At 60.5% G+C, this 114,549-nt stretch carries 98 protein-coding genes, 1 other RNA gene and 1 riboswitch (2 of these 100 only partly in view); of the genes, 54 read left to right on the forward strand and 45 right to left on the reverse strand.

The annotated features are described in order from the left end of the window. Window positions 1–528, forward strand: the 3' end of a protein-coding gene (locus tag BUE15_RS07595) for a glycoside hydrolase family 2 protein (RefSeq protein WP_084548900.1). It extends 2,346 nt beyond the left edge of the window; the window shows 528 of its 2,874 coding nt (coding positions 2,347–2,874); the start codon falls outside the window, past its left edge; its stop codon occupies window positions 526–528. Window positions 529–593: 65 nt separating this feature from the next. Here the strand turns inward: BUE15_RS07595 and gldG are convergent, their stop codons facing one another. The 4 genes from gldG to BUE15_RS07615 form a co-directional block, all read right to left on the reverse strand. After that, window positions 594–2,306, reverse strand: coding sequence for a gliding motility-associated ABC transporter substrate-binding protein GldG (gene gldG, locus BUE15_RS07600; RefSeq protein ID WP_073282698.1), 1,713 nt, complete (start codon window positions 2,304–2,306; stop codon window positions 594–596). A 15-nt stretch (window positions 2,307–2,321) separates the two neighbouring features. Next, complete coding sequence (gldF, locus tag BUE15_RS07605; RefSeq protein ID WP_073282700.1) at window positions 2,322–3,047, reverse strand: gliding motility-associated ABC transporter permease subunit GldF; 726 nt, start codon at window positions 3,045–3,047, stop codon at window positions 2,322–2,324. Window positions 3,048–3,152: 105 nt separating this feature from the next. Next, a complete protein-coding gene (gene gldA, locus BUE15_RS07610; protein ID WP_073282701.1) occupies window positions 3,153–4,067 on the reverse strand; it encodes a gliding motility-associated ABC transporter ATP-binding subunit GldA in 915 nt (304 codons plus the stop codon). Window positions 4,068–4,211: 144 nt separating this feature from the next. Beyond that, complete coding sequence (locus BUE15_RS07615) at window positions 4,212–4,904, reverse strand: SDR family oxidoreductase (protein WP_073282703.1); 693 nt, start codon at window positions 4,902–4,904, stop codon at window positions 4,212–4,214. 150 nt (window positions 4,905–5,054) lie between these two features. Here BUE15_RS07615 and BUE15_RS07620 point away from each other — a divergent pair, with 150 nt between their 5' ends. Next, window positions 5,055–5,690, forward strand: a complete 636-nt coding sequence (locus BUE15_RS07620) for a GIN domain-containing protein (RefSeq protein WP_170865211.1) — start codon at window positions 5,055–5,057, stop codon at window positions 5,688–5,690. 47 nt (window positions 5,691–5,737) lie between these two features. Here BUE15_RS07620 and BUE15_RS07625 read toward each other — a convergent pair whose 3' ends face one another. Next, window positions 5,738–6,451, reverse strand: coding sequence for an SDR family oxidoreductase (locus BUE15_RS07625; RefSeq protein ID WP_073282708.1), 714 nt, complete (start codon window positions 6,449–6,451; stop codon window positions 5,738–5,740). Window positions 6,452–6,553: 102 nt separating this feature from the next. Here BUE15_RS07625 and BUE15_RS07630 point away from each other — a divergent pair, with 102 nt between their 5' ends. Next, window positions 6,554–7,285: an MlaE family ABC transporter permease gene (locus tag BUE15_RS07630; protein WP_073282711.1), complete on the forward strand. Its 732-nt coding sequence runs from the start codon at window positions 6,554–6,556 to the stop codon at window positions 7,283–7,285. 92 nt (window positions 7,286–7,377) lie between these two features. Beyond that, complete coding sequence (locus tag BUE15_RS07635; protein ID WP_073282714.1) at window positions 7,378–8,187, forward strand: ABC transporter ATP-binding protein; 810 nt, start codon at window positions 7,378–7,380, stop codon at window positions 8,185–8,187. A 65-nt stretch (window positions 8,188–8,252) separates the two neighbouring features. Here BUE15_RS07635 and BUE15_RS07640 read toward each other — a convergent pair whose 3' ends face one another. The 5 genes from BUE15_RS07640 to BUE15_RS07660 form a co-directional block, all read right to left on the reverse strand. Next, the gene (locus BUE15_RS07640) at window positions 8,253–8,801 is read right to left on the reverse strand and encodes a YfiT family bacillithiol transferase (RefSeq protein WP_073282717.1); all 549 of its coding nucleotides are present in this window, start codon (window positions 8,799–8,801) and stop codon (window positions 8,253–8,255) included. 90 nt (window positions 8,802–8,891) lie between these two features. Next, on the reverse strand, window positions 8,892–9,263 hold the full coding sequence (locus tag BUE15_RS07645; RefSeq protein ID WP_073282720.1) for a hypothetical protein: 372 nt from the start codon (window positions 9,261–9,263) through the stop codon (window positions 8,892–8,894). A 140-nt stretch (window positions 9,264–9,403) separates the two neighbouring features. Then, window positions 9,404–10,027 carry a bifunctional nuclease family protein gene (locus BUE15_RS07650; protein WP_073282723.1) on the reverse strand — a complete coding sequence of 208 codons (624 nt, stop codon included), beginning with the start codon at window positions 10,025–10,027 and terminating at the stop codon, window positions 9,404–9,406. A gap of 96 nt (window positions 10,028–10,123) precedes the next feature. Further along, the gene (locus BUE15_RS07655; RefSeq protein WP_073282726.1) at window positions 10,124–11,101 is read right to left on the reverse strand and encodes an electron transfer flavoprotein subunit alpha/FixB family protein; all 978 of its coding nucleotides are present in this window, start codon (window positions 11,099–11,101) and stop codon (window positions 10,124–10,126) included. Between the two features lie 121 nt (window positions 11,102–11,222). Next, the gene (locus BUE15_RS07660) at window positions 11,223–11,963 is read right to left on the reverse strand and encodes an electron transfer flavoprotein subunit beta/FixA family protein (RefSeq protein WP_073282728.1); all 741 of its coding nucleotides are present in this window, start codon (window positions 11,961–11,963) and stop codon (window positions 11,223–11,225) included. A gap of 77 nt (window positions 11,964–12,040) precedes the next feature. Here BUE15_RS07660 and BUE15_RS07665 point away from each other — a divergent pair, with 77 nt between their 5' ends. The 3 genes from BUE15_RS07665 (at window position 12,041) to BUE15_RS07675 (ending at window position 15,069) form a co-directional block, all read left to right on the forward strand. Beyond that, window positions 12,041–12,382, forward strand: a complete 342-nt coding sequence (locus BUE15_RS07665; protein WP_073282731.1) for a tetratricopeptide repeat protein — start codon at window positions 12,041–12,043, stop codon at window positions 12,380–12,382. A 45-nt stretch (window positions 12,383–12,427) separates the two neighbouring features. Then, window positions 12,428–12,685: a response regulator gene (locus BUE15_RS07670; RefSeq protein ID WP_244535909.1), complete on the forward strand. Its 258-nt coding sequence runs from the start codon at window positions 12,428–12,430 to the stop codon at window positions 12,683–12,685. Window positions 12,686–13,086: 401 nt separating this feature from the next. Then, the gene (locus BUE15_RS07675) at window positions 13,087–15,069 is read left to right on the forward strand and encodes an ATP-binding protein (protein ID WP_170865212.1); all 1,983 of its coding nucleotides are present in this window, start codon (window positions 13,087–13,089) and stop codon (window positions 15,067–15,069) included. Window positions 15,070–15,077: 8 nt separating this feature from the next. Here BUE15_RS07675 and BUE15_RS07680 read toward each other — a convergent pair whose 3' ends face one another. Beyond that, complete coding sequence (locus BUE15_RS07680) at window positions 15,078–16,433, reverse strand: M20/M25/M40 family metallo-hydrolase (RefSeq protein WP_073282737.1); 1,356 nt, start codon at window positions 16,431–16,433, stop codon at window positions 15,078–15,080. 91 nt (window positions 16,434–16,524) lie between these two features. On the opposite strand from BUE15_RS07680, the gene BUE15_RS07685 reads away from it, so the two are divergent. Next, complete coding sequence (locus BUE15_RS07685) at window positions 16,525–17,004, forward strand: META domain-containing protein (protein ID WP_073282740.1); 480 nt, start codon at window positions 16,525–16,527, stop codon at window positions 17,002–17,004. A gap of 72 nt (window positions 17,005–17,076) precedes the next feature. Here the strand turns inward: BUE15_RS07685 and BUE15_RS07690 are convergent, their stop codons facing one another. Together BUE15_RS07690 and BUE15_RS07695 are read right to left on the reverse strand one after the other, a co-directional pair. Beyond that, complete coding sequence (locus BUE15_RS07690; RefSeq protein ID WP_073282742.1) at window positions 17,077–20,526, reverse strand: pyruvate carboxylase; 3,450 nt, start codon at window positions 20,524–20,526, stop codon at window positions 17,077–17,079. 193 nt (window positions 20,527–20,719) lie between these two features. Continuing rightward, window positions 20,720–22,057 carry an OmpA family protein gene (locus BUE15_RS07695; RefSeq protein ID WP_073282745.1) on the reverse strand — a complete coding sequence of 446 codons (1,338 nt, stop codon included), beginning with the start codon at window positions 22,055–22,057 and terminating at the stop codon, window positions 20,720–20,722. Between the two features lie 236 nt (window positions 22,058–22,293). Here BUE15_RS07695 and BUE15_RS07700 point away from each other — a divergent pair, with 236 nt between their 5' ends. From BUE15_RS07700 to BUE15_RS07720, 6 genes are all read left to right on the forward strand, one after another. Next, window positions 22,294–23,007 carry an SDR family NAD(P)-dependent oxidoreductase gene (locus BUE15_RS07700; RefSeq protein WP_073282748.1) on the forward strand — a complete coding sequence of 238 codons (714 nt, stop codon included), beginning with the start codon at window positions 22,294–22,296 and terminating at the stop codon, window positions 23,005–23,007. Between the two features lie 167 nt (window positions 23,008–23,174). After that, on the forward strand, window positions 23,175–23,843 hold the full coding sequence (locus BUE15_RS07705; protein ID WP_073282751.1) for a TetR/AcrR family transcriptional regulator: 669 nt from the start codon (window positions 23,175–23,177) through the stop codon (window positions 23,841–23,843). 49 nt (window positions 23,844–23,892) lie between these two features. Then, complete coding sequence (locus BUE15_RS07710) at window positions 23,893–25,200, forward strand: ABC1 kinase family protein (RefSeq protein ID WP_073282754.1); 1,308 nt, start codon at window positions 23,893–23,895, stop codon at window positions 25,198–25,200. 88 nt (window positions 25,201–25,288) lie between these two features. Continuing rightward, the gene (locus BUE15_RS22320) at window positions 25,289–25,468 is read left to right on the forward strand and encodes a hypothetical protein (RefSeq protein ID WP_244535910.1); all 180 of its coding nucleotides are present in this window, start codon (window positions 25,289–25,291) and stop codon (window positions 25,466–25,468) included. A gap of 12 nt (window positions 25,469–25,480) precedes the next feature. Further along, the gene (locus BUE15_RS07715; RefSeq protein ID WP_244535911.1) at window positions 25,481–26,146 is read left to right on the forward strand and encodes a dienelactone hydrolase family protein; all 666 of its coding nucleotides are present in this window, start codon (window positions 25,481–25,483) and stop codon (window positions 26,144–26,146) included. A 139-nt stretch (window positions 26,147–26,285) separates the two neighbouring features. Next, on the forward strand, window positions 26,286–26,735 hold the full coding sequence (locus BUE15_RS07720; protein WP_073282757.1) for an Mpo1 family 2-hydroxy fatty acid dioxygenase: 450 nt from the start codon (window positions 26,286–26,288) through the stop codon (window positions 26,733–26,735). Between the two features lie 47 nt (window positions 26,736–26,782). On the opposite strand, the gene phhA is transcribed toward BUE15_RS07720, so the two are convergent. The 11 genes from phhA to BUE15_RS07775 all read right to left on the reverse strand — a co-directional run bounded on the left by phhA (window position 26,783) and on the right by BUE15_RS07775 (window position 38,400). Then, window positions 26,783–27,538 carry a phenylalanine 4-monooxygenase gene (phhA, locus tag BUE15_RS07725; RefSeq protein ID WP_244535912.1) on the reverse strand — a complete coding sequence of 252 codons (756 nt, stop codon included), beginning with the start codon at window positions 27,536–27,538 and terminating at the stop codon, window positions 26,783–26,785. A 244-nt stretch (window positions 27,539–27,782) separates the two neighbouring features. After that, a complete protein-coding gene (locus BUE15_RS07730) occupies window positions 27,783–28,529 on the reverse strand; it encodes a phenylalanine 4-monooxygenase (RefSeq protein ID WP_073282762.1) in 747 nt (248 codons plus the stop codon). Between the two features lie 279 nt (window positions 28,530–28,808). Continuing rightward, window positions 28,809–29,822 carry a 3-deoxy-7-phosphoheptulonate synthase gene (gene aroF, locus BUE15_RS07735; RefSeq protein WP_073282765.1) on the reverse strand — a complete coding sequence of 338 codons (1,014 nt, stop codon included), beginning with the start codon at window positions 29,820–29,822 and terminating at the stop codon, window positions 28,809–28,811. Between the two features lie 32 nt (window positions 29,823–29,854). Next, a complete protein-coding gene (gene trpA, locus BUE15_RS07740; protein WP_073282768.1) occupies window positions 29,855–30,634 on the reverse strand; it encodes a tryptophan synthase subunit alpha in 780 nt (259 codons plus the stop codon). A 104-nt stretch (window positions 30,635–30,738) separates the two neighbouring features. Further along, the gene (trpB, locus tag BUE15_RS07745) at window positions 30,739–31,935 is read right to left on the reverse strand and encodes a tryptophan synthase subunit beta (protein WP_073282771.1); all 1,197 of its coding nucleotides are present in this window, start codon (window positions 31,933–31,935) and stop codon (window positions 30,739–30,741) included. Between the two features lie 27 nt (window positions 31,936–31,962). Then, window positions 31,963–32,625: a phosphoribosylanthranilate isomerase gene (locus BUE15_RS07750; RefSeq protein WP_073282774.1), complete on the reverse strand. Its 663-nt coding sequence runs from the start codon at window positions 32,623–32,625 to the stop codon at window positions 31,963–31,965. An 11-nt stretch (window positions 32,626–32,636) separates the two neighbouring features. Beyond that, window positions 32,637–33,449, reverse strand: coding sequence for an indole-3-glycerol phosphate synthase TrpC (gene trpC, locus BUE15_RS07755; RefSeq protein WP_073282777.1), 813 nt, complete (start codon window positions 33,447–33,449; stop codon window positions 32,637–32,639). 46 nt (window positions 33,450–33,495) lie between these two features. Continuing rightward, entirely contained in the window at window positions 33,496–34,488 is a 993-nt protein-coding gene (trpD, locus tag BUE15_RS07760; protein WP_073282780.1) for an anthranilate phosphoribosyltransferase, read from the reverse strand. Between the two features lie 85 nt (window positions 34,489–34,573). Next, window positions 34,574–35,140, reverse strand: a complete 567-nt coding sequence (locus BUE15_RS07765; RefSeq protein ID WP_073282783.1) for an anthranilate synthase component II — start codon at window positions 35,138–35,140, stop codon at window positions 34,574–34,576. Window positions 35,141–35,187: 47 nt separating this feature from the next. After that, window positions 35,188–36,609 (reverse strand): anthranilate synthase component I family protein, encoded by a 1,422-nt coding sequence (locus BUE15_RS07770; protein ID WP_073282786.1) that lies wholly within the window; start codon window positions 36,607–36,609, stop codon window positions 35,188–35,190. A gap of 330 nt (window positions 36,610–36,939) precedes the next feature. Then, the gene (locus BUE15_RS07775; RefSeq protein ID WP_073282789.1) at window positions 36,940–38,400 is read right to left on the reverse strand and encodes an alpha/beta hydrolase; all 1,461 of its coding nucleotides are present in this window, start codon (window positions 38,398–38,400) and stop codon (window positions 36,940–36,942) included. 942 nt (window positions 38,401–39,342) lie between these two features. On the opposite strand from BUE15_RS07775, the gene BUE15_RS07780 reads away from it, so the two are divergent. The 4 genes from BUE15_RS07780 (at window position 39,343) to BUE15_RS07795 (ending at window position 46,315) form a co-directional block, all read left to right on the forward strand. After that, window positions 39,343–42,405 (forward strand): SusC/RagA family TonB-linked outer membrane protein, encoded by a 3,063-nt coding sequence (locus BUE15_RS07780; RefSeq protein ID WP_073282791.1) that lies wholly within the window; start codon window positions 39,343–39,345, stop codon window positions 42,403–42,405. A 12-nt stretch (window positions 42,406–42,417) separates the two neighbouring features. Beyond that, window positions 42,418–44,055 carry a RagB/SusD family nutrient uptake outer membrane protein gene (locus BUE15_RS07785; RefSeq protein WP_073282794.1) on the forward strand — a complete coding sequence of 546 codons (1,638 nt, stop codon included), beginning with the start codon at window positions 42,418–42,420 and terminating at the stop codon, window positions 44,053–44,055. Window positions 44,056–44,128: 73 nt separating this feature from the next. After that, window positions 44,129–45,205: a SusE domain-containing protein gene (locus BUE15_RS07790; protein ID WP_073282797.1), complete on the forward strand. Its 1,077-nt coding sequence runs from the start codon at window positions 44,129–44,131 to the stop codon at window positions 45,203–45,205. Window positions 45,206–45,463: 258 nt separating this feature from the next. Continuing rightward, on the forward strand, window positions 45,464–46,315 hold the full coding sequence (locus tag BUE15_RS07795) for an N-acetylglucosamine kinase (protein WP_073282799.1): 852 nt from the start codon (window positions 45,464–45,466) through the stop codon (window positions 46,313–46,315). 94 nt (window positions 46,316–46,409) lie between these two features. On the opposite strand, the gene BUE15_RS07800 is transcribed toward BUE15_RS07795, so the two are convergent. Then, window positions 46,410–49,259 carry a DUF4961 domain-containing protein gene (locus BUE15_RS07800; RefSeq protein WP_073282803.1) on the reverse strand — a complete coding sequence of 950 codons (2,850 nt, stop codon included), beginning with the start codon at window positions 49,257–49,259 and terminating at the stop codon, window positions 46,410–46,412. A gap of 198 nt (window positions 49,260–49,457) precedes the next feature. Here BUE15_RS07800 and BUE15_RS07805 point away from each other — a divergent pair, with 198 nt between their 5' ends. From BUE15_RS07805 to BUE15_RS07825, 5 genes are all read left to right on the forward strand, one after another. Beyond that, window positions 49,458–50,465, forward strand: a complete 1,008-nt coding sequence (locus BUE15_RS07805) for a DUF2279 domain-containing protein (RefSeq protein ID WP_244535913.1) — start codon at window positions 49,458–49,460, stop codon at window positions 50,463–50,465. A gap of 131 nt (window positions 50,466–50,596) precedes the next feature. Then, on the forward strand, window positions 50,597–51,694 hold the full coding sequence (locus BUE15_RS07810; RefSeq protein WP_073282806.1) for a Smr/MutS family protein: 1,098 nt from the start codon (window positions 50,597–50,599) through the stop codon (window positions 51,692–51,694). 616 nt (window positions 51,695–52,310) lie between these two features. Further along, the gene (locus BUE15_RS07815; RefSeq protein ID WP_073282810.1) at window positions 52,311–54,173 is read left to right on the forward strand and encodes a M1 family metallopeptidase; all 1,863 of its coding nucleotides are present in this window, start codon (window positions 52,311–52,313) and stop codon (window positions 54,171–54,173) included. Window positions 54,174–54,279: 106 nt separating this feature from the next. Next, window positions 54,280–54,636 carry a TonB-dependent receptor plug domain-containing protein gene (locus tag BUE15_RS07820; RefSeq protein ID WP_073282813.1) on the forward strand — a complete coding sequence of 119 codons (357 nt, stop codon included), beginning with the start codon at window positions 54,280–54,282 and terminating at the stop codon, window positions 54,634–54,636. 73 nt (window positions 54,637–54,709) lie between these two features. Next, window positions 54,710–54,946, forward strand: a complete 237-nt coding sequence (locus BUE15_RS07825; protein WP_073282816.1) for a hypothetical protein — start codon at window positions 54,710–54,712, stop codon at window positions 54,944–54,946. Window positions 54,947–54,996: 50 nt separating this feature from the next. Here BUE15_RS07825 and porX read toward each other — a convergent pair whose 3' ends face one another. Then, window positions 54,997–56,565: a T9SS response regulator signal transducer PorX gene (gene porX, locus BUE15_RS07830; RefSeq protein ID WP_073282819.1), complete on the reverse strand. Its 1,569-nt coding sequence runs from the start codon at window positions 56,563–56,565 to the stop codon at window positions 54,997–54,999. A gap of 349 nt (window positions 56,566–56,914) precedes the next feature. Between porX and BUE15_RS07835 the strand changes: the two genes are divergently transcribed. From BUE15_RS07835 to BUE15_RS07860, 6 genes are all read left to right on the forward strand, one after another. After that, the gene (locus tag BUE15_RS07835) at window positions 56,915–58,144 is read left to right on the forward strand and encodes an HD domain-containing protein (protein WP_073282822.1); all 1,230 of its coding nucleotides are present in this window, start codon (window positions 56,915–56,917) and stop codon (window positions 58,142–58,144) included. Window positions 58,145–58,294: 150 nt separating this feature from the next. Beyond that, window positions 58,295–59,335, forward strand: coding sequence for a UDP-3-O-(3-hydroxymyristoyl)glucosamine N-acyltransferase (gene lpxD / locus BUE15_RS07840; protein ID WP_073282825.1), 1,041 nt, complete (start codon window positions 58,295–58,297; stop codon window positions 59,333–59,335). A 129-nt stretch (window positions 59,336–59,464) separates the two neighbouring features. Then, window positions 59,465–60,859 carry a bifunctional UDP-3-O-[3-hydroxymyristoyl] N-acetylglucosamine deacetylase/3-hydroxyacyl-ACP dehydratase gene (locus tag BUE15_RS07845; RefSeq protein ID WP_073282827.1) on the forward strand — a complete coding sequence of 465 codons (1,395 nt, stop codon included), beginning with the start codon at window positions 59,465–59,467 and terminating at the stop codon, window positions 60,857–60,859. A gap of 113 nt (window positions 60,860–60,972) precedes the next feature. Continuing rightward, window positions 60,973–61,770 (forward strand): acyl-ACP--UDP-N-acetylglucosamine O-acyltransferase, encoded by a 798-nt coding sequence (gene lpxA, locus BUE15_RS07850; protein WP_073282830.1) that lies wholly within the window; start codon window positions 60,973–60,975, stop codon window positions 61,768–61,770. Continuing rightward, window positions 61,760–62,392 (forward strand): ABC transporter ATP-binding protein, encoded by a 633-nt coding sequence (locus BUE15_RS07855; RefSeq protein ID WP_073282833.1) that lies wholly within the window; start codon window positions 61,760–61,762, stop codon window positions 62,390–62,392. Before lpxA ends, BUE15_RS07855 begins: the two co-directional genes overlap by 11 nt. A gap of 203 nt (window positions 62,393–62,595) precedes the next feature. Further along, the gene (locus BUE15_RS07860) at window positions 62,596–62,958 is read left to right on the forward strand and encodes a hypothetical protein (RefSeq protein ID WP_073282836.1); all 363 of its coding nucleotides are present in this window, start codon (window positions 62,596–62,598) and stop codon (window positions 62,956–62,958) included. A gap of 70 nt (window positions 62,959–63,028) precedes the next feature. On the opposite strand, the gene BUE15_RS07865 is transcribed toward BUE15_RS07860, so the two are convergent. Continuing rightward, window positions 63,029–63,787, reverse strand: a complete 759-nt coding sequence (locus tag BUE15_RS07865; protein ID WP_244535914.1) for a DUF4197 domain-containing protein — start codon at window positions 63,785–63,787, stop codon at window positions 63,029–63,031. 106 nt (window positions 63,788–63,893) lie between these two features. Beyond that, window positions 63,894–64,715 (reverse strand): DUF4197 domain-containing protein, encoded by an 822-nt coding sequence (locus BUE15_RS07870; RefSeq protein WP_073282839.1) that lies wholly within the window; start codon window positions 64,713–64,715, stop codon window positions 63,894–63,896. A gap of 98 nt (window positions 64,716–64,813) precedes the next feature. On the opposite strand from BUE15_RS07870, the gene BUE15_RS07875 reads away from it, so the two are divergent. Further along, entirely contained in the window at window positions 64,814–66,082 is a 1,269-nt protein-coding gene (locus tag BUE15_RS07875) for a competence/damage-inducible protein A (RefSeq protein ID WP_073282842.1), read from the forward strand. 71 nt (window positions 66,083–66,153) lie between these two features. Here the strand turns inward: BUE15_RS07875 and BUE15_RS07880 are convergent, their stop codons facing one another. Beyond that, window positions 66,154–66,549, reverse strand: coding sequence for a thiol-disulfide oxidoreductase DCC family protein (locus BUE15_RS07880; RefSeq protein WP_073282845.1), 396 nt, complete (start codon window positions 66,547–66,549; stop codon window positions 66,154–66,156). A gap of 483 nt (window positions 66,550–67,032) precedes the next feature. On the opposite strand from BUE15_RS07880, the gene BUE15_RS07885 reads away from it, so the two are divergent. The 6 genes from BUE15_RS07885 to BUE15_RS07910 all read left to right on the forward strand — a co-directional run bounded on the left by BUE15_RS07885 (window position 67,033) and on the right by BUE15_RS07910 (window position 70,770). Beyond that, on the forward strand, window positions 67,033–67,368 hold the full coding sequence (locus tag BUE15_RS07885) for a hypothetical protein (protein ID WP_073282848.1): 336 nt from the start codon (window positions 67,033–67,035) through the stop codon (window positions 67,366–67,368). A gap of 16 nt (window positions 67,369–67,384) precedes the next feature. Next, a complete protein-coding gene (locus BUE15_RS07890; RefSeq protein WP_139252178.1) occupies window positions 67,385–67,714 on the forward strand; it encodes a hypothetical protein in 330 nt (109 codons plus the stop codon). Window positions 67,715–68,167: 453 nt separating this feature from the next. Beyond that, entirely contained in the window at window positions 68,168–68,881 is a 714-nt protein-coding gene (locus BUE15_RS07895; protein ID WP_139252179.1) for a DUF5819 family protein, read from the forward strand. 32 nt (window positions 68,882–68,913) lie between these two features. Further along, window positions 68,914–69,876: an HTTM domain-containing protein gene (locus BUE15_RS07900; protein WP_073282857.1), complete on the forward strand. Its 963-nt coding sequence runs from the start codon at window positions 68,914–68,916 to the stop codon at window positions 69,874–69,876. A 12-nt stretch (window positions 69,877–69,888) separates the two neighbouring features. Next, window positions 69,889–70,212, forward strand: coding sequence for a hypothetical protein (locus tag BUE15_RS07905; protein WP_073282860.1), 324 nt, complete (start codon window positions 69,889–69,891; stop codon window positions 70,210–70,212). A 12-nt stretch (window positions 70,213–70,224) separates the two neighbouring features. Next, window positions 70,225–70,770 carry a hypothetical protein gene (locus BUE15_RS07910; RefSeq protein WP_073282863.1) on the forward strand — a complete coding sequence of 182 codons (546 nt, stop codon included), beginning with the start codon at window positions 70,225–70,227 and terminating at the stop codon, window positions 70,768–70,770. An 81-nt stretch (window positions 70,771–70,851) separates the two neighbouring features. Here the strand turns inward: BUE15_RS07910 and BUE15_RS07915 are convergent, their stop codons facing one another. Both BUE15_RS07915 and BUE15_RS07920 read right to left on the reverse strand, forming a co-directional pair. Continuing rightward, the gene (locus BUE15_RS07915; RefSeq protein WP_073282865.1) at window positions 70,852–72,924 is read right to left on the reverse strand and encodes a heavy metal translocating P-type ATPase; all 2,073 of its coding nucleotides are present in this window, start codon (window positions 72,922–72,924) and stop codon (window positions 70,852–70,854) included. Window positions 72,925–73,049: 125 nt separating this feature from the next. Further along, on the reverse strand, window positions 73,050–74,276 hold the full coding sequence (locus BUE15_RS07920; protein WP_073282868.1) for a homoserine dehydrogenase: 1,227 nt from the start codon (window positions 74,274–74,276) through the stop codon (window positions 73,050–73,052). 257 nt (window positions 74,277–74,533) lie between these two features. Next, window positions 74,534–74,648: riboswitch (SAM riboswitch) on the reverse strand. A 181-nt stretch (window positions 74,649–74,829) separates the two neighbouring features. On the opposite strand from BUE15_RS07920, the gene BUE15_RS07925 reads away from it, so the two are divergent. Beyond that, window positions 74,830–76,212 carry a dihydrolipoamide acetyltransferase family protein gene (locus BUE15_RS07925; protein ID WP_073282871.1) on the forward strand — a complete coding sequence of 461 codons (1,383 nt, stop codon included), beginning with the start codon at window positions 74,830–74,832 and terminating at the stop codon, window positions 76,210–76,212. A 60-nt stretch (window positions 76,213–76,272) separates the two neighbouring features. Continuing rightward, window positions 76,273–76,479, forward strand: coding sequence for a hypothetical protein (locus BUE15_RS07930; protein ID WP_073282874.1), 207 nt, complete (start codon window positions 76,273–76,275; stop codon window positions 76,477–76,479). Window positions 76,480–76,553: 74 nt separating this feature from the next. On the opposite strand, the gene BUE15_RS07935 is transcribed toward BUE15_RS07930, so the two are convergent. Next, window positions 76,554–79,133, reverse strand: coding sequence for a TonB-dependent receptor (locus BUE15_RS07935; RefSeq protein WP_073282877.1), 2,580 nt, complete (start codon window positions 79,131–79,133; stop codon window positions 76,554–76,556). Between the two features lie 307 nt (window positions 79,134–79,440). After that, window positions 79,441–82,092 (reverse strand): valine--tRNA ligase, encoded by a 2,652-nt coding sequence (locus tag BUE15_RS07940; RefSeq protein WP_073282880.1) that lies wholly within the window; start codon window positions 82,090–82,092, stop codon window positions 79,441–79,443. Window positions 82,093–82,336: 244 nt separating this feature from the next. Here BUE15_RS07940 and BUE15_RS07945 point away from each other — a divergent pair, with 244 nt between their 5' ends. Together BUE15_RS07945 and BUE15_RS07950 are read left to right on the forward strand one after the other, a co-directional pair. Beyond that, window positions 82,337–83,284 (forward strand): carbon-nitrogen hydrolase family protein, encoded by a 948-nt coding sequence (locus BUE15_RS07945; RefSeq protein ID WP_084548904.1) that lies wholly within the window; start codon window positions 82,337–82,339, stop codon window positions 83,282–83,284. Between the two features lie 86 nt (window positions 83,285–83,370). Further along, window positions 83,371–84,534 carry an N-acetyl sugar amidotransferase gene (locus BUE15_RS07950; protein ID WP_073282886.1) on the forward strand — a complete coding sequence of 388 codons (1,164 nt, stop codon included), beginning with the start codon at window positions 83,371–83,373 and terminating at the stop codon, window positions 84,532–84,534. Window positions 84,535–84,714: 180 nt separating this feature from the next. On the opposite strand, the gene BUE15_RS07955 is transcribed toward BUE15_RS07950, so the two are convergent. Then, window positions 84,715–85,059 (reverse strand): 4Fe-4S binding protein, encoded by a 345-nt coding sequence (locus BUE15_RS07955; RefSeq protein ID WP_073282889.1) that lies wholly within the window; start codon window positions 85,057–85,059, stop codon window positions 84,715–84,717. Between the two features lie 217 nt (window positions 85,060–85,276). On the opposite strand from BUE15_RS07955, the gene BUE15_RS07960 reads away from it, so the two are divergent. Both BUE15_RS07960 and BUE15_RS07965 read left to right on the forward strand, forming a co-directional pair. Further along, window positions 85,277–86,290, forward strand: coding sequence for an acyl-CoA reductase (locus tag BUE15_RS07960; RefSeq protein WP_073282892.1), 1,014 nt, complete (start codon window positions 85,277–85,279; stop codon window positions 86,288–86,290). A 138-nt stretch (window positions 86,291–86,428) separates the two neighbouring features. Continuing rightward, window positions 86,429–86,734, forward strand: coding sequence for a hypothetical protein (locus BUE15_RS07965; RefSeq protein WP_073282895.1), 306 nt, complete (start codon window positions 86,429–86,431; stop codon window positions 86,732–86,734). Window positions 86,735–86,948: 214 nt separating this feature from the next. On the opposite strand, the gene BUE15_RS07970 is transcribed toward BUE15_RS07965, so the two are convergent. The 8 genes from BUE15_RS07970 to BUE15_RS08010 form a co-directional block, all read right to left on the reverse strand. Then, on the reverse strand, window positions 86,949–87,821 hold the full coding sequence (locus BUE15_RS07970; protein ID WP_073282897.1) for a nucleoside phosphorylase: 873 nt from the start codon (window positions 87,819–87,821) through the stop codon (window positions 86,949–86,951). Between the two features lie 175 nt (window positions 87,822–87,996). Further along, window positions 87,997–88,950: an oxygen-dependent tRNA uridine(34) hydroxylase TrhO gene (gene trhO / locus BUE15_RS07975; RefSeq protein WP_073282900.1), complete on the reverse strand. Its 954-nt coding sequence runs from the start codon at window positions 88,948–88,950 to the stop codon at window positions 87,997–87,999. Between the two features lie 93 nt (window positions 88,951–89,043). Beyond that, complete coding sequence (locus BUE15_RS07980) at window positions 89,044–89,676, reverse strand: NeuD/PglB/VioB family sugar acetyltransferase (protein ID WP_073282903.1); 633 nt, start codon at window positions 89,674–89,676, stop codon at window positions 89,044–89,046. A gap of 84 nt (window positions 89,677–89,760) precedes the next feature. Continuing rightward, window positions 89,761–91,029, reverse strand: coding sequence for a hypothetical protein (locus BUE15_RS07985; RefSeq protein ID WP_073282906.1), 1,269 nt, complete (start codon window positions 91,027–91,029; stop codon window positions 89,761–89,763). Continuing rightward, on the reverse strand, window positions 91,026–92,330 hold the full coding sequence (locus BUE15_RS07990) for a DUF2851 family protein (RefSeq protein ID WP_073282909.1): 1,305 nt from the start codon (window positions 92,328–92,330) through the stop codon (window positions 91,026–91,028). Before BUE15_RS07990 ends, BUE15_RS07985 begins: the two co-directional genes overlap by 4 nt. 147 nt (window positions 92,331–92,477) lie before the next feature. Beyond that, window positions 92,478–93,122, reverse strand: coding sequence for an outer membrane lipoprotein periplasmic chaperone LolA1 (locus tag BUE15_RS07995; RefSeq protein ID WP_073282912.1), 645 nt, complete (start codon window positions 93,120–93,122; stop codon window positions 92,478–92,480). A 117-nt stretch (window positions 93,123–93,239) separates the two neighbouring features. Continuing rightward, on the reverse strand, window positions 93,240–96,215 hold the full coding sequence (locus BUE15_RS21300) for an FtsK/SpoIIIE family DNA translocase (protein ID WP_084548905.1): 2,976 nt from the start codon (window positions 96,213–96,215) through the stop codon (window positions 93,240–93,242). A gap of 111 nt (window positions 96,216–96,326) precedes the next feature. Next, entirely contained in the window at window positions 96,327–98,045 is a 1,719-nt protein-coding gene (locus BUE15_RS08010) for a DUF6044 family protein (protein WP_244535915.1), read from the reverse strand. A 104-nt stretch (window positions 98,046–98,149) separates the two neighbouring features. Between BUE15_RS08010 and BUE15_RS08015 the strand changes: the two genes are divergently transcribed. Then, complete coding sequence (locus BUE15_RS08015; RefSeq protein WP_073282917.1) at window positions 98,150–98,581, forward strand: hypothetical protein; 432 nt, start codon at window positions 98,150–98,152, stop codon at window positions 98,579–98,581. Here BUE15_RS08015 and xerD read toward each other — a convergent pair. Continuing rightward, window positions 98,578–99,480 (reverse strand): site-specific tyrosine recombinase XerD, encoded by a 903-nt coding sequence (gene xerD, locus BUE15_RS08020; protein WP_073282920.1) that lies wholly within the window; start codon window positions 99,478–99,480, stop codon window positions 98,578–98,580. The genes BUE15_RS08015 and xerD overlap by 4 nt on opposite strands. Window positions 99,481–99,649: 169 nt before the next feature. Between xerD and aroQ the strand changes: the two genes are divergently transcribed. From aroQ to BUE15_RS08050, 6 genes are all read left to right on the forward strand, one after another. Then, window positions 99,650–100,096 (forward strand): type II 3-dehydroquinate dehydratase, encoded by a 447-nt coding sequence (gene aroQ / locus BUE15_RS08025; RefSeq protein ID WP_073282923.1) that lies wholly within the window; start codon window positions 99,650–99,652, stop codon window positions 100,094–100,096. Window positions 100,097–100,396: 300 nt separating this feature from the next. Continuing rightward, window positions 100,397–101,461, forward strand: a complete 1,065-nt coding sequence (locus BUE15_RS08030; protein ID WP_073282926.1) for an aminotransferase class V-fold PLP-dependent enzyme — start codon at window positions 100,397–100,399, stop codon at window positions 101,459–101,461. Between the two features lie 106 nt (window positions 101,462–101,567). Further along, a complete protein-coding gene (locus BUE15_RS08035; protein WP_073282929.1) occupies window positions 101,568–102,128 on the forward strand; it encodes a MarC family protein in 561 nt (186 codons plus the stop codon). A 94-nt stretch (window positions 102,129–102,222) separates the two neighbouring features. Then, entirely contained in the window at window positions 102,223–102,690 is a 468-nt protein-coding gene (rnhA, locus tag BUE15_RS08040; RefSeq protein WP_073282932.1) for a ribonuclease HI, read from the forward strand. A gap of 579 nt (window positions 102,691–103,269) precedes the next feature. Next, window positions 103,270–103,667: RNase P RNA component class A (gene rnpB, locus BUE15_RS08045), an RNA gene on the forward strand. Window positions 103,668–104,041: 374 nt separating this feature from the next. Beyond that, window positions 104,042–105,199, forward strand: coding sequence for a sigma-54-dependent transcriptional regulator (locus BUE15_RS08050; protein ID WP_073282934.1), 1,158 nt, complete (start codon window positions 104,042–104,044; stop codon window positions 105,197–105,199). 143 nt (window positions 105,200–105,342) lie between these two features. On the opposite strand, the gene BUE15_RS08055 is transcribed toward BUE15_RS08050, so the two are convergent. Continuing rightward, window positions 105,343–106,341: a long-chain-fatty-acid--protein ligase gene (locus BUE15_RS08055; protein WP_073282937.1), complete on the reverse strand. Its 999-nt coding sequence runs from the start codon at window positions 106,339–106,341 to the stop codon at window positions 105,343–105,345. Between the two features lie 117 nt (window positions 106,342–106,458). On the opposite strand from BUE15_RS08055, the gene BUE15_RS08060 reads away from it, so the two are divergent. Continuing rightward, the gene (locus BUE15_RS08060) at window positions 106,459–107,037 is read left to right on the forward strand and encodes a hypothetical protein (protein ID WP_139252180.1); all 579 of its coding nucleotides are present in this window, start codon (window positions 106,459–106,461) and stop codon (window positions 107,035–107,037) included. Between the two features lie 79 nt (window positions 107,038–107,116). Here BUE15_RS08060 and BUE15_RS08065 read toward each other — a convergent pair whose 3' ends face one another. Then, complete coding sequence (locus BUE15_RS08065) at window positions 107,117–109,537, reverse strand: alpha-ketoacid dehydrogenase subunit alpha/beta (RefSeq protein WP_073282943.1); 2,421 nt, start codon at window positions 109,535–109,537, stop codon at window positions 107,117–107,119. 265 nt (window positions 109,538–109,802) lie between these two features. On the opposite strand from BUE15_RS08065, the gene BUE15_RS08070 reads away from it, so the two are divergent. The 4 genes from BUE15_RS08070 to BUE15_RS08085 form a co-directional block, all read left to right on the forward strand. Further along, window positions 109,803–110,576, forward strand: a complete 774-nt coding sequence (locus BUE15_RS08070; RefSeq protein ID WP_073282946.1) for a DUF1573 domain-containing protein — start codon at window positions 109,803–109,805, stop codon at window positions 110,574–110,576. 220 nt (window positions 110,577–110,796) lie between these two features. Continuing rightward, window positions 110,797–111,924 (forward strand): alanine dehydrogenase, encoded by a 1,128-nt coding sequence (gene ald, locus BUE15_RS08075; RefSeq protein WP_073282949.1) that lies wholly within the window; start codon window positions 110,797–110,799, stop codon window positions 111,922–111,924. Window positions 111,925–112,090: 166 nt separating this feature from the next. After that, window positions 112,091–112,690 (forward strand): SMI1/KNR4 family protein, encoded by a 600-nt coding sequence (locus tag BUE15_RS08080; RefSeq protein WP_139252181.1) that lies wholly within the window; start codon window positions 112,091–112,093, stop codon window positions 112,688–112,690. Window positions 112,691–112,699: 9 nt separating this feature from the next. After that, window positions 112,700–114,549, forward strand: partial view of an LTA synthase family protein gene (locus BUE15_RS08085; RefSeq protein ID WP_139252182.1) — the 5' portion only. The gene runs 58 nt beyond the window's last position; only the first 1,850 of its 1,908 coding nucleotides appear in the window; the start codon lies at window positions 112,700–112,702; its stop codon lies off the right edge, out of view.

The raw sequence follows: 114,549 nt of genomic DNA on the forward strand, positions 1-114,549 counted from the left end.
AGCGGCATCAGCTTCACCTACCCCGAAAACTACGTAATTGGGGCTAAGTGGCTGGGGCACGGCCCTTACCGCGTCTGGAAAAACCGGCGGCAGGGCGTGGGGCTGAATGTGTGGGAAAACGCCTACAACAACACCCAAACCGGCGCCGCGCCCTGGCTCTACCCCGAATTCAAAGGCTACTTCGCCGATATTGCGTGGCTGGAAATGAATACCGTGGAAGGCAAATTCCTGATCGCCAGTCCGGATAAGGGGCTTTTTGTGCGGCTGTTTGACTTTTATGGCCTCTCGGGCGTGGTACCGCACCCGGCCCTGCCCGTCGGCAACCTTTCCTTTCTGGATGCCATTCCGCCGCTGGGCACCAAGCTGGCCCTCAACATCGACACCAATACCAAAAACCTGGGCCCAAGCGGCGAGCTAAACCACCTCACTGGCACCACGCGCCGCACGCTCTACTTCTTCTTCGGCCTGCCCAAAACCACCGCTACGCCCCAGCCTTACACAGCCCCGGTCAAGGACGATTTGTTTTGAAATGCACCCTTGATTCTAGTATTCAGGCGCGTGTAAGCCAGCAGGAAAGCAAGCTTACATGCTGGTTAAAACGACGCATACCGGCGCTTGCGGCGCCAGGCGCGCACGGCACCGAACAGACCCAGCAGCACCAGCGGGGCCGCCAGGTTCAGGAGCTGCCACTGGCTGCGCTGCTCGGCTACGCGTAGCTTGTCGAGGGGGCGGAGCGTGATTTGCTTGCCGCGCACCGTAATCAGGCCGCTTTCGTCGAGCATGTAGTCTACGGCGTTGAGCACCAGTTCGCGGTTGGCAAACTCGGTGCTGGCGAGGCGGTCGAAGCCCAGGCGCATGGGGCGGCCGGTTTTGGGGTCGACTTCGTTGCGCACAAAGTCGCCGTCGGAAATCACCAGCACTTTGGCGGGACGCGCCTGCGCCGAGGTTTCGGGCTGGAAACGGGTGGTGCCGGGCTCGGTGCGGTTGGCGTAGAGCGAGCGGAACTGCCCTTCCAGCAGGTAGCCCACCGGCTTGAACTTCGAGGTATAGAGCTTCTGCTCGGGCGGCAGGCGGGCGTCGTTCAGGTTTACGGGCACGGGGGCCGGCAGCACGCGCGTATAGCGCGAGGTGAACATGAGCGGCGTTTTGCGGATGCCCGTGGCCTTCACCGTGTCGAGGCTGCTGATGAACTTGGTGTACACCGCATCGAGGTTGCGGGTGATGGGGTGCGGGCTGTAGTTGTTGATGAGCGGGTAGAACTGCCACGGCATGGGCTCCACCTTGGGCTTGTCGCCTTCGGTACCCGTCACGAGCGGAATCACGCCGGAGTTGAGGTCCAGAATCAGGTCGGGGTTGACGCGCACGCCGTACTTGAACAGCAGGTCGTCGAGGCCCAGCTGCAGCGGGAAAGCCAGCATGCCGCCTCGGCTGGCGCTGTCGAGGTTTACGCGCATGGCATCCATAAAGAACAGCGCGTTGCCGCCCTGCGTGATGAACTGGTCCAGCTTAAACTTCTCCGGCTCGGTGTAGGCGGTGGCGGGCTTGGCCACAATCAGGGCGCTGAGCGTGCGCAAATCCTGAGGCCGCGACGCCGCCAGATTCACGCGAAACACGTCGTAGAACTGGCCCAGGGAGCCTATCAGGTCGCCGGCTTCCAGGTTGGTCAGCTCGCCGTGGCCTTCCACCACCCCGATACGCTTGCGCTGGCCGGGGCTGAGCTTACGGATGGCACTGGCCAGCTCATACTCCAGCCCTTCAATGCTTTGGTTGAGACGGACATCGGAGGGCGCGGCTTGGTTGCCGCGCAGCAGCAGCACCTGCTGCTGCTTGCCGCCGGCTTCTACCGTGGCCCAGGGGAAGATGATTTTCTCGACCCGCTTGCCGTTTTCGTTGGCGCCCAGGTTGGTGGGACGCAGTCCTTTCTTGAGCAGCGTCTCATAATACTGGTTGCGGGCCTGCTCGGTGCCGGCCGCCGACGGGTCGATGAAGACGTAATGCAGATTGGAGCCGCCGTACACCTGCATTTCGTTCAGGGTTTCGCGCACCGACTGCTGCAAGCGGCGGAAGGCGGGCGGAAAGTCACCATCGAGGTACACGGTCACCGTCACGGGCTGCTTCAGATTCTGCAGCAGCGCCTTGGTAGCGCCGGACATGGTATAGCGCTTTTCCTCCGTCAGATCGAGGCGGAAGAAGAATTGCTGGCCCAGGAAATTGAACAACAGCAGCAGACCGATTACCACAAAAAAACGGGTCAGGTCGCGGCGCTTGCGGCTCGGAATGGCTGGTATAGTCGTTTGTTCAGACATGTTAGTTCGTAGCAGCTACCAGTTCCGGCTTTGCAGCACCAGCCGCGTGGCGAGCAGCAGCCCGGCAATCAAACTCAGAAAATACAGCAGGTCGCGGGAGTCGATGAGGCCTTTACTGATGTCGCGGTAGTGGGCCGCAATGCCCAGCTGCCCGATGTAGTAGGCCGGCGCGCCATCAAACACTGAAGCCAGCGAATCGAAGCCGGAGTACACCAGAAAGCAGCCTACCACCGCCACCAGAAATGCAATGATTTGGTCGCGGGTGATGGCCGACGCGAAGATGCCGATGGCCGAAAACACCGCCGCCAGCAGCGCCAGGCCCAGATACGAGCCCACCGTCGCGGCCGAGTCGATGTTGCCGGGCGGGTTGCCGAGCTGGTACACCGAGTAGTAGTAGAGCAGCGTGGGCAGCAGCGCCAGCAACGCCAGCAGCAGGCAGGCCAGGTACTTCCCTCCTATTATCTGGCCATCGGTGAGGGGGCGCGTGAGCAGCAGCTCGATGGTACCGGCCTTCTTCTCCTCGGCGAAGGTGCGCATGGTGAGGGCCGGAATCAGAAACAGGAAAATCCAGGGGGCCATGTTGAACAGCGTCTGCAGGTCGGCAAAACCGTAGTCCAGCACCGAGCTATCCGGAAAGACCCACACGAACAGGCCCGTAGCCACCAGAAACACGCCCATGACCACGTAGGCCACCGGCGAGTTGAGAAAGCTGTTGAATTCTTTGCGAAGAATGGCAAACATTAGTCAGTGAGTGAATGGGCGAATGAGTGATTGAGTGAATAAGTGGATAAGCAAATGGGGAGGTACACTAGGTCACCAGCAACATTCACTCATCCGCTCAATCACTCATTCACTGCGCGTCAGCTGCTGAAACACCTGCTCCAGACTCTGCTCTTCCTGCCGCAGCCCCAGTAGCACCCAGCCCTGCTGGGCCGCCAGCCGCGAAATAGCGCCGCGCTGGTCGGTGCCGGCTGCCGCCCGGATGCGGTAGGTACTGCCGGTTTCCACTTCCACACTGCGAATACCAGGCAGGGCCAGCAGTGGCGCCGTATCAATCGGCTGCTCGAACTCGGCCCGGATGATGGTTTCGCGCGCGGACTTACCGCCCAGCTCCGACACGGGCGAGTCGGCCACGAGGCGGCCGCGGTTGATGATGACGGCCCGGCTGCACAGGGCGGCCACTTCGGGCAGAATGTGGGTGCTGAAGATGACCGTCTTATCCTGGCCCAGCTCCCGGATCAGGCTGCGGATTTCGCCAATCTGGTTGGGGTCGAGGCCGGTGGTGGGCTCGTCGAGGATGAGCACGCCGGGGTCGTGGATGAGGGCCTGCGCCAGGCCCACGCGCTGCCGGTAGCCTTTCGACAAGGCCCCAATCTGCTTGTTCTGCTCGCGCCCCAACCCTACCCGCTCCACTAACTGGCGCACCCGCTGGCGCAGCCCGCTGCCGCTCAGCCCGTGCACCGACCCGATAAATTCGAGGTACTCGTGCACGTACATATCCAGGTAGAGCGGGTTGTGCTCGGGCAGGTAGCCCACCCGGCGGCGCACTTCCAGCGGGGCCGCCTGCACGTCGTAGCCCTCAATGACGATGGTGCCGGCCGAGGGCGGCAGGTAGCCCGTAGCCATCTTCATGGTCGTGGACTTGCCGGCTCCGTTTGGCCCCAGAAACCCCAGAATCTCGCCTTTCCCAACCGTGAAGGATATGTCGTTCACGGCCGTTTGCGCGCCGAAGGTTTTGGTGAGGTTCGTTATTTCAACCATGTAGTAGTGGTCATTTGCAATGAACGGTCATGCTGAGCTTGTCGAAGCATCTCGCGTGCTGACGTTGCCAGAGTAATCCAACGAAGCGGTAGAGATGCTTCGGCAAGCTCAGCATGACAACACTCTGCAATCCAAGTCATAACCTTACTTTGGCAGCGTGGGCCGCATCTGCAACTCCGAAATCATGGTGCTTTGCGGGGCTTCCAGCGCGTGCACGATGGTGTCGGCAATGTCCTCGGGCTGTATCTTGTGCGGGTCGGGCTCCTGGCCGGGTGTAGCGCCGTTGAAGTTGGTTTCTACCGAGCCCGGCATCACGCAGGTCACGCGCACGCCCTGCGGCCGCACTTCCTTGAACAGCGCATCGGAGAAGCCGCGCACGGCGTATTTGGTGGCGCAGTAGCCAGCCAGGTTGGCCGTGCCCGCCGTGCCGGCCAAAGACGCTACGTTGATGATGTGGCCGAGTTTCTGCTGCTTCATCTGCGGCAGTACGGCGCGGGTGCAGTAGAACAGGCCATGCACGTTGGTATCAAACATAGCGTGCCAGTCTTCCGACGAAAACCCGTCAATCGGGCCGAAATTGCCGATTCCGGCGTTGTTGACCAGCACATGTACTTCTTTGCCCAGCTCGCGCTGGGTGTTCACGAAGGCTTCCTGCACCGATACTTCATCCCGCACGTCGCACTCGAAAAACTGGAAGTTTTCGTGCGTGAGGTTCTCGGGGGCGGTGCGGCCCCAGCCAGCTACCAGGGCTCCTTTGGCCAGCAGCGCCTCGGCGGTAGCCCGCCCGATTCCTTTGCTGACCCCTGTGATTATGGTTACCTTGCCGCTGAGTTCCATAGCTGTAGGATGATGTTTCGGAGTACGTTTGGCTTGCAAGTTACTAGCCCCCGGCGGGTTTTACGTGCTGCTCTCCCGTTGGGGCTGATTCTGGGGCTGTCAGCTTCCTGCCAGAGCAACGACTGCCTGAAAAGTGCCGGCGCCGAAACTATGGAGCGCCGTGAATTGCCCGCCTTCCAGGATATCACCGTCAACGACAACGTGAGCGTGACGCTGGTGCAGGACACGGAAACGTATGCTGAGGTCCGGACCGGCGCCAATCTGCAGCCGGATCTGAAGCTGGACGTACGCGGCAACCGCCTCTATATCACCAACGAAAGCCGCTGCAACTGGAGCCGCAGCTACGATGTAGTGCACGAAGTGGTGCTGCACCTGCCCGGTTTCACGGATATGGACCACCTGGGCCAGGGCACTATCCGCACCCGCGGCCAGTTCCGCGCCGATACGGCCTACATCCACATGACCGGCACCGGCGACTATGACCTCGACCTGCGCAGCAACTACCTCTGGCTCGACCAGTACGAGCTGGGCGACTACCGGCTGCGCGGCACCACCGACCAGCTGCTGCTGACCGGTGGCGGGCTGGGCCGCTTTTTCGCTACCGACATGCGGGCCCGCGCCTGCTACCTGTCCCTGTCGCTCTACGCCGACAACGACATCTACGTCAATGCGTCGCAGTATCTGCAGGGCTCACACGCCGGCGGCGCTACCATCTACTACTCCGGCAATCCCACCTTCGCCGGCGTTCAAATCACAGGCAAAGGCAAGTTCGTGAAGCTGGATTAAGACGGCTAGAATCACGGGCAGCAGCCGGTAACAGCGCGCTCCTGCCGCTATAAGTCCCCCAACTGCGGCCGGATCAGGAGTTCTTCCACCACAGCCTGGGGCGAGAGAGTGTAGGCGGCAAGCACGGCCGCCGCCACGTCTTCGGCTTTCACAAACCGTTCGGCGGGCAGGTCTACGCCTTCCCAGCTGGCCGTGAGCGTTGCGCCCGGCAGCACCGCCGTTACGCGCACGTTCTGCACTTTCAGCTCTTCGCGCAGGTTGCGTGTGAAGCCGTACAGCGCGTGCTTGGCAATGCCGTAGGAGCCGCCATTGGGGTAGGCCGTAATGCTGGCCGTGGAGCAGATGTTGAAAATGTGGCCGGTCCGGCGCGCAATCAGGCCGGGCAGCAGTGCCAGCGTCACGTCGTAGGCGCTCAGCAGGTTCACGGCCAGCATCTGCCGCAGCTGCGAGCCATCCTGGGGTTCGTCCTGGAGGCGGCCGGGCAGGAACGAGCCGGTATTATTCACCAGCACTTCCACGGCACCGCCCAGGCCCAGCACAAAATCTGTAAAGCAGCGGCAGTCTTCGGTGCGGCTCAGGTCGGCGGGCAGCGTGTGCAGCACCGCGCCGGGAACTTGTTGCGCTACATCTGTTTGCAGCTGGGCCAGGTCGGTGGCCGAGCGGGCGCAGGTGACCACCGGAAAGCCGGCCCGCAGGAAGCTGTACACTACGGCGCGCCCGATTCCTTTGCTGCCTCCTGTCACCACGACATATTTTTCCATTCCTTTGGTTGTTGTTTCGGTTTTTACGTAAGGATTCGGGGCTTCTGCGGCCCGGTTTGGCCGCGCTGCAAGTTCCCGCTTTTCTATCTCACTTCACCTTCTATGGTTAAGACCTTCGGCTCTTTTCTACTCTTCATGCAGAGTATGCTGTTCCGCAAAGAGCGGTTTGCCGTGCTCTGGAAGCGCACCATCGATGAATGCATCCTTATCGGCATCGACTCGGTGTTCATTGTGTCTATCGTGTCGGCCTTCATCGGGGCCGTAACGTGCGTGCAGATTGCCTACAACCTCATCAACCCGCTTATTCCCAAGTCTACCATCGGATACATGGTGCGCGAGATGACCATTCTGGAACTGGCTCCCACCATCACCAGCATTGTGCTGGCCGGCAAAGTGGGCTCCAGCATTGCGGGAGGCCTGGGCACTATGCGTATTACCGAGCAGGTGTCAGCCCTCGAAGTAATGGGCATCAACTCCGCTTCTTACCTTGTGCTGCCGCGCATCATTGCCTCCATGGTGATGTTTCCGCTGCTCGTTATTCTGGCAATGGCCCTCTCCATCATTGGCGGCTATCTGGCCGGAACCCTGTCGGGCGCTATGTCGGCGCAGGAGTATGTAGAAGGCATCCGCACCGACTTCATTCCGTACAACATCACGTTTGCGCTGATAAAATCGGTGGTTTTTGCGTTCCTCGTGTCGGCTATTTCGTCGTTTAAAGGCTACTACACGCAGGGCGGTGCCCTGGAAGTAGGAGCTGCCAGCACCGGCGCCGTTACCAACTCCATTATTGCCATTCTGCTCGCCGACTACGCCTTGGCCGCCATTCTGCTGTAACACATGTGCTGTTCGCTGCCAGCAGTTAGCCAGCAGGTTCGCTCTGGTAAGAGCTAGCAGCCATCCCGTATCAGCCATCAGCTTACTACCCCATGATTGAGGTTCATAATATTCAGAAGTCGTTCGATGGCAACCCGGTACTCAAGGGCATCACCTGCACCTTCGAAACTGGCAAGTGCAACCTGCTGCTGGGCGGCTCCGGTACCGGCAAAAGCGTGCTGCTGCAGTGCATTGTGGGGTTGATGAAGCCTGACCTGGGCAGCATCACGTTCGACGGCACGGTGTTCACGAACAACAAAGTGGACATCCGGCAGGAAATCCGCCGCAAAATCGGGATGCTGTTTCAGGGCAGCGCCCTCTTCGACTCGATGACGGTGTATGAAAACACCGAGTTTCCGCTGAAGATGCTGACGCCCGAAATGAGCCGGGAAGAGCGGCGCGACCGGGTGGAATTCTGCCTGAAGCGGGTGGGCCTCGAAAATGCCGGCAACAAGATGCCTTCCGAAATTTCCGGCGGCATGAAGAAGCGCGTGGGTATTGCCCGTGCCATTGCGCCCCAGTGTACCTACCTCTTCTGCGATGAGCCCAACTCCGGTCTCGACCCCGCCACCAGCATCAAAATCGACCAGCTCATCCAGGAAATCACCTACGAATACAACATCACCACCGTCGTCATCACCCACGACATGAACTCGGTCGTCGAAATCGGCGACCATATCATCTTCATGCACAAGGGCCTCAAGCTCTGGGACGGCACCAAAGACGAAATCCTCAATGCGCAGGTGCCGGAGCTGCGCGAGTTCATCTTCAGCAGCAGCCTTGTGCGCGCCGCCAAGAAAGTGGACGAAGAGTCGGAAGGTGGCCTCGAAGCGCTGGCCAGCGAACCACTATCGGAAGTATAGGGCGCTTACTTTCAGTTAAAAAGGGCGGGCTGTTCTTCGGAACGACCCGCCCTTTTTCGTACCAATTAGCCCCACCCTTCGCGCCGGCGCAGCTCCGCGATGTGGCCCAGATGGTGACGGCCGTGCCAGGCATAGAGCACCAGCGCCTGGTCCAGCGTATAGTCGCGCTGCTTCTCCGGATGATGGAACGTGCGGGCCCACTGCTCGGGCGTGAGGTGGCGCATGAGTACGCCCCAGCGGATGTGCAAGGCCTCCAGCAGTGCCAGCGACACGGCCGGCGGCGTAGCCTGCGAATCGGGCAGCTCGGCCCAGGCAGCCTCTTCGTAGGGCCGCACCACGGGGTTTTCTTCGGTGAGAGCCAGCTTGAAACGGGTGTAGCTGTTCAGGTGCGAGTCGGGCAGATGGTGCAGCACCTGGCGCACACTCCAGCCGCCGGGGCGGTAAGGCGTGTTGAGCTGCGTGGGGTTCAGGCCCGTTACGGCTGCCCGGATCTGGTCGGGCAGCAGCGCAATCTGGGCAATATAGGCCATGCGGGCACCCTGTTCCAGCGGGTGGGCAGGCAGCACCGGATGGCCGATTGGATAGCGCAGGTCGGGTTCAGTAGTAATGGTCATGAGAAGTTCAGTTTAAGGAAAACCGCCGTTTACGGCCGATTTTCCGCGTAAGTTCTCTTTGTTGATGTGACTTCTGGCAAATACTTGGGATTAATGCGGGACATAATTGGTATACCACAATGCGACCAGCAAAACCCACGAAAACACGAGTAAGCCTATAAGAATGGCCGTATGCTTATTGATATAACTGATGGGTTGTGCGTCATATGCTGACACCATTATTTTCCAACGTTCATTACGAGCGAATACCCAGTAGTTCACCACCATAACCACGGCCCAGCAGGCCATGAACAAGACTTTTGAGTATACACCCGTAACGCGTAGTATGAATATTAAAAACAACGCTGCTACTGCGTTTACGCTCCAATATCCGCCGTCTGATAGTCCTTTATCTTCGACTTGTGGGTTTATGTGGCGAGCAAGCCTGACAATGGCGTGAAATAACAAGGTATAGTAATTCATACTGTCTGTTTCACTGATAGCGGCCGGTGTTCAGTAATCTTGCTATTGAAGCTATACCACAGCCACCTATATCATAAATAGAAGGGCCTCTCTATACCAGAGAAGCCCTTTTTAAACTTGCATTGTCTGCGAAACGGTACTTAGCCGTTGCGCTTGTTGAGTTCGTCGCGGATTTTGGCGGCCTTCTCGTAGTCCTCCCGTTCCAGCGCCTGTGCCAGCATTTTGGTCAGCTCGTCCAACGACACCTGCCCGCTGGGGTCGCGCGGCGCGGGAGCCGGCTTGGCCGGGCCCTCGTTGGTGTCGTCATCGTCCTCGTCATCCTCGTCGTCGGCCTCATCGGCGTTTTCGTCAAGGTCGGAAAGGATAATACCGGCTTCGCTCAGCACACTTTCCACCGTGAAGATGGGCACGCCGAACCGCAGCCCGATGGCAATGGCGTCGGACGGGCGGGCATCCAGCTCGAAGGTGCTGGCGCCATCGGAGCAGATGATTTTCGAGTAGAAAACGCCTTCCTTCAGGTCAGAAATCAGGACTTCGAGCACGGCCACATGCACATGCTCGGCGAAGGATTTGAACAGGTCGTGGGTGAGCGGCCGGTTCGGGTTGATTTTTTCTATCTGAATGGCAATGCTCTGCGCCTCAAACATGCCAATGATGATAGGCAAGCGCCGGTTGCCGGTCTTCTCGCCCAGAATGAGCGCAAAAGAGCCAGACTGCGACTGGCTGGAGGACAAGCCAAGTATTTCGAGCGGAATCTTCTTCACGAATAAGTGAATGACTGGAGGGTGGAAGGAAGGTCTAACGTGAAAACAGCGACTGAGTGAAGCTGGCACTCAGTCGCTGTTTCCCTCATTCACTTATTAGCTGAGCTCCTTAACGGCCTGCGTGAGCTTAGGCAGTACGTCAAACACGTCGCCAACGATGCCGTAATCAGCCGCTTTGAAGAACGGAGCCTCCGGATCTTTGTTGATGACCACAATCACCTTCGACGAGTTGACGCCGGCCAGGTGCTGGATAGCGCCCGAAATGCCGCAGGCAATGTACAGGTTCGGCGACACGGTGATGCCGGTCTGGCCTACGTGCTCGTGGTGAGGGCGCCAGTCGACGTCCGACACGGGCTTGGAGCAGGCCGTAGCCGCGCCGAGTGCCTGAGCCAGCTCCTCGATGAGGTGCCAGTTTTCGGGACCTTTCATGCCGCGGCCACCCGATACCACTTTGTCGGCTTCGGGCAGCAGAATGCCGCCGGCCTGGTCCTGCATCACTACTTGCTTGGGCGCATCGGCGAAATCGGCGTCAGACAACTGAGCCGAGAACGACTCTACCTGAGCGGTTTTGCCGGTTTCGTGCAGGGCCTCAATGGAGTTTTTCTTAACGGCAATAATCTTACGCTCGCCGTCCAGCTTCACATCGGCGAAGGCTTTGCCTGAGAAGGCACCACGCTTCACTGAGAAAGAGCCACCATCGGTTTTGGGCAGCTCGACTACGTTGGTAGCGAGGCTGGCCTGCAGCCGGATGGACAGGCGCGAGCCTACAGCCGCTCCAATGTTGGAGTTGGCCAGCACGATTACTTTCGAGTCTTCTTTCTGCGAAGCGGCGGCAATGAGCTTGGTATAGGCACCGTTCACGAAGTCCTTGAGGCGGGGCTCAGCATCATAGAGCACCTTGCTGATACCCTGCTCACCGAGTTTGGCCAGGTTAGCCTCGGTGGCTTCGCCTACGGCTACGGCCGTGGCCGTGGTGCCGAGCAGCTGCGCTACCTGGCTGCCATAGGAAGCTACTTCCAGCGAGGACTTCTTTACCTCGCCACCATCACATTCAACAACAACTAGTACAGACATTTTCTGAGAGGTTAGATAGTAGAGCTAAGAACTTAGAATGCCTGATGGCACGTAGCCAGTCCGGGAGCCTGCTGGCATCCTTTCTGCGCTGGGCTCTAAGTTCCAGAATCTCAGTTCTGAATTAGATTACTTTGGCTTCGTTGCGGAGTAGCTTGATCAGCTCGCCGGCGCTTTCGGCCGGAATGAGCTTCACGCCTTGCTTTTTGGGCGGCAGTGCGTACTCGGCCACTTCCGTGCGGGCCGCATCGGCGGTGGGCTCCACTACTTTCAGCGGCTTGGTGCGGGCCGTCATGATGCCGCGCATGTTGGGAATGCGGGGCTCACACATTGGCTGCTGGCACGAGGCCACAAACGGCGTGTTTACTTCCACGATTTCCTTGCCGCCCTCAATTTCGCGCTCCAGCGTAGCGGTGTTGCCGCTCATATCCAGCTTCATAGCCGGCGCTACCGTCGGGATGCCGAGCAGCTCGCCTACCATGCCGTGCACCTGGAAGCCATTATAGTCAATGCTTTCCTTGCCCATCAGAATCACGTCGTAGCCGCCATCCTTGGCAATGCTGGCAATCTGCTGCGCCACGAAGAAGGCGTCTTTGGGATGCGCGTTTACCCGGATGGCATCATCGGCCCCAATAGCCAGCGCCTTGCGGATGTTGGGCTCGGTGTCGGCTTCGCCCACGTTGAGCACCGTTACGGTGCCGCTGCCCTGGGCTTCTTTCAGCTCAATGGCGCGGGTGAGGGCATATTCATCCCATGGGTTGATTACAAACTGTACCCCTGCCTTGTTGAACTCCTTGTTATCGGGAGTGAAGGTAATTTTGGTGGTCGTGTCGGGGACGTTGCTGATGCAAACGAGAAACTTCATCTACGGCTGCTTGAGTTGAGGATAAAACTACGGGAAAGCCCCAAATTTGGGGCGAAGATACTGAAAACTCCTGCCCTATGGAAACTGCGCCCAGCCGCCTGCAACAACTTCTGGCCTTCTACCAAGACGACCCGAACGACGCCTTCACGATTTATGCGCTGGCCACTGAGTATAAGGCAACTGAGCCCCTGCGGGCGCTGGAATACTTCCAGAAACTGCTGACCGAGCACCCCGACTACGTGGGCACTTACTACCACGCCGGCAAGCTGCTCGAACAGTTACAAAAGCCCGATGAGGCCGAGAAAGTTTACCGCGAAGGGCTGCGCGTAAGCCGAAAAGCCGGCCAGATGCATGCCGCCAGCGAGTTGCAGCAGGCCCTGAACCAGTGCCTCGGGCTCGACTACGAAGACGAAGTATAGCCCAAGGCTGTTTCGCAGCTGCCCACTTCCCATACCGCGCAACCCATGAAAATACTACTGGTAGAAGACGAGCCCAAGGTGTCGGCCTTTATTCGCCGGGGGCTGGAGGAAGAAGGGTTTGCGGTAGATGTGGCGTTCGATGGCGACACGGGCCGGCGGCTGGCCCTGGCCCAGCCCTACGACCTAGTGATTCTGGACGTCATTCTGCCCCACTTCAACGGCTACGAGGTGCTGGCCACCACTCCGTATGCGCCCAGCGGCCCGTACGTGGGAGGAGGCATCAGTGTCCGGCTGCCTAAATAAACACGTGGCACTATACTACATGATTATGTGATTGACGGCGGGGGCATCAGGCCGTAGTTTTAGGTAGCTGAATGGAAGCAGGTCGATTTGTTGGCTGCTCTTCTGTTTTACACACCTCTTGCTACAATACCGCCAGCCGCCCCCTCCTTTTCTCTGCTCTGGAACGCCTTTGACCTTCGGCCAAAGGCGTTTTTTTATGGGCTACTATGCAGGTATTAGCTCAGCAGTAATTCTACCCTCACAATGTTACAGGACTGATGCTTATTTGCACTATAACCACAACATTAAATTTTATATAGTCTTAAAAAAATATGTGTTTGTATATTTTCAACAACAATTAAGTAGCTTTGAGGTGTGAGTTGAAGGCTTTAGGTCTGGCTATGCCAATACGGTTATTTTATTTGTTTTTACTGGGATGGCTGCTTCCTGTCGGTGCAGGGGCTCAAAACGCGCATCCTGACGTCATAGATAGCCTGCAGCGGCGGCTGGCAGCCACTTCCGCCCACGACACGCTACGGGTGTTTCTGCTGGACGAGCTGTGCTGGAACCTGAGCCGGGCGGATTTGCCGCGGGCCCGCAGCTACGCCGAGGAAGGCATTGCGCTGGCCAAGCGGATAGGATATACCCGGGGCGAGGCACGCTGCCGCCAGGATCTGGGCACGTGCCTTTCCTTCGTGGGCGCGGCTGATGAGGCCCTGCAGCAGCACTTTATGGCGCTTCGGCTGTTCCGGAAGCTGGGCATGAAGAAGGCCATGGGCTACGCCTACAATGGCATTGCGAACTGCCACAACCTGCGCCACGACTTTGCGACGGCCGAAAGCTTTTACCTCAAGGCCCTGGCCTTAGCTGAGCAGCGGCGCGACTCTGCCGACGAAGCCCTGTTCCTCAGCAACCTCGCCGACCTGACCTGGCAGCACGGCCAGCCCACTCGGGCGGGCCGCTACATTCGCCAGGCCCTGAAACTCTATTCGGCACTCAACAATCTGCCGGGGCAGGCGAACAGCTTTTATACGCTGGGCAACGTGTATCTGCAAAGCAACCAGCCCGACTCGGCCCGGGCCAGCCTGCGGGAGGCACTGGGCCTCTACCTGATGCTGGGCGACGAGTACGGTGCCTCCGGCACGTATTCGAACCTCTCGGCGGTGTTGCTGAAGCTGCAGCAGCCGCAGCAGGCCCTGGCCAACTCACAGCTGGGCCTGCGCTACGCCCGCAAGATGGGCTCCCCAGACCGGATGCAGAACGCCTACCAGCAGCTTTCGGAAGCCTATGCCTACCTGGGGCAATACCACAACGCCTACGAGATGCAACAGCGCTTCCAGCATCTGCGCGACAGTCTCATGACTCAGGCCAACACCCGAGCCATGGCCTTGCTGCAAAGCCGCTACGATGCGCATGAGCGCGAAAACCGTATCCGGCTGCTCACGCAGCGCCAGCGCGTAACGGCTTTGCGCGCCGAGCGGCACGAGCAGCGGATCCGGCTGCTGGGCGTAGTGGTGGGTGGCTTGTTGCTGCTGGTGGTTGTGGGTGGCGTGCTCTACGGAAAGCTGCTGCGCAACCGTGAAGCACTGGCGGCCCGCAACCAGATGATTGCCGATAAAAATACCGCGCTGGAAGGCGCCGCCGCCCAACTGCAACACCTGGCCGACTCGAAAGCCCGCCTCTATGCCATCATTGCCCACGACCTGCGGGGGCCGATTACCGCATTTTCGGGCCTGGCAGACCTGATCCACTTCTACCAGCGAACCAACGACCAGGAAAGCCTGCATCACCTGCCAACCATTGTGCACGATGCCGCCCAGAACCTGAACAACCTGCTTGACAACCTGCTGAACTGGGCGGCGAGCCAGACCGGAGAGCTACGGTGCGAGCCTGAGCGGATGCCGGTCCGTGAGTTGCTCTCGGAGTGCTACGAGCTGTTCCAGACCTCAGCTCACGCCAACCAAGTGCAGCTCCAGTTTGAGGCCGACCCCAATCTGCTGATCTATGCTGACCGCAATATGGTGCGTACCATTTTGCGCAACATGGTCAGCAATGCGCTCCGGTTCACGCCAGCAGGCGGCACCGTGCGGCTGCACGCCGATATCGAGCCGACGGACCCCACCCAGATTCATTTGGCCGTCACGGATACCGGCACGGGCCTGCCCGCCAGCCAGATGCAGCAGCTTCTTCGGCCTGATCTTACGCAGATCCGGCCGGCCGCTGGCCGCACGACGCAGGGCACTGGGCTGGGGTTGTTGCTCTGCCGTACGTTTTCGGAGTATCACGGTGGGGCGCTGGGCATGCGCAACAGGCCCACCGGCGGCACAGAGGTCTGGGTAACACTGCCCTCCGCCGGAATGCGAGCTACTACCGATGTTCCGGCCCAGGTGCCCGCGGCCGCCTAGCCGCGCTACTACGGTTTCGGCGGCGCTACCTGCTCCGGTGCAATGCGGGTGGGGGTTTGCCGGGCGGCTACAATGCCGGCGGCAGCCCGCGCAATGCCTGCAGTTACGGCCGTCATGTTCACTAAGTCCAGGCTTTCCACCTCATCATCCACGGTGTGGTAGAGCTTATCGGTCGGAATCTGGTCGGTGCTGATGCTATGCGCAGGCACACCGAGCCGGGCCAGGGTGGCATTGTCGGAGCGGTAGAACAGGTTCTGCTCGGGATACGGGTCAGGCTCAATTCGGAACTGAGTCCCGACCAGGTTGCTTTGCAGCAGCTTCCCGAAATCCGACTTCTCAAACCCGGTAATAAAAGCCGCGTTAGGTCCGAATTTCGACACCTTACCAATCATCTCAATATTGAACATGGCCACCACCTTGGCCGCATCCAGCTGGCGCGAGAAGTACTGCGACCCAAAGCCCCCGATTTCCTCGGCAGCAAAAGCCACAAATACCAAGGTGCGGGCATTGTCATTTCTCTTCTTGAAATATTCGGCCAGAGCCACCACGGCCGCCGTGCCGCTGGCATCGTCATCGGCTCCGTTGGCAATAGAGTCGCCGGCCACGGCCGGCAGAATCCCGATGTGGTCGTAGTGGGCGGAAAACAGCACTTGCTCGGTTGCGTAAGCCGGATCTTTGCCCGGCAGCACCGCTACTACATTGCGCAGCTCCACCGTGCGCAGGGTAGTGTTGCCAGCCACCCGGAACTTCACTTTGCCATCCGTGGGAGGCGTTGCCAAGATTACGAGGCTGGAAAAGGCATTGCCAGCTTTATCGAGGCGGAGCGTGCCGTGGCTTAAGTAATCGGCTACTTTTTTGAAGTCCTTCTCGTGCACGGGGTCGAGGATTACCACCAGGTTTTCGCGCGGCCGCACAATGCTGCGCATATGCGGCTGAAGCTTATCCTGGGGCCCCACGATGAGCGTGCGCGTGGCCGGCTCGTCGGCATCGGTCCAGTTGAGGTGAGGCTGCGCAGAATTCAGTAGCACCTTTTCCTTTGCTACCGGAGTGCCATTGAGCGTTACAAATAGTGCTGCTACCTTCGACTCGTAGGCCGGAAATACCTGCTCGTAGCTGCTGAGGCCGGGCAGCATTGCCAGGTCAAGGCGCTGAAACTCTGCCGCCAGAAACTGGGCCGCCTTCAGCCCGCCGGGCGTACCGGAGGCGCGGCCCCGCAACTCATCGGAGGCCAGCGTTTTGACTACCCGCTCAACGGTAGCAGCCGATACTTCCGGTGCTGCAGGCACTGTGGCACGCTTTTTCTGGGCGAAGAGCGGGCTGGCTACAAGAAACAGGAACAGAACGACGAGGGGGGATTTTCGCATACCGCAAAATAACCATTTTACTCGCTCTGCGGTAAAGTTCAGCTCGCGCGGCCCCTACTTTCCTTCGCATTTTCACTCAACCTTTCTCTCCATGAATCCTATTTTGTACTGCGGCCTTGCTGCTTCGCTGGTAGTTAGCGGCTGCCAGGCAACCACCGGCACCCGTACCAGCCCTTCCCCGACCCCTACCGCCAATGCCACAACGCCCGATGCAGAGCTGCGCAATACCCGCTGGGTACTGCGGGCACTTGGCGGCCAGCCGGTACCGGCTCCTACCAACTCCGAACCATATGTGCTGCTCCGGTCTACAGAACTCGCGGCCGAAGGCAATGGCAGCTGCAACCGTTTCCGGGGGGCCTTCACTCTGCCAGCGGCCGGCCAGCTCCGCTTCGGCGACTTACTTTCCACCCGGATGGCCTGCGCAAGCCCCGAAGGCAATGCCACGGAGTCGGGGTTTATGCAGGCTCTTAGCGCCACGCGCACCTACCGCATCAGCGGCGACACGCTACGACTTTACGGTGAAGCCGTAACGCAGCCTGTTGCGCTGCTGCACGCTGTATATCTGAAATAATAGACTACCCTTACCCGAAACGCCTCACGGTCCGTCTGTTATATAGGCGGTGGCCGTGAGGCGTTGGATTTTTTACCCAAGGGTCAGCACTAGGTCGTCGGCGTTTACGCGGGTGCCTTCCGGCAGATTCACGGCCTGCACGGTCGTGTCTTCGGGAGCCGTGATGGTAGTTTCCATCTTCATGGCCTCGATGATGAACAACGGCGCATTTTTGGGCACCTGCTGACCGTTTTCCACTAATACCCGGGAAAGCAGGCCCTGTAGCGGAGCCCCAATCTGCTTGCCGTTGGCTTTGTCGGCCTTGGGATTCTGCACCTTCTTCACTTCCACCGAGTTGTCCCGGATTTCGATGTTGCGGGTCTGGCCGTTGAGGTTGAAGAAGATAGAGCGGCACCCGTCCTCATTGACCGGCCCGATGCTTTGCAGGCCCACAATGATGTTTTTGCCGCGCGCTATTTCAATCAGCGTCTCCTCGCCGGGCTGCAGGCCGTAATAGAAAGCCTGGGTCGGCACCACCGAAACGTCGCCGAACTCCTGTACGTGCGCCCAATACTGTTCAAACACTTTCGGGTACAGCAGCCACGACAGCACATCCGTGAACTTGCCGCGCTGCCCGAACTTGGCCTCGAAGTTCTGCCATTCCTGTTCGAAGTCGATGGGGGCCAGGTGCTCATTGGGCCGGTCGGTGAAGGGCTGCTCATCCTTGAGAATCACCTGCTGCACCTGTTTGGGCCAGCCGCCTTCGGGCTGCCCAATGTCGCCGCGGAACAGCTCCCGCACCGATTCCGGGAAGTTTAGTGTCTCGCCCTTTTCCAGCACATCCTTGGTCGTCAGGTTGTTGGAAACGAGGTACAGGGCCATGTCGCCCACCACTTTGCTGCTGGGCGTCACTTTCACAATGTCGCCGAACAGCTGATTGACGTCGGCGAAGGTGTGCTTGATGGTTTCGAACTTATCGAGCAGCCCCAGCGCCGCGGCCTGGGGGCGCAGGTTGGAGTACTGCCCGCCCGGAATTTCGTGCTGAAACACCTCCGATGTACCTGCCTTCAGCCCCGACTCGAACGGGTAGTAATGCTCGCGCACCGTGTCCCAGTAGTTGGCAAACTCGTTCAGCGACTCCTGATTGAACTCGCGGTGACGCTCCTGCCCGCGCAGCATTTCCACAATAGAGTTGAAATTGGGCTGCGAGGTAAGGCCCGAAAGGCTGCCCAGCGCCACATCCATTACATCGACGCCGGCCTCCACCGCTTTCAGGTAAGTAGCAGACTGCAAGGAAGACGTATCGTGCGTGTGCAGATGAATCGGCAGGCTGATGGTGTCGCGCAGAGCGGTAATCAGCTCCTGAGCTGCGTAGGGCTTCAGCAGGCCCGCCATATCCTTGATGCACAGAATGTGTGCCCCGGCGTCCTCAATCTGCTTGGCCAGCCGCAGGTAGTAGTTGAGGTTATACTTCTGGTTGCGCTTGGGGTCCAGAATGTCGCCGGTGTAGCAGATGCTGGCTTCGGCCAACCGGTCGGTTTTGTTGCGCACGAAGCCGATGCAGGCCTCCATGCCCGGCATCCAGTTCAGCGAGTCGAAAATGCGGAATACGTCGATGCCAGTTTCGGCAGCCTGCTCCACAAACCGTTCCGTGAGGTTGTCGGGGTACGCTTTATAGCCGACCCCATTGGCCCCCCGAATCAGCATCTGCAGCAGAATATTGGGCACGGCCTGGCGCAGTTTAGCCAGCCGCTCCCAGGGGTCCTCGTGCAGGAAGCGCAGCGCTACATCGAAGGTGGCCCCGCCCCAGCATTCGAGCGAAAACGTCTGGGGATGCTGGTGGGCAAAGCGCTCCGCCACTTTCAGCATATCAAAAGTGCGCATGCGCGTGGCCAGCAAGCTCTGGTGGGCGTCACGCAGGGTGGTGTCGGTGTAGTGAATCTGCTTTTCGGCGCGCAGCCATTTGGCAAATCCTTCAGGGCCCAGCTCCGTCAGCTTGTTTTTGGTACCGGCCTGAGGCCCGGCCGCGCCATTGTACTCGGGCAGAATGGGCTTGCGCAGGTCGCGCGTAGGGTCGAGGTGGCCCTTCACGTCGGGGTTGCCATTCACGATGACGTCGCCGAGGAAGCTCAGGACTTTGGTGGCGCGGTCCTGCCGGGCCTTGAACTTGAATAGTTCGGGGTGGTCCTTGATGAAGTCTACATTGGCTTCGCCGGCCATGAACACCGGGTGCGCAATGATGTTCTGCAGAAACTGGATGTTGGTGCTCACGCCGCGCACCCGGAACTCATCCAGTGTGCGGGCCATCTTGGTAGCCGCTTCCTTAAGCGTAGGCGCCTGCGCCGACACTTTTACCAGCAGCGAATCAAAAAACGGCGACACTTTCACGCCGGTATACACCGAGCCCTGGTCGAGGCGGATGCCGAAGCCGCCCGCCGAGCGGTAGGTGGTGATGGTGCCGTAATCGGGCTTGAAGTCCTGCTCGGGGTCTTCGGTGGTGATGCGGCACTGAATGGCGACGCCCACTTTCGGGGGCTTCTGCCCCTCCCCCAGCCCGATTTCCGGGTCGGAGAGGCGGCGGCCATCGGCAATGTGCAGCTGGGTCTTGATCAGGTCGATGCCCGTTATCATTTCCGTCACGGTGTGCTCCACCTGAATGCGCGGATTCACCTCGATGAAGTAGATGCGGTCCTGCTCAGGGTTCACCAGAAATTCCACGGTACCCACGTTGTTGTACTGCACGGCCCGGCCCAGGCGCAGAGCATAGTCGTAGAGCAGTTCGCGCAGGTGGTCGGGCAGATGCAAAGAAGGCGCCACTTCCACCACTTTCTGGTAGCGCCGCTGCACCGAGCAGTCCCGCTCGTAGAGGTGCATCAGGCCGCCGTGGTTGTCGGCCACCAGTTGCACCTCAATGTGCTTGGGTTGCTCCACAAACTTCTCCAGAAACACCGTATCGTCGCCGAAAGCTTTCAGCGCCTCGTTGCGGGCCTCGAAAAAACCGCGCTCCAGCTGCTCATCGTCGCGGATGACGCGCATGCCGCGCCCGCCGCCGCCGGCAGCAGCCTTCAGCATCACCGGGTAGCCGATGCGCTGGGCTTCGTGCTTAGCTATGTCAATATCGGTCAGGTCCTGCTCGCTGCTCTCAATGATGGGCACCTGGCACTGCACGGCTACCCGCTTGGCCGCTACCTTGTCGCCGAGCGCCTCCATCACCTCCGGCCGGGGCCCCACGAAAACCAGGCCTTCCTCACGGCATCGCCGGGCCAGGGTGGCATTTTCGCTTAGAAAACCATAGCCCGGGTGAATGGCGTCGGCTCCGTTGGCCTTGGCCGTGCTGATAATGCCTTCAATGTCCAGGTACGGCTTCAGCGGCTCGTCGTCGCGCCCAATCTGGTAGGCCTCGTCGGCTTTGTAGCGGTGCAGCGAGTAGCGGTCCTCGTAGGTGTAGATGGCTACCGTAGTGATGCCCAGCTCGGTAGCGGCACGCATCACCCGAATGGCAATTTCGCCCCGGTTGGCGACCAGCAGTTTGCGGATATTCATGGATAGAGAGGAAGAGTGGAGAGTGAGGAAGGGGATGCCAAGCTACAGAAAGCAGAAGTAAGATTCAGCGAAAATTCGCTACTTATACTTAATTCCCTGTATTCTGTTTCCTTCCTGCATCTTCCAGACCTCCGCCGCTCCCTGAGTACGGCTGCCAGTCGGCCGAGAATTCAGCGAAACACGCGTGCTGAGGCTATTTCTGCAGCACTTTCAAACTCAGCCGGCGGTTCATGGCGCGGCCCTCTTCCGTGGTATTGGTAGCTACCGGATAGTTGGAGCCGTAGCCGCGGGCATCCAGCCGGGCCGGACTCACCCCCATTTCCACCAGGGCTGCCCAAGCGGTGCGGGCGCGGGCGTCGCTCAGCTGCCGGTTTACTTTGTAGGTGCCGGTGCTGTCGGTGTAGCCGCCTAGTTTGAGGCGCGCGTTCGGATAAGCCTGCAGCAGGGCCACAATGTGCCGGAGCTGCGCCATGGATTCTTTGGTGAGGGTAGCCTTGCCGCTGTCGAAGAATACCCGGTCGAAGCTCATCCAGCCCTGCGTAAGGTCTACGGTATCAATCTGGGCTTTGGGGTTGGTCAGGAAGCGGTGCAGCAGGCTTTCGGTGGAGTTGATGCCCACACCCGCCAGCTTCCGGCCATTGGCTAGCTGCAGGGTGGTAGGAGCGCCGGTTTGGTAGATGTAGTTGCCGGTTTTCGCGTCGTAATGCCCTGGCACAACTGGCGGAGTGATGCGGTTGGCTGGTTTGCGGGCCGGATACCGATTGGGGGTGAACGACCTGTCAGGCCCGGAGTAGGCAGCCGGCTTGGTAGCTGCCGCAGGTGCTGCCGTAGCCGGTGATGGGGCCGGTACGGGGCCACGCCCGGCAACTGCTACCGGGGCGGCTGCCCCAGCAGGTCTGGCAGCTGCCAGCGGCAATGCAGTACCTTTGCTCGTAGCGGACACCTCCGCCGGAACCGCTGCCGAAACCGAAGCAGTTGGAGCGCTGGCCGGCATGGCACGGGGCGCCGACGGAGAAGCCACCGGCACTGACTTGGCGCCTGGTGCGGGCATCATCTGGCACTGCTGTATATACGTGAGGTGGTAGCGGGTGGGGCCGCTGGATACGCCGGTAGTACCGGCAGCCGGTGCCGGTGCGGCATTTTCAGCTACCGCAGCCTGCAGGGCCCTTTCTTTCTTCGAGGCAGCGCGCTTTTCCTCGGGGCGCAGCACAAAGGTGCCGCTGGCGGTTTTGCCGTTCAGCAGGAAGATGTCGTTGATAGTGGCGGTTTGGTAGCGGGGCTGGCTGACCTGGACCATATACGGCCCTCCGATGGTCAACTGGTCTACCGCAAAATTGCCGGCGGCGTCAGTGGTAGTGGTTTTCTGGGTGCCGGAGGGCACATGCACCACCACAATCGACGCCTTAACCAGCACCTGATTGTCAGCGGAACGCACCGTACCAACGATGTTGGTAGTAGCCTGCAACTGCTCCGCCACCGCGTTCAGCAGCGTACAGCAGAATAGTAATGCAAACGTGATAAAATACTTCATGCCAGTAAAGTAAGGTGAGGAAGCAAAACGACGTATAAATGTAATACTTTTTATAAAAACTATTCAATTAATTGAACCAGTCAAAATCTTTCTCTGTCCCACAGCTGGTACATCAGCTTGCCTTGGCCACTACCCTATTTCCATGCTGAGCTGAATCAGTAACCGTGGCAGGCAGGTAGCCTGAAACCTTCTGCCTATAGTTCAGTTTTCATGGCACTTCAGCAGCTGCATTACCTATGGAATTTGCGGATAAGCATATATTGATTGTGGGCGCGTCTTCCGGCATTGGGCTGGCCACCGCCCGGCTGTTGGCTCAGCTTGGAGCCCGCCTCTACACCGCTTCCCGGCATCTGTCGCCGGAGCTGGCAGAACTCGGCACCACTTTTCTGCCGCTGGATGCCACGCAGCCGCTGGGCCCGGCACTGGAGGCGCTGCCTGACGTGCTGCACGGCGTGGTATACTGTCCGGGCAGCATCCGGCTGCGGCCTTTCGAGCGGATTGCGCCGGATGATTTCCGGGCCGACTTTGAGGTGAATGTGATGGGAGCCGTGCAGGTGCTTCAGGCTACTATGAAACGGCTGAAAAAAGCCAATGGCGCTTCGGTGGTCCTGTTCAGCACCGTGGCGGCCGAAACGGGCATGACGTTTCATACCAGCGTTGCCACGGCCAAGGCAGCTGTGGAGGGCCTGACCCGCGCCCTGGCGGCTGAGTACGCCGCCAGCAACATCCGCATAAACGCGGTGGCACCTTCGCTCACCAATACCCCACTGGCGGCCGCGCTGCTCAGCTCGCCGGAGAAAATAGAGGCCGGGGCCAAACGGCATCCGCTGCAGCGCATCGGGCAGCCGCAGGATGTGGCGTATATGGCCTCTTTCCTCCTCTCCGACCACAGCTCCTTTATCACCGGGCAGGTGCATGCCGTGGATGGCGGCATGGGCCGGCTCAAATAGTCGGAAGCAGCTTCGGCTGGTCTCTTTTTCTCTGAAAAACAGCCGTACGTCAGCCCTTTTGCGGCAGTTTACTAGAGCAGCGGCTGGAACGTTGCCACCTGCGGATTGCCGCTGAATAGGCCGCCGAAAGCACAACCTTATGGGGGTACGCTGGTTATAGAGGCACTATGGAACAGCAACCTACGGCCGCTCCGGCGGCAGAACCATCGCCCAAAGCCCGCATCAAGCAGGCCTACCTCGAGTACGTGCTGCGCAAAGGCACTCCTCCGGCTTCGGTATACAAGCTCACGCGCAAGCTCGGCCTGCCGGAGCAGGAATTTTACCGCGTGTATGCCAACTTCGACGCCATTGACCGTGAGCTGTGGGCCGACTTCGGCCGTGAGGCGCGGGCTACCGCCGAGCGGGAGCCGGTATGGGCGCAATACGGCAGCCGGGAGAAGCTGCTGAGCTTCTACTACACGCTGCTCGAAATTCTGAAGCGTAACCGCAGCTACGCGTTGCAGGCGCTGCGCCGCTCTTTGCACCGCATGCCCGGGCTCACTTCCCGCGTCCTCGACGATTTTCGGCAGGAATTTGAGGTATTCGTAGACGAAATTCTGCGGGACGGGCGGCGCACTGAGGAAGTAGCCAGCCGCCCATTGGTGCAGGAACAGTATCCGCGGGCGTTCTGGCAGCAGCTGCTGTTTGTGCTGGGCTATTTCGCCAAAGATGATACCGTGGACTTTGAGCGCACCGATGCCGCCGTGGAAAAAGCCGTTACGCTCAGCTTCGACCTGATAGGCCGCAACTCCTTCGACTCGGCCCTGGATTTCGTGCGCTTTCTGGTGCAGAAATAGCGACAGGAATGCTTCGTGCTGCCAGTCGCACTTCACGCAACTTCTTTTCATGGACGATTCTCCTAAGCCCCTCGACTCCCTGCCTACCACCAAAGTGGCGCGGGCGGCCCGCTTTGCCAAAACCGGCCTGCACGTGGGTGCCAACTACGTGAAGCACTACGCCAGGCGGGCCGTGGGCGCCGAAAGCACCACCGAAGACCTGCACGCTGCCAACGCCGCCGAACTATACGGCACCCTCAGCGAAATGAAAGGCTCGGTGCTGAAAGTAGCGCAGATGCTGGCCATGGAGAAAAACCTGCTTCCCAGCGCCTACGCCGACCAGTTTGCCCAGGCTCAGTACCAGACTCCGCCACTTTCGGGGCCCTTGGTGGTTAAGTCCTTCCGGGATGCTTTCGGGAAGTCGCCGTTTGAGGTGTTTGACGAGTTCGACAACCAGGCCCGGCAGGCGGCCAGCATTGGGCAGGGGCATATGGCGCGCCTGGCCGGCAAGCCGCTGGCCGTGAAAGTCCAGTACCCGGGTGTGGCCGACAGCATCCGCTCCGATATCCGCTTGGTGAAGCCCATAGCCCTGCGCGTGCTGGGGCTGGATGAGGCCACCGTGCGGCCGTATATGCAGGAAGTGGAAACGCGTCTGCTGGAAGAAACCGACTATGCGCTGGAGCTGCAGCGCGGCCAGGAAATTGCGGCGGCCTGCGCCGAATTGGCGCATCTGCAGTTTCCGCAGTATTACCCGGCCCTGTCTTCGGCCCGCATCCTTACTATGGACTGGCTGCCCGGCCAGCATCTGAAGGAATTTCTGGCTACCGGCCCGCCCCAGGCCGTACGCAACCAGCTGGGCCAGGCCCTCTGGGACTTCTACATGCATCAGCTAAACACGCTGCACCGCGTGCACGCTGACCCGCACCCCGGCAATTTTCTGCTGCGGGCTGATGACGGTGGCACCGTAGGCGTACTGGACTTTGGCTGCGTGAAGGAAGTGCCCGCCGATGTGCACCGGCTGTTTACGGAGCTACTCGCCCCGGAAACCCTCGCCGACTCTACCCGCCTCACGGCGCTGCTGGAAGAAGCCGGTGTGCTGCGGCCCGAAGATGCCCCGGCTAAACGCACGTTCTACGTAAGTACCATGCAAGCCTCCCTGGAACTGGTGGGGCGTCCGTTCCGCCAGGCCACGTTCGACTTCGGCGACCCGGCCTACATGCAGAGTCTGTATGCCCTCGGCGACTCCCTGATGCAGCAGCCGGAACTACGCCAGCAGCGGGAGCCCCGCGGCTCCGAGCACTTCATTTACCTGAATCGTACCTACGTGGGCCTCTACGCGCTACTTACTGAGCTACAAGCCAGTATACGCACCGCTTAAGCTATAGACGCAGCCGGAAAAACCATATACCCCGGTGCGGGTTCTATGCCGGTTATTTCATTGCTTTTCACGCTCACTTACCCGCTTCATGAAGAAATTCTGGACCCTTTGCGCCGCGCTGCTGAGCGTGGTTTCCGTGGCTTCGGCCCAAACGCTGAGCTGTTGCGCCAAAGCACCGGCCGGTGCTGCCACCGAGGTGTTTGCCATGCTGGCTACCAACGAAGAATTTTCCGGCGGCCACGATGCGCCCCTTCCTTTCACGTACTAGGGCGCGGGCAGCATGATAGAATTCAGGACTGCAGATGGCCAGGCCGGCAAGGCCTTCGAAATCAAGAGCAGCACGCCTTCTGATAAGTACCTGCTCGTGATTCATGAGTGGTGGGGCCTCAACGACTATATCAAGCAGGAAGCAGCACGCTTTGCGCGGGAGTTGCCCGGCGTCAATGTTATTGCGCTGGATTTGTATGACGGGCAGGTAGCAGCCGATGCCGAGCAGGCCGGCAAGCTGATGCAGGGTGTGAAGACGGAACGGGCTCAGAGCATTATCAGAGGAGCGCTGCGCTACGCGGGCCCCAAGGCGCAGGTAGCCAGCATCGGCTGGTGCTTTGGCGGAGGCTGGAGCATGCAGACGGCGCTACTGGCTGGCTCGCAAGCCAAGGCTTGCGTGGCGTACTACGGCATGCCCGAGAAAGATGTAGCCAAGCTCAAAACTCTGAATACCGATGTGCTTTTTGTGTTTGCCCAGCAGGACAAATGGATTAATCAGGAAGTGGTAGACCAATTCAAAAAGGACATGGCCGCCGCCAAAAAAGGCCTCACGGTGAAAGCCTACGACGCCGACCATGCCTTCGCCAACCCTTCCAACCCGAAATACAGCAAGACTTTCGCCGAGGATGCACACGCGGCATCGGTAGCGTACCTGAAAAAGAATCTGAAACTGAAGTAGCAGCAGCGCTTCGGCAACCAAAAAGGCTACCCGGTGGGTAGCCTTTTTGCGAGTATACTCTTTGCGGTTGAATAAGCAGCTGGCAGCAACTAAGCCGATAAACCCGTATATTTTACCTTCCTCCAACCATCTGCTGCACATGTATTCTGCCGCCCGCCCTACCGTCCAGAACCTGCTCGATGAGTACGGTGAAAGCCACCAGAACCCAACCAACAAGCTGGTGCACTGGGTGTGCGTGCCGCTGATTATGTTCTCGATTCTGGGCCTGCTCTGGTCGGTGCCGGTACCGGGGCCGGTGCGGGCGCTCAGTCCGTGGCTGAACTGGGCGACGCTCGTAATGGTGCTGGCCGTGGGCATGGTGCTGGTCTGGGCGCTGATGGCGGTTCTGCTGCGGCTGGTAGCGGCGCAGGCGGCACTCCCGCTGTGGGCCGTTTGCCTTATCATCTTCGTGCTGGCCTGGATCGGGCAGTTCTGGGGACATAAGGTGGAAGGCAAAAAACCGTCGTTTCTGAAAGACCTGCAGTTTCTGCTTATCGGGCCGCTGTGGCTGCTGCACTTCATCTACCGGCAGCTGGGCTGGCGCTATTAGGCCAGCCCAGCTGCTCTCCTGGCAGCACAACCCCTAGTACCAGGCCTTTATTCCAGCAGCCGCGCCTGCAGCTGCGCCAGACTTTCCGGAAGCTGCTCCATATGGTCCAGCACGAAGTAGAGGTCCTGAAATTTGTCTTTCTCGAACGGCGTTTCCAGCACGCCATCCAGCGTAAAAGGCAGCCGAACCGGCTCCTGGCCCAGGCTAAACCGCACTTCGCCGTGTGAGGAAAGCAGGCCGGCCCCGTAGATGCGCAGGCCGTCGGGCTGCTGAATCAGGCCAAATTCGGCGGTAAACCAGTACAGGCGCGTAAACAGCTCCAGGTTGCCGGGCCAGCGCAGAGAGTGGTGCACCGCCGCCTCGCCCAGGCGCTGCAGAAAGTCGGCAAATCCGGCATCGGTCAGCAACGGAAGGTGCCCGAACACGTCATGAAACATGTCGGGCTCCTCCAGGTAGTCGAGCTGCTCCAAGGTGCGCAGCCAGGTAGTCGCCGGAAACTTCTTCTCGGCCAGCAGCCCAAAAAACACCATGTCGTCTACGATGCCGGGCACTACCACCAACTCCCAGCCGGTCAGCTGTTGCAGCAGAGGGTTTACCTGTCGGAAATCCGGAATTGCCTCGCGGGTGAAGCCGATGCGGCGAATACCGTCCAGAAAAGCATCCGAAGCCCGGCCCGGCAGCAGCGCCATCTGCCGGTCGAAGAGCAGCTGCCATACGTGCTGGTCGGCGGCGGTGTAGTGGCTATAGTCCTGGGCCAGAAAGTGTTGAACAGAGGGTGCCGCCGGGGCAAATGCAGTCATCATACGGTAAAAAGAGAAAGTGAGGAAAAAGAAAAAGCCTGCCTCCGCGGAGCGAAGACAGGCTTGGAAAATGTCGGAGGGCACTGGTTTTACCTGCCCGGACACGCTCTGGCCGCTCCGCTTCCCAGGGAAGCGTAATAGGCATAAGCGTAATATCGGGCAGTCATCAAAATCATGTAGTCAGACGAGTAACAGGTAATCAGGCGGAAGCATGGCGCCCCGTAATGAGGCTTTGGCGGCGTTAGGGTTATTCTGAGGCCTGCCCAACCGGCTCCAGCTGCCAGCCCGAAGCCAGCAGCGCCGACAACTCGGCCACGCTTTCGGTGAGCTGGTCCCAGCTGCTGAGCACGAAATATTGCTCCTGCAGCTGCAGCTCGCTGTAGGGCGTCTGCAGGGCCGTGGCCAGGTCGAAGGGCAGACGGCGCGCTTCGTCGCCGCTGCACTGATGAATCTCGCCCGACGACGACAGCAGGCCGGCGCCGTACATCCGGGCCTCACCCCGCTCCTGCACCAGCCCAAACTGCACCGTGAAGCCGTACAGGCGCTCCAGACGAGCCAGTGCCGCCGCATCATCGAGGTGCTGCACCGCCACCTGCCCCAAAAACTGCAGGTAATCGGCGAAACCCTGATCCATGAGCAAGGGCGCGTGCCCGAACACGCCGTGGAACAGGTCTGGCTCCTCAATGAAGTCGAATTGCTCCATCGACCGGATCCAGACCGTGGCCGGGAACTTGCGCTGAGCCAGCAGCCCGAAGAACTCGGCATCGTTGAGCATGCCCTCTACCGGCTCCAGCTGCCAGCCGGTGGCTTTCTGCAGGCGGCCGCTTACCTCCGCGAAGTCAGGAATGGCGTTGCGGTGGAAGCCTACCGCCGCCAGGCCCTGCCAGAACGCTGAGCAGGCCCGCTTGTGCAGAAGCGCCGTCTGGCGGTCGAACAATACTTTCCAGACCAGCTGGTCCTGGGCGGTATACCGGTTGTAGTGTTGCTGTACCATAGAAAAAGGGCAGAAAAAAAGCCCGGCTCCTGGGAGGAGTCGGGCTTATCTTGAGGTTTCAGAGAAGTAGTTGCATGATGCGCGTCTAGCTTCGATACCGGCAAAACAGCCCGACTCCTGTCTGCATGGGGCAGAAGGAATTACGATAGGCACGCGTTGCGGTTAGTAGCATCATGGTGGGGCAAATATAGAATACTTTGCGAATAATCGGTATCGATGCGGGCTTTTTTTGCTTAAGCCGCTCAGCAACACTTGCCGTTTCGGGCTGCTGCCCGCCGGCTATTCCAGCTCTTGGCGCAGCTGATACACTTTGCGCAGGTTGCGGATCAGGCGCGCTGATTCCGGGAAGCTGAGCGTCTGGGCACCGTCGGAAGCGGCTTCCTCAGGCTTTTCGTGGGCTTCGTAGATGATGCCGTCGGCGCCGGCCATCACGCCGGCCAAAGCCATGGCGGGCACATATTCGCGGATGCCGATGCCGTGCGACGGATCCACAATGACGGGCAGATGCGTCTTTTCTTTCAGAATAGGCACTGCATTCAGGTCCAGGGTGTTGCGCGAGGCCGTTTCGAAGGTGCGGATGCCCCGCTCGCAGAGGATCAGCTTCTCATTGCCACCCGAAAACACGTACTCCGCCGACGACAGCAGCTCCTCAATGGTGCCCGAAATGCCGCGCTTGATCATCACGGGCTTATCGACGCCGCCCAGCGCATCCAGCAGGTTGAAATTCTGGGTGTTGCGGGCCCCCACCTGGAATACATCCACGTAGTCGTGCATTTCCTCTACCTGCGACACCTGCATTACCTCCGTCACTATCTTGATGCCGTGGGCCCGCGCCATCTGATGGAACAGTTTCAGGCCATCCATGCCCAGGCCCCGGAACGAGTACGGCGACGAGCGGGGCTTAAACACGCCTCCACGCATGATGCGCACGTCATTTTCCACGAGGTGGCGCATAATCAGCTCCATTTGAGCTTCGCTCTCGATGCTGCACGGGCCGGCCGCCAGCGTGAGGCTCCCCTCCCCGATCCGGACTCCGTCGCCGAGGTCGAGGACGGTGGGGCGCACGCGCCACTTGCGCGACACCAGCTTGTAGTCGTCGGACACGCGGTGCACGTCCAGCACGCCGGGCAGCTGGCCCAGCGTCCGCAGGTCTACTTCGGCTTTGCCAATGGCTACCAGATAGTGCGCCCGTTGGGTTTTTACTTCGGTGGCTTTGTAGCTGAGGGATTTGATCTGCGCCAGAATTTCCGCTTTAGCGGCTTCTGAAATAGTTGGTTCGAGTTGAATGATCATGTCAAAAGAGAAGCAAATGAGGGAGAACCGACTCAGGCTAGTACCGAGCGGACAAACTGCTGAGCCGCGGCCGGGGCGTCTTCGGTGTCTTCCAGAGCCCGGATGAGGGCCGAGCCGATGATAGCGCCTTCGGCATAGCGGCAGGCCTGCCGGAACGAAGCTTTGTCGCTGATGCCGAACCCGATGAGGCGCGGATTGCGCAGCTGCATGTCCTCAATCCGCTGGAAGTAGGCTTCCTGCACGCCCTCAGCCTGCGTATTCTGGCCGCCCGTAGTGCCCGGCCCCGACACGAGGTACAGGAAAGAGTCCGTCAGCTCGTCGATGCGGCGGATGCGGGCGGGGGCCGTCTGGGGCGTCACCAGAAACACCGGCCGCAGGCTGTGGCGGCGGAAAATTTCCTGATACTCCTGCACGTAGTCGTCGAGGGGCAGGTCGGGCAGAATCACGCCATCTACTCCGGCGGCAGCAGCCTTGCGGCAGAAGTTTTCCACGCCGAACTGCATCACCGGATTCAGGTAGCCCATCAGCAGAATAGGCGTGTCGGGCACCAGCTCCCGGATGCCCTGCAGCTGGTCGAACAGCACGCGCAGGTTCATGCCGTTGCGCAGAGCCACCGTACTGCTGGCCTGAATCACCGGCCCGTCGGCCAGCGGATCCGAAAACGGCATCCCGATTTCAATCAGGTCGGCACCGGCCGCGGCCACGGCCTGGATAAGAGGAACCGTATCGTGCAGGCGCGGGTAGCCGGCCGTGAAGTAGATGTTGAGGAGGCCTTTTCCTTTCTTCTGGAAAGCCTGTTGAATTCGGTTCATACGTTAAGTTCTCGCAGTGTCACGCAGTGGGTGGCGCAGAGCTTCGCAGTGAACGGCCACTCCGAAACCCGGCGGCAACCACTGCGAAATCCTGCGTGAAAAGGCTACAGCATGGAGTCGGCGTACTTGACATAGGTCTCCAGGTCTTTGTCGCCGCGGCCGGAGAGGTTTACCACTACCACGTCGTCGGGGCCGGCTCCGAGCTGGCCCAGTACGGCCAGGGCATGCGCCGTTTCCAGGGCCGGAATAATGCCTTCGAGCCGGCTGCATTCGGCTACTGCTTTCAGCGCATCTTCGTCCTCGATGCTGATGAAGCGCGCCCGCCCGGCATCGGCCAGGAAAGCGTGTAGCGGCCCGATGCCGGGGTAGTCGAGGCCCGCCGAAATGGAATAAGGCTCGGTAATCTGACCGTCTTCGTCCTGCATGAGCAGCGTGCGGGAGCCGTGAATAATGCCCGGCTTGCCCAGCACCGAGGTGGCAGCCGAGTGCCCCGAATGAATGCCGTGTCCGGCCGCTTCCACAGCCACCAGTTTCACGGCAGGCTCTTCCAGGAAGTGGTAGAACGCGCCGGCCGCGTTGGAGCCGCCACCTACGCAGGCCACCACGTAGTCGGGCAGCTCGGAGCCGGTCTTTTCCAGCAGCTGCTTGCGCATTTCTTCGCTAATAACAGCCTGCAGCCGGGCCACCAGGTCGGGGTACGGGTGCGGCCCCACCACCGAGCCGATGATGTAGTGCGTGTCCACGGGGTTGCTGATCCAGTCGCGAATGGCTTCGTTGGTGGCGTCTTTGAGGGTACGGCTGCCGCTCATGGCGGCGCGCACCTCGGCCCCCAGCAGGCGCATGCGGTACACGTTGGGTTTCTGGCGCTCCATGTCCACCTCGCCCATGTATACAATGCACTGCATGCCCATCAGGGCGCAGACGGTGGCCGTGGCTACGCCGTGCTGGCCGGCTCCGGTTTCGGCAATAATGCGGGTTTTGCCGAGCCGCTTCGCGAGCAGAATCTGGCCTACCGTGTTGTTGACCTTGTGGGCACCGGTGTGGCACAGGTCTTCGCGCTTCAGGAAGATGTGCGTGTTGTATTTCGCCGACAGCCGCTTGGCCTCAAACAGCGGTGTGGGCCGGCCTACGTAGTCGCGCAGCAGCAGCTGGTACTGCTGCTGAAACTCCGGGTCGGCGAGGATGGCGAGGTAGTTTTCGCGCAACTCTTCCACGTTGGGATAAAGCATTTCCGGGATGAAGGCGCCACCAAACTGACCGTAGTAGCCGCGCTCTGTGGGTTGCTGATAGGTTGTGCTCATGGTTTCTGTCGCAGAATTTCGGGGTGATTAGGGACGCAGCGTGTTCAGCATCCGGCCCAGCAGATCCGTATTTTTCAGGCCGGGCGCGGTTTCGAAGCGGCTGTTCAGGTCCAGGGCAAACAGGCCGGGAAGCTGCAGGTTCCGCAGAACGGGGGCGTGCTCCGGCGCAAGGCCACCCGCCAGAAAATACGGTACCGGCAGGCGGTAGCGCGTCAGCAGCCCCCAGTCGAAGGCAGTGCCGTTGCCGCCGGGCTGCCTGCCCTGGGTGTCGAAGAGAAAGTAGTCGACCTGCCCTACGTAAGGATTCAGCTGCGCGAAGTCGAACTCCGCTCCTACGCCAAACGCCTTGATAACGGGAATGCCGGCCTGCCGCAGCTCGGCGCATTGGGCCGGGGTTTCGTGGCCGTGCAGCTGCACCATATCCAGCCCAAACTCTGCCACCCGCGCCCGAATCTGAGCGGTAGTCTCATCCACAAACACGCCCACTTTCCGGATGCCTGCAGGCAGTTGATCCAGCTTAAGCTTGCTCAACTGAGCCCCCACGTAGCGGCGGGAATGCGGGTAAAAGATGAAGCCCAGAAAATCGGGGCGCAGGGCTGCCACGGCCGCCAGGTTGGCGGGCTCGGTCATGCCGCACACCTTTATATAAGGAGTAGGCTGCGGAGCAGAAGAGTGGAGCAAGTCAGACATGGTGGCGGAACCTACATCAGGGTGATGGCCTCAGTAGCCCGCAACTGCTGCACCAGTGCGGCGCAGGCTTTTTCGGGGCGGCTATGGCGCATGAAGGTTTCCCCGATCAGGAAGCCGCGGTAGCCTACGGCCCGCAACGCTTCGATTTCGGCGGCCGAAGTCAGGCCGCTTTCCGTCACTTTCACGAATTCGGCCGGAATCCGGCGGGCCAGCTCCCCGGACGTGTCGAGGCTGACGGAGAAGTCGTGCAGGTTGCGGTTGTTGACGCCCACCAGCGTCACGGCGTCGGGGTGCAGGGCGCTGTCCAGCTCCGCCTCATTGTGGATTTCGAGCAGCACTTCCAGGCCTAAGCTTTTGGCGAAGCGGCCCAGGCGCAGCACTTCCGCGCCGGTCAGGGCGGCGGCAATCAGCAGCACCGCATCGGCGCCAATGCTGCGGGCTTCCAGAATCTGGTACTCATCGAGCACGAAATCCTTGCGCAGAATCGGGCAGAAGTTGAAGCGCCGGGCCGTGGTCAGGTCTTCGTTGCGCCCGCCAAAAAACTCGGTATCCGTCAGCACCGAAAGCGCCGCCGCGCCGGCCTGCATGTAGCCCAGCGTGGTGCGCTCCACGGGCGCGTGGGCATTGATGACACCCTTGCTGGGCGACTTGCGCTTGAATTCGGCGATGATGCCGCTGAGGTCGTCGCGGAGCAGGTAGCGGCTCAGGCTCAGGGGCTGGGCCTGCAGGTAGGGGCTTTGCTCCAGGCGCCGCACGGGCACCAGGCTTTGGCGCTCGGCCACTTCCTGGCGCTTATGGGCAATGATTTTATCGAGAATTGTCATGATGCAGAAAAGAAAAGGTGTGATGTGGCAGGCGGTAGTGGCGGCGTCAGCGCAGCTCTACCAGCCGCCGCAGTGCCTGCCGGGCCCGCCCCGAGTCCAACGACTCCTGCGCGGCAGCCAGGCTGTCGGCGAAGCTGAAGCCCGGCTCCCGGCAGCTGATGGCCAGCGCCGCATTGGCCGTCACGACGTCGCGCTGGGCGCGCGTGGCCCGGCCTTCCAGCACCGCAAGAAAGATGGCCGCCGACTCAGCCGCTGTCCGGCCGCCTGCCAACTCGGCGGCCTGCGGGGCGCTAAGGCCCAGGTCAGCGGCGGCCACTACCCGCTCACCCTCAGGCGTAGCAAGCCGGGCCGTGGCCGTCAGCGAAAGTTCGTCGTAGCCATCCAGGGCATGTACTACAGCGTAGCGCGTGTCGGTTTGCTGCAGCAGATAGTGGTAGAGGCGCAGCAGCTCCAGGCTAAACGTGCCGGCCACCTGGTAGCGGGGCCGGGCCGGATTCACGAGCGGACCCAGAATATTGAAGAAGGTGCGCACGCCCAGCTCGCGCCGAACCGGACCGGCATGGCGCATAGCCGGATGAAACGAGGGCGCGTGCAGAAAGCAGATGCCAGCCTGCTCCAGCTGCCGTTTCAGGTCGTCGTTGCTGGCTTCGAAGGTCACGCCTAGCTGCGCCAGCACATCCGAAGAGCCGCACACCGACGACACCCCGATGTTGCCGTGTTTGGTAACCTGGTAGCCCGCGCCAGCCACCACAAAGCAGGCCAGCGTGCTGATATTGAACGTGTCTTTGCCGTCGCCGCCGGTGCCCACGATGTCGATGGTGTCGTGGGTGCCCAGCGCCGGGTCGCGGCTGAGGCTGAGCAGCGCGTCGCGGAAGCCGGCCAGCTCCGGCACCGAAATAGGCCGCATCCGGTACACGGTCATGAAGGCTGCCATTTCCGACGCGTTGGCTTCGCCCTGCCCGATGCGCAGCATAGCTTCGCGTGCTTCGGCGTGGGTCAGGAGCTGCTGTTCGAACAGCTGGTTGAGAAGGTGTTTCATATGGCGCGCTGCTGGCTACCAGCCAGCAGCTGTTGGCTTATTGTTGAAATGAGAGCTACCACTGGCAGCCACTGCCTGACCAGATTCAGGACAGCCAGTTGCGCAGCATCTGGTGGCCGTGCTCCGTCAGAATGGACTCGGGATGGAACTGCACGCCGCGCACGTGGTAGCGGCGGTGGCGGAAAGCCAGCACCTGCCCGTTGCTGTCGAGGGCGGTTACTTCCAGCTCCGCCGGCACCGACTCCGGCCGCACGCTCCAGGAATGGTAGCGGCCTACTTTGAACTGCCGGGGCAGGCCCTCGAACAACAGGTCGTCGGCTACTACGGCGGCATCGGTAGCAATGCCGTGCAGCACGTCAGGCAGGTTATACAGCTCGCCGCCAAAGCTTTCCGCCAGGCCCTGATGCCCCAGGCACACGCCCAGCATACGCTTGGAACCGGCATAGCGCCGGATGATTTCGGGCATCAGTCCCGCCTCGGCGGGCAGGCCCGGCCCCGGGGAAAGCAACACGGCATCGTAGGCTTCCACGTCGTCCAGCGCCAGCTTATCGTTGCGGATGACCGTGACATTATCCGTATGCCCCAGCTCCCGCAGCACCTGCACGAGGTTGTAGGTGAAGGAATCGTAGTTGTCGAGGACGAGGATTTTCATGGGTGTTGGTAGGTGATGGTCTGCTGCTGGTTGCTACTTATTAACGGTTAGCCCCCAACCGATTCGGCTTCCTGCAGCGCGCGGCGCAGAGCGGCCAGCTTGTGATGCACTTCCTGCAGCTCCGAGTTAATGTCGGAAGCGGCCACTACCCCGGCCCCGGCCTGGAAATACAGCTGGCTGGCCGTGCTCAGGAACGAGCGAATCATGATGGCGTGGTTGAAGTCGCCGTTGAAGCCCAGGTGGCCGATGGCACCGCCGTAGTAGCCGCGGGCGGTGGGCTCCAGCGCGTCAATCAGCTGCATGGCGCGGTGCTTGGGCGCCCCGGAAAGCGTGCCGGCCGGAAACGTGTCGGCCACCACCTGCAGTGGGCTGGCCGTTGGAGCCAGCGTGGCATTCACCTCGCTCACCAGATGAATGACGTGCGAGTAGAACTGGATTTCGCGGAAGGTTTTCACCCGCACATTGTCGCCGTGGCGGGCCAGGTCGTTGCGGGCCAGGTCTACCAGCATGGTGTGCTCGGCGTTTTCCTTGGGGTCGGCGGCCAGCTTCTGGGCTAGCGCAGCGTCCTCAGCATCGTGGCCGGTGCGGCGGAAGGTGCCCGCAATAGGAAACAGGCTGGCTTCGCGGCCTTTAATCAGGAGCTGGGTTTCGGGCGACGACCCGAAAATCTTGAAGTTGCCGTAGTCGAAGTAAAACAGGTACGGCGAGGGGTTGATGGAGCGCAGGGCGCGGTATACGTTGAACTCGTCGCCGAGAAAGCCCTGCTGAAAGCGCCTCGACAGCACAATCTGGAACACGTCGCCGCGGTGGCAGTGCTGCTGCCCGGCCGCCAGCACCCGCAGAAACTCCTCATCCGTCTGGTTGGTTTGCTCCTCTTCGGCCAGCGTGAAGCTGTAGTCGGGCAATGAGGGGCTGCGGATGAGATGGGCCAGGCGGGTCAGGCCGTCCTCATCAGGCTCCTCTCCGGCCAGCGTGTGCTCGAATACGTGCAGCTCGTTGCGGAAGTGGTTGAGCGCAATGACGTAGCGGTAGGTACGGTACAGCATGTCCGGGATCTGGCCGGCGGGCTGCTTCTGCGGATTCAGCTGCAGCTCTTCAAAATGCTGCACACCCTCGTAGCCGATATAACCGAACAGTCCTCCGCGGATAAAATCAAAGCCGGTTTCCGTGGTCTGGAAGCTGCCGGCAAACTCCTGCAGCCGGGCCAGTGCGGCGCCGGGCTCGGTCAGGGCTTCGGTGGTAGTGGTTTCGTCGGGCAGCGTGAGCGTCAGCTGCTGCCCGCGCACCTCAAAGCTGGCCAGCGGATCGAAAGCCAGGTAGCTGAAGGCATTCTGCTGGCCATGGTAGTCGGAGCTTTCCAGCAGCAGGCAGTTGGGGTATCGGTCGCGCAGCCGCAGGTAGAGGCCCACCGGCGTTACGGTGTCGGCCAGCACGCGCAGGTGGCGGGTATGGAGCTGGTAGGTGTGCATTGGGGGAGCTGGGTGAAAGTGAGGGGAGGCACGCAGCGCCGGGCAATAAAAAAGCCCGGCTAGGTGGCCGGGCTTTCTGTAGAGTCAGTGCGAAGAGGTATTTCGAGGCTTCAGCGCACGCACAGGTTGTCCCGTCCGGATTCTCCGTAGGGCCACCACCAAGCATGCTGCGTCGTCGAAAAAGTCATTGCCAGATATGAGTATTGGGGCGTTGAACGGGTCAAAGGTAAAACAGGTTTTCAGAAAATATGGCAAAGACAGCCATTTTTCTCTGACATTTCTCCAACCCGCATTACAACCTGTTGCTAATTCAGCAATTATCGTCTGACATTATTTCGTCGGCGGCAAGCTCAGCAACTGCTGGCACTGGGCCGGCGGCTGGCCGCCATTACGACGCTTTTGCTGCAGTAGCAGCCGGTATTCGCCGGCAGGCAGCCGGCTCAGGTCCAGCGTAGAGCCCGCGGCCTGAGTGCTGCGCTTCACCTGCTTTTCTTCGCGGTTGTACACCCTGACTTCGATCCTGCCACGGTAGTTCTGGGCACTGTCGGCGGCGAAGCGCAACTGGCGCGTACCGGCCTCCAGCCAGGCAGCCCACCGCAACGCCCGGCCGCCTTTGCTACCCGTATGCTGCGCGGCCAGCCACTGAAAGGCCGCCGGAAACTCGCGCCGCCAGAACCACTCGGCATGCCGGCCATCGGGCCGCACCTGCACCTGGCTGCTCGTGGTAAGCGAATCGGTGCGCTGCACAGCCGCCTGCAGCTGGTGCAGCAGCGGTACCATGGTTTCGCTTTCCTGGGCGCCGGCCACGTAATAGTAGGCTGTTTGCTGGCTGGGCGGCCGGGGCTGGAGGTGCTGGATGTAGCGCCGCAATGAATCTTCGGCAAACCAGAAAGCCGGCGAAAACACCCCGACCTTGCTATAGACCAACGGGTGCTGCAGCGCGGCATACGTCGAAATGAGGCCACCCATGCTGCTGCCCGCAATACCCGTGAATTCGCGGGCTGTGAGGGTGTGATACCGGGCATCGATGTACGGTTTCAGCGTGTGCACCAGAAAATCCACGTAGGCCTCGCCCTGCCCGCCGCCGTACGCAGCGTTCTGCCAAGGCGAGAGTTCGTTCAGCCGGTTTTCGCCGCCGTTGTCTACGGCTACTACAATGCAGGCACTGGCCGGATTCTGGCGCTGTAGCTGGCTAAGCGTTTCGTCTACGCCCCATTCTCCCGCAAAGCTGGTGCAGGCGTCGAATACGTTCTGCCCATCGTGCATGTACAGCACCGGATAGCGGCGCGCGTAATTGCGCGGATTGTAGCCCATAGGCAGATACACCCACACGCGGCGCGTGCGGCCCAGCTGCGGAATCTCGAATGCAGTGCCGACGACCTGCACATTGGGCTGCAGGGCTGTACTACTGCAGGGCTTGTCGCCACCGGCCAGGTCCTTCCAGTTGGCAACCTGCAGCTCTATGGTGGCCGTCCGGCTGGCAAGGTTCACCTGCCGGTTAGCAATATCGGCGTTCTGCAAGTCGGTTTCTACCCGGCTCCAGCTTCCACGCGTGACTTTAAACTCCGCAGTGCCGGGACTGGCGGCCGGAAACCGAAACTGATAGGTGCCGTCCGGACGGCGCAGCAACCGGTACGCTGCATCGGCGGGATTCCACTGGTTGAAGGACCCCGCCAGATACAGCGTATCGGTGCGGGGCGTGTTGGCCGGAATAGTTGTCAGGTGCAGCACTGTTTGGGACAGTACAAACCCGGGGCTTAGCAGCAAGGCTCCCGCCAACAGGTTCTTCATTACATAAGGGGTAGGTGAGTACACGCACACTCCGGCAAATACAGCACCGGTTTTTCAAAATTAGCAACGCTTCAAAACGCTAAATCATCGGCTTGAATTCGAATTTATCCCATTTTCAGTGTCTGTATTTTTCCGGGAAAAGCATTGTGAAACCGTAATACTGACTGAGTTGCGTCGGTGCGGCCCGGGTTACGGCGCCTACTCGTTAGGATCTACTCACCACGGAGCAGGCCAGCAGGACCAGCTACTTACATTTGCCTGAGATATATGCAAAACAGTGGGCAAGGAATCCGGAAAATCGCCCTGCTGCAGCCGGTGCTATATTGACAGTCTGAGTCAAGACAACTACTTGCCCCTGCAAATACTGGCAAGTCAGATAAATCTACTCCACCAGACTTCCAGAGCCTCAATAGATGGCGTAAATTTCACTATACCGCAGATAAATTTAAATACGAGACGATGCCAAAGACTGCCGAACTTCTCCCCTGTTCACTCGCACGTTCTACCCACAGCAGCTAATCGGTCAATATAACACCGCTTTTTTGCCCCCGTATCGGCCGCAAAATAACGATTATTCCCGGGCTATTTCAGCTTATTGCCTGACTGAGGGGACTTTTTTTGAGAGAAGTGGGCAAGCAAGAGCTACCCTCGCAGCTATGCGCGTACCAACTCTTGAGCAGCTTGGCAGATGCCGGGCAACTTTTCGGTATCATAGTCCAATTATCACTATACCGTTTCGCCTACTGCACCCATTGTAATTGTCGGGTGCGGGGGGTTAACTTGTATAGTTCCCTAACGATTTAGTGATGCTGTAGTAACCTAAAACGGACTGTGCAAAACCATGTTACCTCCGTTTTGACAACGAGCTTTCTCGCAAGGAGCGCCCCTAATTCCCACTCCGGTCAGACCGGAAAAATCCATTTCACTCCTAACCCTTTTTCAATGAAACACCCATACCTGGCGAAACTATTGTTTCTGCTACTGTTCGTCTGTGCCGGGTTTACCGCTGCATTCGCTCAGACTGGTTCCGTGAGTGGCCGCGTCGTCGATGAGAAAAGCGAAGGGCTGCCAGGCGTAACCGTTCTGATTGAAGGTACCTCCCTCGGCAACTCTACCAACTCGGATGGCACCTATTCTATCCAGAACGTGCCAGCAGGCCCCCGGACGCTGGTTGTGTCTTTTGTGGGCTACACCACCAGCCGTATTCCGGTGACGGTGACGGCCGGCCAGAACACGGCAGTACCCGGTGTTACACTGAACGAAAATACCACCCTGTTAAACGAGGCCGTAGTAATTGGCTACGGTACGCAGCGCCGGCAGGACGTGACGGGCTCGGTAACGACGGTTGATTCGCGCCAGTTCGTGAAAGGCCAGATTACCAACCCCGAGCAGCTGGTGCAGGGCAAAGTGGCCGGGGTGCAGATTACGACGGCCAGCGGCCAGCCGGGCGCCGGTGCCTCTATCCGCATCCGCGGTGGTGCTTCGCTGACGGCTTCCAACGACCCGCTGATTGTGATTGACAACGTGCCCGTGGACAACCGCGGCCTGTCGGGCACGGCCAACCCCCTGTCGCTGATTAACCCCAACGATATTGAAAGCGTGACGGTGCTGAAAGATGCGTCGGCCACTGCTATTTATGGCTCCCGCGCTTCCAACGGCGTTATCCTGATTACGACCAAGAAAGGCGTGCAGGGCGAGAAAACCACCGTCAACTTCAGCACGCAGCTTTCGCGCGCCGAAGCCGTGAAGTTTGTGGACGTGCTGAACGCGGATGAGTTCCGCAACCTGGTGAACACCCGCGGCAACGCCCAGCAGAAAGCCCTGCTCAACACCGACTCCAACGCCAACACCGACTGGCAGAACGAAGTGTACCGCACTTCCTGGACTTCGGACAACAACCTGAGCATCACCGGCTCGGCCGGCAAAGTGCCGTACCGTGCTTCCGTGGGCTACCTGTCGCAGGAAGGCCTGCTCAAGAACAACAACCTCAAGCGCAACACGGCCTCTATCGGCTTCTCGCCGCTGCTGTTCAACGACAACCTGAAAATTGACGTGAACATCAAAGGTGCCTGGATCGACAACAACTTCTCGAACCAGGACGCAGTGGGCGCCGCCGTATTCTACGACCCAACCAAAACCATCCGCAACGGCAGCCCCTTCGGCGGCTTCACGGAAATCACGAAAGTAGACAACGGCCAGACCGTGCTCAATACGCTGGCTACCCGCAACCCGGTGGGTCTGCTGGAGCAGAAGCGCGACCGGAGCACCGTGAAGCGCAGCATCGGTAACATTCAGCTCGACTACAAGCTGCCGTTCCTGCAGGGCCTGCGCGCCAACCTGAACCTGGGTTACGACATCCAGCGCGGCCGCGGCACGACGCTCATTCTGCCCAACGCCGCCTCCAACTACAACGACCAGGTGAATGACGCCTCGGGCAATGTGATTTCGCGCGGTGGCCAGAACAACCAGTACGCCCAGGACAAAAACAACGGCATTCTGGAAGCCTACCTGAACTACTCCAAGCAGATGGGCAACAACCGCCTGGACCTGCTGGCCGGCCACTCCTACCAGAGCTTCGAAGACAAAAACTACGTTTTCTCGAGCAACCTGGCCGATGGCACCGTGCTGACGGCGGCTCCGACCCTGAGCAGCGGTAAAAACTTCCGCGACCCGCGCTACGTGCTGATTTCGTTCTTCGGCCGGGCCAACTATAACATCAACGACAAGTACCTGCTGACGGCTACCATGCGTGCCGACGGCTCGTCGCGCTTCAAGGATGACCAGCGCTGGGGCTACTTCCCCTCCGGTGCCATTGCCTGGCGCATCAAGGGCGAAGACTTCCTGAAGGAGTCGACGACCATTTCGGACCTGAAACTGCGCGCCGGCGTGGGCCAGACCGGCCAGCAGGATATCGGCGGCGACCTGTACCCCTACTTGGCCCGCTACACCCTCAGCGAACAGACGGCCCGCTATCCGTTCGGCGACACGTACTACAACACGCTGCGCGCCGCGGCTTACTACGAGCCCATCAAGTGGGAAACCACCACTACCTATAACCTGGGTCTGGACTACGGCTTCTTCGATGGCCGCGTGTACGGTGCCGTTGACGTGTACTCGCGCAAAACCAAGGACCTGCTCAACAACGTGTTCATTCCCGGCGGCTCTAACCTGTCGAACAAGCTGACTACCAACGTTGGCTCGCTCGAAAACCAGGGCATTGAAGCTTCCGTGAACGTAGACATCATCCGGGGCGAGAAACTGAACTGGACGCTGAACGCCAACGCCACCGCGTACCGCATCGAAATAACGGAGCTGACCAACTCGACCGACGCTTCCTACCTCGGCGACGCCGTGGGCGGCATTACGGGCGGCACCGGCAACAACGTGCAGATCAACTCGGTTGGCTACACCCCGAACACGTTCTATGTGTTCAAGCAGGTATACGGCCAGGATGGCAAGCCGCTGGAAGGCGTGTACGCCGACCTGAACGGTGACGGCGTGGTAAACGACCGGGACAAGTACCGCTACAAGTCGCCGGTACCGCGTGCTTCGCTGGGCTTCGGCTCGAACCTCAGCTACGGCAAAGCCTCGCTGGCCTTCACGCTGCGCGCCAACCTGGGCAACTACGTGTACAACAACATTCGCTCCCGCTCCTTCTTCCCGGTAGGCGGCTCCGATGGCGTTATCAACAACACGACCCGCGAAGCCCTGGACTCCGGTTTCGGCACGCCGCAGTACTTCTCCGACTACTACGTGGAGAATGCCTCGTTCCTGCGCATGGAAAACCTGACGGTGGGTTACAACGTGGGCAATCTGTACAAAGAAACTGCGAACCTGAACCTGTCTTTAGCTGTTCAGAATCTGTTCGTTATCACCAACTACTCCGGCATCGATCCTGAAATCGTCAGCTTCGATACGAGCGGCAAGGTTTCCAACGTCGGCATCGACAATGTTATTTACCCCCGCCCACGTACCATCACGCTGGGCCTGAACGTCAGCTTCTAAACTTCCCGCCCCGTGAAAAACAAATCTATCCGCACCCTGGCCACAGCCCTGCTGCTGACCTCGGCATTCTCCTTCTCCTCCTGCCTGGGCGACCTGGACCAGGAGCCGTCTTATGAGCCCACGGTGGAGTCGGTGTACAAAGACCCGGTGCAGGTGAAGCAGGTTCTGGCCCGTCTGTACGCCACGCTGGCCGTGAGCGGGCAGCAGGGCCCGGCCGGCCAGCCCGATATTCAGGGCATTGACGAAGGCTTCTCCAACTACATCCGCCAGTACTGGATGGCGCAGGAGCTGACTACCGACGAAGCTATTATTGCCTGGAACGACGCCGACCTGCCCGAGTACAACCGCCTCACCTGGACCGCCTCGAACACGTTCGTGCGCGCCATGTACGACCGGCTGTTCTACCAGATTTCGCTGTGCAACGAGTTCATCCGGCAGACCACGGATGCCAAGCTGAGCGAGCGGGGCATTTCCGGCACGGACCTGGCCAACATTAAAACCTACCGCGCGGAAGCCCGCTTCCTGCGCGCGCTGGCCTACTACCACGCCCTGGACATGTTCGGCAACGTGCCCTTCACCGATGAGAATTCGTCGGTGGGTGTCGACAAGCCTGCCCGTATCACCCGGTCGGCGCTGTTCGACTATGTGGAGACCGAGCTGAAAGCCATTGACGCCGAGTTGCCCGCTCCCCGCGCCAACGAGTTTGGCCGCGTAGACAAGGCGGCGGCCTGGACGCTGCTGGCCAAGCTCTACCTGAACTCGCCGGTGTACAAGAGCACCGTGGCGGGCGGCACCAACGGCCCGGAGCGCAACGCCGACGTTATTACGTACTGCAACCGCATCATCAGCTCCAGCTACGCGCTGGCTCCGAGCTACGCCAACCTGTTCCGCGCCGACAACGGCGAAACGTCCAAGCAGGAAATCATCTTCCCCGTGCGTTTCGACGGTGTCAACACCAAAACCTTCGGCGGCATGACCTTCATCATCCATGCAGCGGTGGGCGGCTCTATGTCGGCTGCTGATTATGGCATTGATGGCGGCTGGGGCGGCACGCGCACCAAGAAAAACCTGGTGAACCTGTTCCCGGGCGGTGCTACCAGCGCCGACCGCCGGGCCATGTTCTACACCAGCGGCCAGAACCTGGAAATCAACGACATTTTCACGTTCACCGACGGCTACACCATCACGAAGTACAAGAATCTGACGGCGGCGGGCACGCCCGGCTCCAACCCCACCTTCCCCGACACCGACTTTCCGCTGTTCCGCCTCGCTGACGTGTACCTGATGTACGCCGAAGCGGTGGTACGCGGCGGCGCCGGCGGCAACGTGGGCACGGCCGTGAACTACATCAACGCGCTGCGCGACCGGGCTTATGGTAATACCTCGGGCCGCATCACCAACGCTACGCTTACTGCTTCTGACGCGGCTGATTTTATTCTGGCAGAGCGCGGCCGCGAGCTGTACTGGGAAGGTCAGCGCCGCACCGACCTTATCCGGTTCGGCAAGTACACTTCGGCTTCCTACGTATGGCCCTTTAAAGGCGGTGTGCAGGGCGGTACTGGTGTAGACGCTACCCGCACCCTGTTCCCGATTCCGACGACCGACATTTCGTCGAACCCGAATCTGGTGCAAAACCCTGGTTATAACTAGCATGATGAGCCACCCGGCTGGCTGCTCCACAGTCGGCCGGGCTGGTTTTTTCCCACCATTTCTGCTTTCACTCATGAAAAACTGGCGTACCCTAGTACTTGGTATCTGCGCCGCTTCGCTGTTCTCGCTGTCTGCCTGCGAGAAGGACGAGGACCGGCTGGTACTTACCCCTACCACCACTGGTAGCGCACTACAAGTATCGAGCAACACGATTGTGCTCGACAAAGCCACCCCCGACGCCCCGGCCGCTACATTCTCCTGGAAAGCCCAGGACTATGGCTACCAGGCCAGCCCCACCTACATTCTGCAGTTCATCAAGGCCGGTGGCTCCTTCGACTCCGTGAAAACGGTGCAGTCGGCGGAAGTAACGGGTGCCACCTCGCGCACCTTCTCCACCGCCGACCTGAACGGCATCCTGCTGCGGCTGGGCCTAGCGGCTAACACCCCCGGCCAGTTCCAGGCCCGGGTAGTATCCGGGGTGCGCGGCCTCGGCATCGACACGTCCAAGCCGTTGCTCTCGCAGAGCGTATCCGACCCGATTACGATGACCGGTACTCCCTTCGGTATGTCGGTGCTGTACGTGCCGGGCAACTACCAGGGCTGGTCGCCGGCGGGGGCCCCCATTCTGGGCGCGTTCAACTCGGCTTCGCCCCAGGCCTACGAAGGCTACATCTACATGAGCGAGGCTACACCGGAGTTCAAATTCACGTCGAAGGCGGGCTGGGACGGCACCAACTACGGCTCTGGCGCCGGCGCGGGCACGCTTTCTTCCGCGGGCAGCGCCGGCAACCTTTCCATCACGACGGGGGCTGGCTTCTACCTGATTAAGGCAGATCTGGCCAACATGTCGTGGTCGGCAACCAAAACTACCTGGGCCGTTATCGGCGACGCGACGCCCGGCGGCTGGAACACCGAAACGCCCCTCACCTACGACGTGGCCAACAAGGTTTGGACCGGCCGGGTAGCCCTGGGCGCCGGTGCGCTGAAATTCCGCGCTAACAACGACTGGACCATCAACTTCGGGGACACCGGCAATGACGGTTCGCTGGAGTACGGCGGCACCGACATTCCGGCTCCCGCTGCCGGCACCTACACCATCACCCTGAACCTGAACACGCCCGGCAGCTACACCTACACGCTGGCCCGCTAAGCGGGTGCGGCAGTAGCTGACCAGCAACGAGTAAAAAGCCCCGTCAGCTTCCCTGGCGGGGCTTTTTTTGAAGTTTGCCGACTGTAGATTTTGCGGCATTATCTGCAGTTCACTTTCCCTTCCGGCCGCCTTGCCCCGTACCAGCGTACACCGGTGGGCAGCGGCGGCTTGCGCAATCGGCGGCTTCCTGTACTTTCGTAATTCCCTTCACCCCGAAGCCGGCGGCCTGTGCAGCGCGGCTTTCCTAACAGACCTTCTATGATTCTTATTGCTGACGGCGGCTCGACCAAGAGCAGCTGGTGCCAGCTCGATGAGGCCGGCAACCGTGTGTATTTCAACACCGAGGGCTACAACCCCGACTTCATGAAGACCGATGCCGTAGCGGCTTCACTCGACAAGAACCTGCCTACCGCGCTGCCCCGCGCCGAAGTCACGCAGGTGCACTACTACGGCGCCGGCGTGTCGAATGCCAAAAAGGCCGAAAGCATTGCCGCCGCCATGCGCCAGACGTTCCCGAACGCGCAGGTGAAAGTAGACCACGACCTGCTGGCCGCCGCCCACGCCCTGCTCGGCGACAAGCCCGGGTTTGCCGCCATTCTGGGTACCGGCACCAACTCCTGCCTCTACAATGGCGAGAAGGTAATCCACAATATCGATTCGCTGGGCTACTTCCTCGGGGATGAAGGCTCGGGCTCGTTTATCGGGAAGCGCCTGCTGCGCGACTACCTGCGCGGCCTGCTGCCCGATGGCCTGCAGGAAATCTTCCAGCAGGAGTTCAACATGACCCGCGACGACATCTTGGACCGGCTCTACAACCAGCCGCTGCCGAACCGCTTTCTGGCCGGCTTCGGCAAGTTCGCCTACGACCACAACAACATCAGCTACTGCCGCGAGATAGTGCTGCAGGGCTTCGAAACCTTCTTCGCCAACATCGTAGCGCACTACCCCAACTACCAGGACTACACGTTCAACTGCGTGGGCTCGGTAGGCTACAACTTCCGCGACGCGCTGGCCCAGGTGGCCCGCGCCCACAATATGGAAGTCGGCAAAATCATCCGCTCCCCTATCGACGACCTGGTGAGCTACCACGAAAGTAAGCTGAACGCATAGCCAGCTACGGCTTTCTAATACACAAAAAGGGCCGCCTCCAGTTGGAGGCGGCCCTTTTTGGTGGCGGTTGTAATCTTTGGCAACTCGGGGGCGGCTAGTGCTGCACCACTAAGCGGGTAGTTTGCAGCAGCTGGCCGGTGCTGAGTTGCACGATGTACACGCCATTGGCCAGGTCCTGCACCGGCAGCTGCAGCTGATGCGCCCCGGCCGGCTGTTTGGTGCTGGCCTCCACAGTGCGCACCGTGGCTCCCAGCAGATTCAGCACCGTGACGGTGACGGGCGCGGCGCTGGGCAGCTCGTAGCGCAGCGTGGCCGTGGTGGCCGTGGGGTTGGGCGAGGCCGTCAGGCGCAGGGCCTGGGTGGCGCGGGGCCGGGCGCTGAGTACGCTGGCTTTCTTCACGCGGCTCGTAGTGTATACCGCATACTGGCCCGGCTGCAGCGTGAGCGGCGCCGTGGCACTAGTCACCGTGATACTGTCGCCGGAGAGGTAGTTGTACCACTTGCCGGTGCGCTGAAACGCCGGGTTCACGCTCTGGGCCGTCACGTCGAAGTTGCCGACCACGGTGATGTTCTGGGCGGAACTGCTGAGGTGCAGGGTTTTGGTAGCGCCCGTTACGTTCTGCGTAAACGTGCCGGTTTCAAACACGGGGTCAGCCTTTTTCAGGCCGATCAGGTAGCGGTAGGCGTCGTAGAGCTGGCGGCGGGGCTGCTCGTCGTAGTAAGTCCAGCGGATTGGCTTGTTGCCGGTGCGGCCGTTGAAGTCGATGCTCACATCGTAGCCGACCTCACCGAACTGCCACACCATTTTGGGGCCGGGCACCAGGAAGAAGAACGCGGCGGCGGCTTCGTTGCGGGCCAGTGCCGTAGCCAGATTGCGCGGGTTGTGCGCCGGGTTGGCCTGGTTGCCGTAGGCCAGGTTTTTCACCATCAGCCGCTCCTCGTCGTGGCTTTCCATGTAAGTCACCAAGTTGGGCTGGTTCCAGGTGCGGGCGCCGTAGTAGCCGTAGCTCAGGTCGGAGGAGCCCACGTAGCCCATGGTGGCCTCGTTGTAGTTGTGGGTCATGTTGCCCCAGAGCATCATACCGGCATCGGCCAGCACTTTCTCCTCCGAGTTTTCGGCGAAATGCTCCAGAATGCAGAACACGTTGGGGTCGATGGCCGTGAGCTGCCCGTAGATGCGGGTCCAGGTGTTGATGCGCGACTGGTCGTACTGCCCCATCAGCGCCGACTGCTGGTCGAATGTCAGGCCCGGCTGCGCCGATACGCGCTGCGTGAAGCCCTTGCTCAAATCGAAGCGGTAGCCGTCAATCTTGTATTCCTGCAGCCAGTGCGCATTCACTTTCTCCACGAAATACTGCGTAAACGGGCTTTCGTGGTTGAAGTCGTAGCAGACGTTGAAGGGGTGCGTGGCATCCTGGTTGAACCAGGGCGAGTTGGCGGCGGGCTTGCCGGCGTTGCCATCGAAATACAGCTGCACCATGGGGCTCTGGCCGCAGCTGTGGTTGAGCACCATGTCCATGAGCACGGCAATACCGCGGCGGTGGCACTCATCAATGAAGCGCTTCAGCTCGTTTTTGGTACCGTAGTATTTATCGGGCGCGAAGTAGAACGACGGGTTGTAGCCCCAGCTTTCGTTGCCCTCAAACTCGTTGAAGGGCATCAGCTCAATGGCATTCACGCCGAGGCGCTGCAGGTAGTTGAGCGTGTCGCGCAGGGTTTCGTAGTCGTGGCGCTCAATGAAGTCGCGCACCAGCAGCTCATAAATCACCAGGTCGGTTTTCTTGGGCTTCTGGAAGTTGGTCACCTGCCACTGGTAAGCCGTCTGGCCGGTTTGCAGCACCGACACGATGCCCGTAGTGCGGCCCGTGGGGTACGGCTTGAGGTTGGGGTAGGTAGCGGCCGGAATAAATGAGTCGTTGCTCGGGTCCAGTACCTTTTCGGTATAGGGGTCGGCGATGCGCAGGGTGCCATCCACCAGATATTGATAGGCATACTCCACGCCCGGCGTCAGGCCATTGATCTGCAGCCACCAGCGGTTGCCATCGGGCGTTTTGTTCATGTAGGCCGCGTTTTCAACCTGCCAGTTGTTCCACTCGCCGAGAGCGTACACAAACTGCTTGCCGGGCGCGGTCAGGTTCAGCAGCACCGAAGTGCCGCCATTCAGGTACGTTACGCCGTCTTTGGCGCCGGCCGGCAGCGCCGCCACGTTCACGGCCGGGCGCACCACAAACACCAGCGAGTCGGCGACTTGCTGCGCCCCGGTGCCGGCTACCAGCTTTACTACGTTGCGGCCGGCCTGGGTGGCCGTTACGGTACCGCTGAGCGCGGTAGTGCTGGCCTGCTGCGTCACCAGCACGTTGTTGAGGTACAGTGCCATCGACGTGCTGGCCGAGGCCGTACCGGTTACGCTCAATTGGTCGTTCAGGCTCAGAAACAGCGGGTTGCCACCGGCCGGCACTACTGGGCTCGTGATGCGCACGGTCAGGGCCGCGCTCTGCTGCACATCCACGAATATGTCGCCGCCGCCGCTGGCCCGGCCTACAATGGTGCCGTTGGCGTTCCGGAACACCATGGCCAGCTTCAGGATCTGCTCGCCGGCCGGCACGTTGTAGAACGTGCGGGGCGTGAAGCTGATGCTGTACTGGTTAGGATTCGTGGCGCTGCGCGTCAGCAGGGCCGCCGGGTCGGGGGCCGTAAACGAGGGGCTTTTTACGTGCTTCCAGTCGGAATTGCTGGTGCTGAGGTTAGTGATAACACCGGTCCAGATATACACCGGGCCCGTGAAGCCGGCTAATGCTGCATTGCCCTGGGTGGCATCGAAGGTCAGGGTAATGGGCGTCGTATCCTGAAAAAACAGGGGTTGCGTGCTCACTACCTGCGCCCGCAAAACCGGCATTCCAGCCAGTAGCGCCAGTAGCGTGAGAAATAGTCGAAGTGTCTTCATGAAGGTGAGGATGGGGGATTTTTGGAAGGGACTGAAAACGCAACTAATGCCACATTGCTCATTTTAACTTGCTTATGAGCTTCAAACAGTGCAAGGTGGCATTAAATATACACAACGGCAGCTGTCTGGCCCAAGCCACAACTTGCTTTTGTCGTAGCTTTGGCGTCCCTACACCGGCCTCTGTTTTTCCCTGCGTCCATGCCCTTTTTCTGCTCCTGTTTCCGGCTGCCCGCTCCGCTGCGCCGGGGTGGCTTCTGGGTTCTGGCCGCGGTACTGATGGCATTGCCGGGGCCGCTGGCGGCACAGGTACCGTTAGCAGCAGCGCCGCCCTCGGCAGCTACTGCCGTTTCTTCGGTAGCGGTGCCAGCCTCTTTGTCCGAAGCCGCCCCGGACAGCAACCGCCTGAGCCGGCGGCTGCCCGTGCTGGCGGGCGGGCTGGCCATTACGTACACGGGGCTGATGTATGGCCTGAGCAAGAGCTGGTACACCGGCGAGCGGGTGCCACTGCACTGGTTCAACGACCTGCCGGAGTGGAAGCAGATGGACAAGGCCGGGCACTTCTGGGGCGCGTTTCACCAGAGCCGGGGCGCGGTGGATATGCTGCGCTGGGCCGGCGTGCCGGAGCGGCGGGCCATCTGGTACGGCGGGTTCGTAGGCTTTCTGCTCCAGAGCCCCATCGAGCTGCTCGATGGCCGCGACCCGGCCTACGGCGCTTCGGCGACTGACTTGGCGGCCAACTTTCTGGGCTCAGCGGGCCTGATTGGGCAGCAGCTGGCCTGGGGCGAGGTGCGCATCATGCCCAAGTACTCCTTCCATACCACCCGCTACGCCGCGTTGCGCCCCAACGTGCTGGGCCGCAGCCTGGCCGAGCAGCATCTGAAAGACTACAACGGCCAGACCTACTGGCTGTGCGCCGACATCGGGGCCTGGCTGCCGGCCGCCTCGCGCTGGCCCCGCTGGCTGCAGCCGGCCGTGGGCTATGGCGCTCAGCAGATGGTCTACAACGACCCGGCCGCCAACGCGGCCCTCGGGCTGCGCGCCTACCGCCAGTACTACCTGAGCCTGGACCTGGACCTGCGCCATATCCCGACCCGCAGCAAGTTGCTGCGGCGGGTGTTCTACGTGGCCAGCATCTTCCACCTGCCCGCCCCCGCCCTCGAATGGAACCCGCGGCGCGGCTTCGTGATGCACGGGCTTTACTACTAAGCCAACCGCAGCGCAAGACCGGCGCAGCGTTTTGCCTCAGCCAGGCGTAAGCAGGGAAATAACCGTAGGCCGGAGCCAAGTCCCGGTTACCTTTGTTGCTTTCCCACACCTGACCTGATACCGCTACCACTATGAACGTAGGAGACCGAGTGCGCCTGTTAACCGGCCGCGAGCAAGGCATTGTTACCCGTCTGCTCAGCGACGAGCTGGTAGAAGTAGCCATTGATAACGATTTTACGATTCCGGTGTTGCGCCGCGAAGTGGTGGTCGTAGCCGCCGACGAAGACAAGGCTTTCGGCCGCCAGGGTCCGCCGCCGGTGTCGCCGCACCGCGCCAAAGCCGGCAAGCACAAGCCCGCCAAACCCGCCGCCCAGCCGGCGCAGGCAGCCGGAGCCGGCCCTGCTGCCGAGCAGCCCGCGCCGCCCAAAGCCACCGTGCCCCAGCCCGCCGCCAAAGGCCTCTACCTCGCCCTGAGCCACCAGTCGCCGGAGCTGCTGTCGGTGCACGTCATCAACCACACCGACCGGGACGTGCTCTACACCTACGGTGAGGAAAACCAGGGCCGCTACCGGGGCCTGCGCTCCGACAAGCTGGGGCCCAAAGCTGTGAGCGGGGCGCTGGCTCACCTGCACCTCAAGGATTTCGACCAGTGGCCGGCCGTGGTGGTGCAGTTGCTCCCCCACCAGGTAAACGGCGACACGGCCTACGAGCTGCTCACCAAACGCACGCAATTCAAGGCGGCCAGCTTCTATAGCAGCCGCCGCGAAGCACCCGTACTGGGCCGCGAGGCCTATCTGTTTCAGCTGGATGAGAAGCCGGCTGCGCCCGTGGCTATTGCTCCTGAAAAGCTGGCCGAGGCGCTGCAGGCCCAGCTCACGGGCAATGCCCCTGCCAAGCCCGCTGCTATAGCCCCGGCCCCGGAGCCCGCCAAAGCCATTAAGGCCCCGCCCCACGAGCTGGACCTGCATCTGGAGGCGCTGCGGCCCGAGGGCGGCGAGGAGCTGAGCAACACGGCCATCCTGAAGCTGCAGCTCGAAGCCTTCGAGGATGCGCTGAGCCGTGCGCTGGCCACCAACATGCACGAAATCGTGTTCATCCACGGCTCGGGCAGCGGCACGCTCCGCAAGGAAATCCATAAGCTGCTGAGCCGCAACAAGGACATCAAGTTCTTCGAGGATTCGCAGAAGGAGAAGTTCGGCTATGGCGCTACGCTGGTCCGGCTGAAGTAAGCAGAAATAATGTAGTTGTGCCTTGAGAAGCTGTTTTTGGATGGTTTTTCAGGGCACAATTATTTGTGATACCACTCTTATTTATGTCTGTTGCTTTCCGATACTTTACTCGCCGCACATATTTTCATCCGTTATTATTTCTTCACTATTCAACTGCCTTCTTTCCAGTTGTATGGTAGTACACCAAAACTCAAGAGTATCATCGAAGCAACTCGGTCTAAACTAAATTCAACTTTGGCGGCTCAAGAAATTTGTAGGCCAGCAAGACAGAGATAAATGTGACGACGTTAAGCGCTACACTATTGTCTCGTCTTATAACCTTTCGCCAGTGATTTTAGCGAATTCTGCAGGCCTTGTTTCTGTCAATCGGCGCAATAGCCCCCACAGCTCTACGATATACTTCGTAAATGGGAAGCACCGTATCACGCCACTTGATTTGAAGCTGACCAGATGCGGGCCACTAGAATACATTGTTTCTATTGACACTTCAGCTGAGAAAAGAAGACAGGTTCAAGTAGTTGAAAGTGCACTGCAACGTCATGCACATGAATTACCAGATAGTCTTCAACAGCAGATTAGGCAACATTTTCAGTTTATCTACCGATAGTTTTCTTGAATGAAATTCCCTGCGCTTCTCGCCGCTTCCCTCCTTTCCGTTTCTGCGCTGGCCCAGCAGCTGCCGGTGCCGCTCAACCTGCAGGCCACCTACGCCAAGGGCACCCGCTCCGCAACCGGCGCGCCCGGCCCCAACTACTGGCAGAATACCGCCGACTACGACATTGCCGTGCGCTTCGACCCGGCCACCCGGCGCGTGGCGGGCACCGTGGATATCAGCTACCAGAACCTCAGCCCCGACTCGCTGCGGCAGCTGCAGTTCAAGCTCTACCTCAACTACTACCAGAAAGGGGCACCCCGCGCCGGCCGCATTGCGCCCGAAGACGTGAATGAGGGCGTGCAGATTGAAAGCCTGACCCTCGACGGGCAGCCGCAGGATGTGAGCAAGCTGCGCATTCAGGCCACTAACATGCCCGTGCGCCTGCCCAAAGCCCTGGCCTCGGGCCGTGCCACCAAGGTGCGAATAGCGTATTCCTACACGCTCAACAAAGGCTCCCACATGCGCACCGGCGAGGTGGAGCCCAACGCGGCATTCGTGGCATACTTCTTCCCCCGCGTGGCCGTGTACGACGACATCGACGGTTGGAATGTGTTCGACTACAATGGCTCCCAGGAGTTCTACAACGACTTCTGCACGTTCCGGGCGGCTATTACGGTACCGCGCAACTTTGTGGTGTGGGCCACCGGCGACCTGCAGAACCCCGACCAGGTACTGACCAAAAAGTACGCCAGGCGCCTCCAAGATGCCGAGCGCAAAGACGCCATTACCAGCATCATCACGGAAGCCGACCTGAAGCGCCAGGACATTACGGCCGCCAACGCTGAAAACACGTGGCGTTTCGAGGCCAGGAACGTGACGGACTTCGTGTTTGCCACCACCGACCATTACGTATGGCAGGCCAGCAGCCTGGTCGTGGACCCCGCTACCCAGCGCCGCACGCGCGTGGATGCGGTGTACAACCCCAGGCACAAGGACTTCGAGGAAGTGGTGCAGTTCAACCGCCAGACGGTGCAGGCCATGAGCTACACGTTTCCGAAGTGGCCCTTCCCCTACTCCCACGAAACCGTATTCGACGGCCTCGACCAGATGGAGTACCCGATGATGGTGAACGACAACCCCGTCGAAACCCGCGACGACGCCATTACCCTCACCGACCACGAAGTGTTCCACACGATGTTCCCGTTCTACATGGGCACCAACGAAACCAAGTACGCCTGGATGGACGAGGGCTGGGCCACCATCGGCGAGTGGATTATTTCGGGCATCATCAAGCCCGGTTTCGAGGACGACTACGGCATTGCGCCCTACGCCAAGGGCTCGGCGCAGGAGTTTGATGTGCCCATCACCACGCTCAGCACCCAGCAAAGCGGCACGGCCCTATTCCTCAACTCCTACCCCAAACCCGCGCTGGGCTACCTCTACGTGAAGGATTTGCTCGGTGATGAGCTGTTCACGAAGGCGCTGCACACCTACATCCGCAACTGGAACGGCAAGCACCCCATGCCCTACGACTTCTTCAACTCCATGAACACGGGAGCGGGACAAAACCTGAACTGGTTCTGGCAGCGCTGGTTCTTCGACGGCGGCTATCCCGACCTGGCCATTGCCAGCGTCACGAAAACCGCCACCGGCCACGACATCCTCGTGCAGGCCAAAGGCACCAAGCCCGTCCCCGTTGACCTCACCGTCACCTACACCGATGGCAAAACCGAGAAGCTCCACCGCACCATTGCCGTGTGGCAAGCCGGCAACTCCAGCGTCACGGTGCCTGTGGCCACTACCAAAGCCGTGAAGCGCGTGGAGCTGGGCAGCACCTGGGTACCGGACAAGAATAAGGCGGATAATGTGTGGGAGGGGAAGTAATATGGAATCTGCCAGTGAACAGCATCTAGGCTGAACAACGCTGGCACTGCTTTATTGGTAAGGCGGTTACATTCAGCAAGCGTTATCACTCACGTATTCTGTAGCTATGGCCAACTTCCATCTTTCTTTCGTAGCGGGCATTATTTTGCTGTTTCCATCAGCGGCTCATGCGCAAACGCAGCAACCGCAGTCCACCCAGCAGGCCGATACCATTCAGCAGCCGAAGCCGAAATCTGGTACGGTTATCAAACTATACTGTGGCCCCAACCGCCTGTTGCCTCACCAGCAGCCTCTTTATGTAGTTAATGGCAAACCCTTAAAAGGAGAAAAGTCACTTCAGAGTATCAATCCCAATGATATAGAGAAGATTGACATTCTGAAAGACAAGAAGGCCGTGGAACGCTTCGGCCCAGCGGCCATAAATGGCGCCGTACTCATCACTACCAAGACAGGCAAGCGGTAAACACGCTTCTCACAGATCATGAAACGCTACTTCTCCACTTGCCACGAATTGTAGGTATCAACCTACAATTCAGATGAAACAACCTAAAAAACGCTGGGCCTGGACGGCACGCCAGCGTAACCGCATCCAGTTCTACACCAAAGAAACCTACTACAGCCTTCGTCCTGGAAAGTGGCTGCTGCGCCATCTATGGAGCCGCCACCGGATGCAGACGTTTGTAGCCTTACACCAGATTCAGCAGGGCCGGGAAGAGGCGGACGTGCAGCTTCCGTTTCACCACAAGCATTCCGGCAAGTGGCTATGTGACTAAAAAAGGGCGCCCAAACGGGCGCCCTTTTTTAGTTGTTCAACATTACCCCCCTACCCTTTCGGGCTGAGCGTGATGTACGGAATGATACATTCCTCCAGCGAGATGCCGCCGTGCTGGAACGTGTCCTTGTAGTAGTTCACGTAGTAGTTGTAGTTGTTGGGGTAGGCGAAGAAATAGTCGCCGACGGTGAAGACGTAGGCGGTGCTCACGTTTTCGCGGGGCAGGAAAATACGCTCCGGCTTGCGCACCGTGTACACGTCCTTGCTGTCGTCGAAGCCCAGGTTTTTACCGTGCTTGTAGCGCAGGTTGGTATTGGTGTTCCGGTCGCCCACAATCTTGTAGGGCCGCTTTACCCGAATAGTGCCGTGGTCCGTTGTGATGATGAGCTTGCCCTTCTTCTCGGCAATCACCTGCAGCATCTCATACAGCGGCGAATGTAGGAACCACGAGCGAGTGATGCTGCGGTACGCCGACTCATCGGCGGCCAGCTCCCGAATCATGGCCATGTCGGTGCGGGCGTGCGAGAGCATGTCCACGAAGTTGTAGACAATGGCGTTCAGCTTGAAGTTGTTGTGCAGGTTCGACATTTTGCCCAGCAGATCTTTGCCGGCCTGCAGGTTGGTCACCTTGTGGTAGCTGAACTTCTGCTTCTGGTTAGCCTTCTGGAACATGATTTCCATGAACTCGGCCTCGTTGAGGTTTTTACCCTCATCATCGTCGTCCCACACCCACAGATTGGGGTATTTCTTCTGGATTTCGCCGGGCATCATGCCCGAGAAGATGGCATTGCGGGCGTAAGCCGTGGTGGTGGGCAGAATGGAGTAGTACATCTCCTCCTGGTCCACGGTAAACAGCTCGGCAATGATGGGCTCCAGAATCTTCCACTGGTCGTAGCGCAGGTTGTCGATCAGCAGGAAGTACACGGGCGTATCGCCGGTCTGCTTCATGAGCGGAAACACGCGCTCCTGGAACAGCTGGTGCGACATGAGCGGGGCTTCCTTATCGTCGCCGTTCACCCAGTCCTCGTAGTTTTCCGTGATGAAGCGGCCGAAGTACGTGTTGGCCTCGTCCTTCTGCATGTTGAAGACCTCGGCCATGCTTTTGCCTTCCGTCTCGTTGATTTCCAGCTCCCAGTACACCAGCTTCTTATACACGTCGGCCCACTCGGCGGGCGAGAGGCGGTCGGAGAGCTGCATGCCCAGCTGGCGGAAGTCGCGCTGGTAGCCCGAGTTGGTGGCTTCGCTGATCAGGCGCTTGTTGTCGAGCACCTTCTTCACCGCCAGCAGAATCTGGCTCGGGTTGACGGGCTTGATGAGGTAGTCGGCAATTTTGGCCCCGATGGCCGATTCCATGATGTGCTCTTCCTCACTCTTGGTAATCATCACCACCGGCACAGTGGGGCGGGCCGCCTTGATTTCGGTGAGGGTTTCGAGGCCGGTCAGGCCGGGCATGTTTTCATCCAGGAAGACGATGTCGTAGGTCTTCTCCTGGATTTCCTCAATGGCGTCGGCCCCGGAATTGACGCCCGTGACGTCGTATCCTTTTTCCTTCAGGAACAGAATGTGGGGCTTGAGCAGGTCGATTTCGTCATCGGCCCAGAGGATGGAGTATTGTTGCATATGTAGGGTCTTGGGTATGGCCGGGGCATGTGCTCCGCACCGCATGAAACGAGCCGTAGCAGCTGCCGCCTGCTCCGCCTTGCGGCCCCCGAAAGAGGCCAAAGCGCGAATGTAGGTTGCAACTGAAGTTTCGTAAGTAGCTTTACTCCCAATCCCAGGTTTTTGATTCTAAAAAATTACCGGAAACAGATATTTGCCTGTAACTCCGCCGTAAAGAAGCCAAAAAAAGTTGGTTTAGGTTCCCGGCCACCGTGCCCGGACGCCCGCCGGGTGGGCCGCAGTTTCCTTCGGCGCCACGCCCAAAACACCCCTTACTGATGCGCTAGGCCAACGTCTGGCGGACCGTTGTATGAATAAAAAGAAAATCTTCAACGACCCGGTGTATGGTTTCGTCACCATCCCGACGGAGCTGTTGTTCGACCTGATTGAGCATTCGTATTTTCAGCGGCTGCGGCGCATTCAGCAGCTGGGGCTCACCATGTTTGTGTATCCGGGGGCGCTGCACACCCGTTTCCATCACGCGCTGGGCGCCATGCACCTGATGTCTCTGGCGCTGCGCACGCTCAAAGACAAGGGCATCCCGATTTCGGCGCGCGAAGGCGAGGCCGCCCAGGCTGCCATCCTGCTCCACGACATCGGCCACGGTCCCCTCTCCCACGCGCTGGAGCGCAGCATTTTCCATGATGTGCACCACGAGGAAATCAGCCTGCACCTGATGCAGAAGCTGAACGCCGAGTTTGGCGGCGCGCTGGACCTGGCTATTGCCATCTTCAAGGGCACCTACCACCGGCCGTTCTTCCATCAGCTCGTGAGCAGCCAGCTCGACATGGACCGGCTCGACTACCTCAACCGCGACTCGTTCTATACCGGCGTGCAGGAGGGCCGCCCCGGCGCCGACCGCCTCATCAAGATGCTGACCGTGGTGGACGAGCGGCTGGTGCTGGAGGAAAAGGCCGTGTACAGTATCGAGAACTTCCTGGTGAGCCGCCGCCTGATGTACTGGCAGGTGTACCTGCACAAAACCGTAACCAGCGCCGAGCAGATGGTGATTAGGATTATGGAGCATGCCCGCAATCTGGTGCGGGCTGGGGTAGAGGTGCCGGCCTCGCCCAACCTGCACTTCTTCCTTTCGCGCAACATTACGCAACAGGAGTTTGAGCAGGACGAGCGGATTCTGCGCCGCTTCACCCGCCTCGACGATACCGACGTGTGGAGCGCCGTGAAGCTCTGGGCCGACCACCCCGATAAAGTCCTCAACTTTCTGGCGCAAAGCCTCCTGGACCGGCGGCTGTTCAAGATTACGCTCCAGAGCCAGTCCTTCGACGACGATTTTCAAGTGGGCATTGTGGAGCTGATTGCCGAGCGGTTTGGCCTGAACCATCAGGAAGCCGCGCAGCTGATGATAGCCGGCCGCATCAGCAACAATGCCTACGACGCCGACGGCCAAGACACCATTGATGTGCTTACCAAGCGCGGCCGCGTAGTAAACGTAGCCGAAGCCTCCGACCTGCCCAACATCAAGGCCCTGGGCCAGCGCGTAGAGAAGCACTACATCTGCTACCCCAAGGAGATTCTGTGAGGAGTTGGTAAAACCCTGTCATCCTGAGCACAGCGAAGAACCTGCTCCCGTTAGAACAATAGGTATCTGGTGGAAACGCAGCCATAGTAAGATTCTTCGCTCTGCTCAGGATGACACAACACCTCTTAACATTCCCTACTTTTGCGCCCTATGGAATTTACGGTAGGCCAGATAGCAGAAGTGTTGCGCGGCGCAGTAGAAGGCGACGCAAGCCAGCGGATTGACCGGCTGGCCAAAATCGAAGAGGCCCAAACGGGTGCCCTCTCCTTCCTCTCCAACCTCAAGTATGAGCCCCACCTGTATACTACGGGTGCCTCGGCAGTCATCGTGAGCCGTACGCTGGAGCTGAAGCAGCCGGTGGCTACCGCCCTTATCCGCGTTGATGACCCGTACACCAGCTTCACTACGCTGCTGGAGTTCTACCAGCAGGCCACCCGCACCGGCAAGCGTGGCGTAGAGGAGCCGGCCTATATGGCGGGCAGCTCCACCATCGGCGACAACCACTACCGCGGCGCGTTTTCCTACATCGGCGAGAACTGCCAGATCGGCAACGACGTGGTCATTTTCCCGCACGTGTTCATCGGCGACCGGTGCAAAATCGGGGATAACACAATTTTGTACGCCGGGGCCAAAGTCTACGCCGAAACCGTTATCGGCAACCGCTGCACCGTGCATGCCGGCGCCGTTATCGGCTCCGATGGGTTTGGGTTTGCGCCGCAGCCCGATGGCTCCTACCGCACCATTCCGCAGATCGGCAATGTGGTGCTGGAAGACAACGTGAGCATTGGGGCCAACGCCACCATCGACTGCGCTACTATGGGCTCCACCATCATCCGGGAAGGCTCCAAAATCGATAATCTCGTGCAGATTGCCCACAATGTGGAGATTGGGCGGCATACCGTAGTAGCGGGGCAGACGGGCATTTCGGGCTCCACCAAAATCGGCGACTTCTGCGTACTGGCCGGCCAGACCGGCATTGCCGGGCACCTTTCGCTGGCCAACCGCACCACCGTCACGGCGCAGTCGGGCGTGGGCAAGTCTATTAAGGAAGAGGGCATTCTGCTGCAGGGCTCCCCGGCCTTTAGCCTGCGCGACAGCCTGCGGGCAAATGCCGTTTTCCGCCACCTGCCCGAGCTGGAGCGCCGCCTCACGCAACTGGAGCGCGGCACAAACCCGCCGGAAAAGTCCTAGCTTTGCCCCACGGAAGCCGGAAGTCAGAAGTCAGAAGCTAGAATGTTGACCTGCTCTAGCTTCCCGGCTTCTGACTTCTGGTTTTATTATACGCTTCCAGCTCTTAGCGCCCGCTTTTAGCTTCCTCCAATGAACGATAAGCAACATACCATCAAGGCGCCCGTCACGGTGAGTGGCATTGGCCTCCATACCGGCGTACAGGCCACGATGACGTTCTGCCCGGCACCGGTAAACCACGGCTACAAATTCCAGCGCGTTGATCTGCCCGGCCAGCCCATCGTGGACGCCGATGTCGACAACGTAGTAGACCTTTCCCGCGGCACGACTATCGAGCAGAACGGGGCCCGCGTAAACACGGTAGAGCACACGCTGGCGGCGCTGGTAGGCCTGCAAATCGACAACGTACTGATTCAGCTGGATGGCCCCGAGCCGCCCATCATGGACGGCTCCAGCTACGAGTTCATTCAGGCGCTGGAAGCGGCCGAACTGGAGGAGCAGAACGCGCTACGCAACTACTTCGAAATTCCGGAAGAAATCCGCTTCCTCGATAACAACCGCGGGGTAGAAATTGCGGCGCTGCCCCTCAACGACTACCGCCTCACGGTGATGGTCGACTACAACTCGCCGGTGCTGGGCTCGCAACACGCCTCGCTCACCGATATCAGCAATTTCAAAAGCGAAATTTCCTCGTCGCGTACGTTCTGCTTCCTGCACGAGCTGGAAGCGCTGTACAAGCAAAACCTGATTCGGGGCGGCGACCTGAGCAATGCCATTGTGGTGGTAGACCGGGTGGTGAGCGAAGACGAGCTGGCTGAGCTGGCTACCATGCTGGGCAAGCCCCGGGTGGCCGTAAAGAAGGAAGGCATCCTCAACAACGTGGACCTGCGCCACAAAAACGAGCCGGCCCGCCACAAGCTGCTCGACATGGTAGGCGACCTGGCCCTGGTGGGCCGCCCGCTCAAAGGCCAGATTCTGGCGGCCCGCCCCGGCCACGCCGCCAACGTGGCCTTCGCCAAGAAAATCAAGAAGAAGATGCTGGAAGCCGACTCGTCGCCGGTGCCCAGCTACGACCCTTCGCGGCTGCCGGTAATGGATGTCAATCAGATAGCCGCTACCCTACCCCACCGCTACCCGTTCCTGCTCATCGACAAAATCATTCATCTGGACGCCACCACCGTGACGGGGGTGAAGAACGTAACGATGAACGAGCCGTTTTTCATGGGCCATTTCCCGGGCAATCCGGTTATGCCAGGAGTGCTGCAGATTGAGGCCATGGCCCAGACCGGCGGTATTCTGGTACTGAACACCGTGCCCGACCCGGAAAACTACTGGACCTACTTCATGGGCATCGAGAACTGTCGGTTCCGCCGCAAGGTGGTGCCCGGCGACACCATCATTTTCCGCTGCCAGCTGCTGGCGCCCATCAAGCGCGGCATTGCCAAAATGAAGGGCCAGGCCTTTGTGAATGGCAAAGTGGTGATGGAAGCCGAAATGTCAGCCAGCATTGTCCGCAAAGACGCCTAATGTTCCAATTAGTAATTAGTAGCTAAGAATGTCTCCTTCTCCGACGATGACCCGGTTGCGCTTCGTTGAGACACTTCTTAATTATTAATTCTTGATTACTAATTAACCAACGAATGAACCAGCCGCTCGCCTATATTCACCCGCAAGCCAAAATAGCCCAGAACGTGGTAGTGGAGCCTTTCACCACCATCGACAAGGATGTTGAAATTGGGGAAGGCACCTGGATTGGCCCCAACGTCACCATTATGGCCGGGGCCCGGATTGGCAAGAACTGCAAGATTTTCCCCGGCGCTGTTATTGCAGCCATGCCGCAGGACCTCAAGTTTGCGGGCGAGAAAACAACGGTTCATATCGGCGACAACACCGTAATCCGGGAGTGCGTGACCGTGAACCGGGGTACCGTGGACCGGCTCCGGACCGTGGTAGGTGCTAACTGCCTGCTGATGGCCTATGTGCACGTAGCCCACGACTGCATGATTGGCGACAACTGTGTGCTAGCCAATGCGGTGCAGCTGGCCGGCCACGTCGAAATCGGCGACCATGCCATCATCGGCGGTACTTCGGCCGTGCACCAGTTCGTGAAGGTGGGCCCGCACGCCATGATTTCGGGTGGCTCTCTGGTGCGCAAGGATGTACCGCCGTTCGTGAAGGCCGGGCGCGAGCCGCTTACTTATGCCGGCATCAACAGCATCGGGCTGCGCCGCCGGGGCTATTCCGACCAGAAAATCTCGGAAATTCAGCAGCTCTACCGCCTGCTGTTTCTGGGCGGCATGAACAACAACGACGCCCTCGACAAGATTGAGCTGGAGCTGGCTCCCTCGCCGGAGCGCGACGAAGTGGTGAATTTTGTGCGCAACTCGGGCCGCGGCATCATCAAGGGCTACTCGCGCGGCGGCAACGGTGCAGATTGAAGCAACCGGGCTGAGCAAGCGCTACGCCCGCGACTGGATTTTCCGGGGCCTGACGCACACTTTCCAGCCCGGAACAGCCACGGCAGTGCTGGGCCCGAACGGAGCTGGCAAAAGCACGCTGCTCAACACCTTGTCGGGGCAGCTGCTGCCGACTGCCGGCACGCTTCGGTATACGCAGGCCGGTACGCTGGTGCCGGTGGAAGAAATGCCCCCGCTGCTGGCATATGCGGCCCCTTATCTGGAGCTGATTGAGGAACTCACGCTCACTGAGCTGCTGCAATTTCATACTCGCTTCAAGCCTTTGCGCCCCGGTTTCGGCCCGAAGCAGCTGATCGAGCTGATGTATCTGGAGAAGTCGAGCCACAAGCTGGTGCGGGACTTTTCCTCGGGCATGAAGCAGCGCCTCAAGCTGGCCCTGGCCCTCTACGCCGATACGCCCCTGCTCCTGCTGGACGAACCCACCACCAACCTCGACCGGGCGGGCGTAGCCTGGTACCAGGAGCATGTGCGTGCTACGCTGGCGGGCCGCACGGTGCTGGTTTCCTCCAACGTGCCGGAAGAGTACGACTTCTGCAGCAGCCAGCTACTGATTACAGATTTCGGCGCGCAAGCTGCCCGGTAGGCTGTAGTGGCGCAGCGTTGCGTATTTTATGTAGCTTCCGGCGCGCCGTATTCGGCAGCCGGCTGGCAACTGGCGGCGTGCAGCCACCCACGAAAAAGGCAACTCAACCAGTAACTGAAAACGGTTCGTGCCGTATCTTCGCAGCTGAAACGGCGGTATACGCACACTTCTTTTTCACCTTCTTACCGCCCCTGACCAAGGCCATGAGACAATACGACGACCTCGACGATGATGACCTGCTCGGCGACGACGATGAGCTGGATAATTTTGCCCGCACTGGGGGCAGCAAAACCCGGGGCTCTTCCGAAGACCAGCTTTCCGCTAAGTACGCCGACTACCTGATGTGGCGCGACACCGGCTCCTCGCACGACGAAGCCCTGGACCTGGCCAACATGAGCGAGGACGAGTTTGAGTTGGCCGATGCCTCCGAAGACTCGGAATCCGACACCAAATTCACCAGTCTCGACGACCTGGATGATGACGACTTCTCGGATGGCGACGACGAGTACGGCAGTGCCGGCAGCTCGCGCAACAGCGGCCGCAACTCCGACTACGACGACTATTAGGGCTCCCAATGTCCGCGCATAAAAAAGAGCCTGTACAGTTTGTGCAGGCTCTTTTTTATGCGCGGCTTACTTAGCTTTTGCGGCCGAACACTCGCTTAAGCAGGTCTGTGGTACGCGCTACTGGGTTCTCCCGAATGTTGGCTTCTTCCTGCGCAATAAGGGTAAACAAGCCGCCGATAGCCTTGTCAGTGGCATACTGGTTCAGGTCGGTTTGCACGGGCGTCACGAGCGGAATCCGGTTGTAGCGGGTGGTCAGGTCGGTGTAGTAGCGGGTGGCGCCTACTTTGCTGAGGCTCTGCTGAATGATGGGTTTAAACGCCGTGCTGAGCTGCGCGGTGGTGGTGCGCTGCAGGTACTGCGTGGCGGCATTCTTCTCGCCGGTCAGGATGTTCCAGACATCCGAAAAAGTCAGGCTCCTGATGGCCGACAGGAAGATGGGCTTGGCGCTTTTGGCAGCATCCTCGGCGCCGCGGTTCAACGACAGCTCAAACTTATCCACCTGGCTGCCCAGCCCGATGCTGCGAAGCGTGGTGGCTACGCGCTGGGCATCGGGCGGAAACGGAATCCGGATCAGCCGGTTCAGGTTGAACCCGTCGGTTTGGGAGGCCTGGTCGGCTCCTTTGCTGATGCCTTGCACCAGCGCTTCCTTCAGGCCATTGGCCGCCTCCGCATCAGTCAGCCCGCCCTTGCTGGTGCCGGCCGTACCAGATTTGGGGAGCGGCGGCAGCTTGATGGTGCCGATTTTGGGTAGCGTAAAAATCTGGGCGGAGGCGCTAAGCTGGAAGCCCAGCAGCGCCAGGGGCAGCATGAGAAGCAGGCGTTTGTTCATGGTAGGAGCGGCAGAGAACACAGAAACAGGCCGAAGCCTTGCCGCGACAATTGCACAAACCGGACCAAACGCCCGCAGGTTTCCCAGCGCGCCGCAAAAGGCTCGTTTACTTCCCAAACACCCGCTTCAGCAGCTCACTGCCCCGCGCCGCCGGATTAGCCCGAATCTTGGCTTCTTCGTCAGCAATCAGCGTAAAGAGGCCGTTCACGGTTTTCTCGCTGGCGTAGGCGTTCAGGTCGGCGTTGATGGGCGTCACGAGCGGAATCTTGTTGTAGCGGGTTACCATTTCCGCATACAACTTGGTTGCCCCCGTCTGGTCCAAAGACTGCTTGATGGTGGGCTGAAACGCGGCTTTGAGTTGCTCGGCGGTCTTTTCGTAGAGGAAGGTGGTGCCCGCGTCGGTTTCCTTGCTGGTGGCCAGGCTCAGCGCATCCTGAAAACTCAGGTTTTGCAGGGCACCCAGAAAGATGGGCGCGGCCTCTTTGGCGGCCGTTTCGGCGCCACGGTTTAGCGCTACCTCAAATCGGTCTACGAGTGCGCCCATCCGCAGGCCCCGCAGCGTGGTGGCTACCAGCTCGGCCTCGGGCGGAAATGGAATCCGGATATCGGCGTTGGCATTGAAGCCGTCGAGGGCGGAGGCCTGCTCTATGCTGCGCGTGATACTTTGGGTGAGAGCCTCCTTCAGGCCGCTGCTGGCGTCGGTATCGGTCAGCGGAATCTTCACCGGCGCTACTACGGTGGTAGCCTTGGTTGTGGTGGAGCTGGTGGTGGTTTTTGCGGGAGTTTTTGCCGGCGCTTTGGTAGTGGTTTTCTTGGCCGTCGTAGTTTTTTTGGTAGTGGTTGTCGTCTTTTTGGTCTGAGCCTGAGTGGCCAGGGGCACAACCAGGGCCAGGGCGAGGGCGAAAGTGAGCGTACGGATAGCGGACATATGCGGCAGATGACGAAAACCAGACGGCCAGTGTGGCGGTCTTACGCGTCAGGGTGCCAAATTGCGCCAAATCCCAGTCCTATCCTAACCACTCCTGTATGCCACTGCTGCCCGACGTTGAAATCATGACCATTGGCGACGAACTGCTCTACGGGCAGGTCATCGATACCAACTCGGCTTTTATGGGGCAAGAGCTGGGCAAGATCGGGCTGCGGGTGCGGCAGATCAGCAGCGTATCTGACCGCGCCGATGAGATTGTGGCCGCTCTCGACCAGGCCCGGCAGCGGGCCCAGGTCGTGCTGATGACCGGCGGCCTCGGCCCCACCAAAGACGACCTGACCAAGCACGTACTGGCCCGCTATTTCCATTCGGAGCTGGTGATGCACCAGCCCACGCTGGAACATGTGGAAGGTATCTTCCGGCGCTTCAACCGCCCCATGCTGGATGTAAACCGGCAGCAGGCGCTGGTGCCGGCCAAGTGTGAGGTGCTGTTTAATGCCGTGGGCACGGCGCCGGGCATGTGGTTTGAGGACCAGGGCACCGTATTCGTCAGCATGCCTGGCGTGCCGCACGAAATGAAATACCTGATGACGGAGGCCGTGCTGCCGCGCCTGCAGGCCCTGTTCCAGGTGCCCCCGATTGAGCACATTGTGGTGCAGACCGTGGGCCTGGGCGAGTCGTTTCTGGCCGAGCAGATTGCGGACTGGGAAGCCGCGCTGCCTCCTAATTTCAAGCTGGCCTACCTCCCCTACCTGGGCGGGGTACGGCTGCGGCTGACCGGCAACGCCGACGGCCAGCCCGACCTGCGCCAGCGCATGGAAGCGCTGTTGCCAGCCCTGCGGGAGCGGCTGGGCGAGCATGTATTTGCCGAAGGCGAAGTAAAGCTGGAGGACGCCATTGGCCGCCTGCTACTGGAGCGCGGCCTCACGCTGGGCACCGCCGAAAGCTGCACCGGCGGCCTGCTGGCCCATCGTGTCACGAGTGTACCGGGCAGCTCAGCTTATTTTATGGGCAGCGTGGTGGCCTATGACAACCGCATAAAGCAGCAGCAGCTAGGTGTGAAGCCCGAAACGCTGGCCACTTACGGCGCCGTGAGCGAAGAAACCGTGCGGGAAATGGCCGAAGGCGCGCGTCGGCAGCTGGGCGTGGATGTGGCGCTGGCGACCAGCGGCATTGCCGGCCCCAGCGGTGGCACTCCGGACAAACCAGTGGGCACGATCTGCATTGCCTACGCCGATGCGCAGCAGACGGTGAGCCGGCGCTTCACGTTCAATCGGGGACGGCAGCTGAACGTGGAATACACCGTGACTATGGCCCTGAACCTGCTGCGGCTCCACCTCCCAAAGCCCGCTGGAAGCACAGTCTGAAGGTGGCCCAACTTTCTCCTATACACTCACGAACGGAGCACGCAGATATCCACACCGGCCCTGCGGCAGCGTTACAGAAACCGCTGCCGCAGGGCTGGTGTGGGAATGCGGCAGGCCACCTGCCGGCCCAGAATAAGGTAGCGGTGGCGGGCCACCAGGCGGTAGGCCCAGTCCCGAATGAAGCGGGGCAGCACCCGCAGCCCCGACGCATAGCGCCACCCCGAACCCAGCTGTTGCAGAATCAGCAGCACGGCCTCCGACTGCTCGTAGAGCTTGCCTGCTCGCAGCAGGTAGATAGTGGCGGGTACAGCTGGCGGCAGCTGCCCATGCTGGTGCAGCAACTGCTGCGCCACCTCTGACTGTAGCGACACAAACCGGAAGCGCGCCGCCTCGTCTCGGTCGATAACGAAGTGCACAAATCCGTCGCACAGGTTACAGACGCCATCAAAAAAGATTATATCTTTCATATAGGCTTGTTTAGACAGTTACAGGCAAGGCCTGAATACCGGCATTTGCAATTATCTAGTATACAGTTTTTCTATATCAAAAACACAATTGAGAAAAAAGAATGAAAAAAAATCATATACCCTCTTGCTTATTACTTGCAAGAAGTGTTATTTGGTCTCACTGATTAGCGCCTGCTATCTGATTAGCAGCTACTACCACTGCACGGTTTAGCCCCGTCAGTGCCTACCGCGCCCTGCTAGCTCCCACACCCCTATTGCGTACTGGCCCCTGCCATCCTGATGTGCTTATTAGCACTTTGGCGGGTCTCCTATTGCTGCCTGTTTGGCTCACCGCAAACTGCGGGGCGCATCCCTATGCCTAAAAAATCCTAAATACTGCGGGTAGCATATACCGGCGGCAGTATCTCCATTGTCCTTCCTGGTCATAGTGCCATTCATCTTTTCAACCCTTCATTTTCTTCAGTGATGAGAAATTTACGCAAGATGAAACGGCCCATTGCGGCGGCCGTATTGAGCTTAACCCTTTTTCAATTCTCCATTCAGAATGCTGTTGCGGTAGGCAGCTACCGCCAGGCGCCGACTTACGCGGCCATGAGTAGCCAGCAGGACGCGGCCTTTGGCTGGGGTGCCATTGCGGCGGGAGTAGCTGTGGTGGGCGCCGTGGTAGGTGCAGTAGTGGGTGCTTATGAGATTGGCACTATCGTGGGGCACGCTGCTCACGATTTGATGGGCCGCAACAACGAGATGTCCCTCAGCTATGAGCGCGCCAGCTACAAGGCGTCGGACTTCTCGGAATTTGATCAGGTAAGCCACAACTAACTCCGCAGCTATGAAAATGCTACACAAATTTCAGCGGGTTGTTGCGGCCTGCATGCTCACGGTGATGCTCTTTGCCGCATCCATCCAAAACACCGTAGCCCTGGGCTCCTACACCCAGATAACGGCGCCTCAGGCCGCTAACATGGAGCTGGAGCAGGCGGCCTTCCCGGCCGTGGCGGCAGTGGCCTTTGGCGTGGTAGTGGTGGGCGCCTTTGCCTATGGCGTGTACACGGGCTACCGCGAAGCAGCTGGCGGCAACAACAATGAGGTAATCAGCGCCCACCTGCTCGAGTCGTATAAGAGCACTGATTTCTCGGAGTTTGATATGAAAGCTGCGGCTATCTAACACACTGTGCTGGGTAGGCCTCCCCGACCGGGAAGGGTTCCGGAAGCTTACTCTGCGCATTTCATTTTTTGTCATTTCGTGGGCCACCACCGAAAGCTCTGGCACTTTTCAGGGTTGATGGTACGGCTCCCGGCTGCCGGTTGCGTCTGGCATTGCAGAGCCGGCATAGTCAGCGAGGGCTAAACCGCTGATTTGATGCCTGTAGGCTCGCCGCACTCACAGAAACGGCTGTTGCAGCCGGGAGCCCTGGCGGGCTCACCGAACCCATGCATACCCAGGCACAGCGTTGCTCAGCTGCGTCGCAGTTCAGCGAGGCTGTGCCTGTAGCATCGGGGTTGCCCCGTTGCCCCTCCTTCACACTACCAGCTTCACGGAAATATACCACGCCCGTCTGTTTGCGCAGGCAGGTGCTGCGCAGTCCGTGTGCCGTGTTTTTTCACCATGCTGCGTGCTATGAAACCAACCTCTGCCTTCCGCTTCCTTCTTTCCAAATACTCCACCCCGGTACTGCACACCGTGCTGACGCTGGTGCTGGTGGGCCATTTCACGGTGGTGGCGTTCAGTATGCTGCCCGCCAACCCTATCAGCCACCAATACAAATACCAAATCCAGGGGTACATGAATCCGTGGTTTTCGCAGACCTGGAACCTGTTTGCCCCCAATCCAATTGCCTCCAACCAGCGCCTGCTGTTTCAATATCAGATTTTCCAGAAAGGGGAGCCGCGGCTTTCCGGCTGGGTTGATGTGGTGGAGCCACTCACAGACCTCAAAAAAGTAAGCTACTGGTCGCCGGTTCAGCGCGTTCTGAAGCACATTTCCGCCTCCACCAATGAGGTGATTGAGACCCAGAACAAGGCCATCAAGTTTGCGACCCGCCAGGACACGCTGGCGCAGGACACTGCCAAAACCCGCCGGTTCCTGCGCGGAGTCATTGCCCAGTCGTCGGGGCACCGGGCCATTATGCAGTACTCGCGGCACACGTTCCGGCGGATGTGCCAGGCGCATCCGTCGTGGGCCGGCGCCGACTCCGTGCTGGTGACGTACCGCGTGCTGAACCAGGAATTTCCGCGCTTTTCCAAGCGGGAAACAGACTACTTCAACGAGAAGAATTCCCGGTATTCTCACCTGACCAGCGAGGCGTATCCGTTGCGCCTGGCGCTCCGCTAATCTCTTAGTTGGCCACCTCTACTTCCTACGCCATGTTTCCTACTTCTGATTTGCTACGCAATTCTATCGGGCTGTCGGTTTTCCGGTGCCTGCTGGCAGCCCTGATCATGAAAAACATGATTTTTTACCTGCCCATGGCCGATGACCTGCTCGGGGCTGAGGCCATCGTCGACTACGACATGTACGTGGGCCTGATGCACGCCTATGGCCTGGAAGCCTTGCTCTATCCGTTCCACGTGGCCTACGCGCCCCAGGCTTTCGTGCTGCTGACGTTTGTGGTAGCGTTTCTGGTGTTTTTCGGGGTGTTCGGGCGCGCGTCGGCGCTGGTGCTGTGGCTGCTGCTGCTGGTGTTCAAGCAGCGCAATGGCTTTATCCTCGACGGCTCCGACAACGTGATAGAAGTTACGCTGCCCTTCCTGATTCTGGCCGACGCCTACCGCTACAACCGGCTGGGCCCCACCTGGCAGTGGCGGTGGCCGGCGGCCCTGAGCAAAGCCGGCAACCTAATGATGCGCTACGCCGCGCTGGCCCTGCTGATCCAGATCTGCTACGTGTACTTTTTCACGGCGCTAGCGAAGCTGCAAGGCGACCTGTGGCTCAACGGCACTGCCACCTACTACACCATGCGCGTAGACGAGTTCCGGCAGACCGACTGGAACATTCCGCTCACCCAGAACCACTATTTCGTGGTCCTGAGCACGTATTTCACCATTCTGTGGGAATTGTCGTTTGCGTTTCTGATTTGGTTCCGGCCTACCAAATGGCCGGTTATCGTGGGTGGGGTGCTGCTGCACATGGGCATCTGGTACTTCATGCGGATTGATAACTTTTCCTGGATTATGATTGGCTCATACGCCATGTTCATCACCAATCTGCACTACGTGAAGATTCTGGCATATGCACGCCGGCTGCTGCCGCGCCGGAGCCAGCCACGCCCGGTGCCAGTGCTGGAGCGGACAGCGGCCGTATCTGCCAACCAGCCCCTTTCCTCCTAATTCCCGCCTGTCATGACCAATACATTTCTGGCTCTGTTTCTCACGCATCTGGCCAGCACCGCGCTGGGGCTGGCGCTGCACCGGCGGCTGTTTGCAAACCGGGCTTTCCACTTCCCCCACACCGTAGGCGCTGCCCTGCGCGACCCGGCTTTCCGGGCGCTGCTGGGGCTGGGTATTATACTGCCCTATGTAGCCGGGGTGGTGGCCAATACGCTGCTCGTGGGCCTGACCTATGCGCAGGACCGCTACACCTGGGTGCTGGCAATACATACTGGCCTGAGCATTCTGTATTACCGGGCCGGCCTGCGGGCTACGGCGCGGCGCAACCGTCCCTAAACCTACTTTCCAATGAAAAAAGACCTACTCTTCACGCTGCTGACCTGGACTCTGCTGGCTTCCCTGGTGTACCTGAGCCTGCTGTACATGGTGTTCTACAACTGGATGGACCCGGACACTGGCCTGTTCCGGGACGACCGGATGATTTTGCTGCCGGTGGTGCCCGGACTGCTGATGCTGGTTACGGCCGGCATCCTGTACGCCTTCCCCATTTCTCAGCACCGGGCCGACGCGTTCCGCAACCACCTGGCGCCCACCAAAGGCATCTGGCTGGTGCTGGTGCTGTCGGCGGGCACGCTGCTGTGCTGCTTCACCCTCGATTTGCTGTACTGCCAGCTGATTGATGCCAGCATTCCGCAGACCTACGCCGAAACGGTGGCCCGCATGTCGGCTAATGCTGGCCGCATCCCCGACGACTCGGTGGTAAATTCGTTTGCGCAGCTGCCCTTCTTTGCCCAGAACATTTTCATGAACGGTGTTACCATTATTCTGGGCAGCCTGCTGGCGCTTATGGTTGGCCGCAGCATTGCCAAGCCACTGGTTGCGCGGCTCACGTAGGGTCATTCTCTGCGCTATACATCAGCCGCCACCTGGCGGGCCGGAGCATCTGTTCGGCCCGCCAGGTGGCGGCTGAGTGGCTTAAAACTTCATGCGCTGAATCCGGACGGCATTCAGAATGGCCAGCAGGGCTACGCCCACATCGGCAAATACCGCTTCCCACATAGTGGCCAGCCCGCCGGCGCCCAGGGTCAGCACTATGCCCTTCACGATGAATGCCAGCCAGATATTCTGCCACACAACGCTGTGGGTGGCGCGGGCAATGCGGCGGGCAGTGGCAATTTTGCTCGGGTGGTCGGTTTGGATGACTACGTCGGCTGTTTCGATGGTGGCGTCGGAGCCCAGCCCGCCCATGGCAATGCCCACATCAGCCAGTGCTACCACCGGCGCATCGTTCACCCCGTCGCCCACGAAGGCCAGCCGGCGGCCTTCCGCCAGATACTGCTGCACGTAGCGGGCTTTGTCTTCGGGCAGCAGGCCGCCGTGCGCTTCGCTGATGCCCAGCTGCCGGGCCACGCGCTGCGTGATGCTGTCTTTGTCGCCGGAGAGCATGATGAGCCGCGTGATGCCATCGGCCTTGAGTTCCTGCACGGCACGGGCGGCATCTTCTTTGGGGGCGTCGGCCACGGTGAGGTAGCCAGCGTACTGGCCGTCCACTGCCACCACTACAATACTGTCGGCTACCTCGTCGATTTCGGGCGGGTAGGCTACACCGAACTTACTGAGCAGCCTGGCATTGCCGGCCAGCACCTCCTGGCCTTCCACCTGGCCCCGCAAGCCGTGGCCGGCTATTTCCTCTACTCCTTCTACTGCCGCGCCAGCCGCAGCGGCTCCGGCGTGGGCCACCACGGCCTTAGCAATAGGGTGCGTAGACTTGGCTTCCAGCGCACCGGCCAGCCGCAGCAGTCGGGCCGGCTCCACGCCCGGGGCTGGCTGCACCTGCTGCACCGCAAACACACCCTGCGTGAGCGTACCGGTTTTGTCCATTACTACGGTGTCTATTTCGCGCAGCACATCCAGAAAGTTGGAGCCTTTGAACAGAATGCCCGCCCTGGACGCGGCCCCGATACCGCCGAAATAGCCCAGCGGAATACTGATAACCAGCGCACAGGGGCAGGAAATCACCAGAAACACCAGCGCCCGGTACAGCCACGTGCGGAACGCATAGTCCTCGACCACGAAATACGGCACCACCACCAGCAACACCGCCAGCGCTACCACAATGGGCGTGTACACCTTGGCAAAGCGCGTGATGAACTGCTGGGTTTTGGCTTTGCGGCCCACCGCATCCTGCACCATGGCCAGAATCCGGGCGAGCTTGGTATCGGCGAAGGCGGCCGTGACGGAGACGTGGGCCAGGGTTTCCAGATTAATCATGCCGGCCAGCACGGCTTCGCCTGGCTGCTTGGTCTGGGGCGCCGACTCGCCCGTGAGGGCGGCCGTGTTGAAGGAGGCGGCCGCCGTCTGCAGCAGGCCATCCAGCGCCACTTTCTCGCCGGGCTTCACTTCCATCAGGTCGCCGGGCTGCACCTGCCGGGGGTCGAGCACCAACGGCTGCCCGTCGCGGAGCACCGTGACTTCGGTGGCCTGAATTTCTAGCAGCGCCCGGATGCTGCGCTTGGCCCGGTTTACGGCAGCATCCTGAAACAGCTCGCCCACGGTGTAGAACAGCATCACGGCCACGCCTTCCGGGTATTCGCCAATGGCAAAGGCGCCCAGCGTGGCAATGGTCATGAGCAGAAACTCATTGAACACGTTGCCGGATGGAATGCTCAGCACGGCAGCCTGCATCACCTTCCAGCCCACCAGCAGAAATGCTACCCCAAACCACACCAGCCGAACATATCCGCTGAAAAACCCCACCCCAAAATAGTCCAGGGCCAGGCCCGCCAGCAACAGGCCCAGGCTGATGCCGGGCAGCAGATACGGATGGTCGCCGGCCGGTCCGTGGTCATGGTCGTGGTCGTGGTCGTCGAAGCTCAGGTCGTCGTGCGAGTGGCCGGCGTGGTCGTGGCCGGGCACATCGTGGCCCTGGGGCTGGGCGGCGGCTTCGGGCGTGAGCTGCTCCCGGTTTAGCGCCCCTACGTTTTCGGGCTGGGCCTGCTTGGCGGTATTGAGCTCTTCGTTGAGGTTGCGGGAGGTCGGATCAGGCATATAGAGAAGCAGAAGCTGTGCCGGCCCAAAAGGCTGGCAGCAGACAATACGTATCTGTCTACGCAGAAAGTGCGGCGCTGTAGGGCCCGCCGATTAGAGCTGACCGCTGCGAGCTGCTTCAGCCACTACTCTGCCGCCGCCGGAGCAGCTCGCAGCGGCCCGGGCAGCCGCACTACGCAGATGCCGGGAGCCCGCAGCCACGCCGCTTGCGCCAGCCTTTCCAGCCCGATGGTGCCGGTGAGGTAGTGGCCGCGCGTGCCGGACCGGAACTGCTCGTGCAGCTGCCGGAAATCGGCTTCGTTAGGAGCTGCCGCATCTGTAAATGTTACCAATATCTCAAGCTCGGCTGCTGAGGGCGCCAGCGCCAGGTGCGCCTGCTGGTGCAGCTTTTTGTATTCGTAGCGGTAGCCGTAGGTCAGGGCCGACAGGTCGGAAAGCACGGCCGACGCGGTAGGAAAAGCACCGGCTCCGCGGCCCAGAAAGAACTGTCGGTCGGCGAAGCTGCTTTGGGTGATGAGGCCGTTGTACTCGTCCTGCACGCGGGCCAGCTCGTGCTCCGGCTTCACGAGCATGGGCAGCACGGCCGCCGCCACCGAGCCGTTGCCGGGCAGGCGCCGCGCTTCCGCCACCAGCTTCAGCGCATAGCCCTGCTCTTTGGCGTAGGCAGTAGCCAGCGGACTGATCCGGTCGATGCCGATGGTGAGCAGCTGCGTGGGCGCCACCACCAGCCCGAAAGCGTGGGCCAGCAGCAGCACCAGCTTGTTGCGCGCATCAAGGCCTTCCACATCAAGAGCCGGGTTGCTTTCGGCGAAACCCAGGGCCTGCGCCTGGCTCAGCGCCTGCTCAAACGACAGCGCGTCGTGGTGCATGGCCGTGAGAATGTAGTTGGTAGAGCCGTTGATGATGCCTTCCACCGATTCGAGCAGGTCGTTGTCGTAGTATTCCTCCAGATTCCGGATGACAGGCAGGCTGGCACAGGCGGCGGCTTCGTAGAGCAGTGGCGTACCCGTTTGGCGCTGCAGGTCAATCAGCTCGGGCAGGTGCTCGGCCAGCATCTTCTTGTTGGCCGTCACCACGGCCTTGCCGCGCCGCAGCGCCTCCGTCACGATGCGGTAAGCCTCGTCGGCGTCATCAATCAGCTCCACTATCACGTTGAGGGAGTCGTCCTGCAGCAGGTCGTGGCGGCTGTAGGTGAAGAGGCCGGCGGGCAACGGGCGCGGTTTGGCGCGGTCCTTCACCCCTATGCGGCCGATGCGGGCGCGCAGGCCGGGCGTGCGCGCCAGCACCGTGTGCAGGCCCTGGCCCACTACCCCAAACCCAAACAGGCCGATGCGAATGTCTTTGCGGATCATGGGCAGCAGCTAAAAGGGCAGACGACTATGCAACGCCGCATGAGGCGCGGCCGCGGCTACCGAAGCGGCCCGGGCAAGCAGGCACCGGAAAAAACGCGAAACAGGGATTGAAACAGGCATAAGTCAGAGAGTTTACGTGCGTGAAACGCGCAGCCCGCCCAAAGCACCTGATCAAGATTTCCCACCGAAAGGGCACAAAAAAAGCCCTTCCGACAAGACAGAAGAGCCGCCCCTACTGAAACATAGGGCCTCAATTCAGCTTATCTTCTTCCGGGCCCACCGAAGTAGGCCTGAAACAGGATTTAGCACCTGGTATTGCTACTGGTTGCTAAGGCATCATAGGGCCTGTCCCTCCGCCTTTCTTGATAAGTGCCCCAAGCCGGGGCGCGGGCCAAATATACAACCCAAACCCCTCGGCGCAAGTATGCCGCTCTGGACGGTGGCTGCCGGTATTGGGCACGGCAGCTTTCGTCATTTGGCCGGCGTTCTGGCTTTCTGTTACCTTTGAGTCCGCAAATTCCCCACCCCACAACACAACCCCTACCCCTACCGCATGGCACGAGTGGAAATGACGATGCCCAAGATGGGCGAATCCATCATGGAAGGCACCGTCCTGAAATGGCTCAAACAAGTAGGTGACACCATCGAGCAGGATGAATCCGTGCTGGAAGTCGCCACCGACAAAGTCGATACCGAAGTGCCCGCCATCCATGCCGGTGTACTACAGGAAATCCTGGTGCAGGAAGGCCAGGTAGTAGCGGTAGGTGCGCCCATTGCTATTGTAGAAACCGACGCGGCCAGCGCTGGCGCATCGGCTCCGGCCGCCGCCCCTGCTGCTTCGGCCCCCGCCGACAACGGAGCGGCCGACGTGCCTTACATGCCCGAAGCCGGCACGCCGCAGCCCGTAAGCGCACCCGCCGCGCAGCCCCAGACCGGCCGCTTCTACTCGCCGCTGGTGCTCAGCATTGCCCGCGAAGAAGGCATTTCGATGGCCGACCTCGACTACCTGCCCGGCACCGGCAGCGAAGGCCGCGTTACCAAGAAAGACATCCTCGACTATGTGGCCGCCGGCAAAAAACCGCTGAATGCTTCGGCTTCGGCCCAGCCTCAGGCTGCTGCACCGCAGGCTGCTCCCGCCGCTGCTGCTTCCGCACCAGCTGCTGCCCCGGCTCCGCAGCCGGCCGCCGCTCAGCCAGCTGCCCCCAAAGCCGCGCCTTCGGTGAACGGCAACCAGGAGCTGATTGAAATGGACCGTATGCGCAAGATGATTGCGCAGCGCATGGTAGACTCGAAGCGCATTTCGCCGCACGTTACGTCCTTCGTGGAGGCCGACGTGACGGACATCGTGAACTGGCGCAACAAGCACAAGGATGCCTACAAGAAGCGCGAAGGCGAAAACCTCACCTTCACGCCCATCTTCATCCAGGCCATTGCGCGCGCCATCCAGGATTTCCCGAACATCAACGTGTCGGTGGAAGGCGACTACATCATCAAGAAGCGCGACATCAACGTGGGTGTTGCTGTAGCGCTGCCCTCCGGCAACCTCATCGTGCCGGTTATTCACAACGCCGACCAACTCAACCTCAACGGCCTGAGCAAGCGGGTGAATGACCTGGCCAACCGCGCCCGCGCCAACAAGCTGAAGCCCGAGGATCTGGAAGGCGGCACCTATACCGTGTCCAACGTAGGCTCGTTCGGCAACGTGATGGGCACGCCCATCATCATGCAGCCGCAGGTGGCCATCATGGCTGTGGGCGCCATCAAGAAGAAGCCAGCCGTGATTGAAACGCCGCAGGGTGACCTTATCGGCATCCGCCACTTCATGTTCCTGAGCCACTCCTACGACCACCGCGTGGTAGACGGCTCGCTCGGCGGGCAGTTTGTGCGCCGCGTGGCCGATTACCTGGAGCAATTCGACCCGAACACGGCTATTTAAGCTGCTGTACTTACTGGAAAGCCCGTCGTTCCGGCGGGCTTTTCTTTTGACCAACCCATTATGAAAAACGTCATCACCCTGGGGGCGCTGGTTATTTCGCTGGCCCTGATTGTGTTTCTGTACCTGCGCCTCTCCGACGCCGAGCAGAAGCTGGCCGCCGCTGAGCAAAACGCCAAAGACTGCATGCAGGTCACGTTTCAGCTGCAGAACAAGCTCACGCAGGCCACCCGCGGCACCGCCCCCGACAGCGCCAAGGTCCGCAATTAGCCAGCTAACTATACGCCACAAAAAAGCCCGACCTTTCTCAAGGCCGGGCTTTTTTGTGGCGTAGTTACTCAGGTTTAGGGACGGCCGCCGCTGGGGCCCTGCGCGGGCGTGGCGCCGGCGCCGTTGCCACCGTCGCCGCCATCCTTCAGGTCGTCGTTGTTGACGGAGCGTTTGCGGCGGGTGGGCGCCATGCTCATTTTACCGATGCGGTAGCTCACGTTCATCCGGAAGCCGGTACGCCGGAGCACGTTCACGCTGTTCTGGTCGAGGAAAGGCGTGCTGATGGAGTTGCGGATTTTGTTGGTTGGCGTGAAGAAGTTGTCGGCCCCGAAACCGATAGAGCCTTTCTTATCGGCGAAGTCCTTCTTCACCCCCATGCTGTACACCCCGAAGCCGCCCTGGTAGCCCTGCAGCTGCACCTGCCGGCCGCGGTAGAACGCAAAAGCCTGCAGCCCCCAGCCTTTGGTGAAGGCGTAGCCGCCCATCATCCGGCCGCTGGCCACCCAGCCTTCGTTGCTGGCGGCGTAGAGCGGGCTCGAAATGTTGTTGTCGAGGGTGGCGTAGTACAAGTCGGCACCGCCTCCCAGCGTCAGCTTGTTGTTGATGTTGATATTGGCGTTCAGGCTGCCCCCGTAAGCGTTTTCCGTCCCGATGTTGGCGTACGTCGTCCGCACGATGGCCCCGTCCTGGGTGCGAATCGGCTGGATGGAGCCGTCGGTGTTGCGCGCGAAAACCGAGAAGTTGAGCGAAGTCTGCTTGATGAACGTGTTGTAGCCCAACTCGTAATTGTTGGTGTACTCGGGCCGCAGCAGCGGGTTGCCCTCACTGGTGCTTACCTGGTTGGGCACCTGGCGGTTGGGGTTCAGAAACTGCAGCGAAGGACGCTGAATGCGGCGGTTGTAAGCGGCTTTCAGCACGTTGCCGTTGGCCAGCTTGCGCGACAGGTTCACGCTGGGTACCAGCACCCCATACGACGGAATGGAAGGCCCGTTTTCGGTGCGGAAGTTGGCGTCGATGGTGGTGTACTCGTAGCGGGCGCCGGCTTTCAGCGTGTAGCTTTTCAGGAAGCTGAGCGTGTACGAGGCATACGCCGCCGCTACGTTCTGGTTGTAGTCGAATACGTTCGAAAGGTTGGTGCCGGCCTGCGGCTGCCCGTTGAGCAGCGTGGTATAGTCGCTGTTTACGCGGCGCATGATGTCCTTGGCCCCGAATTCGAGCAGCTGGGTTTTGCTTAGCGGCGTCTGGTAGTCGGCCTGCAGCGTCACTTCCTGGTTGTAGCTGTCGTTTTCGTTGCGCAGGTTGTCACCGATGTCTTCGCCGCTCAGAATCAGGTTGGTGAAGTTGTTGGTTCGCGTGTTGCGGCTGTACTGGGCCAGCAGGCTGAACTCGCGCTGGGGCGTTTCGAACGTGCGCGTGTAGTTGAGCGTGGCATCCAGCGTGTTGGAGTTGTCCAGCACCTTGATGTCGCGCAGGCTGGATATCGGCAGGCGCCCATCAATATAGCTGATGTTAGTGCTTTGGTCGTCCTGATAGTTGGAGCCGTTGCGCAACCCCAGCTGCACCGAGGCCGACAGGAAGTTGTACTTGTTGATGTCGTAGTCCCAGCCCAATGAGTAGCGCCCGAACAGGTTCTGGTTGCGGGTGTCGGCGGCCTGCACGGTGCGGCTCAGCAGCTCGCGGTTGCCCGGGTCCTCATCCTGGATGGAATAGGTCTGCTGCTCGTTGCGGAAGCTGCCGGGCGTATTGTACTGGCCCCGGCCGCCGCCGCCCAGCGAAAAGCCCATCTTGCCTACCCGGTACGAGGCGCTCAGGCCCAGGTCGGAGCTGCGCAGCCCCACGCTGGAGCGCAAATCCAGCGTGAAGCCCTGCAGGTTGTTCTGCTTGGTCACGATGTTGATGATGCCGCCCGAACCTTCCGCGTCGTACTTGGCCGAGGGCGAGGTAATCACTTCCACCGACTTGATCTGGTCGGCCGGAATCTGCTTCAGGGCATCGGCAATGCTATTGGCCGAGATGGTACTGGGCCGGTTGTTGATGAGCACCCGGATGTTGGAGCTACCGCGCAGGCTCACGTTCCCGTCGAGGTCCACGGAGAGCATGGGCACGCGCTTGAGCACGTCGGTAGCGTCGCCACCGCGGGTGGTTTCGTCCTTTTCGGCGTTGTATACGGTGCGGTCCACCTTCTCCTCTATCAGGCTGCGCTGGCCTTCCACCAGCACGTCTCCCAGCTTCTGCGCCGACGATTCGAGCGTGATATCGCCCAGCGCTACCGTGTTGCCCGCGTCGGTAATCACCACGCCGGTCTTCTCCACGTTCTTGTAGCCGATAAAGCTGATCTGCACGGTGTAGGTGCCGGCGGCTATGCGCGGAATCGAGAATTTGCCGTTGTCGTCGGCGGAGGTGCCGTCTATGGCTTTGCCGGTGGCCGGGTTCAGCAGCACCACGGTGGCGTAAGGCACCGGCTGCTTGGTGGCGGCATCCGTGATGACACCCGTAATTCGTCCGGAGCCTGCCTGCGGGGCGGCCTGGGGGGGCGCCTGGCCGGGGGCACCAGCCGGGCGCATAGCTCCTGCAGGCCGTTCGCCCTGTGGCATCTGTGCCCAGCCCAGTCGGCCAGCCGTGGTGAGAACCAGAACGAGGAAAATCTTTTTCATGAACTTCTATTGAAAGATGCCGCCCGGCAAACCGGCGCGGCGTTATGGCTGCTCTATTGTTGGCGCGAACTTACCTCAGGTGCCAAAGGCCCGAAAATCAAACCGACTAACCAGCAGTTTCTGCCCCTGAAAACCCACAAATCATCCGCTGGTTTCGCCAGCCAGCCGAAGCCACAGACACGCTTTTGCCGGCAAGGTTGGTTGAGCATCGGTTTTTTTTGGTTTCAGGTACCCGCTACGGCTGTGGCAAACAGAAAGGCTCCGGCTGAGTAGCCGGAGCCTTTCTGTAAATGGTTGACGGCACAGATTAAAAGATGTCCTCCATGTCCTCCAGCGCCGCCAAGCTCTGCTCCAGGGCCGTGATTTTGGCTTCGGCGTCGGCCAGCTTCTGCCGCTCGCGCTCCACCAGGTCGGCTTTGGCGTTGGCCACGAACTTCTCGTTGGCCAGCTTCTTCTGCACCGAATCCCGGAAACCCTGCGCGTACTCCAGCTCTTTGGTGAGGCGCTCCTTCTCGGCGCCCAGGTCAATCTGGCCTTCCAGCGGCACAAAAAACTCCGCGCCACCTGATACGAAGCCCACCGAAGCCGCCGGCGCCGCATCCACCACCGAAATTTCGGTGAGGGCGGCCAGCTTCCGGATAATGCCGTCGTAGTCCTGCAGCAGCTCGGCGTCCTCGGTTTTGGCGGCCAGCGTCAGGGGCTTGTTGGGACCCAGGCCTTTCTGGTTCCGGATGGTGCGCACGCCCGCTACAATGTCGAGGGCGCGCTCCATGCGGGCCAGCGGCTCGGCGCTGCCGGCTACAGGCTGCGCCTTGGGCCACGCCGCTACGCATACATAGTCCTTGGGGCCCCGCTCCGCCAGCTCGTGCCAGATTTCTTCCGTGATGAAGGGCATGAACGGATGCAGCAGCTTGAGCAGCGTTTCGAGGAAACCGGTGGTCAGGCGCAGCGTTTCGGGGTCAATCGGGGCCTGGTAAGCCGGCTTGATCATCTCCAGATACACCGAGCAGAAGTCGTCCCACACCAGCTTGTACACGGTCATCAGCGCGTCGCTCATCCGGAACTTCTCGAAATGCTCGTCCAGCTCGGCCAGCGTGGTCTGCAGCTTGGCTCCGAACCACTCCACGGCCTTCTCATTCACGAAGGGCAATGCGGCGTCTACTTCCCAGCCCTGTGTAAGGCGGAAGGCGTTCCAGAGCTTGTTGGTGAAGTTGCGGCCCTGCTCTACCAGCTTAATATCGAACAGCAAATCGTTGCCGGCCGGCGACGAGAACAACATGCCGGTCCGGACGCCGTCGGCGCCGTACTGCGCAATCAGGTCCAGCGGGTCGGGCGAGTTGCCGAGCTGCTTGCTCATCTTGCGGCCCTGGTCGTCGCGCACGATGCCCGTGAGGTAGACGTTGCGGAACGGCACTTCCTTGCGGTATTCCAGCCCGGCCATAATCATGCGCGCCACCCAGAAAAACAGGATTTCCGGGGCCGTTACCAGGTCGTTGGTCGGGTAGAAATAGTTGACATCGGCGTTGTCGGGGTCCTTGAAGCCGTCGAACACCGAAATCGGCCACAGCCACGACGAAAACCACGTATCCAGCACGTCCTCGTCCTGGCGCAGGTCCGAGAGCTGCAGGGCGTCGTTGCCGCTCTGTGTGCGGGCCAGCTTCAGGGCTTCCTCGGCGTTCAGGGCTACCACAAACGTGCCATCGGGCAGGTAGTAGGCCGGAATGCGCTGGCCCCACCACAGCTGCCGCGAAATGCACCAGTCGCGCACGTTCTCCATCCACACCCGGTACATGTTCTTGAACTTGGGCGGGTGCAGCTTGATTTCGTCGGTTTCCACGGCTTCCAGCGCCGGCTTGGCCAGGTGCTCCATTTTCAGGAACCACTGCAAGCTCAGGCGCGGCTCAATGACGGCGCCGGTGCGCTCCGACGTCTGCAGTACGCTGGCGTACTCCTCCACCTTCACCAGATGGCCGGCTTCCTGCAGGTCTTTCACGATGTTGCGGCGGGCCGCAAACCGGTCCTGGCCCACGTACAGCTCCGCCTTCTCGTTCAGCGTGCCGTCGTTGTGGAGGATATCAATTACCGGCAGGTTGTGCTTGAGGCCCAGCTCGTAGTCGTTCAGGTCGTGCGCCGGCGTCACCTTCAGCGCGCCCGTCCCGAAGTCGATGCTCACGTACTCGTCCAGAATCACCGGAATTTCGCGGCCCAGCAGCGGAATCCGCACGTTGGTGCCGTGTAGGGACGTGTAGCGCGGGTCGTTGGGGTTCACGGCCACGGCCACGTCGGCCATGATGGTTTCGGGGCGCGAAGTAGCAACGGTCAGAAACTGGCCTTCCTGCCCTACTACTTCGTAGCGCAGGTGGTACATTTTGGCCATCGTGTCCTTCGGAATTACTTCCTCGTCTGACAGCGCCGTGCCGCCTTTGGGGTCCCAGTTTACCATCCGGATGCCGCGGTAAATCAGGCCTTTCTGGTGCAGATCCACGAACACGCGCAGCACGGCCTCGGTCAGCTCGGGCTCCATCGTGAAGCGCGTCCGGTCCCAGTCGCAGGAGGCGCCCAGCTTCTTGAGCTGCTCCAGAATGATGCCGCCGTACTTCTCCTTCCACTCCCAGGCGTGTTCCAGAAACTGCTCCCGGGTCAGGTCCTTCTTCTCGATGCCTTTCTCCTTGAGCAGCGCCACCACCTTGGCCTCCGTGGCAATGGAAGCGTGGTCGGTGCCGGGCACCCAGCAGGCTTCCTTGCCCTGCATGCGGGCGCGGCGCACCAGCACATCCTGAATGGTGTTGTTGAGCATGTGGCCCATGTGCAGCACGCCCGTCACGTTGGGCGGCGGAATCACAACCGAATACGGCTGTTTGCGGGGGTTGGCCTTGGCTTTGAAGAAGCCCTGCTCCTGCCAGCGCTGATACCATTTGGCTTCAACGTCGGCCGGCGTATAGGTTTTGGCGATAGACATCGTCAAGCGAAAAATCGGTTGGAATTAGGCGCAAAAGTAGGCATTTCACGGGGCTCCGCAGATAGTCTTCTTATTCATGCTCCACCCGGCCCTTGGCCTGTTCAGAGACCTATTTTCCCAAATCGGCCTTCTCGTGGAGTTTTCAAGTAAATTTACCGCTGCACCACAGGCCGGCATCCGTCGGCCGTGGCAACCATATAGCTAAATTGCGCATCCTCTCTTCACCTCAGCCCCTGCGCCTGCTATGGCCGCTTTATTTAAATTCCGTAAATCTTCGCCGGTAGCGCCGGCGGCCAGTGTGGCCGCTGCGCCGGCTCCGGCTCCGCCTACTGTAATGCCCTCGGCCGGCACGCTGCGCGTCGGGATGGGCCAGCTGCTGGTGGAAGGCGGCGAGCCCGACCGCAACCTGGAGCGCGCGGCCCTGATGATTGCCGAAGCCGCCCAGCAGCACTGCGACGTGGTGCTGCTGCCAGAAACCCTCGACTTTGCCTGGACTCACCCCAGCGCGCTGGCCGAAGCGCAGCCCATTCCCGGCCGCTACTCCGACCTGCTGTGCCAGGAAGCCGTGCGCCATCAGCTCTACATCTGTGCCGGCCTGACGGAGCGCGCGCCGGACGGCCGCAACTATAATGCGGCCATCCTCATCAACCCGGCCGGCGAAATCATCACGAAGTACCACAAAATCAACCTCCTGACCGTGGAGCAGCCCTACTACGCGGTGGGTCAGACGCTGAACGTGGTGGATACGCCTCTGGGCAAAATCGGGGTCAATATCTGCGCCGACAACTTCCTCGATGGCCTCAGCATCGGGCACACGCTGGCACGTATGGGGGCCGAGTTTATTCTGTCGCCCTCGTCCTGGACCGTCGATTATTCTATCACGGAGGAGGACGACCCGTACCGCGAGAAATGGGTGAAGCCGTATTCCATTCTGGCTAAGCTGTACAACGTGACGGTAGTGGGCACTACCTCGGTCGGCTATATTGTGGGCGGGCCGTATGAGGGCAAGAAAAGTGTGGGCTGCTCGCTGGCCGTAGACGCTTCGGGGGTGCGGGCGCAGGGCACGTTCAACGAATTTGCCGGCGACTTGGTAGTGGCCGACCTGCCGCGGCCGGTGCGGGCCGAAAAGGGCACACAGATTGGCGAGATGCTGCTTCGCAAAGGCTTCCGGTTTGATGTGTTGCCCGACTAATTTTTACCAGATTGGTTGGTTTTAATGCCTCTTTAATATGAGAAAATGACCTTGCAGCCTCTCTGTCCCTCTTCCCTACCTATTGCATGACCCAACTCTACCAACAGTGCACCCGCTGCATCATGGATACCACCGTGCCCGGTATCCGTTTTGATAAGCGGGGTGAGTGTAATTTTTGTGCTGTACACGACCACATGGACCGGGCCTTCCCGCTGGGCGAGGCCGGCCGCCGCAAAGTGCAGGAAATAGCCGCCGACATCAAGCAGCTTGGCAAAGGCAAGAAATACGACTGCGTGCTGGGCGTCAGCGGGGGCCGCGACTCGTCTTTCACGCTCTGGTACTGTGTAGTAAAGCTGGGGCTACGGCCGCTGGCGGTGCATTTCAACGACGGTTTCGGCAACCCAGTGGCGGGCGAAAACATGATTAAGGCCTGCCGCAAGCTGGGCGTGGAAATGCGCACCATCACCTCCGACTGGCGCGAATCCAAGGACCTGAAAATTGCTTTCCTGAAAGCCTCCACCCCCGATATGGAGGAAGGCACCGATGTGGGCATTGCCACGGCTCTGTATGGCGTGGCCGCCAAGGAAGGCATTCAGCGCATCATCATCGGGCAGTCGTTTCGGACGGAGGGCATTGCGCCGCTCACCTGGAACTACCTCGATGGCAAGTACCTGAAGGCTGTGCACCAGCAGTTCGGGACGGTGCCGCTGCGCCCCTGGAAGGCCGAAGACCCCGGCTTTCACCTCGACATTCCGCAGATGTTCTACTACGCCTTCGTCCGCCGGATCAAGACGGTAACGCTGCTGTACCACATCGACTATGTGCGCGCCGATGTAGACGAGCTGCTCGAGCGTGAGCTGGACTGGGTGAACCCCGGTGCTCACTACTTCGACGACCTGTACCAGAGCGTCATCTACTACCTCAACCGCACCAAGTTCAACATCGACCGGCGCCTGTTCAACTATTCGGCGCTGGTGCGCTCGGGCCAGATGCCGCGCGAAACGGCACTGGAGCGCGTCAGCCACGTCAATAAGATTGAGGACGAAAAGGTAATTGCGCTATGCATTAAGCGCCTGGGCCTGACGCGGGAAGAGTTTGAGCAGATTGTGGCCACGCCTCCCAAAACGTTCCGCGACTACCCCAACAACTACTCCCTGATTCGGCGGCTGCGCTGGCCCATCAAGGTGCTGAGCCGCATGAACCTGATTCCAGAATCGGCCTACGACAAGTACTTCAACTGCGGCACCTAAGACCACGCTAAGACCACGGATTTTTCGGATGAGTCGGATTTTGGGGACGGCATCTGCTTCCAAACTTCCGGCCGGCTACCCAACAACAAAGGCTTGCCAGTAGGCAAGCCTTTGTTGTTCAGAAGAAAACCACACGTCCAATCGTCTACAAAATCCGACTCATCCGAAAAATCCGTGGTCTTAGGCGTGCAGCCACTCTTTCTTGGCAATCAGCTTCTCCTGCGACTCCCGGTAGTCGGGGTCATCTACGCAGCAGTCAACGGGGCATACGGCGGCGCACTGCGGCTCCTCATGGAAGCCCACGCACTCCGTGCACTTGTCCGACACGATGTAGTAGTACTCGTCGGAAACGGGGGTTTGGGGCGCCACGCCCGATACCGTCTGGCCACCATCAACGGTTACCTCTTTCAGGGTCGTACCATCGGCCCAGCGCCAGGCAGCGCCGCCCTCGTAGATGGCAGTATTCGGGCATTCCGGTTCGCAGGCACCACAGTTGATGCACTCGTCGGTTATCATGATGGCCATAGCCGTGGAATCAGTTTGGTGAGAAATCTGAACGTTATAACGCAAAAAAAGGCCACAGGGCGGCCGGTTCAGCAAGCAAAAGTAGAAACTAACTCGTAGCGTTGCGAGTTTTTTGCTGACACGCCCCCCGGATACGGCCCCGCCGGCCAGCGAAACCCCACGTTTGCCGTTCTTGCAGCCGTGCGGCAGGCGCTTTTCTGCTACCTCACTTTCGCTTATGAACCACCCCGACCGACTCGCGGCCTTTATTTCTCTGGGCCGGCACCTGCGCCAGCTTTCCGACGACGACCTGACTGCCCTCTCCGCCCGGACCCGCAACCAGAACGCCTGGTTCGACCGCCCGAATGTCGTTTCGGCCATCCGGGGCATTGCGGAGCTGCTCGAAGAAGAACCGCTGACCAAATGGGCCGCCCGCTACCCCGCCGAGCCCGCCACGCCCCGCCAGGTAGGCGTGGTAATGGCCGGCAATATCCCGCTGGTGGGCTTCCACGATGCGCTGTGCGTGCTGCTCAGCGGCCACGTGCTGCTGGCCAAACTCAGCAAAGACGATACGCTGCTCATGCAATGGATTCTGGGCGAGCTGCAACGCCTCGAGCCCCGCTTCACCGACCAGATTCAGGTGGTAGAGCGCCTCAATGCCGCCGATGCCTTCATTGCCACCGGCTCCGACAACACGGCCCGCTACTTCGACTACTACTTCGGCAAGAAGCCCCACATCATCCGGCGCAACCGCACCAGCGTGGCTGTGCTCACCGGCCGCGAGGAATCCCACGACCTGGGCCTGCTGGGCGAAGACATTTTCCGCTACTACGGCCTGGGCTGCCGCAACGTGAGCAAGCTCTACGTGCCCCTGAACTACGATTTCTCGCCCCTGCTCGACTCGCTGCAGCCGTGGCACCACATCCCCGACCACCACAAGTACCAGAACAACTACGACTACAACAAAAGCATCCTGCTCGTCAACCGCGTGCCGCACCTCGACACCGGTTTTCTGCTGCTCACGGAAAGCCCGCAGCTCGTTTCCCCGATTTCGGTGCTGCACTACAGCACCTATTCCAGCGAGGTAGATCTGGTAGATCAGCTGACCGATGTAGCCGCTCAGACCCAGTGCATTGTGTCGGCCGGCGGGCAGTGGGCCGGCAGCTTCCCGTTCGGGCGGGCGCAGTGTCCGGCCGTGTCCGATTATGCCGATGGCGTGGATACGATGGCCTTTTTGGCAGAATTGGCGTAAAATACAGCAGAACGGTAAGGCACGGTTTTCGCCCTCTGCTGTCCCGGTTCCTGTGGTATACGCCTCATGGATTCTTCATTGGCGGGCGGCCAATTTCCGCCCCGCTGCCGTTCCCTGACCTTTTAGCCTTTGACTTTTATGGCCCTGTCGCTCCCAACTCTCTCTGCCGAGGTAATCGATAAAGACCTCATTCCGAGCCTGCGTTTCCCCCACGATGATGTCCTGACTGACCCGGACGATATCAAGCAGCGCCGCCACGATGCGGAACGCGCCACCAGCCTGGGCAACAACTACCAGGGCAAGCTCGATATCTACTTCCAGACCGCCGATGGCGCCGTGAAGCGCGTGTACACCACCATCTGGGCCACGCATCAGGAGTATCTCACCCTGAAGTCCGGCATCACGCTGCCGCTGCACGCCGTGCTGGCCTTCGACTTCTACTAGCCCCAGGCTGCTGCCCGATTTCACATAGTACGCCGTCTGTTCCGCAACAAAAAAGGCGCTTCCCAAGGGAAGCGCCTTTTTTGTTGCGGAACAGATGGTATAACCAAGCAAGTACCAGCGCCTTCGACACGAACTCCACCCTGTTCGACACGAGTCTCGGGCCGTTCGAGAGGAGGCTCCGCGCTGCCTGGCACCTCCGTGCGGCGGCAGCAGCTTAGATGCGGTCCAGGGTTTTCTGGATCAGGTCGTTGACCACGTCTTCGGTGTTGGTGGCGAATTCGCCGGTGGCGCGGTTGGCCACAATAGCGTTCAGCGACACTACTTCGTGGCCCAGCATTCGGCCCAGGGCGTAGTAGCCGGCCGTTTCCATCTCGAAGTTCGTCAGGCGGAATTCGCCCTCCGCGCTGTCGTAGCGGAAGTTCTGGAACTGCTGAATCAGGTCGGGGATGCGCAGGTCGAGGCGCAGCACCCGGCCCTGCGGCCCGTAGAAGCCGGGGCAGGTCAGCGTGTTGCCCACGACCATGCCCGCGCCCAGCTGCTCACGCAGCAGGTCGGTGCCGCGCACGCAATACGGGCGGTAGCTCAGGCCCAACGCCTGCTGCACGCCGCTGGCCACTTCCACTTCCAGGCCGGTTTCCACCAGCGGATAAAACTGCATCAGCGAGTCGAGGCCCACGGCGTGCTCCGTCATGAGGTGCGAGCCCACCGGAATATCGGCCTGCAGGGCGCCGCTGGTGCCCACGCGCACAATGCGCAGCGCAATCCGCTCTTCCAGCGGCCGGGGCTCCCGCGTCACAAAGTCGATATTCACCAGCGCGTCCAGCTCATTGAGCAGAATATCGATGTTGTCGGTGCCCATGCCGGTGCTGATGACCGTGAGGCGCTTGCCCTTGTAGTAGCCCACGTGGGTCACAAACTCGCGCTTCTGCACCACCGTCTCCAACGAGTCGAAGTGCTGGCTGATAAGCGGCACCCGCTCCGGGTCCCCAACCGTGATGATGGTATCGGAAATGTGGTCGGGCTGCAGGTTCAGGTGGTAGATGCTGCCATCCTTGTTGAGGATAAATTCGGAGTCGGCGATGGGCATAGTGGGAGGGTATTAGGGGAAAAGGAAGGTGCAATGGTACTGAAAAACCGGGGTATGAGTTGCCGCCGAGCCGAGGCGGCCACGCAACAGAAAGGACCTTGCCGCGCCGGAACGAGTCGTGAAGACGACAGCCATTCCAGCAGGACAAGGTCCTGACCGGGTTAGTAAGGAAAGCCTACCGGACCGGGGCGCGGTAAGACAGCAGGCCCTGCTCGGGGCGGTAGTGGTTGCTGATTTTGGGATAGTTGCCGGTGCCGTCGTAGGGGCGCTTGTCGGGGTGCTCCTGGCAGGTGGTGGAGCAGGCGCCGTCCAGCTGCTGGCCGCAGGCTTCACAGAGCGGCACGTGGGCGTTGCAGTGCGGGTTGGCGCAGTTCACCATCCGGTCGGAGAGTGTGCCGCAGTAGTGGCAATGGCTGATGATGGTCGGATTGACGCTGTTTACGTCCACGGCCACCCGGCCATCAAACACGTAGCACTTGCCGTCAAAATCCTGGCCGCCGGCCTCCAGCCCGTACTTGATGATGCCGCCGTGCAGCTGGTACACGTCCTCGAAGCCCTGCTCCAGCAGAAAGGCGCTGGCCTTCTCGCACTTGATGCCGCCCGTGCAGTACGTCAGGATTTTCTTGCCCTTGTATTGCTCCAGCTCGGCCACCTTCTCCGGAAACTCGCGGAAGTTTTCGATGTCGAGGGTCACGGCGTTCTTGAAGCGGCCCAGCTCATGCTCGTAGTCGGAGCGCACGTCCAGCACCACCACGTCGTCCTGGTCTTTCAGGTCGCGGAACTCCTGCGGCGACAGGTGCACGCCGGTACGCTCATAGGGCTTGATGTGCGGCAGCCCCACGTGCACGATTTCCGGCTTCACGCGTACGTGCAGCTTCTGAAACGTATGCGCCACGGCGGGCTCTATCTTAAATTCCAGCGCCGCAAAGCGCGGGTCTTCTTTCACCAGCCGCATATATTCCGCGCAGTCGGCCACCGTGCCCGACACGGTGCCGTTCAGGCCCTCCGAAGCCACAATGATGCGGCCGCGCAGATTGAGGCGCAAACACAGGCGGTGGTGCTCGTCGCGGAACTGCTCCGGGTTTTCAATGGGAGTATAGCAGTAGTAGAGCAGAACGTGGTAGTCCATTTTCTTAAGTAGAAGTGAGATAGGAGAGCGTAGATCTGAGAAGAAGCAGGAAGCTTTGCTCAGCTCTAAACTCTATCTTCTAAGTTCTCAGGTTTATACTTTCTGAGCGGGGTTGCCGAACACGGTCTGGTTGGCGGGCACATCGGCCACCACCACCGAGCCAGCCCCAACGCGGGCCTTATTGCCGATTTTGACGCCGGCCACTATTACCGCTCCCGCCCCGATGAAGGCCTGCTCCCCCACCGTCACATCGGCGTTGAGGATAGCACCGGCCCCGAGCTGCGCGTAGTCGCCGAGTTCCGCGCGGGCTTCCACCACGGCGTTGGCCCCAATCAGGCAGCTGTTGCCCACTTTGGCAGCGCCTACCACCACGGCGTTGGCGCCCACCAGGTTACCGTGGCCCAGCCACGCATGCTCCGACACGCTGGCGCGCCGATGAATGGCATTCACGGGCACCGCCTGGTACTCGTTGTGCAGCATGTTGGTGAGGCTGCGGCGGCTGGCGGCATCTTCGGTAGCCACAAAAACCTCACACTTTTTACCCAGCAGCTTCAGCAGCTCCTTGTCGTCGGTGCTGCCCATCACGGGCACGTCAAACAGCTCGGTGTTCTGCAGCTTGGTATCGTCGTCGAGCAGGCAGTATACCACGACATCGTTAGAAAGAAAGGCGTCGAGGGCAGAAGTGCCCACCGTTTGGGCACCCAGTATGATGATAGGATTTTCCATGCGAAGCGAAAAGCGGCCAGCGGCCGGCAGAGTTCCAAAACGCAAATTTACGGATTCGTTTGCTCGTATGCCTCACCAGCGGCCCTACATTCCGAGGCGCCGCAGCCAGCGGGCAGCGCCAGGGTGCTGCAGTGCCAGCCACAGCAGATACGGCAGCAAAGCCACACGGTAGCGGTTGAGGGTGCCCAGGTTGGGGGTGCTGAGGCCCAGCAGCGCGGCCAGCAGCAGACAATACGCCAGCAGCGCCACCACCACTGCAAATGGCAGGCGGCCCGGCCGTCCCCGCACCGTTTCGGCGGCAGCCCACAGCAGCAGCACCAGCAGCAACAGGTTTTCGAGGCCGGCCGCCACATAGAGCGGACTGCTTCCTTCCCAGGGCCAGGGGCGGCTCAGGGCTGCCGCCACGGCCTGCGGGGTGTGTTGCAGCAGGCTTTCCCCGGTGGGCTGCAGGTTGGGGTACTCCAGGTGCGGGCCGTGGGCAGATTTCTGCTGCAGGGTGTGGTAGTTGATGAGCAGGCGGCTGGTAAACTTATTGAGGCTGAACACCGGGCTGATTTCGCCCAGCACCCAGGCCCCGCCCAGCAACCACCCGGCCATCAGCAGCACGGCCAGCCAGCGCCGGAGCCCCCCTAGCAGCCGCTCTGCCACCCGCAGCAGCCCCAGCCCCGACAAAGCGGCCAGCAGCAGCCCGGCAAAGAAAAAGCGCATCTGAAAGTGCAGCCCGGCCAGCAAGATGGCCAGCCCTAGCGTAGCTAAGCGCACCGGCCGGCCGCCGTAGAGCCAGCCAACCACCAGCGCCACCACAGCGGCGCCACTTCCCACCAGCAGGCATTCCTTCGTGATACCCGACGTCCAGTACACCACGCTGGGCCAGGCCAGAAAGCCAATCAGCATGGCACCGGCAGGCGTAGCGGGCCAGGCCCGGGCTACGGCCCGCACCAGCTCCCAGCAGGCCACGAAGCAAAACAGAGAGCAGTAAAGCCCGGTCAGGAAAGCACTGCCATTGGCGGCCAGCTGTACCCCCGACAGCAGCTTGATGAAGAACAGCGTGTTGGAAAACCCGTGAAACACAAGGTGCAGCCCCCCAAAATGGAACTCATCGGCGGCCAGCGTACGCAGCCAGGCACCCGGCTCAGCCCACAGCTGCTGGTTGAAGGCGCGCGACCAGGTCAGATAGTACTGGGGGTCGCCGCCGATGAAGTAGGTGGCTATGGCGCAGGCCAGCACCTTCAGGGCCAGCAGTGGCAGCAGCCACCGGCCCAGCAGCGGCTCGGCCAGCCGGGGCTGGAGCCAGCGCCACAGCAGCAGCAGCAGCCCGCTATTCAACACCACGGCCACAAGCAGCTGCCTCACCGGATGGCCATATTTCGTTGCAGAATCCGGCTTCCGATGGCACACTGCATGCAGCGGCGCGGCGCGCAGTAGCCCCGATGCAGCGCCAGCAGCCCCTGCGAGTCGGCGGCGGTGCGGTGCTCGAAGCCTTGTGCAGCATAGGCATCCGTCAGGCTGTTGTGCTCGGCCGGCAGCTGGCTGAGCAGCGCTACCGCGCTTTCTACCAGCTCCGGCTGGCCTACGTGCCGGGCATAGGCCACACGCAGCGGCACTACCACATTCGTAATCAGCACCTGCATGCTGCTTTTGCCCAGAGCGGGCACTTTGCCCGGCACGCCCGGCCGGTAGTGCCCACGCCAATACTCCGCGACGGGCGCCTGAAAAAAGCGCAGCAGCGTCGGTACGTCAGCCGCGGAAAGCAGGGCGTCGAACAGGGCGGGGCGGGCGTGCAGCACGGCGGCCAGCTGGGCCAGCCGTACCGGCGGGAAGTTGGCCGGGCGCATCCGCAGGAAGTTCCATTCGTGGGCGGCCAGGGCGGTGCCGTGCAGACTGTACTTGTGGCGCAGAAACTCAAACTCCTGCCGTAGCCCGGTCAGGTACGCGTCGGTGCGGGTTTCTTCGGTTTCGGCCAGGAAGCCGGCCTGCCCGAACAGCAACGCTTCCAGCTGCCGGGCATCGTGGCGGTGGCGGCGCACTATGGCCAGCGGCAGGGCCTTGGCCAGGCGCGCCAGCGGCTCGCTGTTTTTCTGAAACCCGAATGCCGCCGCCAGGGCGTGGTAGGCGGTGGCTTCCCAGTCCTGCCCCAACTGCTGGTGCAACTCAGCCACAACGGCCGCTTTCTGCTCTACCCGCTCCAGCAGGGCCCGCTCCGCCATACTAATTCTGGTGATATCCGGTACGCCGCCCAGCAATGGTACGCAAGGCAGTACCTCGGCCAATACGGGCACCGCCATCAGCCGCTCGTAGGTGCGCAGCAGCTCGGGTGCGAGACGTGGAGCCAGCGCCAAAGCGGGCACCTCACTCCCATCAAGGCGGCGCACGGGCTGGTCGGCTTCATACACGACGTGCAGCACCACCTGGTCGTATTTGGGGTCGTGCTGGTGGTGGTGGCGGTGCCAGTCGGAGGCGCGGATATGGATTTCCACCGCGCCGTTCCACTCCACTTCGCCCAGTTGCAGGCGGGCATTCAGAAAGTCGGGGCCGGCATCGGCGTTGCGCATACCGGGTTTGAGCACGGTTATCTGCTCGCCGCCCGTGGTGTGTAGCCCGGCTTTGTCGAAGTACTGATGCTGCCAGACATAGTGGAGGAAATCTTCTTGCATAGCGCCCTAGCTCAATATGAACGGACAAGATACAGCAATCAACATGTCTGGTTTTGTTTCGTTGGCAGCCCGGCGCACTGCCTTCTACACCAAACCGGCCCGCCTTTGCACGTAGCAGAAGCGGGCCGGTTTGGTGTAGAAGGCAGTCTAGCGCAGGTCAATCACCTTCACGCCTTTGTATTTGGCTTTATCGAAGTTGAACGTGGTAGCATCCACGGGCGCGTTCGGCACAAACTTGTTGATTTTGAAGGTATAGCGGTTGCCGTTCTTCTTGAACATCTGCCAGCTTTTCACAGCCTTATCCACCTTACCCACTTTCAGGCGCACCTTGAAAATCTGGTTGTTGCGGTCTTCGGGCGTCAGCTCGATTACGTCCACGGCCTCTCCGCCTTCCTTGGCTTCCTGCACGTAAGCGTACTTATAGCCTTTCTTGTAGAGCGTGTAGATCTGGGAAGGCGAAATTTCCTGGTCGTCGGTTTCAGCCTCCGAGATATTCACCTCGTTTTCCGATTTCATGTACGTCCAGACGGTTTTGCCATTGTTGATGACCTCTTGGCCGCTGATCTTCAACCGGAATTTCTGGCCGCTTACAGTGATATCACCGCTCATATTCTCCTTCACCTTGGTGGCGTCATTTTCCAGGGTCTGCGTGAAGTTCGCCCGGAAGGCCTTCATTGCCTGGTATTTGGCGCTCATCTGGTCGAGGATTTTGGCAGCCTTGGGGTCCTGCTGCGCCGAAGCGGCCGACACCAGCGACACGGACAGGGCAAGCAGGGCGAGGTATTTTTTCATTGCAAAAGGTGATTCGGTAGAATGAGTACAAAGACGTACAAGGGCCTGCTTTGTTTGGGCGCCAACAAAAAGAAGTTGAAAAACCTTCCCTATAGGCTCCAATGGCAGCATAAGCGCTTACTTCGGCAGTGTATTCAACAACTGTTCCAAACTGTACTCGTCGGGAATTAATACCTCGCGGGCCTTGCTGCCTTCAAACGGCCCCACAATACCGGCGTGCTCCAGCTGGTCGATGAGGCGGCCGGCGCGGTTGTAGCCCAGCTTGAGGCGGCGCTGCAGCAGCGAGGTGCTGCCCTGCTGGTGCGTGACAATGACGCGGGCCGCTTCCTCGAACATGGCGTCGCGCTGCGAGGGGTCCATGTCTTCCATGTCGCCGCTGCCGCCGCCACTTTCGCCCACCACTTCGGGCAGCAGATACGCATCGGGGTAGCCCTGCTGCTCCCCGATATAGTCGCAGAGGCGGTCTACTTCGGGCGTGTCGATGAAGGCGCACTGCACCCGAATGATGTCGGAGCCCTGCGAAATCAGCATATCGCCCTGGCCCACGAGCTGGTCGGCGCCGCCGGCGTCCAGAATCGTGCGCGAGTCGATTTTACTGGTTACCTTGAAGGAAATCCGGCACGGGAAGTTGGCCTTGATGATACCCGTAATAACGTTCACCGAAGGGCGCTGCGTGGCTACAATCAGGTGAATACCAATGGCACGAGCCAGCTGCGCCAGACGCGCAATGGGCGTTTCCACCTCTTTGCCGGCCGTCATCATCAGGTCGGCCAGCTCGTCAATCACCAGCACGATGAAGGGCATGAAGCGGTGGCCCTTTTTAGGGTTGAGCTTCCGCTCGATGAACTTGCGGTTGTACTCCTTCAGGTTGCGGCAGCCGGCATCCTTCAGCAAGTCGTAGCGCTTGTCCATCTCCATACACAAGGAGTTAAGCGTGTTCACCACCTTCTTGGTATCGGTGATGATGGCTTCCTCAGTGTCGGGCAGCTTGGCCAGGAAATGACGCTCAATCTTGTTGAAGATGCTCAGTTCCACCTTCTTGGGGTCGACGAGCACGAACTTCAGCGTGGCCGGATGGCGCTTGTAGAGCAGCGACGCCAAAATCACGTTCAGGCCCACCGACTTACCCTGACCGGTAGCACCGGCCATCAGCAAGTGCGGCATCTTGGCCAGATCCACCACAAACACCTCGTTGGTGATGGTACGGCCAAAGGCAATCGGCAGATCCATTTCGGTGTGCGCAAACTTTTCGGTAGCGAATACCGAGCGGATGCTCACCATTTCCTTCTTGGTGTTCGGCACCTCAATACCGATGGTGCCTTTGCCGGGAATCGGGGCAATGATGCGGATGCCCAGGGCGGCCAGGCTCAGCGCAATGTCATCTTCCAGGCTCTTGATTTTGGAGATGCGCACCCCGGCGTCCGGCACGATTTCGTAGAGCGTGACAGTGGGCCCGATGGTCGCTTTGATGCTGGCAATGTTGATACCGTAGTGCCCCAGCGTTTCGACGATACGGTCCTTGTTGGCTTCCAGCTCTTCCTTGGTCACCTGCGCTTTGGCCTGCCCGTAGTCGTTGAGTAGCTCCAGCGTGGGGTACTGGTAGCGCGAGAGGTCCAGTGTGGGGTCGTAGTTGACGGCCGGCATGGTGTCGGCGTCCTCATCGTCATCGGCAATGGATGCCATGTCGGCGCCAGCGGCGGGGTCCAGCTCGCCAGGTTTGGTTTCAATCTGAAAAACGGGCTGCTGTTGCTGAGTTGCGGGAGCAGCTACCGGCACAGCGGCTGCGGGCAGCGGTGCATTATCGTCCGCCAGATCAGCCAGGGAAAGCGGCGTAGGCACGCGTGGGGCGGCCACTGCCAGCGGCTCGGGGTCGGAGGGCGCCTCAATGGAGAAGCTGGGACCTTTGGCCGCCGCCGCTGCACCGCCTGCCGCTGCTGTAGCGGCGGCGCTGGCAGCACTCAGTGCCGCGCCGGAAGCGGCTACGCTCATCGGGACGGCGGCGCCGGCCATGCTGGCAGCGGCAACCGCGGGCACTGCCGGAGCCACGCTCAGCGGCGGCGAAGCCACGGAGCCAGTCGTTACGAAGGGGGCATCGGGCACCGTCAGGTCGTCGTCCTCTTCCTCTACTACCGGTTGGGGCAGCGGCCGGTTAGCGGCTACTGGTCGGATATCGCGCACGGTAATACCCAGGTCGGGTTCGTCCTCAGGGTCGTCCGGGGTGCTGGCGAAGGGAGTGGCTACGGCAGCCGTATTCATGGCGCGGGCCTGCTGGCTTAGCGGCGCAGTTTCTTCGTCGGCTTCTTCGTCTTCTCCACCAAAGCGGGGCAGCGTGATGGAGGTGACGTTGAAGAAGTACACCACAAAGGAAATCAGCAGGAAAGCCAGCAGCAGCACCGTGCCCCAGCCAATGAGGCTGTCGAGCCACAGCGCCACTTCGTAGCCGATGCCGCCGCTCAGAAAGTCGAGGCGGTAGCCCAGGTTGGGGTCGGCGTCGGGGGCCTGCATGGTGAGCACCACGTAGCCCAGCAGCACACTCAGCCAGCCCATAATGAACAGGCACAGCGCCAGCACATAGCTCACGGACACGCCGGCGCGCCGGAACACAATCTTGTAGCCGAGGAAGAAGACGATGGGAATGAGCGCAAACGCCGCCACGCCAAACCCCTTGTAAATCAGCGCCTGTGCAGCCATGGCACCCAACAACCCCAGCCAGTTGCCCGACTGTCGCCCGGCTTCCTTCACAGGAGTCTGGTCGAGGCCTTCCACCACGCTCTGGTCGGCGTGCCCGGTGAACAGGAACGAGAAGAACGCGAAGGTCAGGTAGAGCGAGCCAAGCAGAAAAAAGAACCCCAGAAACAGCTGAAAGCGCCGGTCACGCAGGAAGCCGAACATGCCGCCCAAGTTCAGAGAGGGCAGCTTCAGGGGCTTGCGGGGCGGCTTGGGGGCTGCCTTCGGCTCAGAAGCCCGCCGGTTTTCCCGGGGCGCCGCTACGGGTTCGGGCGCGGCCGCACGGGGCTGGTTCGCCCGGGTCGGCCGCGGCTCGTTGGCCCGGTTGACGGGAGTGGGGTCTTGCTTGTAGGTATTTTTTGCCATTCTCACGCACCAAAGGGCCAAATCTAGGTAATTCCGCTGAGTAACTAAGTAGCGGCGCGGCGCCGTAAGTATAGCAACAGACTGGTCATTTTGCTGTCAATAGCCAGCCGCTCAGCCACTCACCTCATACAGCCAGATCCGCCAATACGCCCCCGGCTGTTCGTATACCCCTACCAGCCGAAGCCCGCTGCGGGCCGGAGCCGCCAACTGCGCGGCCGAAAGCACATAGCGCCCGCCCAGGCGCTGAAAGGCCGCGGCATCGAAGGCAAAATCCTGCACCACCCGCCGCTGAAACGCTCCTACCCGGAAATCCTTGCCCAACTCCGCCGAAAACAGATAACAACGGTTGCCCCAGGCATCGAAGTAGTGGCGCAGCTCGGGGCTTTTGGCCAGCTCGCCGGCTATGAGCGGCCGAAAGCGGTGCTTGTAGGGCAGCGGGTAGTTGTTCTGGTAGGAATCGAGGGTGTAGAAGTCGTTGAGCTGTGCCACGGCCGGCGGCAAACCCAGGCAGGCCACCCGGTACTGCGCCGGCGCCAGCCCCGACTCGCGCCGGATAGCCTGCTGTATCTGCTGAAACAGCTGTGGTGCTACGTAGGCCGAGTAGTTGGGCTCGTGCGGACTCGGGCGACCGGCCAGCTCCCGTAGGTTGTGCTGCCATTCCGTGTTCATACTCAGGCCAATGAGCAGCTGCAGCCCCAGCACCAGCGCCTGCCAGCGGCCGGGCAGGTAGCGCAGAGCCAGCACCAGCACGCCAAACCACAGCAGGGGCGTCAGGAAGTGGAAACGACCGAAATTGAATGCCCCCAGCATGGGCAGCCAGGTTTGCCCCTGCGCCACCAGCTGCGGGTAGAAGCCACTGAACCCGGCCAGTCCCGCCAGCCCCAGCAGCCAGGGCCACAGCCGCTGCCACCGGGCCAGCCGTTGCCCGGCCGGGGCAAGCGCTACCGCCGCTACCACGGCCAGCAGTATGGCCACGCGCAGAAACCGGCTGGCGTGGTACTGGCCCATCAGGAAAAACTGGCCGGCACTGCGCAGCCCGGCCTGCAGGCCCAAAGGCGTCAGTTGGCTGAGGTCAAATTCCAGCCGGTGCGGTACAAACTGCTTCGCTATCAGCAGCGAGTAAAACAACGGCCACTCCACCAGCAGATACACGCTCAGCAGCAACACCAGCCCCAAAAACAACGGCAGATTCGGCCGGCGGGCCTGCCACCAGTCGTGCAGCCAGAGCACGCCCAGCGCAGCCAGCACAAACGGCCCTACGAATACAAACATGCTCCAGAGCGGAAAACCCGCTACCATAGCCCAATGCCACCAGCGCGCCGCCCGGCGCCGAATAGCCAGAAACGCCAGCAGCAGCGCCGGCTGCCCCAGAACCGACAGCCCGTACATGGAATACAGCGGCAGCACGGCCCAGCACAGCGCTACGGCGGCGGCCACCGTTTTGGCCCGCGCCCCGCCTTGCAGCTCCTGCCGCAGCAGCCCATACATCCCCAGCAGCCCCAGCAGCCGCACCAGCGCCTGCTGCGCCAGATAAGCAGCCCAGGGCGGAAACACCACGAACAGCCCCTGCCCCACATTCAGGCCGGAGCGCAGCGCATTCCGGGGCAGCCCTTCCATGATGGCAGGCACTATAGCCGATGGCCGATAATCAAATAATACCCCGTGACGGACAAGTAGATACGAAATATTCAATTCCGCATCCAGATTATCGTCGATTGTAACGTAACTATGCGCAAGTAGAATACCGTAAGGCAACAAAAACAGCAGCAAGCCCAGCAGTGCCAGTTGCAACGGTGAAAATCGGGGCAAACGAGTTAGTTTTCCTGGCACGCAAGTAAGTTTGCTGCAAAAGTACCCTGCCGCTCCGTTACGTCCGCCTTCACCTATTGCAATGCCCGATTAGGCTTCCTCCTACTCTTCTCCGCATTGCGAATATGTCCGACTCTCCTGCCTTCTCCACCGCGCAACAGCCGTTTTGCCGTGTAGAATTTGACACTTCCAACCACTGGCTCCGGGCTACGTGGCGGGGGTTTGTGAATCCGCAGCAAGCCCTGCAGAGCGTAGTTTCGCACCTGGACCTGCTCAGCAGTCCCATTCCGCCGTTTTTCCTGAACGACAACAGCCAGGTACTCAATCCGTGGTTCGACTCGCTGACGTGGCTGCGCTACGTCTGGGAGAGCACCAATACCTGCCCGCCGCCCTGCGTAGCCCATGTGATGCAGCCCGGCGCCAATGCCAACGTCGGCGACCTGGACGTGAGCTGGACTCGCCGGGCCGGCACGGAGCTGCAGCTGTTTGAGTCGGTGCAGGATGCCGAAGAATGGCTCCACAGCTGCCAGCGGCAGCACTTTTCCCGCACGGCCTAGCTCCGCGGGTGAAACGCCGTAATGACCTGCCGCAGATAGTCCCGGTCGAGGTGGGTGTAGATTTCGGTGGTCGTGATGCTTTCGTGGCCCAGCATTTCCTGCACGGCCCGCAGGTCGGCCCCGCCCTCTATCAGGTGCGTGGCAAACGAGTGGCGAAACGTGTGCGGGCTGATGCTCTTGCGCACTCCGGCTTTGTCGGCGGCGGCCTTAATGACGGTGAAAACCGTCACTCTCGATAGTTTGGAGCCGCGCTTGTTCAGAAACACAAAGTCCTCGTGGCCGGGCTTGATGTCGAGGTGGCAGCGGATACCCTGCAGATACAGGCCCACATGCTTCAGCGCGTCGCGCCCAATGGGCACCAGCCGCTCCTTGTTGCCCTTGCCAGTCACGCGCACAAAGCCCTGATCCACGTACACGTTGGAAAGGCGCAGGTCCGTCAGCTCGCTCACGCGCAGCCCCGATGAGTACAGCACCTCCAGCATGGCCCGGTTGCGGGTGCCCTCGGGCGTGCTCAGGTCGATGCCGTCGAGCAGTTGCACAATCTCCTCATAGCTGAGCGTGTCGGGTAGTTTGCGGCCGGTTTTGGGCGCTTCCAGCGTATCGGTGGGGTCCAGCGTGAGCAGGTCCTCCATAATCATGAAGCTGAAGAAGGCCTTGATGCCCGACAGAATCCGGGCCTGCGAGGTGGCACTCAGGCCTAACTCGCCCAAGTAGCCTAAAAACTCGCGCAGCAGCTCCGTCGTCACTTCTTTGGGCGAGTTGGGCAGGTGCCGTAGCTCCAGGAAGTGCCGCAGCTTGCCGGCATCGCGCACATAGGCCTCCACGGAGTTGGCAGAAAGTGACTTTTCGAGCTGCAGATAGCCCTCGAACTGCCGGAGCGTAACGGACCAGGTAGACATAAGGTGAGTGAATGAGTGAATGAGCGAGTGGATACGTGAGAAGCTTGTTTGGCAGACTGCCCCGCTGATATTTGTGCAAGTTTACTGAAGCCCGGCAAAGCAGACCTACGGATTGAGCGGTACCCGCTGATCCACTCATTCACTCATTCACTCATTCACTCATTGCTACATGCAGCTTCTTATCCTCAACGGCCCCAACCTGAACCTGCTGGGCCGGCGTGAGCCGGGCATCTACGGCACCCGCTCCTTCGACGACTACCTGCCTGAGCTGCGCGCCGCCTTCCCCGACATCACCATCGAGTATTTCCAGAGCAACCACGAGGGTGAGCTGCTCGACAAGCTGCACGAAATCGGCTACACCTACCACGGCATCGTGCTGAATGCCGGCGGCTACACACATACCAGCGTGGCTCTGGCCGATGCCGTAGCAGCTATTAATACGCCCGTTATTGAAGTGCACCTGAGCAACCTGCACGCCCGTGAAGAATTCCGGCAGCGCAGCCTGCTGGGCAAGCACTGCGTGGGCAGCATCAGCGGCTTCAAGCTGGAAAGCTACCGGCTGGCCGTGCAGTATTTCGAAGGCCTGCGCCCCCGCCGCGTTGGATTTAAGGTATGATTTGGTGATGAGGTGACAGGTGATGAGGTGATGAGGTGACAGGTGACAGGTGAAAAGAACGTCATTCCGAGCGCAGCGCAGCGGAGCCGAGGAATCTCGCTGGTGTGGTAAACAAGCATCATTGCGCACGCATGTTGCGCACGTCAGCCCGCAAGATCTCTCGGACCCTGGCTTGGCGCCACATGCTCGGAATAACATTCTGCTTTTACCCCATTACCATTTACCTGTCACCTCATCACCATTCCCCCCATCACCTCATAACCTCACTACCTTTGCAGCTCCCCTAGCCTCTTCACACTTATGTATACGTTCAATCCCGGCCCTTCACAGGTGTACCCGCAGGTGCGCCAATACCTTCAGGATGCCTTCGATGAGGGCTGGCTCTCGGCGCCGCACCGCGGTGAGCGGTTTACGGGCCTGATGCGCCAGACCGTGCAGGAGCTGAAAAACAAGCTCAACGTTCCGCAGGACTATACCGTGTTCTTCATGAGCTCGGCCACCGAATGCTGGGAAGTGCTGGCCCAGAGCCTGACGCCGCGCAAGAGCTTCCACCTCTACAGCGGCGCGTTTGGCGAGAAGTGGTACGAGTATGCCAAGGCCCTGCGTCCGGCCTCGGTAGGCTATCCGTTCGGCCTCAACGAGGTGCCCGATGTAGCCGCCCTGCCCCTGCCCGACGACGAAACCGACCTGGTGTGCATCACCCAAAACGAAACCAGCAACGCCACCCAGCTGCGCGACGGGTTCATTCTCAACCTCTACAACCGTCTGGGCTCGGCGCTGCTGGCCGTCGATGCCACTTCCTCTATGGCCGGCGTGCAGCTCAAGTACATCAAGGCCGACGTGTGGTATGCCTCGGTGCAGAAATGCTTCGGGCTGCCGGCCGGTTTGTCGCTCATGATTCTGTCGCCGCGGGCCGTGGCACGCCTGCGCGAAATCAACGAGCGGAGCCACTACAACTCGCTGGCCTCGCAATATGAGAAGATGCTGAACTGGCAGACTACGCACACGCCCAACGTGCTCAATATCTACCTGCTCTACCGCGTGCTGCAGGACCGCCCGGTCATCAAAGCGGTGCACCAGCACCTGCAGGACCGCGCCACCAAGCTCTACGACTACTTCGAGCAGGCCACCCAGCTCACGCCCCTCGTCACGAATCCCGAAACCCGCTCCACCACCGTCATCGGCCTGCAGGGCACGCCCACGCTCATCGAGGAAGTGAAGCGCCGCGCCCTGGCGCAGGGCCTGCAGCTCGGCAACGGCTACGGCAACTGGAAGGCCGGCAGCCTGCGTATTGCCAACTTCCCGGCCATTCCGGACGCCGCTTTCGAGCAGCTGGTGCAGTTCTTTGCCAAAGAGTTTGCCTGAAACCAATGAGTGAATAGGTGAATGAGAGAATGAGTGAAGATTCCGCCCTCTCAAGGGACATTCACTCATTCAGTCGTTCACTCATTCAGTCATTCACTCACTGCCTATGTTTAGCCTCAAGGAAATCTTTTCCGTTACGCTCACGCTCTTCGCCGTAATTGATATTCTGGGTTCCATCCCCATTATCATCCAGATCCGGCAGCGGGAGGGCAAAATCAACTCCGAGAAAGCCACGCTGGTGGCCGGCGTGCTGATGTTCGTGTTCCTGTTTCTGGGCCAGAGCATCCTGAGTTTGTTCGGCGTCGATTTTCAGTCGTTTGCGCTGGCGGGGGCCATTATCATCTTCCTGATTGGCATGGAGATGATTCTGGGCATCGAACTGTTCCGGCACAACCCGCTGGCGGCTTCGGGCTCTATTGTGCCGCTGGCGTTTCCGCTCATCGTGGGGGCCGGCACCATGACCACGCTGCTCTCGTTGCGGGCCGCCTACTCGCTGCCCAACGTGCTGGTGGGCATTGCCGTGAACCTGGTGTTCGTGTACGGCGTGCTCAAAAGCTCCGCCTGGATTGAGCGCAAGCTGGGCAAAGCCGGCGAAGACATCCTGCGCCGCGTGTTCGGCGTGATTCTGCTGGCTATTGCCATCAAGCTGTTTAAAAGCAATTTCTGATGTTGGGGTCTTAGGAGCTTTGGGTCTTGGATAGTAAGAATTCCTACTGGCACGAGAAATCCAAGACCCAAAGCCCCTAAGACCCAAATAACCTATGATTTACCTGTTCACCGATGGCTCCTCGCGCGGCAACCCCGGCCCCGGCGGCTACGGCGCCATTCTGCGCTTTGGGCCCCACGAAAAGGAGCTGTCCGAAGGCTTCCGCCTCACTACCAACAACCGCATGGAGCTGCTGGCCATCATCGTGGGCCTGGAAGCCATCAACCGCCCCGAGCTGCCCATCACCGTCGTCACCGACTCGAAGTACGTAGTAGATTCGGTGGAGAAGAAGTGGGTGTTTGGCTGGGAAAAGAAGGCCGACTTCGGCAAGAAAGCCAACGAAGACCTCTGGCGCCGCTTCCTGAAAGTGTACCGCCAGCGCAAGGTTTCGTTTAAGTGGGTGCGCGGCCACAACGGCCACCCCGAAAACGAGCGGTGCGACCAGCTGGCCGTGCGCAGCGCCACCGGCACCAAGCTGCTGGTAGATGAAGGCTACGAATTGATAGAGGCGCGGCGGGGCTAGGGAACAGGCTAGAGTAGCTTTTGCAGTGGCCTTTACCTAGTCAACAAGTGCAATACTGGAGCGCTAAGACACACATTAAATTGCAGAACGACTTTGATACTATATGATAAAGTTTCTCTGGCTTCTTGCGTTTTCTATATTCTCCATCTTCCATGGCACAGCTTACGCATCGTGCATAACTATACACATAAACAAGAAATACATTAAGAGCCGAGCAAAAACTGCATCGTTAATATGTACTGCTACACTTATAAAATCGTCGACAGCTATTAGCCACGATTATTCACCTTTTGATGATTATATAAAGGGCTATCCTGTTACATGTTATACATTTTTACTAAATAAGGTATGGCGCGGCAAAACAGGAGACACACTTGTATTGAAAACAAATCCAAAATACAATGACCTGTCTTACCTTGGGTTCAAGCAAAAGTATTTACTTATGCTTGAATCCAATTATTTAGATCAATGCGACCCACTGCTTAGCTATTTCACTATTCGAGATAAAGAGCTTGACAAGCTGTTTCAAAAACCGCGTTTTCGTAGAATTCTGCCACCAAACTAGTACCTTTGCCCGCAGTGATGAGTCGCTCCACCGCGGCGCCTCAAGGCGACGAGGAAAGTCCGGGCAACACAGAGCACCCTGCTTCCTAACGGGAAGGACCGGGCGGCGCGAGCTTCCCGGGACAGCCAGTGCCACAGAAAATACCGCCTACGTTGCCTTCGGGCAGCCGGTAAGGGTGAAAAGGTGCGGTAAGAGCGCACCAGCGGCTGGGCAACCAGTCCGGCTGGGTAAACCTCAGGGGTTGAAAGACCAAATAAGCTGGCACGCGCCCCGTGAGGGCGCACCGGGCGGCTCGTCCGGCGCCAGCGGGTAGGTTGATGGAGCCTTTCCGCGAGGACTGGCCTAGATAAATGGTGGAGGCGCTACCCTTCGGGGTGGCGTACAAAACCCGGCTTACAGACTCATCACCCCGGCTTTCGGCCGCCGCAGCTTCGGGTGCGGCGGCCGTTTGCGTTGGGCCCACCGCTCAAACACCACTTCTTTTATTGAAGTAGGTTGCCTACGGCCGCGAACCATTTGCTTTTACTGAGCCGGACGTTCCGGTTCGATGAAAACAATGGGTTGAGAGCTACCGGATGCCCCGGTAGCTCTCAACCCATTGTTTTCATGGTCATTGGCATTCCGGCTGCTCAAAAACCAATGGTTTTGCTAAACCTTCGTGCCCGGTTGCTTGAAAACAATGGTTTTTACCAAACCGGGGCGCATGCGTGAGCTAGCGGGAAGGGTATGTCGTTTGCGCGGCGGTTTTCGTTACTTTGGCTTTTCCCATTTCCCTTACTGGAGTCTATGCCCCGCATTCTCATCATCGACGACGAAAAGGCCATCCGCAACACGCTGAAGGAGATTCTTGAGTACGAAAGCTACCAGGTAGATCAGGCCGAGGACGGCCCCACGGGCCTCGACATGCTTATCCGCGACAAGTACGACGTGGTGCTCTGCGACATCAAAATGCCCAAAATGGATGGCATTGAGGTGCTGGAGCGGGCCAGCGTGCTGGCCCCCGATGCGGCTTTTATCATGGTATCGGCGCACGGCAACGTGGAAATGGCCGTGGATGCCACCAAGAAGGGCGCCTACGATTTTCTGCAGAAGCCCCCAGACCTCAACCGCCTCCTCGTGACGGTGCGCAACGCCCTGGACCGCACCAAGCTGGTGGCCGAAACCAAGACGCTGAAAAAAAAGGTGGCTAAGAGCTCCGAAATGGTGGGCTCGTCGGAGGCGCTGGGTGCCGTGCGCAAAGCCATTGAAAAGGTAGCGCCCACCGATGCGCGCGTGCTCATCACGGGTCCCAACGGTGCCGGCAAGGAGATGGTGGCCCGCCAGCTGCACGAGCTCAGCAACCGCGCCAACGGCCCGATGGTGGAAGTGAACTGCGCCGCCATTCCTTCCGAGCTGATTGAGTCTGAGCTGTTCGGCCACGAGAAAGGCTCATTTACGTCGGCTGTGAAGCAGCGTATCGGCAAGTTTGAGCAGGCCGATGGCGGCACACTCTTCCTCGACGAAATCGGCGACATGAGCCTTTCGGCCCAGGCCAAAGTGCTGCGGGCCCTGCAGGAAAACAAGATTACGCGGGTGGGCGGCGAGAAGGAAATTTCGGTGAACGTACGCGTGCTGGCCGCCACCAACAAAAACCTGCTGCAGGAAATTGCCGACCGCAACTTCCGCGAAGACCTCTACCACCGCCTCTCCGTCATCCTGATTCAGGTGCCGGCCCTCAACGACCGGCGCGACGATATTCCGGAGCTGATTGAGAAATTCCTCAAGGACATTGCCAACGACTACGGCAACAAGCCCAAGAAGATTGACGCCGCCGCCCTCGACTACTTGAAAGGCCTCGACTGGCGCGGCAATATCCGCGAGCTGCGCAACGTGGTAGAGCGCCTCGTCATCATGAGCGACGACACCATCTCAGCCGAAGACGCCAAGGCGTTTGCGGGGAAGTAGCAGCTTGGAACCGGGGCTTATCTGAAAGAGCCTGTCATCCTGAGCAGCGCGAAGGACCTTACCACGTTGAACAGAACCGTTCTGGCGTGATAAGGTCCTTCACTGCGTTCAGGATGACAGGTTGCCTTCAGAAGGACAGGCATTTACACCATCTGATTGCAGCCGCGGATATCCGAGTTGTCCATCCGGCCGAGCACTTCGAAGGAGCCATCGGGGTGCAGGCGGGCCAGGTCCTTGGTTTCGATGAAAGCGCAGGAATCCACATTGGCCAGATCGATGACGTTGATGGCGCCGTCGGGGCGGGTTTCGCTCAGGGCGAACGGGTCGGCGGGGTCGCGGAGCAGCACCCGCAACTGGGGCGGGGCATGAAAGCGGCCGTCGCCGAAGCTGTAGGCCTGGCTGAGCAGCTCGGTCATGCCGTACTCGGAGTGGATGCCGGCCGGCCCGAACGCCTGCTGTAGCTCCTGGTGCAGCTCCTCCCGAATCATTTCGCGGCGGCGGCCCTTCATGCCCCCGGTTTCCAGCACCGTGAGATTTTGCAGCTCCGGCGCCGCGCCGTATTCCGCCGCCAAGTCCAGCAGTGCATAGCTCACGCCAAACAGCAGCACGCGCCGCCCGGCCTGCTTTGCAGCGGCCAGGGCCTGTAGCAGCGCCGCATGGTCGTGCAGGAAAAACGCCGGCTGCTCCTGCCCCGATTCCCGGGCGAAATAATCGACCATCGCCACCAGCGACGAATGGCCCTGCTCCAGATATGAGGGCAGCAGCGCCAGAAACGTCCAGTTCTGCAAAGGGCCGTAGTACTGCTCGAAAATGCGGGCGGCGTTGCGGCGGTACAGCTGCGGGTCGCGGAGGCGGTGGTGGCTGCGCTGCTGCCGGGTGGTGCCGCTGCTCAGAAACAGCTCCTGCGGCTCCCAGCTCCCGGGCTCGGTGCGCACATCGTGGGTTTTAAAGAACTCGATGGGCAGAAACGGAATATCGGTCAGCTGCTGCACCTGCTGCGGGTCGCGGCCCAGGGCGGCCAGGTAGGCAGCATAGGGCGGGCAATGCCGGGCCTGATGCCGGAACAGGCGCAGGACCGCCGCCGGCGCGGTGGCGGCCGTCAGGTGGGGCAGTGCCGTGAGGTGTTCGTCGCGGAAACTCATTGTAGCGGAGCGGGGTTTGCAGAGAGAATAACAATTGGCGGGCGGCTTCGTTGAGAAGTTGTACCTTTTGCCCGTCGCACTGGCGCTTTATATCGTAGTTTCCGGCTTCCTATGACCATGTTTCGTACTCTTCGCGCAGGCTTACTTATTGGGGTGGGCAGCCTGGCCATCGGCTCTTGCATCAGCCCGCCCGACTTCCCCGACACGCCCAGCATCGAGTTCAAGGACCTGAGTGTGCAGCGGCACATCGTGAATGGCGTCACGGCCGTTGATTCGGTTGTCGTGACAATCGGCTTTAAGGATGGAGACGGCGACCTGGGTCTGAATGAGGAAGAATACAACAACCCGCCCTATCAGCGGCTCAACACAGATGGCAGCCTCAACCTCAACCACTGGAACTACTACTTCAACCTGTTCGTGAAAGCGCCGGGCGAAACGGAGTTCAAGCCCTACCGCGTAACGCCGGAGCTGCTGGAACTGCGGCCGGAAGACTACTACGGCCAGTATCCGCACCTGGAGCCAAACAGCGAGAAAAAGGCCCCCCTACAGGGTAACTTGCGCCTGCGCCAGGGGTTTGCGTTGGGCTCGCCGTTCTATCCGGGCCAGGAAGTGCGGTTTGAAATCACCATCAAGGACCGCGCCCTCAACACCAGCAATACCGTCACGACTTCCAGCTTCGTAGTGGCCCCCCGCTAGCCTTTCCGTAGCCCGCTACCAACAGCAACGCCCCGCCGGCCGTGCCTAGCACAGCCGGCGGGGCGTTGCTGTTAGAGGACTAGTAGATAGCCGGGAATTGCTGAGGGTCGGTTTCCTGCATCAGCGTGTACACTGTGTCGAACACGTCTTCGGCGCTGGGCTTGCTGAAATAGTCGCCGTCGGAGCCATAGGGCGGGCGGTGAGCCTGCGCGGCAAGGCAGCGCGGCGCCGAGTCGAGGTAGCGGTAGGCATCCTGGTTGTCGAGCACCTGCTGCAGCATGTAGGCCGTAGCGCCGCCCGGCACGTCCTCATCGGCGAAGATAACCCGGTTGGTTTTGCGGATGCTGTCCGTGATGACGTGCTCCAAGTCGAAGGGCAGCAGCGTCTGCACGTCCAGCACTTCCACCGAAATGCCCACTTCGGCCAGCTGTTTGGCGGCGTCCAGCACGATGCGGCACATAGAGCCGTAGGTTACTACCGTCACGTCGGAGCCTTCGCGCAGCACTTCGGGCATGCCCAGAGGTAGCGTAAACTCGCCTACGTTGCTGGGAATCCGCTCTTTGAGGCGGTAGCCGTTGAGGCACTCAATCACAATGGCCGGTTCGTCGGAGCGCAGCAGCGTGTTGTAGAAGCCGGCGGCCTGGGTCATGTCGCGCGGCACGCACAGGTGCATGCCGCGGATGGCGCCCAGAATCATCTGGATGGGCGAGCCGGAGTGCCAGATGCCTTCGAGGCGGTGGCCGCGGGTGCGCACTATCAGCGGCGCTTTCTGGCCGCCTTTGGTGCGGTACTGCAGGCAAGCCACGTCGTCACTCAGAATCTGAATGGCGTAGAGCAGGTAGTCGAGGTACTGGATTTCGGTGATAGGACGCAGACCGCGCAGCGCGGCCCCGATGCCCTGCCCCACGATGGTACACTCGCGGATGCCGGTATCCGTCACGCGCAGCTCCCCGAACTTGTCCTGCAGGCCGGCAAAGGCCTGGTTTACGTCGCCGATACGGCCCACATCTTCCCCGATGGCGAAGATGCGCGGGTCGCGCTGGAAGTTGGCATCGAAGCAGGCCTGCAGCACCTCGCGGCCATCTACCTGCGGCGCGTCTGTGGCGAATACAGGCTTCACTTCCTCGATATTGCCAATGGCTTCCTCGCTCTGGCTGAAGAGGTAGGAGTTGTAGCGGTCGGCGTTTTCGGCCAGCGCCTGCTCCAGCCAGTTCTGCAGCTCGCGGCGGGCGGCACTGCGCTGGCTGCGCACCTGGCGCAGGGCGCGGCGGGTGGTGCGCACCAGGTCGGCGCGGATGGGCGTGGGGTTATGCTCCAGGTGCTCTACCAGCTCGTGCAGGCTGTTTTCGGAGCCGGTTTCGGCCACCAGCTTGTTGAGCAGCACTACCACTTCGTCGCGCTCCTGCTTGATGGGGCTGAAGAACTCGCCCCAGGCGGCAGTGCGGGCCACTTTTACGGTTTCGCGGGCTTCGTTTTCAATCTGGGCCAGCTCGTCTTCGGAGGCGTGGCCCTCGGCCAGCAGCCACCCGCGCATCTTGCGCAGGCAGTCGTGCTCTTCTTCCCACGACAGCCGGTCCTTGGACTTGTACCGCTCATGAGAGCCGCTGGTGCTGTGGCCCTGCGGCTGCGTTACCTCGGTCACGTGAATCAGCACCGGCACGTGCTGGGTGCGGCACAGCTCGGCCGCGCGCTGGTACGTGTCGATGAGGGCCGCATAGTCCCAGCCTTTCACCACGAAAATCTCGAAGCCCTGCTCGCCTTCACCGTCGCGCTGCAAGCCGGCCAGAATGGCGGAAATGCTTTGCTTGGTGGTCTGGTACTCGGCGGGCACCGAAATGCCGTAGTGGTCGTCCCATACGCTCATCAGCATCGGAATCTGGAGCACGCCGGCCGCATTCAGGGCCTCGAAGAACATGCCCTCGGAGGTGCTGGCGTTGCCGATGGTGCCAAAGGCCACCTCGTTGCCGTTCACCGAAAACTGGTCGAACTGGTGCAGCTCAGGGTTTTGGCGGTAGAGCTTGGAGGCGTAGGCCAGGCCCACGAGGCGCGGCATCTGGCCGGCGGTGGGCGAAATATCAGCAGAAGAGTTTTTGCTCTGCGCCAGATTCTTGAAGCTGCCATCCTCATCCAGGATGCGGGTAGCGAAGTGGCCGTTCATGGCGCGGCCGGCGGTGGCGGGCTCGGCTTCGGCATCGGGGTGTGCGTAAAGCTGCGCAAAGTATTGCTGCCAGGTCAGCTCGCCGGCGGCCACCATAAACGTCTGGTCGCGGTAGTAGCCGGAGCGCCAGTCGCCGGGCTGGAAGGCGCGGGCCATAGCCAGCTGGGGCAGCTCTTTGCCGTCGCCGAAGATGCCGAACTTGGCCTTGCCCATGAACACTTCTTTGCGGCCAGCCAACGAGGCGTGCCGGCTTTCCCAGCCCAAGCGGTAGTCCTGGAGCAGTTCTTCTTTACTTAGGGTAGTGGCAGTAGCCATCAGATCAGCAGATTCAGCAGTGGGCATAAAACGGATGGGGGGAGATGTTGATGCCTGATAAACGGGAGCGGAAAAACGGGCCTGTAGTGAACAGGTGCCCAAAAGTACGGATTTGGCCGGGAGCATGCGTTGCCCCGGTGCTTACGCAGCCGGACCGATTTTGTATATCTTTGGCAGGCAGAGCGTCGGAAGCCCGCGTTTTGCTGTGCCGGGCCGGTTTTGCGCTGCTTTAGCAGCCTGGGCGGCCGGCGCCGTTTGCTCACGTTTTCACCACCCTGATTTCCGCTTTGTTATGAAACACCTTGCCTCCCTCCTGCTCTTTGTTGTGCTGGCGTTCAGCAGCCGCGCGCAAGGCGTCATCTCCTTCGAAAAAGACACGCACGATTTCGGGAAGGTGCCGGAAGGCACCATGGCGACGTACGAGTTCCGGTTCAAGAACACCGGCAACCAGCCCATCATCATTGCCAACGTGCAGGCTTCGTGCGGCTGCACCACCCCCGACTGGACCAAAACCCCGGTACTGCCGGGCAAATCGGGCATCATCAAGGCTATGTACAGCAGCGCCGGCCGGCCGGGCGTCTTCAACAAAACCGTGACCGTGACCAGCAACGCCAGTACGCCCAGCGCGGTGCTTACCGTGAAGGGTGACGTAGTATCGAAGGCGGAAGCCAAGGCGACGCTCACGCCGACGCAGCTGGGCCAGTCGCCGCGCCTGGTGCTGGACCGCACCACCCACGACTTCGGCAAAATGGAAGCCGGCCAGCAGGTGACGGCCAAGTTCACGGTGAAGAACACCGGTAAGCAGCCGCTGGAGCTGGGCATGCTCACGTCGGGCTGCAACTGCATCGGCTACAAGTCGGTGCCGCCTACCATTCAGCCGGGTAAGAGCGCCGTGGTGGAAATCCTGTACGCCCAGCGCCAGATCGGGCAGATGACGGATGTGGCAACGCTGAGCTCCAACGACCTGAACGGCGACGTGAAACTCACGCTGAAGGCCAACATCGTGCGCGACCTGAACGGCTCTAGCATCCTGAAGGAAAGCGGCGCCGTGGTGCCGTTCAAGTAAGCCGCTGCTTAAAGCCATTGTCATCCGGAGCAGCGCAAAGGACCTTATGCCGGCCGAACGAGTCAGAACCTGGCTAATCGTTCGGTTGCATGAGGTCCTTCGTGCTGCTCCGGATGACACATTTTTATACCGGGGCCTGCACAGATAGAGTGCCGGCCATTCGGCGGCGAAGCCCTATCTTTGCAGCCTCTTATTCCACCCATTACCATTCCGCTCTGCCATGATCATCGGCGTACCGAAAGAAATCAAGAACAACGAAAACCGTGTAGGTCTGACGCCCGCCGGTGTAGCTGAATTCCGCAAGCATGGCCACGAGGTGTACGTGCAGGCCACGGCCGGCAACGGCAGCGGCTTCTCCGATGCTGAGTATGAGCAGGCTGGCGCAACTGTTCTGCCGACTATTGCCGACGTGTACGGCAAGGCGGAAATGATTGTAAAGGTGAAGGAGCCGATTGCCTCGGAGTACCCGCTCATCAAAGAAAACCAGCTGCTGTTCACGTACTTCCACTTTGCTTCGGGCGAGGAGCTGACCCACGCTATGATTGAGCGCAAAGCCGTGTGCCTGGCCTACGAAACTGTGGAGCTGCCGAACCGGGCCCTGCCCCTGCTCATTCCGATGAGCGAAGTGGCCGGCCGCATGGCCCCGCAGGAAGGTGCCAAGTACTTAGAAAAACCCCTGAAAGGCCGTGGCATTCTGCTCGGTGGCGTACCCGGCGTGAAACCTGCCGAAGTGCTGGTGCTGGGTGCCGGTATCGTGGGCACGCAGGCCGCTAAAATTGCTGCCGGCCTGGGCGCCAAGGTTACCGTGATGGACATCAGCCTGAACCGTCTGCGCGAGCTGGACGACTTCATGCCCAAAAACGTGGTGACGCAGTATTCCAACGAGTACAACATCCGCGAAGCCATCAAAACCGCCGACCTCATCATCGGGGCCGTGCTGATTCCGGGTGCCAAAGCGCCGCACCTCATCACGCGCGACATGCTGAAAACCATGCGCCCCGGTACGGTGCTCGTGGACGTGGCCGTGGACCAGGGTGGCTGCATCGAAACCTGCCGCCCCACTACCCACGAAGACCCGACCTTCATCATCGACGACATTGTGCACTACTGCGTGGCCAACATGCCGGGCGCGGTGCCTTACACTTCTACCCTGGCCCTGACCAACGCCACGCTGCCCTACGCCGTGAAGCTGGCCAACCTGGGCTGGCAGGAAGCCTGCCGCCGCGACGAGGCCCTGCGCCTCGGCCTGAACGTGGTGCACGGCAAAGTGGTGTATAAAGGCGTAGCCGACGCCTTCGGCCTGCCGCTGGAATCCGTAGAATCGGTGATGGAAGCTGCTGTTGCGTAAGTAGCAGTTGACTATCAGATAAGTATGAATTGAGCGTTCGGGTGGTCTTTGGCTGCCGGAACGCTCAATTTTTCTTTTGCTGGCCGCCTTTTCACTGCCGGCACTTACTCCGGAACAGGCCGGCGGCTACTTTTGCCGGGCTGCTTTCCACTCAGATAATTCTTCGATGAAAGGCATTTTATATACGGGCGGCGAATTGACGGACCTCGTAAGCTTCGCGCGCCTGCCCGCCTACCTGCAGGCATTTCTGCGCGAGCAAAACGGTGTGGTGGCTTATTTCGGCGGGCTGCACATCCGGGGCTGCGTGGCTGAGCCTGCCTGGCACTCGCTGGCTGAGGCCTGGCAGGGCGAATCGGCGTTCTGGCGCAGCTACGACACGGTGCTGGAAACCGATATTCCGTTTGGGCAGGACTGCGCCGGCAACCAGTTTCTGCTGCGCGGCGACGCGGTGCTGTGGCTCGATACTGAAACCGGCGAGCTGGCTGATCTGGAGGTAGACTTCAAGCACTTCCTGTTCGGAGCCGAGAAGTTTCCGGTAGATGCGCTGAGCATGGAGCCGCTGCGGGCCTTTCAGCAAAGTGGCGGGGTGCTGCAACCGGGCCAGCTGCTGAGCGTGTACCCGCCGTTCTGCATGGCCACCGACGGCCAGCAACAACCCAGCATCAAGGCAGTAAGCGCGGCCGAGCGGCTGGCGTGGCTGGCCAGCTTCTACCGCCAGATCAAGGATCTGCCCGACGGGCAGTCTATCCGCTTCACCACCGAATAATTCCGCTGCGTGCGCGCCATTCCGTCCCTTACCGTACAGTTGCTGCTGCGCCGGTTTGCCCTGCTGCTGGGGGCCTATGCGCTGCTGCGCCTGGGGTTCTACTGGGCCAACCGGGCCGTGTTTCAGGAAGCCTCTACCGGGCAGGTGCTGCTCGCCTTCTGGCACGGCTTCCGCTTTGATATTGCGGGGCTGCTGCTGCTGAACATTCCGTTTCTGCTGCTCTCGTTTGTGCCCAGCTACAGCCGGGGCTGGCAGAAGCTGGTGCGTGGCGTGTACCTCGTGCTCAACGCCACGGGCTATATGCTCAACATCGTGGACACGCAGTATTTCAAGTTTATCGGGCGGCGCACTTCCGATGAGCTGTTCACCATCACCGGCGACATTGAGCGGCAGGCTGGGCAGCTGGTGTGGCACTACTGGTTTCTGGTGCCGCCGTTTCTGCTGCTGTTTGCCCTCACGTGGTATTTCTACCCGATGCCGCCGACGCACGCCGTGGCCCGGCAGCGGCCGGCGCCGCGCCGCTGGCTGAGGTTTGGCGTGGAGCTGGTGCTGGTGGCCGGCCTTACGGTGCTGGGCATTCGGGGCGGCTGGCAGCTGAAGCCGCTGCGCACCGGCGTGGCCTTCGTGCAGACGCCGCCTTCCCTCGGCCACGTTGCCCTGAACAGCACCTTCACGTTTCTGAAAAGCCTGGGCTCCCAGCCGGCCGACCGGCGCACCTATTTTGCGTCGCGGGAGGCGCTGTGGCCGGTGCTGGCCGCGCACTACCCGGCGCCGCGCCCCACCACTACCCACCCACCCGACAACGTGGTGATTCTGCTGGTAGAAAGCTTCGCCTCGGAGTACAACGGTATCGAAAATGGCGGCCAGGGCTACACGCCGTTTTTCGACTCGCTGGCGACCAAGGGGCTGTTTTTTCGGGAGCATTATGCCAACGGGCGCCGCTCCATTGAGGCGCTGCCGGCCGTGCTGGCAGGCCTGCCGGGCCTGATGGAAAGCTCGTTTATCACCTCCCGGTTCCAGACCAACGAGCTGCACGGCTTAGGCGAGCTGCTGAACCGGCAGGGCTACCGCACCTCGGTGTTTCATGGGGCCCAGAACGGCACCATGGGCTTCAATATGTTTGCGGGCATGGTAGGCGTGCAGCAGTACTACGGCCTGAGCGAATACCCCGGCGGCAGCAGCAGCCCCGACTTCGACGGGCACTGGGGCATTTTCGACGAACCCTACCTGCAGTACTTTGCCCGGGAGCTGACCAAGCAGCCGCAGCCGTTTTTCTCCACCGTCTTCACGCTCACCTCGCACGAGCCGTTTCCGGTGCCGCCGCGATACAAAAACCGTTTCGCGCCCGGCGGCCTGCCCATTCACGCCTCCATCCGCTACACCGACTACGCCCTGCGGCAGTTTTTCCGGACGGCCGCGCAGCAGCCCTGGTACCAGAACACGCTCTTTATTCTGCTGGCCGACCACACCTCCCAAACACTGCGGCCGGAATACCAGAATACACTGGGCTCCTACAAAACGCCGCTGCTGCTGTTCCACCCCGGCCGCCAATTGCCGCCCGCCAACGTACACCGCATCACGCAGCAGGCCGACGTGCCCGCCACCGTGCTGGACTACCTGGGCCTGGGGGCCAGCCGCCAGCAGCTGCTGCCATTCGGCTACTCGGTGTTTGATACGGCCGGCCAGGGCCGCGCGCTGTTTCTGAGCGGCGGCTCCTACTGGCTTGTGCACCACGACTTCGTGACGGAGCTGACCACCGACAACCGCATCCGCCTCTACCCCTACCAGACCCACCTGCTACCCGCTCAGCCCCTGGCCAACCCCGACCCGGCAAAGGTGCGGCAGTATGGCGACGAGCT

The sequence above is a fragment of the Hymenobacter psychrotolerans DSM 18569 genome (assembly GCF_900142395.1).
In the GTDB taxonomy this organism is placed as follows: domain Bacteria; phylum Bacteroidota; class Bacteroidia; order Cytophagales; family Hymenobacteraceae; genus Hymenobacter; species Hymenobacter psychrotolerans.

Bases quoted from the DNA above. Each gene is read 5' to 3' on its own strand.
- gldG (WP_073282698.1), bottom strand. From the start codon at position 2,306: ATGTCTGAACAAACGACTATACCAGCCATTCCGAGCCGCAAGCGCCGC.
- gldF (WP_073282700.1), bottom strand. From the start codon at position 3,047: ATGTTTGCCATTCTTCGCAAAGAATTCAACAGCTTTCTCAACTCGCCG.
- gldA (WP_073282701.1), bottom strand. From the start codon at position 4,067: ATGGTTGAAATAACGAACCTCACCAAAACCTTCGGCGCGCAAACGGCC.
- BUE15_RS07615 (WP_073282703.1), bottom strand. From the start codon at position 4,904: ATGGAACTCAGCGGCAAGGTAACCATAATCACAGGGGTCAGCAAAGGA.
- BUE15_RS07620 (WP_170865211.1), top strand. From the start codon at position 5,055: ATGGAGCGCCGTGAATTGCCCGCCTTCCAGGATATCACCGTCAACGAC.
- BUE15_RS07625 (WP_073282708.1), bottom strand. From the start codon at position 6,451: ATGGAAAAATATGTCGTGGTGACAGGAGGCAGCAAAGGAATCGGGCGC.
- BUE15_RS07630 (WP_073282711.1), top strand. From the start codon at position 6,554: ATGGTTAAGACCTTCGGCTCTTTTCTACTCTTCATGCAGAGTATGCTG.
- BUE15_RS07635 (WP_073282714.1), top strand. From the start codon at position 7,378: ATGATTGAGGTTCATAATATTCAGAAGTCGTTCGATGGCAACCCGGTA.
- BUE15_RS07640 (WP_073282717.1), bottom strand. From the start codon at position 8,801: ATGACCATTACTACTGAACCCGACCTGCGCTATCCAATCGGCCATCCG.
- BUE15_RS07645 (WP_073282720.1), bottom strand. From the start codon at position 9,263: ATGAATTACTATACCTTGTTATTTCACGCCATTGTCAGGCTTGCTCGC.
- BUE15_RS07655 (WP_073282726.1), bottom strand. From the start codon at position 11,101: ATGTCTGTACTAGTTGTTGTTGAATGTGATGGTGGCGAGGTAAAGAAG.
- BUE15_RS07660 (WP_073282728.1), bottom strand. From the start codon at position 11,963: ATGAAGTTTCTCGTTTGCATCAGCAACGTCCCCGACACGACCACCAAA.
- BUE15_RS07665 (WP_073282731.1), top strand. From the start codon at position 12,041: ATGGAAACTGCGCCCAGCCGCCTGCAACAACTTCTGGCCTTCTACCAA.
- BUE15_RS07670 (WP_244535909.1), top strand. From the start codon at position 12,428: ATGAAAATACTACTGGTAGAAGACGAGCCCAAGGTGTCGGCCTTTATT.
- BUE15_RS07680 (WP_073282737.1), bottom strand. From the start codon at position 16,433: ATGCGAAAATCCCCCCTCGTCGTTCTGTTCCTGTTTCTTGTAGCCAGC.
- BUE15_RS07685 (WP_073282740.1), top strand. From the start codon at position 16,525: ATGAATCCTATTTTGTACTGCGGCCTTGCTGCTTCGCTGGTAGTTAGC.
- BUE15_RS07690 (WP_073282742.1), bottom strand. From the start codon at position 20,526: ATGAATATCCGCAAACTGCTGGTCGCCAACCGGGGCGAAATTGCCATT.
- BUE15_RS07695 (WP_073282745.1), bottom strand. From the start codon at position 22,057: ATGAAGTATTTTATCACGTTTGCATTACTATTCTGCTGTACGCTGCTG.
- BUE15_RS07700 (WP_073282748.1), top strand. From the start codon at position 22,294: ATGGAATTTGCGGATAAGCATATATTGATTGTGGGCGCGTCTTCCGGC.
- BUE15_RS07705 (WP_073282751.1), top strand. From the start codon at position 23,175: ATGGAACAGCAACCTACGGCCGCTCCGGCGGCAGAACCATCGCCCAAA.
- BUE15_RS07710 (WP_073282754.1), top strand. From the start codon at position 23,893: ATGGACGATTCTCCTAAGCCCCTCGACTCCCTGCCTACCACCAAAGTG.
- BUE15_RS22320 (WP_244535910.1), top strand. From the start codon at position 25,289: ATGAAGAAATTCTGGACCCTTTGCGCCGCGCTGCTGAGCGTGGTTTCC.
- BUE15_RS07715 (WP_244535911.1), top strand. From the start codon at position 25,481: ATGATAGAATTCAGGACTGCAGATGGCCAGGCCGGCAAGGCCTTCGAA.
- BUE15_RS07720 (WP_073282757.1), top strand. From the start codon at position 26,286: ATGTATTCTGCCGCCCGCCCTACCGTCCAGAACCTGCTCGATGAGTAC.
- phhA (WP_244535912.1), bottom strand. From the start codon at position 27,538: ATGATGACTGCATTTGCCCCGGCGGCACCCTCTGTTCAACACTTTCTG.
- BUE15_RS07730 (WP_073282762.1), bottom strand. From the start codon at position 28,529: ATGGTACAGCAACACTACAACCGGTATACCGCCCAGGACCAGCTGGTC.
- aroF (WP_073282765.1), bottom strand. From the start codon at position 29,822: ATGATCATTCAACTCGAACCAACTATTTCAGAAGCCGCTAAAGCGGAA.
- trpA (WP_073282768.1), bottom strand. From the start codon at position 30,634: ATGAACCGAATTCAACAGGCTTTCCAGAAGAAAGGAAAAGGCCTCCTC.
- trpB (WP_073282771.1), bottom strand. From the start codon at position 31,935: ATGAGCACAACCTATCAGCAACCCACAGAGCGCGGCTACTACGGTCAG.
- BUE15_RS07750 (WP_073282774.1), bottom strand. From the start codon at position 32,625: ATGTCTGACTTGCTCCACTCTTCTGCTCCGCAGCCTACTCCTTATATA.
- trpC (WP_073282777.1), bottom strand. From the start codon at position 33,449: ATGACAATTCTCGATAAAATCATTGCCCATAAGCGCCAGGAAGTGGCC.
- trpD (WP_073282780.1), bottom strand. From the start codon at position 34,488: ATGAAACACCTTCTCAACCAGCTGTTCGAACAGCAGCTCCTGACCCAC.
- BUE15_RS07765 (WP_073282783.1), bottom strand. From the start codon at position 35,140: ATGAAAATCCTCGTCCTCGACAACTACGATTCCTTCACCTACAACCTC.
- BUE15_RS07770 (WP_073282786.1), bottom strand. From the start codon at position 36,609: ATGCACACCTACCAGCTCCATACCCGCCACCTGCGCGTGCTGGCCGAC.
- BUE15_RS07775 (WP_073282789.1), bottom strand. From the start codon at position 38,400: ATGAAGAACCTGTTGGCGGGAGCCTTGCTGCTAAGCCCCGGGTTTGTA.
- BUE15_RS07780 (WP_073282791.1), top strand. From the start codon at position 39,343: ATGAAACACCCATACCTGGCGAAACTATTGTTTCTGCTACTGTTCGTC.
- BUE15_RS07790 (WP_073282797.1), top strand. From the start codon at position 44,129: ATGAAAAACTGGCGTACCCTAGTACTTGGTATCTGCGCCGCTTCGCTG.
- BUE15_RS07795 (WP_073282799.1), top strand. From the start codon at position 45,464: ATGATTCTTATTGCTGACGGCGGCTCGACCAAGAGCAGCTGGTGCCAG.
- BUE15_RS07800 (WP_073282803.1), bottom strand. From the start codon at position 49,259: ATGAAGACACTTCGACTATTTCTCACGCTACTGGCGCTACTGGCTGGA.
- BUE15_RS07805 (WP_244535913.1), top strand. From the start codon at position 49,458: ATGCCCTTTTTCTGCTCCTGTTTCCGGCTGCCCGCTCCGCTGCGCCGG.
- BUE15_RS07810 (WP_073282806.1), top strand. From the start codon at position 50,597: ATGAACGTAGGAGACCGAGTGCGCCTGTTAACCGGCCGCGAGCAAGGC.
- BUE15_RS07815 (WP_073282810.1), top strand. From the start codon at position 52,311: ATGAAATTCCCTGCGCTTCTCGCCGCTTCCCTCCTTTCCGTTTCTGCG.
- BUE15_RS07820 (WP_073282813.1), top strand. From the start codon at position 54,280: ATGGCCAACTTCCATCTTTCTTTCGTAGCGGGCATTATTTTGCTGTTT.
- BUE15_RS07825 (WP_073282816.1), top strand. From the start codon at position 54,710: ATGAAACAACCTAAAAAACGCTGGGCCTGGACGGCACGCCAGCGTAAC.
- porX (WP_073282819.1), bottom strand. From the start codon at position 56,565: ATGCAACAATACTCCATCCTCTGGGCCGATGACGAAATCGACCTGCTC.
- BUE15_RS07835 (WP_073282822.1), top strand. From the start codon at position 56,915: ATGAATAAAAAGAAAATCTTCAACGACCCGGTGTATGGTTTCGTCACC.
- lpxD (WP_073282825.1), top strand. From the start codon at position 58,295: ATGGAATTTACGGTAGGCCAGATAGCAGAAGTGTTGCGCGGCGCAGTA.
- BUE15_RS07845 (WP_073282827.1), top strand. From the start codon at position 59,465: ATGAACGATAAGCAACATACCATCAAGGCGCCCGTCACGGTGAGTGGC.
- lpxA (WP_073282830.1), top strand. From the start codon at position 60,973: ATGAACCAGCCGCTCGCCTATATTCACCCGCAAGCCAAAATAGCCCAG.
- BUE15_RS07860 (WP_073282836.1), top strand. From the start codon at position 62,596: ATGAGACAATACGACGACCTCGACGATGATGACCTGCTCGGCGACGAC.
- BUE15_RS07865 (WP_244535914.1), bottom strand. From the start codon at position 63,787: ATGAACAAACGCCTGCTTCTCATGCTGCCCCTGGCGCTGCTGGGCTTC.
- BUE15_RS07870 (WP_073282839.1), bottom strand. From the start codon at position 64,715: ATGTCCGCTATCCGTACGCTCACTTTCGCCCTCGCCCTGGCCCTGGTT.
- BUE15_RS07875 (WP_073282842.1), top strand. From the start codon at position 64,814: ATGCCACTGCTGCCCGACGTTGAAATCATGACCATTGGCGACGAACTG.
- BUE15_RS07880 (WP_073282845.1), bottom strand. From the start codon at position 66,549: ATGAAAGATATAATCTTTTTTGATGGCGTCTGTAACCTGTGCGACGGA.
- BUE15_RS07885 (WP_073282848.1), top strand. From the start codon at position 67,033: ATGAAACGGCCCATTGCGGCGGCCGTATTGAGCTTAACCCTTTTTCAA.
- BUE15_RS07890 (WP_139252178.1), top strand. From the start codon at position 67,385: ATGCTACACAAATTTCAGCGGGTTGTTGCGGCCTGCATGCTCACGGTG.
- BUE15_RS07895 (WP_139252179.1), top strand. From the start codon at position 68,168: ATGAAACCAACCTCTGCCTTCCGCTTCCTTCTTTCCAAATACTCCACC.
- BUE15_RS07900 (WP_073282857.1), top strand. From the start codon at position 68,914: ATGTTTCCTACTTCTGATTTGCTACGCAATTCTATCGGGCTGTCGGTT.
- BUE15_RS07905 (WP_073282860.1), top strand. From the start codon at position 69,889: ATGACCAATACATTTCTGGCTCTGTTTCTCACGCATCTGGCCAGCACC.
- BUE15_RS07910 (WP_073282863.1), top strand. From the start codon at position 70,225: ATGAAAAAAGACCTACTCTTCACGCTGCTGACCTGGACTCTGCTGGCT.
- BUE15_RS07915 (WP_073282865.1), bottom strand. From the start codon at position 72,924: ATGCCTGATCCGACCTCCCGCAACCTCAACGAAGAGCTCAATACCGCC.
- BUE15_RS07920 (WP_073282868.1), bottom strand. From the start codon at position 74,276: ATGATCCGCAAAGACATTCGCATCGGCCTGTTTGGGTTTGGGGTAGTG.
- BUE15_RS07925 (WP_073282871.1), top strand. From the start codon at position 74,830: ATGGCACGAGTGGAAATGACGATGCCCAAGATGGGCGAATCCATCATG.
- BUE15_RS07930 (WP_073282874.1), top strand. From the start codon at position 76,273: ATGAAAAACGTCATCACCCTGGGGGCGCTGGTTATTTCGCTGGCCCTG.
- BUE15_RS07935 (WP_073282877.1), bottom strand. From the start codon at position 79,133: ATGAAAAAGATTTTCCTCGTTCTGGTTCTCACCACGGCTGGCCGACTG.
- BUE15_RS07940 (WP_073282880.1), bottom strand. From the start codon at position 82,092: ATGTCTATCGCCAAAACCTATACGCCGGCCGACGTTGAAGCCAAATGG.
- BUE15_RS07945 (WP_084548904.1), top strand. From the start codon at position 82,337: ATGGCCGCTTTATTTAAATTCCGTAAATCTTCGCCGGTAGCGCCGGCG.
- BUE15_RS07950 (WP_073282886.1), top strand. From the start codon at position 83,371: ATGACCCAACTCTACCAACAGTGCACCCGCTGCATCATGGATACCACC.
- BUE15_RS07955 (WP_073282889.1), bottom strand. From the start codon at position 85,059: ATGGCCATCATGATAACCGACGAGTGCATCAACTGTGGTGCCTGCGAA.
- BUE15_RS07960 (WP_073282892.1), top strand. From the start codon at position 85,277: ATGAACCACCCCGACCGACTCGCGGCCTTTATTTCTCTGGGCCGGCAC.
- BUE15_RS07965 (WP_073282895.1), top strand. From the start codon at position 86,429: ATGGCCCTGTCGCTCCCAACTCTCTCTGCCGAGGTAATCGATAAAGAC.
- BUE15_RS07970 (WP_073282897.1), bottom strand. From the start codon at position 87,821: ATGCCCATCGCCGACTCCGAATTTATCCTCAACAAGGATGGCAGCATC.
- trhO (WP_073282900.1), bottom strand. From the start codon at position 88,950: ATGGACTACCACGTTCTGCTCTACTACTGCTATACTCCCATTGAAAAC.
- BUE15_RS07980 (WP_073282903.1), bottom strand. From the start codon at position 89,676: ATGGAAAATCCTATCATCATACTGGGTGCCCAAACGGTGGGCACTTCT.
- BUE15_RS07990 (WP_073282909.1), bottom strand. From the start codon at position 92,330: ATGCAAGAAGATTTCCTCCACTATGTCTGGCAGCATCAGTACTTCGAC.
- BUE15_RS07995 (WP_073282912.1), bottom strand. From the start codon at position 93,122: ATGAAAAAATACCTCGCCCTGCTTGCCCTGTCCGTGTCGCTGGTGTCG.
- BUE15_RS21300 (WP_084548905.1), bottom strand. From the start codon at position 96,215: ATGGCAAAAAATACCTACAAGCAAGACCCCACTCCCGTCAACCGGGCC.
- BUE15_RS08015 (WP_073282917.1), top strand. From the start codon at position 98,150: ATGTCCGACTCTCCTGCCTTCTCCACCGCGCAACAGCCGTTTTGCCGT.
- xerD (WP_073282920.1), bottom strand. From the start codon at position 99,480: ATGTCTACCTGGTCCGTTACGCTCCGGCAGTTCGAGGGCTATCTGCAG.
- aroQ (WP_073282923.1), top strand. From the start codon at position 99,650: ATGCAGCTTCTTATCCTCAACGGCCCCAACCTGAACCTGCTGGGCCGG.
- BUE15_RS08030 (WP_073282926.1), top strand. From the start codon at position 100,397: ATGTATACGTTCAATCCCGGCCCTTCACAGGTGTACCCGCAGGTGCGC.
- BUE15_RS08035 (WP_073282929.1), top strand. From the start codon at position 101,568: ATGTTTAGCCTCAAGGAAATCTTTTCCGTTACGCTCACGCTCTTCGCC.
- rnhA (WP_073282932.1), top strand. From the start codon at position 102,223: ATGATTTACCTGTTCACCGATGGCTCCTCGCGCGGCAACCCCGGCCCC.
- BUE15_RS08050 (WP_073282934.1), top strand. From the start codon at position 104,042: ATGCCCCGCATTCTCATCATCGACGACGAAAAGGCCATCCGCAACACG.
- BUE15_RS08055 (WP_073282937.1), bottom strand. From the start codon at position 106,341: ATGAGTTTCCGCGACGAACACCTCACGGCACTGCCCCACCTGACGGCC.
- BUE15_RS08060 (WP_139252180.1), top strand. From the start codon at position 106,459: ATGTTTCGTACTCTTCGCGCAGGCTTACTTATTGGGGTGGGCAGCCTG.
- BUE15_RS08065 (WP_073282943.1), bottom strand. From the start codon at position 109,537: ATGCCCACTGCTGAATCTGCTGATCTGATGGCTACTGCCACTACCCTA.
- BUE15_RS08070 (WP_073282946.1), top strand. From the start codon at position 109,803: ATGAAACACCTTGCCTCCCTCCTGCTCTTTGTTGTGCTGGCGTTCAGC.
- ald (WP_073282949.1), top strand. From the start codon at position 110,797: ATGATCATCGGCGTACCGAAAGAAATCAAGAACAACGAAAACCGTGTA.
- BUE15_RS08080 (WP_139252181.1), top strand. From the start codon at position 112,091: ATGAAAGGCATTTTATATACGGGCGGCGAATTGACGGACCTCGTAAGC.